Origin of the sequence: Levilactobacillus acidifarinae DSM 19394 = JCM 15949 (assembly GCF_001434835.1) — a bacterium.
In the GTDB taxonomy this organism is placed as follows: domain Bacteria; phylum Bacillota; class Bacilli; order Lactobacillales; family Lactobacillaceae; genus Levilactobacillus; species Levilactobacillus acidifarinae.
Genome location: NZ_AZDV01000028.1, coordinates 23,695 through 139,037, shown reverse-complemented (window position 1 = coordinate 139,037; position 115,343 = coordinate 23,695). Strand labels below are relative to the sequence as shown.

At 53.0% G+C, this 115,343-nt stretch carries 108 protein-coding genes and 2 other annotated features (1 of these 110 running past the window's edge); of the genes, 94 read left to right on the top strand and 14 right to left on the bottom strand.

Annotated features, from left to right (window positions below; translation table 11 throughout):
• The 9 genes from FD25_RS12270 to FD25_RS12230 all read left to right on the top strand — a co-directional run.
• A protein-coding gene (locus FD25_RS12270) for a lactate racemase domain-containing protein (protein WP_225428526.1) crosses the window boundary here: on the top strand, positions 1–1,051 show its 3' portion. The gene continues 206 nt to the left of window position 1, outside the view; 1,051 of the gene's 1,257 nt are visible here — the last part of the coding sequence; its start codon lies off the left edge, out of view; its stop codon occupies positions 1,049–1,051.
• On the top strand, positions 1,048–1,800 hold the full coding sequence (gene larB, locus FD25_RS12265) for a nickel pincer cofactor biosynthesis protein LarB (RefSeq protein ID WP_057804567.1): 753 nt from the start codon (positions 1,048–1,050) through the stop codon (positions 1,798–1,800). The genes FD25_RS12270 and larB overlap by 4 nt, the downstream gene beginning before the upstream one ends.
• Positions 1,801–1,812: 12 nt before the next feature.
• Positions 1,813–3,054, top strand: a complete 1,242-nt coding sequence (gene larC / locus FD25_RS13970; protein WP_083484168.1) for a nickel pincer cofactor biosynthesis protein LarC — start codon at positions 1,813–1,815, stop codon at positions 3,052–3,054.
• 11 nt (positions 3,055–3,065) lie between these two features.
• Positions 3,066–3,887: an ATP-dependent sacrificial sulfur transferase LarE gene (gene larE, locus FD25_RS12255; RefSeq protein ID WP_057804566.1), complete on the top strand. Its 822-nt coding sequence runs from the start codon at positions 3,066–3,068 to the stop codon at positions 3,885–3,887.
• Between the two features lie 151 nt (positions 3,888–4,038).
• Positions 4,039–5,226, top strand: coding sequence for an MFS transporter (locus FD25_RS12250; protein WP_225428520.1), 1,188 nt, complete (start codon positions 4,039–4,041; stop codon positions 5,224–5,226).
• 160 nt (positions 5,227–5,386) lie between these two features.
• Positions 5,387–6,301, top strand: a complete 915-nt coding sequence (locus FD25_RS12245; protein ID WP_275452898.1) for an aldo/keto reductase — start codon at positions 5,387–5,389, stop codon at positions 6,299–6,301.
• Positions 6,302–6,482: 181 nt separating this feature from the next.
• Positions 6,483–7,838: a TrkH family potassium uptake protein gene (locus FD25_RS12240; protein WP_057804564.1), complete on the top strand. Its 1,356-nt coding sequence runs from the start codon at positions 6,483–6,485 to the stop codon at positions 7,836–7,838.
• A 12-nt stretch (positions 7,839–7,850) separates the two neighbouring features.
• Positions 7,851–8,513, top strand: coding sequence for a potassium channel family protein (locus tag FD25_RS12235; RefSeq protein ID WP_057804563.1), 663 nt, complete (start codon positions 7,851–7,853; stop codon positions 8,511–8,513).
• Between the two features lie 316 nt (positions 8,514–8,829).
• The gene (locus FD25_RS12230; protein ID WP_057804562.1) at positions 8,830–9,879 is read left to right on the top strand and encodes an LCP family glycopolymer transferase; all 1,050 of its coding nucleotides are present in this window, start codon (positions 8,830–8,832) and stop codon (positions 9,877–9,879) included.
• Between the two features lie 96 nt (positions 9,880–9,975).
• Here FD25_RS12230 and FD25_RS12225 read toward each other — a convergent pair whose 3' ends face one another.
• On the bottom strand, positions 9,976–10,650 hold the full coding sequence (locus FD25_RS12225) for an EAL domain-containing protein (RefSeq protein WP_057804561.1): 675 nt from the start codon (positions 10,648–10,650) through the stop codon (positions 9,976–9,978).
• Between the two features lie 302 nt (positions 10,651–10,952).
• Here FD25_RS12225 and FD25_RS12220 point away from each other — a divergent pair, with 302 nt between their 5' ends.
• Positions 10,953–12,077 carry a GGDEF domain-containing protein gene (locus tag FD25_RS12220; protein ID WP_057804560.1) on the top strand — a complete coding sequence of 375 codons (1,125 nt, stop codon included), beginning with the start codon at positions 10,953–10,955 and terminating at the stop codon, positions 12,075–12,077.
• Positions 12,078–12,164: 87 nt separating this feature from the next.
• The gene (locus FD25_RS12215; protein WP_057733173.1) at positions 12,165–12,368 is read left to right on the top strand and encodes a hypothetical protein; all 204 of its coding nucleotides are present in this window, start codon (positions 12,165–12,167) and stop codon (positions 12,366–12,368) included.
• Positions 12,369–12,422: 54 nt separating this feature from the next.
• On the opposite strand, the gene FD25_RS12210 is transcribed toward FD25_RS12215, so the two are convergent.
• Complete coding sequence (locus FD25_RS12210; RefSeq protein ID WP_057804559.1) at positions 12,423–12,752, bottom strand: hypothetical protein; 330 nt, start codon at positions 12,750–12,752, stop codon at positions 12,423–12,425.
• Between the two features lie 167 nt (positions 12,753–12,919).
• On the opposite strand from FD25_RS12210, the gene FD25_RS12205 reads away from it, so the two are divergent.
• The 4 genes from FD25_RS12205 (at position 12,920) to FD25_RS12190 (ending at position 19,117) form a co-directional block, all read left to right on the top strand.
• Positions 12,920–14,653, top strand: a complete 1,734-nt coding sequence (locus FD25_RS12205; RefSeq protein ID WP_057804558.1) for an ABC transporter ATP-binding protein — start codon at positions 12,920–12,922, stop codon at positions 14,651–14,653.
• Entirely contained in the window at positions 14,646–16,487 is a 1,842-nt protein-coding gene (locus FD25_RS12200) for an ABC transporter ATP-binding protein (protein ID WP_057804557.1), read from the top strand. Before FD25_RS12205 ends, FD25_RS12200 begins: the two co-directional genes overlap by 8 nt.
• 93 nt (positions 16,488–16,580) lie before the next feature.
• Positions 16,581–18,026: an aminotransferase-like domain-containing protein gene (locus tag FD25_RS12195; protein ID WP_057804556.1), complete on the top strand. Its 1,446-nt coding sequence runs from the start codon at positions 16,581–16,583 to the stop codon at positions 18,024–18,026.
• Between the two features lie 71 nt (positions 18,027–18,097).
• Positions 18,098–19,117, top strand: coding sequence for a serine hydrolase domain-containing protein (locus FD25_RS12190; RefSeq protein WP_057804555.1), 1,020 nt, complete (start codon positions 18,098–18,100; stop codon positions 19,115–19,117).
• Between the two features lie 260 nt (positions 19,118–19,377).
• Here FD25_RS12190 and FD25_RS12185 read toward each other — a convergent pair whose 3' ends face one another.
• Complete coding sequence (locus FD25_RS12185) at positions 19,378–20,082, bottom strand: type 1 glutamine amidotransferase (RefSeq protein ID WP_057804554.1); 705 nt, start codon at positions 20,080–20,082, stop codon at positions 19,378–19,380.
• Positions 20,079–21,428 carry a Mur ligase family protein gene (locus tag FD25_RS12180; protein ID WP_057804553.1) on the bottom strand — a complete coding sequence of 450 codons (1,350 nt, stop codon included), beginning with the start codon at positions 21,426–21,428 and terminating at the stop codon, positions 20,079–20,081. The genes FD25_RS12185 and FD25_RS12180 overlap by 4 nt, the downstream gene beginning before the upstream one ends.
• Positions 21,429–21,672: 244 nt before the next feature.
• On the opposite strand from FD25_RS12180, the gene FD25_RS12175 reads away from it, so the two are divergent.
• The 26 genes from FD25_RS12175 to FD25_RS12050 all read left to right on the top strand — a co-directional run bounded on the left by FD25_RS12175 (position 21,673) and on the right by FD25_RS12050 (position 45,488).
• Positions 21,673–22,257, top strand: a complete 585-nt coding sequence (locus FD25_RS12175) for a thymidine kinase (protein WP_057804552.1) — start codon at positions 21,673–21,675, stop codon at positions 22,255–22,257.
• A gap of 20 nt (positions 22,258–22,277) precedes the next feature.
• The gene (gene prfA, locus FD25_RS12170) at positions 22,278–23,363 is read left to right on the top strand and encodes a peptide chain release factor 1 (protein ID WP_057804551.1); all 1,086 of its coding nucleotides are present in this window, start codon (positions 22,278–22,280) and stop codon (positions 23,361–23,363) included.
• The gene (gene prmC / locus FD25_RS12165; RefSeq protein ID WP_057804550.1) at positions 23,356–24,204 is read left to right on the top strand and encodes a peptide chain release factor N(5)-glutamine methyltransferase; all 849 of its coding nucleotides are present in this window, start codon (positions 23,356–23,358) and stop codon (positions 24,202–24,204) included. Before prfA ends, prmC begins: the two co-directional genes overlap by 8 nt.
• Before the next feature lie 12 nt (positions 24,205–24,216).
• Positions 24,217–25,233, top strand: coding sequence for an L-threonylcarbamoyladenylate synthase (locus FD25_RS12160; protein WP_057804549.1), 1,017 nt, complete (start codon positions 24,217–24,219; stop codon positions 25,231–25,233).
• A gap of 159 nt (positions 25,234–25,392) precedes the next feature.
• On the top strand, positions 25,393–26,634 hold the full coding sequence (glyA, locus tag FD25_RS12155) for a serine hydroxymethyltransferase (RefSeq protein WP_057804548.1): 1,242 nt from the start codon (positions 25,393–25,395) through the stop codon (positions 26,632–26,634).
• Positions 26,635–26,728: 94 nt separating this feature from the next.
• Positions 26,729–27,358: a uracil phosphoribosyltransferase gene (gene upp / locus FD25_RS12150; RefSeq protein ID WP_057804547.1), complete on the top strand. Its 630-nt coding sequence runs from the start codon at positions 26,729–26,731 to the stop codon at positions 27,356–27,358.
• Positions 27,359–27,717: 359 nt separating this feature from the next.
• A complete protein-coding gene (atpB, locus tag FD25_RS12145; RefSeq protein WP_057804546.1) occupies positions 27,718–28,434 on the top strand; it encodes a F0F1 ATP synthase subunit A in 717 nt (238 codons plus the stop codon).
• Positions 28,435–28,470: 36 nt separating this feature from the next.
• Positions 28,471–28,683, top strand: coding sequence for a F0F1 ATP synthase subunit C (atpE, locus tag FD25_RS12140; RefSeq protein ID WP_024746921.1), 213 nt, complete (start codon positions 28,471–28,473; stop codon positions 28,681–28,683).
• A 46-nt stretch (positions 28,684–28,729) separates the two neighbouring features.
• Complete coding sequence (gene atpF / locus FD25_RS12135; protein WP_057804545.1) at positions 28,730–29,245, top strand: F0F1 ATP synthase subunit B; 516 nt, start codon at positions 28,730–28,732, stop codon at positions 29,243–29,245.
• Positions 29,235–29,777 carry an ATP synthase F1 subunit delta gene (gene atpH, locus FD25_RS12130; RefSeq protein ID WP_057804544.1) on the top strand — a complete coding sequence of 181 codons (543 nt, stop codon included), beginning with the start codon at positions 29,235–29,237 and terminating at the stop codon, positions 29,775–29,777. Before atpF ends, atpH begins: the two co-directional genes overlap by 11 nt.
• A gap of 30 nt (positions 29,778–29,807) precedes the next feature.
• The gene (atpA, locus tag FD25_RS12125) at positions 29,808–31,352 is read left to right on the top strand and encodes a F0F1 ATP synthase subunit alpha (protein WP_057804543.1); all 1,545 of its coding nucleotides are present in this window, start codon (positions 29,808–29,810) and stop codon (positions 31,350–31,352) included.
• Positions 31,353–31,382: 30 nt separating this feature from the next.
• Positions 31,383–32,282: a F0F1 ATP synthase subunit gamma gene (locus FD25_RS12120; RefSeq protein WP_057804542.1), complete on the top strand. Its 900-nt coding sequence runs from the start codon at positions 31,383–31,385 to the stop codon at positions 32,280–32,282.
• Between the two features lie 22 nt (positions 32,283–32,304).
• Positions 32,305–33,720: a F0F1 ATP synthase subunit beta gene (atpD, locus tag FD25_RS12115; protein WP_057804541.1), complete on the top strand. Its 1,416-nt coding sequence runs from the start codon at positions 32,305–32,307 to the stop codon at positions 33,718–33,720.
• Positions 33,721–33,733: 13 nt separating this feature from the next.
• The gene (locus tag FD25_RS12110; protein WP_057804540.1) at positions 33,734–34,153 is read left to right on the top strand and encodes a F0F1 ATP synthase subunit epsilon; all 420 of its coding nucleotides are present in this window, start codon (positions 33,734–33,736) and stop codon (positions 34,151–34,153) included.
• Between the two features lie 366 nt (positions 34,154–34,519).
• Positions 34,520–34,750, top strand: coding sequence for a DUF1146 family protein (locus tag FD25_RS12105; protein ID WP_057733211.1), 231 nt, complete (start codon positions 34,520–34,522; stop codon positions 34,748–34,750).
• Between the two features lie 26 nt (positions 34,751–34,776).
• On the top strand, positions 34,777–36,090 hold the full coding sequence (gene murA / locus FD25_RS12100) for a UDP-N-acetylglucosamine 1-carboxyvinyltransferase (RefSeq protein ID WP_057804539.1): 1,314 nt from the start codon (positions 34,777–34,779) through the stop codon (positions 36,088–36,090).
• Between the two features lie 125 nt (positions 36,091–36,215).
• Positions 36,216–37,220: a rod shape-determining protein gene (gene mreB, locus FD25_RS12095; RefSeq protein ID WP_057804538.1), complete on the top strand. Its 1,005-nt coding sequence runs from the start codon at positions 36,216–36,218 to the stop codon at positions 37,218–37,220.
• 22 nt (positions 37,221–37,242) lie between these two features.
• Positions 37,243–37,542 (top strand): membrane protein insertion efficiency factor YidD, encoded by a 300-nt coding sequence (yidD, locus tag FD25_RS12090; RefSeq protein ID WP_057804537.1) that lies wholly within the window; start codon positions 37,243–37,245, stop codon positions 37,540–37,542.
• A gap of 12 nt (positions 37,543–37,554) precedes the next feature.
• On the top strand, positions 37,555–37,779 hold the full coding sequence (locus FD25_RS12085; protein ID WP_057804536.1) for a DUF2969 domain-containing protein: 225 nt from the start codon (positions 37,555–37,557) through the stop codon (positions 37,777–37,779).
• Between the two features lie 97 nt (positions 37,780–37,876).
• Positions 37,877–39,082: an FtsW/RodA/SpoVE family cell cycle protein gene (locus FD25_RS12080; RefSeq protein WP_057804535.1), complete on the top strand. Its 1,206-nt coding sequence runs from the start codon at positions 37,877–37,879 to the stop codon at positions 39,080–39,082.
• A gap of 16 nt (positions 39,083–39,098) precedes the next feature.
• A complete protein-coding gene (locus tag FD25_RS12075) occupies positions 39,099–39,401 on the top strand; it encodes a glycine cleavage system H family protein (protein WP_083484167.1) in 303 nt (100 codons plus the stop codon).
• A gap of 235 nt (positions 39,402–39,636) precedes the next feature.
• Complete coding sequence (locus tag FD25_RS12070) at positions 39,637–40,437, top strand: SPFH domain-containing protein (RefSeq protein WP_371862401.1); 801 nt, start codon at positions 39,637–39,639, stop codon at positions 40,435–40,437.
• Positions 40,438–40,470: 33 nt separating this feature from the next.
• Entirely contained in the window at positions 40,471–41,445 is a 975-nt protein-coding gene (locus tag FD25_RS12065; RefSeq protein WP_057804533.1) for a DUF2785 domain-containing protein, read from the top strand.
• A gap of 74 nt (positions 41,446–41,519) precedes the next feature.
• A complete protein-coding gene (locus FD25_RS12060; protein WP_057804532.1) occupies positions 41,520–42,659 on the top strand; it encodes a D-alanine--D-alanine ligase family protein in 1,140 nt (379 codons plus the stop codon).
• 67 nt (positions 42,660–42,726) lie between these two features.
• On the top strand, positions 42,727–44,304 hold the full coding sequence (locus tag FD25_RS12055; protein ID WP_057804531.1) for a glycerophosphodiester phosphodiesterase: 1,578 nt from the start codon (positions 42,727–42,729) through the stop codon (positions 44,302–44,304).
• A 326-nt stretch (positions 44,305–44,630) separates the two neighbouring features.
• Positions 44,631–45,488 (top strand): helix-turn-helix transcriptional regulator, encoded by an 858-nt coding sequence (locus FD25_RS12050; RefSeq protein WP_057804530.1) that lies wholly within the window; start codon positions 44,631–44,633, stop codon positions 45,486–45,488.
• A gap of 198 nt (positions 45,489–45,686) precedes the next feature.
• On the opposite strand, the gene FD25_RS12045 is transcribed toward FD25_RS12050, so the two are convergent.
• The 4 genes from FD25_RS12045 to FD25_RS12030 all read right to left on the bottom strand — a co-directional run bounded on the left by FD25_RS12045 (position 45,687) and on the right by FD25_RS12030 (position 48,806).
• A complete protein-coding gene (locus tag FD25_RS12045) occupies positions 45,687–46,163 on the bottom strand; it encodes a universal stress protein (protein WP_057804529.1) in 477 nt (158 codons plus the stop codon).
• Between the two features lie 96 nt (positions 46,164–46,259).
• Positions 46,260–46,550, bottom strand: coding sequence for a hypothetical protein (locus FD25_RS12040; protein ID WP_057804528.1), 291 nt, complete (start codon positions 46,548–46,550; stop codon positions 46,260–46,262).
• A gap of 492 nt (positions 46,551–47,042) precedes the next feature.
• Positions 47,043–48,326 carry a replication-associated recombination protein A gene (locus tag FD25_RS12035; protein WP_057804527.1) on the bottom strand — a complete coding sequence of 428 codons (1,284 nt, stop codon included), beginning with the start codon at positions 48,324–48,326 and terminating at the stop codon, positions 47,043–47,045.
• A 24-nt stretch (positions 48,327–48,350) separates the two neighbouring features.
• On the bottom strand, positions 48,351–48,806 hold the full coding sequence (locus FD25_RS12030; protein WP_057804526.1) for a YueI family protein: 456 nt from the start codon (positions 48,804–48,806) through the stop codon (positions 48,351–48,353).
• 38 nt (positions 48,807–48,844) lie between these two features.
• Between FD25_RS12030 and FD25_RS12025 the strand changes: the two genes are divergently transcribed.
• Entirely contained in the window at positions 48,845–49,495 is a 651-nt protein-coding gene (locus FD25_RS12025) for a DUF1054 family protein (protein WP_235807932.1), read from the top strand.
• A 57-nt stretch (positions 49,496–49,552) separates the two neighbouring features.
• Here the strand turns inward: FD25_RS12025 and rpsD are convergent, their stop codons facing one another.
• Complete coding sequence (gene rpsD / locus FD25_RS12020) at positions 49,553–50,158, bottom strand: 30S ribosomal protein S4 (protein ID WP_057804525.1); 606 nt, start codon at positions 50,156–50,158, stop codon at positions 49,553–49,555.
• Between the two features lie 191 nt (positions 50,159–50,349).
• A complete protein-coding gene (locus tag FD25_RS12015; RefSeq protein WP_057804524.1) occupies positions 50,350–50,820 on the bottom strand; it encodes a GAF domain-containing protein in 471 nt (156 codons plus the stop codon).
• A 183-nt stretch (positions 50,821–51,003) separates the two neighbouring features.
• Between FD25_RS12015 and ezrA the strand changes: the two genes are divergently transcribed.
• From ezrA to trxA, 42 genes are all read left to right on the top strand, one after another.
• On the top strand, positions 51,004–52,737 hold the full coding sequence (gene ezrA, locus FD25_RS12010; RefSeq protein ID WP_057804523.1) for a septation ring formation regulator EzrA: 1,734 nt from the start codon (positions 51,004–51,006) through the stop codon (positions 52,735–52,737).
• A gap of 156 nt (positions 52,738–52,893) precedes the next feature.
• Positions 52,894–54,039, top strand: coding sequence for a cysteine desulfurase family protein (locus FD25_RS12005; protein WP_057804522.1), 1,146 nt, complete (start codon positions 52,894–52,896; stop codon positions 54,037–54,039).
• 20 nt (positions 54,040–54,059) lie between these two features.
• On the top strand, positions 54,060–55,277 hold the full coding sequence (thiI, locus tag FD25_RS12000; protein WP_057804521.1) for a tRNA uracil 4-sulfurtransferase ThiI: 1,218 nt from the start codon (positions 54,060–54,062) through the stop codon (positions 55,275–55,277).
• A 636-nt stretch (positions 55,278–55,913) separates the two neighbouring features.
• On the top strand, positions 55,914–57,554 hold the full coding sequence (locus tag FD25_RS11995) for a peptide ABC transporter substrate-binding protein (RefSeq protein ID WP_057804520.1): 1,641 nt from the start codon (positions 55,914–55,916) through the stop codon (positions 57,552–57,554).
• 11 nt (positions 57,555–57,565) lie between these two features.
• Complete coding sequence (locus FD25_RS11990; RefSeq protein ID WP_057804519.1) at positions 57,566–58,696, top strand: amidohydrolase; 1,131 nt, start codon at positions 57,566–57,568, stop codon at positions 58,694–58,696.
• A 121-nt stretch (positions 58,697–58,817) separates the two neighbouring features.
• Positions 58,818–59,327, top strand: a complete 510-nt coding sequence (locus FD25_RS11985; RefSeq protein ID WP_057804518.1) for a thiol peroxidase — start codon at positions 58,818–58,820, stop codon at positions 59,325–59,327.
• A 24-nt stretch (positions 59,328–59,351) separates the two neighbouring features.
• Positions 59,352–59,570, top strand: a binding site (T-box leader).
• A 64-nt stretch (positions 59,571–59,634) separates the two neighbouring features.
• Positions 59,635–62,301 carry a valine--tRNA ligase gene (locus FD25_RS11980; protein ID WP_057804836.1) on the top strand — a complete coding sequence of 889 codons (2,667 nt, stop codon included), beginning with the start codon at positions 59,635–59,637 and terminating at the stop codon, positions 62,299–62,301.
• Positions 62,302–62,452: 151 nt separating this feature from the next.
• A complete protein-coding gene (locus FD25_RS11975; RefSeq protein WP_057804517.1) occupies positions 62,453–63,778 on the top strand; it encodes a bifunctional folylpolyglutamate synthase/dihydrofolate synthase in 1,326 nt (441 codons plus the stop codon).
• Positions 63,779–63,998: 220 nt separating this feature from the next.
• Complete coding sequence (locus FD25_RS11970) at positions 63,999–65,003, top strand: rod shape-determining protein (protein WP_057804516.1); 1,005 nt, start codon at positions 63,999–64,001, stop codon at positions 65,001–65,003.
• Positions 65,004–65,094: 91 nt separating this feature from the next.
• Entirely contained in the window at positions 65,095–65,946 is an 852-nt protein-coding gene (gene mreC / locus FD25_RS11965; protein WP_057804515.1) for a rod shape-determining protein MreC, read from the top strand.
• Between the two features lie 12 nt (positions 65,947–65,958).
• On the top strand, positions 65,959–66,480 hold the full coding sequence (mreD, locus tag FD25_RS11960; RefSeq protein ID WP_057804514.1) for a rod shape-determining protein MreD: 522 nt from the start codon (positions 65,959–65,961) through the stop codon (positions 66,478–66,480).
• 19 nt (positions 66,481–66,499) lie between these two features.
• Entirely contained in the window at positions 66,500–67,168 is a 669-nt protein-coding gene (locus tag FD25_RS11955; RefSeq protein ID WP_057804513.1) for a septum site-determining protein MinC, read from the top strand.
• A gap of 1 nt (position 67,169) precedes the next feature.
• On the top strand, positions 67,170–67,976 hold the full coding sequence (minD, locus tag FD25_RS11950) for a septum site-determining protein MinD (RefSeq protein WP_057804512.1): 807 nt from the start codon (positions 67,170–67,172) through the stop codon (positions 67,974–67,976).
• A 140-nt stretch (positions 67,977–68,116) separates the two neighbouring features.
• Positions 68,117–68,345, top strand: a binding site (T-box leader).
• Between the two features lie 171 nt (positions 68,346–68,516).
• The gene (locus FD25_RS11945; RefSeq protein WP_057804511.1) at positions 68,517–69,158 is read left to right on the top strand and encodes an amino acid ABC transporter permease; all 642 of its coding nucleotides are present in this window, start codon (positions 68,517–68,519) and stop codon (positions 69,156–69,158) included.
• Positions 69,159–69,176: 18 nt separating this feature from the next.
• Positions 69,177–69,815 (top strand): amino acid ABC transporter ATP-binding protein, encoded by a 639-nt coding sequence (locus FD25_RS11940; RefSeq protein ID WP_057804510.1) that lies wholly within the window; start codon positions 69,177–69,179, stop codon positions 69,813–69,815.
• A gap of 18 nt (positions 69,816–69,833) precedes the next feature.
• Positions 69,834–70,688, top strand: coding sequence for an amino acid ABC transporter substrate-binding protein (locus FD25_RS11935; protein WP_057804835.1), 855 nt, complete (start codon positions 69,834–69,836; stop codon positions 70,686–70,688).
• Between the two features lie 122 nt (positions 70,689–70,810).
• Positions 70,811–72,082 (top strand): EF-P 5-aminopentanol modification-associated protein YfmF, encoded by a 1,272-nt coding sequence (gene yfmF, locus FD25_RS11930; protein ID WP_057804509.1) that lies wholly within the window; start codon positions 70,811–70,813, stop codon positions 72,080–72,082.
• Entirely contained in the window at positions 72,082–73,389 is a 1,308-nt protein-coding gene (gene yfmH / locus FD25_RS11925) for an EF-P 5-aminopentanol modification-associated protein YfmH (protein ID WP_083484166.1), read from the top strand. The genes yfmF and yfmH overlap by 1 nt, the downstream gene beginning before the upstream one ends.
• Positions 73,390–73,481: 92 nt before the next feature.
• Positions 73,482–74,423 (top strand): helix-turn-helix domain-containing protein, encoded by a 942-nt coding sequence (locus tag FD25_RS11920; RefSeq protein WP_057804508.1) that lies wholly within the window; start codon positions 73,482–73,484, stop codon positions 74,421–74,423.
• Positions 74,424–74,495: 72 nt separating this feature from the next.
• Complete coding sequence (pgsA, locus tag FD25_RS11915; protein ID WP_057804507.1) at positions 74,496–75,083, top strand: CDP-diacylglycerol--glycerol-3-phosphate 3-phosphatidyltransferase; 588 nt, start codon at positions 74,496–74,498, stop codon at positions 75,081–75,083.
• A 118-nt stretch (positions 75,084–75,201) separates the two neighbouring features.
• Positions 75,202–76,452 carry a competence/damage-inducible protein A gene (locus FD25_RS11910; protein WP_057804506.1) on the top strand — a complete coding sequence of 417 codons (1,251 nt, stop codon included), beginning with the start codon at positions 75,202–75,204 and terminating at the stop codon, positions 76,450–76,452.
• A gap of 92 nt (positions 76,453–76,544) precedes the next feature.
• Positions 76,545–77,729, top strand: coding sequence for a recombinase RecA (gene recA, locus FD25_RS11905; protein WP_057804505.1), 1,185 nt, complete (start codon positions 76,545–76,547; stop codon positions 77,727–77,729).
• A 281-nt stretch (positions 77,730–78,010) separates the two neighbouring features.
• Complete coding sequence (gene rny / locus FD25_RS11900; RefSeq protein WP_057804504.1) at positions 78,011–79,570, top strand: ribonuclease Y; 1,560 nt, start codon at positions 78,011–78,013, stop codon at positions 79,568–79,570.
• A 128-nt stretch (positions 79,571–79,698) separates the two neighbouring features.
• Positions 79,699–80,496 carry a TIGR00282 family metallophosphoesterase gene (locus FD25_RS11895; protein ID WP_057804503.1) on the top strand — a complete coding sequence of 266 codons (798 nt, stop codon included), beginning with the start codon at positions 79,699–79,701 and terminating at the stop codon, positions 80,494–80,496.
• Between the two features lie 31 nt (positions 80,497–80,527).
• The gene (mutS, locus tag FD25_RS11890) at positions 80,528–83,218 is read left to right on the top strand and encodes a DNA mismatch repair protein MutS (protein WP_057804502.1); all 2,691 of its coding nucleotides are present in this window, start codon (positions 80,528–80,530) and stop codon (positions 83,216–83,218) included.
• 223 nt (positions 83,219–83,441) lie between these two features.
• The gene (gene mutL, locus FD25_RS11885) at positions 83,442–85,457 is read left to right on the top strand and encodes a DNA mismatch repair endonuclease MutL (RefSeq protein ID WP_057804501.1); all 2,016 of its coding nucleotides are present in this window, start codon (positions 83,442–83,444) and stop codon (positions 85,455–85,457) included.
• 75 nt (positions 85,458–85,532) lie between these two features.
• Positions 85,533–86,135, top strand: coding sequence for a Holliday junction branch migration protein RuvA (gene ruvA / locus FD25_RS11880; protein ID WP_057804500.1), 603 nt, complete (start codon positions 85,533–85,535; stop codon positions 86,133–86,135).
• Positions 86,136–86,163: 28 nt separating this feature from the next.
• Positions 86,164–87,180, top strand: coding sequence for a Holliday junction branch migration DNA helicase RuvB (gene ruvB, locus FD25_RS11875; RefSeq protein ID WP_057804499.1), 1,017 nt, complete (start codon positions 86,164–86,166; stop codon positions 87,178–87,180).
• Between the two features lie 25 nt (positions 87,181–87,205).
• Positions 87,206–88,240, top strand: a complete 1,035-nt coding sequence (gene queA / locus FD25_RS11870) for a tRNA preQ1(34) S-adenosylmethionine ribosyltransferase-isomerase QueA (RefSeq protein ID WP_057804498.1) — start codon at positions 87,206–87,208, stop codon at positions 88,238–88,240.
• Between the two features lie 12 nt (positions 88,241–88,252).
• Complete coding sequence (tgt, locus tag FD25_RS11865; RefSeq protein WP_057804497.1) at positions 88,253–89,398, top strand: tRNA guanosine(34) transglycosylase Tgt; 1,146 nt, start codon at positions 88,253–88,255, stop codon at positions 89,396–89,398.
• 73 nt (positions 89,399–89,471) lie between these two features.
• Positions 89,472–89,900, top strand: a complete 429-nt coding sequence (gene yajC / locus FD25_RS11860; RefSeq protein ID WP_225428519.1) for a preprotein translocase subunit YajC — start codon at positions 89,472–89,474, stop codon at positions 89,898–89,900.
• A gap of 166 nt (positions 89,901–90,066) precedes the next feature.
• Entirely contained in the window at positions 90,067–91,122 is a 1,056-nt protein-coding gene (gene dinB, locus FD25_RS11855; protein WP_083484182.1) for a DNA polymerase IV, read from the top strand.
• Positions 91,123–91,217: 95 nt separating this feature from the next.
• Positions 91,218–92,177, top strand: a complete 960-nt coding sequence (locus FD25_RS11850; RefSeq protein ID WP_057804495.1) for a DHH family phosphoesterase — start codon at positions 91,218–91,220, stop codon at positions 92,175–92,177.
• Position 92,178: 1 nt separating this feature from the next.
• Positions 92,179–93,537, top strand: coding sequence for a DEAD/DEAH box helicase (locus FD25_RS11845; RefSeq protein ID WP_057804494.1), 1,359 nt, complete (start codon positions 92,179–92,181; stop codon positions 93,535–93,537).
• A 269-nt stretch (positions 93,538–93,806) separates the two neighbouring features.
• A complete protein-coding gene (gene alaS, locus FD25_RS11840) occupies positions 93,807–96,446 on the top strand; it encodes an alanine--tRNA ligase (RefSeq protein WP_057804493.1) in 2,640 nt (879 codons plus the stop codon).
• A 299-nt stretch (positions 96,447–96,745) separates the two neighbouring features.
• Positions 96,746–97,018 carry an IreB family regulatory phosphoprotein gene (locus FD25_RS11835; RefSeq protein WP_024746979.1) on the top strand — a complete coding sequence of 91 codons (273 nt, stop codon included), beginning with the start codon at positions 96,746–96,748 and terminating at the stop codon, positions 97,016–97,018.
• Positions 97,015–97,452 (top strand): Holliday junction resolvase RuvX, encoded by a 438-nt coding sequence (ruvX, locus tag FD25_RS11830; protein ID WP_057804492.1) that lies wholly within the window; start codon positions 97,015–97,017, stop codon positions 97,450–97,452. The genes FD25_RS11835 and ruvX overlap by 4 nt, the downstream gene beginning before the upstream one ends.
• 8 nt (positions 97,453–97,460) lie before the next feature.
• Positions 97,461–97,775 carry a DUF1292 domain-containing protein gene (locus FD25_RS11825; RefSeq protein ID WP_057733328.1) on the top strand — a complete coding sequence of 105 codons (315 nt, stop codon included), beginning with the start codon at positions 97,461–97,463 and terminating at the stop codon, positions 97,773–97,775.
• 124 nt (positions 97,776–97,899) lie between these two features.
• The gene (locus tag FD25_RS11820) at positions 97,900–98,184 is read left to right on the top strand and encodes a cell division protein ZapA (RefSeq protein ID WP_057804491.1); all 285 of its coding nucleotides are present in this window, start codon (positions 97,900–97,902) and stop codon (positions 98,182–98,184) included.
• Between the two features lie 3 nt (positions 98,185–98,187).
• On the top strand, positions 98,188–98,718 hold the full coding sequence (locus FD25_RS11815; protein ID WP_057804490.1) for a CvpA family protein: 531 nt from the start codon (positions 98,188–98,190) through the stop codon (positions 98,716–98,718).
• 25 nt (positions 98,719–98,743) lie between these two features.
• A complete protein-coding gene (locus FD25_RS11810) occupies positions 98,744–101,107 on the top strand; it encodes an endonuclease MutS2 (protein WP_057804489.1) in 2,364 nt (787 codons plus the stop codon).
• Between the two features lie 106 nt (positions 101,108–101,213).
• Positions 101,214–101,531 (top strand): thioredoxin, encoded by a 318-nt coding sequence (trxA, locus tag FD25_RS11805; protein WP_057804488.1) that lies wholly within the window; start codon positions 101,214–101,216, stop codon positions 101,529–101,531.
• A gap of 53 nt (positions 101,532–101,584) precedes the next feature.
• On the opposite strand, the gene FD25_RS11800 is transcribed toward trxA, so the two are convergent.
• On the bottom strand, positions 101,585–102,115 hold the full coding sequence (locus FD25_RS11800; RefSeq protein ID WP_057804487.1) for a YslB family protein: 531 nt from the start codon (positions 102,113–102,115) through the stop codon (positions 101,585–101,587).
• A 218-nt stretch (positions 102,116–102,333) separates the two neighbouring features.
• Between FD25_RS11800 and racE the strand changes: the two genes are divergently transcribed.
• Genes racE through cbpB form a run of 4 tightly spaced genes read left to right on the top strand, consistent with a single transcriptional unit; the run spans position 102,334 to position 104,810 of the window.
• Entirely contained in the window at positions 102,334–103,170 is an 837-nt protein-coding gene (racE, locus tag FD25_RS11795) for a glutamate racemase (protein ID WP_057804486.1), read from the top strand.
• 4 nt (positions 103,171–103,174) lie between these two features.
• Positions 103,175–103,774 carry an XTP/dITP diphosphatase gene (locus tag FD25_RS11790; RefSeq protein ID WP_057804485.1) on the top strand — a complete coding sequence of 200 codons (600 nt, stop codon included), beginning with the start codon at positions 103,175–103,177 and terminating at the stop codon, positions 103,772–103,774.
• Between the two features lie 2 nt (positions 103,775–103,776).
• Positions 103,777–104,295 (top strand): YfcE family phosphodiesterase, encoded by a 519-nt coding sequence (locus FD25_RS11785; RefSeq protein WP_057804484.1) that lies wholly within the window; start codon positions 103,777–103,779, stop codon positions 104,293–104,295.
• 14 nt (positions 104,296–104,309) lie between these two features.
• Positions 104,310–104,810: a cyclic-di-AMP-binding protein CbpB gene (gene cbpB / locus FD25_RS11780; protein WP_057804483.1), complete on the top strand. Its 501-nt coding sequence runs from the start codon at positions 104,310–104,312 to the stop codon at positions 104,808–104,810.
• A gap of 760 nt (positions 104,811–105,570) precedes the next feature.
• Here the strand turns inward: cbpB and FD25_RS11770 are convergent.
• On the bottom strand, positions 105,571–106,449 hold the full coding sequence (locus FD25_RS11770; RefSeq protein ID WP_225428592.1) for a mechanosensitive ion channel family protein: 879 nt from the start codon (positions 106,447–106,449) through the stop codon (positions 105,571–105,573).
• A 191-nt stretch (positions 106,450–106,640) separates the two neighbouring features.
• On the opposite strand from FD25_RS11770, the gene FD25_RS11765 reads away from it, so the two are divergent.
• Complete coding sequence (locus FD25_RS11765) at positions 106,641–107,057, top strand: DUF948 domain-containing protein (RefSeq protein ID WP_057804481.1); 417 nt, start codon at positions 106,641–106,643, stop codon at positions 107,055–107,057.
• 21 nt (positions 107,058–107,078) lie between these two features.
• Positions 107,079–107,483 carry a hypothetical protein gene (locus tag FD25_RS11760; protein WP_057804480.1) on the top strand — a complete coding sequence of 135 codons (405 nt, stop codon included), beginning with the start codon at positions 107,079–107,081 and terminating at the stop codon, positions 107,481–107,483.
• A 49-nt stretch (positions 107,484–107,532) separates the two neighbouring features.
• On the opposite strand, the gene FD25_RS11755 is transcribed toward FD25_RS11760, so the two are convergent.
• Positions 107,533–108,630: a M24 family metallopeptidase gene (locus FD25_RS11755; RefSeq protein WP_057804479.1), complete on the bottom strand. Its 1,098-nt coding sequence runs from the start codon at positions 108,628–108,630 to the stop codon at positions 107,533–107,535.
• Between the two features lie 193 nt (positions 108,631–108,823).
• Between FD25_RS11755 and ccpA the strand changes: the two genes are divergently transcribed.
• Positions 108,824–109,825, top strand: a complete 1,002-nt coding sequence (gene ccpA, locus FD25_RS11750; RefSeq protein ID WP_057733354.1) for a catabolite control protein A — start codon at positions 108,824–108,826, stop codon at positions 109,823–109,825.
• Between the two features lie 130 nt (positions 109,826–109,955).
• The gene (locus FD25_RS11745; protein ID WP_057804478.1) at positions 109,956–110,780 is read left to right on the top strand and encodes a hypothetical protein; all 825 of its coding nucleotides are present in this window, start codon (positions 109,956–109,958) and stop codon (positions 110,778–110,780) included.
• 39 nt (positions 110,781–110,819) lie between these two features.
• Here FD25_RS11745 and FD25_RS11740 read toward each other — a convergent pair whose 3' ends face one another.
• Entirely contained in the window at positions 110,820–111,239 is a 420-nt protein-coding gene (locus FD25_RS11740) for an Rrf2 family transcriptional regulator (protein WP_057804477.1), read from the bottom strand.
• 171 nt (positions 111,240–111,410) lie between these two features.
• On the opposite strand from FD25_RS11740, the gene FD25_RS11735 reads away from it, so the two are divergent.
• Both FD25_RS11735 and FD25_RS11730 read left to right on the top strand, forming a co-directional pair.
• Positions 111,411–111,986, top strand: coding sequence for an NADPH-dependent F420 reductase (locus FD25_RS11735; protein ID WP_057804476.1), 576 nt, complete (start codon positions 111,411–111,413; stop codon positions 111,984–111,986).
• 302 nt (positions 111,987–112,288) lie between these two features.
• Positions 112,289–115,343, top strand: a 3,055-nt coding sequence (locus FD25_RS11730; protein ID WP_157050066.1) for a leucine-rich repeat protein, incomplete at its 3' end; no start/stop codon positions are given.

Below are 115,343 nucleotides of genomic sequence, written 5' to 3'. Positions count from 1 at the left end.
GCGGCCCACGCCCACGGCGAAAATTCTCAGCCACATCTACCCGCAGATCAAGGATAAGAACATTTACTTCATCATTGCGACCGGGGTACACCGCGAGCCGACCGAAGAGGAGTACGACTTTATCTTCGGTCACGACATCTACCAGGACCTCAAGGCTAAACACCGGGTACACAGTCACGATTGTCACAACGACCCGATGGAATTTCTGGGGAAATCGACCAACGGCACGGAGATGTACATTAACAAGATCGTGGCCGATGCCGATAAGGTGGTCCCCATTAGTTCGATCGAACCGCACTACTTCGCGGGTTATACCGGGGGCCGGAAGTCGTTTTTGCCGGGCGTCGCGTCCTACGACACGATTTCGGAAAACCACTACCTGGCCTTGCAGGATTCGGCCCGCGCCCTCAAGTTGAAAGGCAATCCGGTTCACGAAGACATGATGGACGCCATGCACGTCTTAAAAAATATTAATATTTTCGCTATCGAAATGGTTCTCGATAGTCACCACGACATCTACGCGGTGACCACGGGAGACCTGTCACAATCGTTTTATGCCGGCATCGATAAGGCCAAGGAAGTCTACGGGGTCCAGATTCCTCATAAGGCCGATATCGTTATCTCGGTGGCACCGTACCCGATGGACGTGGACCTTTACCAATCACAAAAGGCCCTGGATAATGGGAAATTAGCGCTGAATCAGGACGGTATCTTGATCCTGGTCGCCAAGTGTCGGACCGGGATCGGCCCCAAGCCGTTCTACGACCTGTTAAGTTCCGAAAAGGACGCCCAAGCAGTGCTTGATAAGATTCACCATAGTTGGAAGTTGGGGTACCACAAGGCGGCTAAGATGGCACAGATCGACACCTGGGCGCAGACCTGGGCGGTAACGGATTTAACCGACGAACAAATGCGTAACGTGCATTTCAAACCGTTCCACGACTTGCAGACCGCCTATGCGGCCGCCGTGGCCGAGAAGGGAACCGATGCCAGCGTGATCGTCTTACCGGCCGGGTCGATGACCGTGCCCGAGGTCGTGAACCAGCCATGACGCCCGCAGAACAGCGTGACCTATTGCAGGCCGTGGCCGATCACCGGCTCGACGTGACCGCGGCTGACCAGCAACTGACTGAGGCCCAACAACCGTTGGATTTTGCGGACCTGGATTTAGAGCGGCCCCAGCGCACGGGTTACCCGGAGACCGTCTTTGGTGAAGGCAAGACGGCCGAGCAAATCAGCCAGATCATTCCACGGTTGCGAGCCCGGACGCCCGTAGTCCTGTGTACCCGGGTCACGGCGACCAAGGCGCAGGCGGTGCAGCAACGCTTAGCGGACCAACAAGATATCCGATACGTGGCGGCGGCCCGGTGCCTGGTGGCTGGTGAGATTCCCGCGCCCACGACGACGGGCACCATCGCCATCGTAACGGCGGGCACTTCGGACATCCCCGTGGCCGAGGAAGCCGCGGTGACGGCCCAGGCTTTCGGTAACCGGATCAGTCGGGTCTACGACGTGGGCGTTGCCGGTATTCACCGGTTGTTCGCCAAGCTGGACGTGATTCGTCAGGCCAAGGTCGTGATCGTGGCGGCCGGGATGGACGGCGCGCTTGCTAGCGTGGTCGGAGGCCTAGTCGCTAGTCCGGTGATCGCGCTCCCCACCAGTATCGGGTACGGCAGTAGTTACCACGGGTTAAGCGCGCTGTTGACCATGTTAAATAGCTGTGCGGAGGGCGTCACCGTGGTGAACATCGACAACGGCTTTGGCGCCGCCTATGCCGCCAGTGTCATGAATCATTTGTAAGGGGATGACAGCTTGAAAACACTGTACTTAGACGCCTTTTCGGGGGCCAGTGGCGACATGTTTATCGGGGCGCTATTGGACTTGGGCGTCGACATCGCACAATTACGGACGGAATTACAGAAGTTACCGGTTCACGGCTATACGTTGACCGCCGACCGGGTGGCCAAGAGCGCCATCTACGGGACCAGCTTTGACGTGGTCCTGGACCACGGCGAGAAGGACCACGGGTTTATCGAACACCATCACGCTCACGGCGCCGGTGACCACCAGGCACATCACGGTCGGCACCTCCACGAGATTGTGGACCTGATTACCGCCAGTGACCTGTCGGCAACGGTGAAACGTCACGCTATCGCCATCTTTAACGACATCGGAGCGGCCGAATCCCGCGTGCACAACGTCCCACTAGCTGAGGTTCACTTCCACGAGGTCGGGGCACTAGATTCCATCGTCGACATCGTTGGGTCGTGCATCTGCTTAGACCTGTTGCACGTCGATCGGGTCAAGTGTTCAACGATTGCCGACGGGAGCGGCTTCATCGAGGTAGCTCACGGTAAGATGCCCGTCCCGGTGCCCGCGGTTGCTCAGATGCTCAGTGACCGGGCGATTCCGGTGCAACAGCACCCCGAGGTCCACACAGAACTCCTGACACCCACGGGACTAGGAATCATTAAGGAATTCGTCACGGAATTTGGTCCCTTAGATGCGCAGTCGGCGGTCCAACAAGTCGGCTACGGGTTTGGTAAACGCGAGACTGGGCAGTTTAACGCCTTACGGGCGATGATACTAACGACCAGCCAATCTCAAAAACAGACCGCGGTCGGCCACGACCAGGTGACGTTACTCGAAACCAACTTGGATGACCAGACGGCCGAGGGGTTAAGTTTCGCGCAGGAACAATTGCTGGCGGCCGGGGCCCTCGACGTTTATTTCACGCCGATCCAGATGAAGAAGAACCGGCCGGGGGTGCAACTCTCGGTGCTGGTGCCACCGGTTGACCGGGATCGGTTCGTGACGCTGATGCTTAAGGACACCACGGCCAAGGGGGTCCGCTACACCACGTTTGAACGAACGGTCATGCAACGCCGATTTGAAACGGTGACCTACCAGGGGCTCCCGATTCGTTTGAAGGTGGCGACCTACCAGGATATTCGGCGGGTCACCCCGGAATTTGAAGATTGTAAAGTCGCGGCGCAAAAGCTGGACGTGTCCCTAGAGACCGTCATGGCGGCCGCCACCGCGTTAGCTCGTTAGGAGGACTTAACATGGATGCAGTGATCAACAAGACGCAACAGTTACAAGCCGTTTTAGGCCAATATCGGTCAGCTTTGGTGGCCTTTTCGGGTGGTATCGACAGTACGGTGGTCTTACAAGCCGCCATTAACGCGTACGGCGCCGCCAACGTCCGCGCCGTCGTGGCTAATTCGGAACTTTTTAGCGATACGGAATTCGACCAGGCGGTGACGTTGGGGCAACAGTTAGGCGTCACGGTGGTGCCGACCACGCTGACCTATTTGGCTAACGAGGATGTGCGGCATAACACGCCTAAGAGCTGGTACGCTGCTAAGAAACTCTTTTACCAACGGTTGAACGGGTTAAAGGCCCAATATCCGGCCGACGTGGTTCTAGACGGCATCATTGCCGACGACTTGAACGACTACCGGCCCGGGCTCAAGGCTCGCGACGAAGAACACGTGGTGAGTCCGTTAGCTCTCGCCGGGTTTACCAAGGCCGACGTGCGTTCCTTGGCCCAAGACTACGGGCTGACGAACTGGAACAAGGTGCCGTCTTGCAGTGTGTCGTCGCGGTTCCCGTACAATACCACGTTAACGGTGGCGGCCATTGACCGGGTCATGCAGGCCGAAGCCTACCTGCGTCGTCTGGGCTTTTTGACGGTCCGGGTCCGCGTGCACGGTGACCTGGCTCGTATCGAGGTACCAGCCGACCGGATGGATACCTTATTGGCCCACCGAGAGGCCGTTAATACCACGTTGAAACAACTGGGGTACGATTACGTGGCGGTCGACTTAGGGGGCTTCATTAGCGGCCACATGAACGACGTGTTGACGGCTGCCGACAAGGCTTAATTGGCACTAACAGAAACTAATGGGGACTAGCAGCTACGGGTGCTAGTCTTTTTTTGACTAAATTTTAAAGTGGTGGCGGTTTCATGGAGCGGTAGCTGTTTGGTGGTATGGTATGATATTTGGGATAAGCATTTTGGAAAGAAGGCCAACCGTGAGTAAGTCTGAAACAGCCGAGCAACGTCTCTTTTCCCGGGATACGATTCTGCTCTTAATTTGTACCTTTTGTTATATGTGTTCGTCCATGCTGATTACGCCGTTGATCGTGGGGTTCACCCATAGTCTGGGGGCTAGCACGCTGGTGGCGGGGATTGTCGCCGCAGCCATGAACCTGTGCTCACTGGTCTTTCGGCCGTTTGCTGGTCAACTCGTCGACGCCGTGACGAAGTATAAGATTGCGTTTATTGGGGGCAGCCTGTTACTGGTCGCGACCATTGGCTACGCCGTGGCCGTGGCACCCTGGATGGTGGTCATTTTTCGGATCATCAACGGGTTCGGCTTCGCGTTAAGTTCGATTTGTCTGGCAACCTGGTTCTCCAGCCTGTTGCCCCGTGAGCGGATTGGCGCCGGTATGAGTTACTACGGCATGATGAACGCCCTGGGGATGGCCGTGGCACCGGCTTTAGGAATCTGGATTTTTCATCAGGTAAGTTACCGCGCCGCCTTTCTGTGTGGCACGCTCTTTAGTGCCACCATCGTGATTCTGATTCAATTTGTCATTAATAAGGGGCGTCCGTATCACCATTCCGGTCAGACTAAGCCCCATCGGCTCCGCATCGTTCAACCCCGGGTGGTGCCGTTGGCGATTATTTTGATGCTGCTGTCAATTCCGTACTTTGCCACCCAGTCCTACATCGTGGAATATGTGGCGGCCCGGCATTTGCAGGTGTCGGCCGGAAATTTCTTTATCATCTACGCCATTATTCTATTGGTCGTCCGGCTGGTCTTTAAAGACTACTTTGACCGGGTACCCTTCAAGTGGTTTTTACTGATTGGGAGTATTTGTAACCTGATTGGCATGCTGGGGCTGACTTATCTGGTGAATAACTGGATGATGGTGTTAGCGGCTGCCGGGTTGGCCGGGGGTTACGGGGTAATGTATTCAGTTTGTCAGGCGACCGCCTTACTGTTGGCCCCGTTAGACGAACAGGGACTGGCTAACAGTACCTTTTACATTGGGATGGACACAGGGATGGTGTTAGGCCCCATTGTGGGGGGAGCCTTGTTCGACGCCGTCCCCGTCTCGCTATTTTACCCGGCTTTACTGGTCACCATTCCGCTGACGGCGGTGGTGTACGTGATTTTTCACCGGCAGTTAGCGGTGAAGGCCCAAAACGCCTGAAGACCAGGACCGCCTCTTCTTGGAGGTGGCCTTTTTTAGCCTTTATAATTAAACCGCAAAAATGCCGGTAGACCAACAAAGTAAACGCTTTTGTTGTCAACGGTGACCTCCAAGTTATACAATTAAATTTGTAATGATCTTGAGGAGGAATAAACTTATGATGACAAGTTCAGTTTTAGATCAACGACTCACGTTAAATAACGGCTACACCATGCCCCGGCTAGGGCTGGGTGTTTGGAAGACGTCCAACACGGATGCCGCGCACTCGGTGAGTCAGGCGATTCAACACGGCTACCGGATGATCGATACCGCCAAGCAGTACGGCAACGAACCCGGTGTGGGGGCCGGGATTCAAGACGGCCTCTTGCAGGCCGGCCTGAACCGCAAGGATCTCTTTGTGACCACCAAGGTCTTAAATGGCGACCAGGGGTACGACTCCACGTTACGGGCGTTTGAAGCGAGTCTCAAGCAGTTACGGTTGCATTACGTCGACTTGTACCTGATTCACTGGCCGGTGGACGGCAAGTTTATCGACACTTGGCGGGCCCTCGAAGAACTCTACCGTAACGGTCAAGTTCACGCAATTGGCATTTCGAATTTCGACTCGGAACGGTTAACGGAATTACTCGACAAGACCGCAATTACCCCCATGATTAATCAAATGGAATTTAACCCGTTGAACCAGGAAAAAGATTTACGGCAACTGATGCAATTAGCGGGGATTCAACTGGAAGCCTGGTCGCCGCTGGGTGGTGGGGCCGCGTTGAGTAACCCGACCATCACCAAGCTGGCGGCGAAGTATCAACGGTCGGCGGCGCAAATCATCTTACGTTGGGATTATCAACACAACATCATCACCATTCCCAAGTCGACTCACGTGGAACGCATCGTGGCTAATAGCCAAATCAACGATTTCACGTTGAGTGACGACGACGTGGCCGCCATCGACGCCCTGGATCAAGGCAAGCGGGGCCTGTGGTACGACGACTTTGCTTGGCACAATCCAACGAACCCCAAGGCCTTGACCGGAGACGTTCAAGCTTGGGACGATACCGCTAAGTTTTTACAAAAGTAACCTTAATCATGACCAGTCCCGGTGAGGGAGTGGTCATTTTTTTGCAGAAATTTGCGCGAAATTAAGAAATCAATGTGGGGGGCTGATGAATTCTGCTCCCGATTCAAAATGTGCTTGCTTTTGGCGGTAGTCCGGGCTTAAGCTGGGGGGAGTAGATTGGAATATAGGACTGGAATAGATAATGAGTATTTGGCATTTAAAATTTTTAGATACGCTGTCGAAGAAGATGGTGTTTGGGTTCATCCTGATCATTGCGGTCGGGACCATCCTGTTGAGCTTACCGGCGGCCACACGCACGGGCCAGGGAACCCCGCTGATCGATGTGCTGTTCACGGCGGCTTCGGCAACCTGTATTACGGGGCTCACCGTGGTCAACACGGCGGCGCACTGGTCGGTCTTCGGGCAACTCGTGATCCTGGGGATGGCCGAAGTGGGGGCTTTGGGTTACATGACGTTTGCCGTGCTCCTCTTTAACCTGATTCGGCGCCACCGCCACATGGGACTGTCGACTCAGTTAATGGTCAAAGAGTCGTTGAATCTGGAAAACCTCAGCGATACCAAAAGCGTGATGAAGTACGTGGTTCAACTCTCCGCTATCTTTCAACTGGGGGGCGTCGCTTTACTAGCGGTCGATTTTATTCCCCGTTTCGGGTGGCGGCACGGCTTGTACGTCTCGGTTTACCATTCGGTCATGTCGTTTTGTAACGCGGGGTTTGACGTCTTTGGTAATAGTCTGATGGCTTTTCGGGATGACACCTACGTGATCTTAGTGACGATCGTCTTGATCGTCGGTGGGGGCCTCGGTTTTCTCGTGTGGCGGGACGTCTTGTTGTATCACGAACGCCACCGGTTGAGCCTGAATTCCAAACTCACGTTGGTCACCACGGGGACCCTGTTCGTGGTCGGGTTCTTGGCGTTGCTAGTAACGGAAGGGAATTTGGCTTGCATCCCCGGGAACCCCACCTGGATCAATCGGGTAGTTAACACGCTGTTTTTGAGCGTGACGCCCCGCACGGCCGGAATCGTGACGCTACCGACTGAATCGTTACACGCGGGGAGTATTTTTCTCTTGATGATTCTGATGTTTGTCGGGGGGACGCCCGGGTCAACCGCCGGGGGGATCAAAACCACGACGTTCGGGGTCCTGATGCTCCAGAGTATTGCACAGTTACGGGGCAAGGACGACGTTGAATTTAGTCACCGCCGATTCAGCCAAGCCAATATTAGCCGGGCCTTGCTACTGGTCTTTCTGGCCAGTATCGTCATTACCGTGGCGACGTTGATTCTGACCCAGACCGAAAAGATTCCCCGGGGATACGGCCTGGAATACATCGTGTTTGAGGTCTTATCGGCGTTTGGCACCGTGGGGCTGAGCCTGGGATTGACCCCGCATTTAAGCGTCATTGGTAAATTAATTATTATTTTATTGATGTTTATCGGGCGGGTCGGGATCTTTACGTCCCTGTACTCGTTATCGAAGCGGCAGACCAAGGTCAGTCGCATCCGGTATCCGGAAGAAAACGTCTTAATTGGTTAAGGAGTGGCGAAATTGAAGAAGAACTTTGCCGTATTGGGTCTAGGACGATTTGGTGAGGCCGTGGTGCGCACGCTCGCGGATATGCACCAAGACGTGCTGGCCGTCGATATTCATGAGGAACGGGTCAACGAGTTGATCGACGTGGCGACGCAGACGTTGATTGCCGATACCCGGGACGAAGAAGTCCTGCGGCGTTTAAACATCGATACCTTTGACTACGTGATCATTGGTATCGGCAATAACATGGAAGCCAGCATCCTAACGACCTTATTAGCGAAGGAACAGGGCGCCAAAAAAGTGATTGCCAAGGCCGAAACCAGTGATCACGGTCGGGTACTGCAGCGCGTCGGGGCCGATCAGGTGGTCTTCCCCGAACGGGACATGGGACGCGGTATTGCCCGTAAACTCTTGTCGAATCACATCTTGAACTTCATCGACCTGAGTGAAGACTACACGTTAGCCGAAGTGGTCATTACCGATCCGACCTTCGTGGACCAGAACTTGATCCAGCTGAATCTCCGGCAGCGGTTTGATTTGACCGTGATTGCCATTCAGCGGGGACCGAAGATCGATATATCGCCGGATCCCACGGCAGTTGTGCGCCTGCACGACGTTTTGACCGTGGTCGGCCCGGTCAAGCAGGTTGAAGCGTTAGACGAGACCCTTAAAAAATAACCAAAACGGTTCAGCAATCTAAGTTGCTGAACCGTTTTTTTGCCCGTGAGAACCGGAGAAACTTGACAGGCACTCGAAATAAAATTAGAATATTGTAATTGATTTAATCGTATTTTAATTTTAAGCAGCGGTTTAAACGACGGTTTAGTTTTAGCCCTTAATCGTAATGGCTATTGAGGACGAAACCTTGGGAATTTCTTAAGTCGAACCGGGACTTAGGAAGCGTTAAGAAATGCCGTTTATAATGGACGGGTTCAATCAATTTTAGATTAAATGTTCCGCGGTGAAGGGGACCCGTGGCTGAAAGGGTGGCAACATGCAACGTAAACGACTAAAAAAACGGCATCCAGTTTTAAAAACGGTGCTCTTCTTGATTCTGGCACTCCTGATTGGGGGCAGTGCGTACGGGATGCATAAGTATCACAGCCTCCAGAATTCGGTGAAGGGATCGTACCAGGCGTCCGGCGTGAGCAAGTTACGGAACGTTAACCGCCAATTAGCCCAGAAAAAACCGATTTCTATTCTACTCATGGGGACCGATACTGGGGCGTTAGGGCGAACCTTTCAGGGACGGACCGATAGCATGATGGTCGTGACCATTAACCCACAAACTAATAAGACCACCATTACCAGCATTCCGCGGGATACGGCCGTGAATATTCCGGGATACGAAAGTCAATCACCGGCGAAAATCAACGCGGCCTACGCTTGGGGCAAGTCCAAGACGGCCATCACCACGGTTCAAAAGATGCTGACCGTGCCCATCGACTTTTACGCCATTATTAACATGGGGGGCATGGAAAAAATTATCAACGAAGTGGGGGGCGTGACGCTGAAGCCGACCCTAAGTTTTAGTTACGGCGGGTATACCTTTAAGAAGGGCGTCACCACCCACATGAATGGTAAGAAAGCGTTGGCCTACTCACGGATGCGCGATGACGATCCGCAGGGCGATTACGGGCGACAGACGCGCCAACGCAAGGTCATTATGGCCCTCCTTAAGCAATCCAACTCCATCTCGACGTTACTGAACGCGGACTTTATCAGCTCGTTATCCAAGCAGACTCAAACTGATCTGACCTTTAACGATTTAACGGCGCTGGCCCAGAATTATCGTGCGGCGATCAAGCACATCAAGACCACCCACATTCAAGGGACTGGTGAGACCATTAATGGACAGAGTATGGAGGTGGCAACGACCAGCGAACTCCAGCGGGTGACCAACTTTATTCGGCGGGGCCTGGGTCTAAGCCATGCCACCACGGGCACCATTGCGAACGTGACGGGGACCGATAGTACCGGTAGCACGGATCAGACCGGAGAAACGACCGCCACAGCGGCTGGCGGACCGGGAAATGGCCAATAAAAATGGTTAACCCATTAAATTAAGGCTTGATTTATTTATCAATTACGTTAAAATGGCACCTGGCCATCACAAACGGTGATGGTCAGGTGCCATTCTTTAGTCGGTCGGGTCCAACTTGAATAGGTGGGGCTTGCCGTAGAACCAGCCCTGGCGAAGGTCAATTTGTAAGTCGTTGGCCATGTCGTGTTCTTCCTGATTTTCCACGCCTTCAAGAATCAAGCGGAGGTTGTGTTGGTCGGCGACCTGTTTCCAGAACTTTAGGTTGGCCGGAATCTCGGCCTCCCGTTTTTCTTGCCGGAAATTCTGCATCGCGAACTTGATTTCGCTGGCGTAGGGGAGCACCGGTTCCAGGTGATCGTAGGTGTTGACCCCGGTCCCCACGTCGTCCAGGCTAAGCTGAATCCCGTGTTGGTCGAAGAAGCGAACCTGGTCGATGATTTGTTGGTCCGTAATGTCGTCATCGGTGACCTCTTCGGTGACCTCTAAGACCAAATTCAGGGGATAAATATGTTGTTGGGCGGTTAAAATCGCCTGCGCAATGGTATTATCGATAAACTGACTACGGTTAGTGTTAAAAGACACGGAGCCAATCTTTAACATGAGTTTTTGCGCGGTCCGGCGGATGAGATCCGCTTGGACGTCAATCGGAATTGACGCAAAATTATGGGGTAAGACCCATTTGTCAGCCGTTTTTTGGCGAATGAGCAACTCATAACCGATAGGTGAGTTGTTGGAAACGTCAAGTTGCGGCTGTAAAAAGTAACGGTACATGGCGCAATTCCTCCTTACATGCATTTTCACTTACCATCATACTGTATTTTTGAGGGGAACAATAGGGGGAGTTTAACATTTCGAGGGAATGTTCATGATTGAGCTAATGCACAGTCACCTAACATAATATATTATATAAATTTTTATGGTTTTATTATATGGATTGATTTATAGTAGAAGTAGTTAGTCAACTCGAAGGGGTTTAAAGTGGTTAGTTTGATTGTTAGGTTTAATTATTTAGATATCGGATTAATTAGAAGAGTTGGTAATTGTTGGTTAGAACCTATGAGGAGTCTGATTAAATGACTTGGTCAATGTGGCTGGTACCACCCTTTATTACGAGTATTTTCTTTGTCCTAGGGGTCATCACGCTCTACTGGTCAATCTTTAACTGGATTACCACGAAGATTGAATCGCAGAGTAAACCGGTTAACGTGAAACGCGTTCAGGCGTGGGTCGGGGCCCTGTGTTCCGGGGCGGCCATTTTTGCGTTACAATTATTAGTTCGGGATAGTCATTTATCCTGGACGTTTATGAACTTTCAACTATTAATTTTAGTTTTTGCCGCTTATTTCTTACAAATTCGGATTCCGTATTGGTTAATTGTGATCTTTGGGATTGGTTTTATGTTAATTAATGGTAACGTGGATCAGCCACTATCGTGGTTTTACACGGGGGTCTTTGCGTTATTCTACGTGGAATCCCACGTTCAAAGTGTTCACATGTGGCGCTGGCCGTTTACGCGCTACATGTCGTTAGCCATGGTCAACGCCACCATTCTGTGGATCGTGGTCAAAATTCGCTTGAATCTCGCCTGGACGACCGTGGGCGAAGAACTCTTAAACTTCGCCATTTTGGCCGTGCTGATGTACGGGTACTTTAAGATTCAAGATAAGGACCGGCGCATTAAGGACCGGCTGTTCCAGTCGGCTAACTGGGACGCCTTAACCAACGTGCAGAATTATGCGGCTTACGACCGAGCCATCGGGTACCTGTTTTACCACAGCGTCTCGCAGCACCGTAATTTATCGATGATCATGTTTGACATTGATCACTTTAAGCACGTTAACGACACCTACGGTCATTTAGCCGGGGACGAAGTGCTAAAGGGCGTGGCCAAAACGGCGAGTGCGGCGTTAAAACAAATCGATCCGCGGATTATCTTGTATCGAAACGGGGGCGAGGAATTTAACGTCCTCTTACCGAATTATACGATGGAACAGGCTCAACCAATTGCTCAACAGATTTTTGACGCCGTCGCCAAGAACCAGATCACCTACAACGATCAAACACTCGAGGTTACCTTATCGATTGGGGTTTCGGGCTTAACCGTCAAGGATCGCAACCCGTTAGACTTTTACAAGCGAGTTGACGCCAATCTGTACCATTCTAAGCAAAACGGACGGATGCAGATTACGACGGCGTAAGACCAGACCCTCAGGGGTTAAGTGCTTTTTAAGCCGGAATCGTGTACACTACGGGGTAGACCTAAATTAGTGTGAGGGGGGATCAGCATGATTCTGGGTCTCTTATTATTGTTACTTCTGTTTCCCATTTTACGGCTCGTCTTTGGGCTAGCCGGTTGGCTGTTAGGCCTAGTGGGGACTCTGGTGATTGGAGCCATCGTCCTGGTGGCCTTCGCGGCACTCTTTAAGTTCTTTATCGTCGCCGTGTTGGTCGTCGGGGGACTGTGGGCCTCTAAAGCCATCTTTAGTTAACCATCAAAATAGGCACCGCAAGAGTCGTAAACTCGTGCGGTGCCTTTTCGTGACTTATTCAAAGGATAATTCAACTAGGTAAGCGTGTTGGCCGGGAACGTAGCCCGTGGTGACCCACACGTCTTGGTAGTCCAGTTTGGAGCTGCGGGTCCGGTCGAAGAAGTCGTTTAACAGGTCGCCGTGCATGGCTAAAAAGTCCTCATCCAAGCGGTTGACCACTAAACGATCCGTGGGGAAGTACAGCTCGACGTTGGCCACGGGGACCGTATCGGGAACCCCGATTGAGACCACGTTACTGTTGCGTTGCGCGATGAAATCAACGCGTTGCGGATGTCGGTGAATATAGGTTAAAACGTTATAAATCGAATCAGAATTACTAGCCACAAGTCTTTGCTCCCTTCGGTGCTTACATTGTAACAAATTTTGACCGGATTACCAGTCTCACCGGAATCATTGATGATTGCAAACGTTAAAGAGACGAGTATAATTGTCGCATATGCAATTTTTGTCAGCATTGTTAACAAACCTATGAGAAAGAAGGCCAAAATCAAATGATGCGACTTGCCCGAAAACACCTGGACTGGTGGGCAGTAGTCCTGGCAGTGGGCTTTATGATGATTCAAGTTGCCTGTGACCTGTCGTTACCCACGTTAACCTCCAATATCATTGATAAGGGGATTGCGAACAACGACATTGGGTACATCTGGCGTACCGGGGGGCAGATGCTTCTGCTGAGCTTCATCGGGGTGCTGGGCGCGGCCGGCAACGTTTATTACGCCGCCACGCAATCCCAGAAGATGGGGCAGCGAATCCGAACGAACCTCTTCAAGAAGGTCACCCTGTCGTCTACGGAAGAGTTCGAAACCGTTGGGAACGCGTCTTTGATTACGCGGACGACTAACGACGTGGTTCAAATTCAAAACGTGATGGTTCAAATGTTACGGATGATGTTAATGGCACCCATTATGTTAATTGGGGCCGGTATCTTGGCGTACTTAAAGAGTCCGCGCCTCACGCTGGTCTTCTTAGTGGCGTTACCCGTCTTGGCCCTCTTTACCATTGTGGTCATGTATTTCGCGGTGCCGTTATTTAAGAGCTTACAAAAGAAGATTGACCGCATTAACTTAATCTTTCGCGAAGGCTTGACCGGGGTTCGGGTTATTCGGGCCTTCAACCAAGACAAGTTTGAACAGGACCGTTTCGAAGGGGCCAACCAAGACTACACCCAAACGGGGATTAAAGTTTTCATGATCGTTTCGTTAATGTTCCCGGTGATCACGCTGATTATTAGTGGAACCAACATCGGAATCGTCTGGTACGGGGGACAATTGATTGCGCACCAGGCCTTGGAAGTAGGGAACCTGGTGGCATTCATGACGTACGCCACCCAAATCCTGATCAGTTTCATGATGGTGTCGATGGTCTTTGTTTTCGTTCCCCGGGCCCAAGCCTCGGCGGCGCGGATTAACGAAGTCATGGATTTAAAGTCCAAAATCAACGATGCCGACCAACCCGTGACGTTACCGGACGGTCCGGTCAGCTTAGAGTTTGACCACGTGGACTTCCGTTACACGGGGGCGGAGAAGTTGGCCTTGGCCGACGTGCACTTCCGCGCCAAGGCGGGACAAACCGTGGCGATTATCGGGGGGACCGGCTCGGGTAAATCGACGCTGGTCAACCTGATTCCCCGGTTATTTGATCCCGAAAGCGGCCAAATTCGCCTGAACGGCGTGGCACTCCCCGCGGTGAGTCAACGCGAATTGCACCAAGCGGTATCCATTACCCAACAAAAGGCCGTCCTGTTTGCGGGGACCATCCGCAGTAACATGGTGACGGCCAAGGCCGATGCGACCGACGACCAGATTTGGCACGCCCTCGACGTCGCGCAAGCCACGGACTTTGTCAAGGAGACCGGGGGACTAGACGCCGTCGTTGAACAAAACGGGGACAACTTCTCCGGGGGACAACGGCAACGGTTAGTGATTGCGCGGACCATCTTGAAGCGAGCGAGCGTCTACGTCTTTGACGACTCGTTCTCCGCGTTAGACTTCAAGACCGATGCGCTGTTGCGGCAACAATTACGTCAGGACGCGCAGGTTCAGGCCGGCGTGACCGTGATCGTCGCCCAACGGGTCTCCACCGTGGCCGATGCCGACGTAATCCTAGTGATCGACGGCGGGAAGATCGTGGGTCAAGGGACGCACGATGAACTCAAGGCTACGAACAAAACTTACCAAGAAATTCTGGATTCACAATTACGGAAGGGGGATGTTGTCGATGCGTAACGGACGCGGTTCAGCCACCAAACAACGGCCACAAAGCTTCTGGAAGACCACCGGCCGCCTCTTTCGGTATATGAAACACTGGATTCCCGGCATCGTCGTCGTGATGATTTTTGCGGCGGCCTCCGTGATCTTACAGATTCGGACCCCCAAGATTCTAGGGGAAGCCACCACGGAACTCTTTAAAGGTGTGATGAAGGGGACCGCCGAGCTCAAGGCGGGCATTACCATGACCAGCTTACCCATTAATTTTGGGAAAATTGGGCACATTTTATTAATTGTCGGGATTCTGTACGTGGGCGCGGCACTGTTCGGCATCGTCCAACAGGTCATCATGAACTGGATCGCCCAAAAGGTGGTTTACCAGTTACGGCGGGACCTGAAGGCTAAGATGCAACGCCTCCCAATCAGTTATTACGATACGCATAGCAACGGGGACTTGATGTCCCGGATGGCCAACGATATGGATAACATCGGGGGCACGTTGCAGCAGACCCTGTCCCAGTTGGTGACCAGTGTGCTGACCTTCTTTGGGGTGCTGTACATGATGCTGACCATTAGTGGGTGGTTGACGTTAGTTGCCTTGATCTCGGTCCCGTTGAGTCTGGTCGTGGTCATGCTAGTCGCCCCCCGGTCGCAAAAGTTCTTCGCCAGTCAACAGAAGAACCTGGGGTTACTGAACAACACGGTTGAAGAAACCTACGCGGGCCATACCGTGGTCAAGACCTTTAACCAGGAAGCCGACGTGCAGGACCAGTTTGAAGAACACAACGAAAAGTACTACAAGTCGGCCTGGAAGGCGCAATTCGTTTCCAGTCTGATCTTCCCGTTGATGAACTTCGTCAAGAACCTGGATTACCTGGCCGTCGCGGTGATTGGGGGGATTCAGGTCGCTAACGGGACCGTGAGTTTAGGGAACGTGCAGGCCTTCCTGCAGTATACCAACCAGTTCTCCCAGCCCATCACCCAGATGGCCAACCTGACCAACACGATTCAGGCCACGATTGCCTCCGCCGAACGGGTTTTTGCCGTCCTTGACGAAGACGACATGCCCCAGACGGCCCACGATCAATTGCCGGTCCAGACGGCTGAGGCGGGGAACGTCATTGAATTTGACGACGTGAACTTCCAGTACGTGCCGGACAAGCCGTTGATTGAGGACTTCAATCTGGCGGTCAAACCGGGCGAGATGGTTGCCATTGTTGGCCCAACCGGAGCTGGGAAGACCACCATCATTAATCTGCTGGAACGCTTCTACGACGTGGCGAGTGGCCAGATCAAGTACCGGGGCCAAGCGACGAATACGGTGGCTCGGACGGATTTACGGAAGCACTTCGCCATGGTCTTACAAGATACCTGGCTCTTTACCGGCAGTATCTTTGATAACATCAAGTACGGACGGGAAAATGCGACGGCCGACGAGGTTTATGCGGCGGCTAAGGCGGCCCACGCGGACACCTTTATTCGGCAGTTACCGGATGGGTACGACACCATCTTGAACGAAGCGGCCAGCAATATTTCTCAGGGGCAACGGCAACTGTTGACGATTGCCCGGGCCTTCGTGGCCGATCCCGACGTGTTGATCCTAGATGAAGCCACGAGTTCCGTGGACACGCGGACGGAAATGTTGATCCAGCAAGCTATGGAGCGCCTGCTGGCCGGCCGGACTAGTTTCGTGGTGGCCCACCGGTTGTCGACGATTCAAAACGCCGAAAATATCGTGGTCATGGACCACGGGCACATCGTGGAGACCGGAAACCACGACAGTCTGTTGGCGGCCCACGGGTTCTACGCGGACCTGTACAACAGTCAGTTTGCGGGCAATAATTTAGCTTAACTTAACGTTACAAAGTCTAACGGTCGTTTCGCCTGAGTGCGGTAACGGCCGTTTTTTCTGTGCTAAACTAAGGACAAAAGGAGGGGAAGCCCCATGGCTCAGACGGTTCAGTTTCGGTGGCAGCCACAACGAGAAAGTGCCACGCCACTCTACCAACAATTGATCACTTACTGTGTGACTCAGATTCGCCAGGGAAACTGGTTGGTCGGTCAACAACTCCCACCGCAACGGGAGTTAGCCCAGACCTACCGGGTGAACCGCAGTACTATTCACACGGCGATTGCCGAATTGCAGGCGTTAGGCGTGGTGATGACCGCTCACGGGCGGGGCACCCGGGTGGCCAGTAATTCGTGGTCGACACTGCTGAGTGCGACGCCGGATTGGCAACGGTGGGTGCACGCGGGAGAGTTTAGCGCCAATCAACCCACCATTCAGACCATTAATCAACGCGAATTTACGACCCCAATTCGGCTGAGCACCGGCGAACTGGGCCCGGACCTGTTTCCGCGACGGGCCGTCCAAACGGCCATGCACCAGGCAGCCGATCAACTGACCACGTTAAATTACCTGCCGGCACTGGGGAGTTTAGCCTTACGGGAAGCGCTGGTCCAGCGGCTAAAGACCTGGGGCGTCCAGACCACCGTCGATAATATCTTGATCACCTCGGGCTCCTTACAGGCCCTCCAGCTCATTACGGCGGCCCTGTTGAAGCCGGGGACCACGGTCTATACGGCGGCGGCTAGTTATTTACGATCGCTGCGGGTGTTAGAATCGGTCCAGGCCAAGTGGGCGCCCTTGCCGGTCGATGAACAAGGACTGGCCTATTGGCATATTCCGGTAAGTCCGCAACCGCAGCTACTCTACACGGTCCCCACTTTCGATAACCCGTTGGGCACCGTGATGACGGTCCAACGGCGCACCGACCTACTGACCTTTGCCCAGAAATATCAACTACCGATCATCGAGGATACGGCTTACCAGGAGCTGTGGTTAGACCAGCGGCCACCGCTGCCGTTGAAAGCTCACGATACCCAGGGCAACGTCTTATATCTGGGGACCGTTTCGAAGGACCTGGCGCCCGGCTTACGGGTGGGGTGGTTGGTCGGACCTCAGGCCGTGGTGGCCCGGTTGGCTGACGTTAAAATGCAGATGGACTACGGGGCCAGCACGTTGTCGCAACAAACGTTGGTTAACCTGTTGACGGCCCCGGATTATCCCCGAACCCTACAACGGTTGCGCGACCAACTACGAGAACGGCGGGAGGCGGCGTTAGCCAGCCTAACGGCGACGCTGGGGGACTTAGCGACCTGGAATCGGCCCGCCGGGGGCTTTTATCTGTGGGTTCAGTTACCCGCTAAAGTTGAGCTACCGCGGCTCTTTCAAGCGGCCTTGGCGCAGGGCGTCTTGGCCAATCCTGGGACGGTGTACGGCGCCCCCACGAACGCCTTACGGTTGTCGTACGCCTACGCGACCCCGGCCGAATTTCGGCGGGGGGTCACGATTCTAGCAACCCTGATTCGTCAACAATTAAGTCGATAACCCAATTGATCAAGGACCATTGCGTTCCCTCAATATTTGCGGTTAAATGGAAAACAGAGAGAAGGGGTACGATGGCTTATCAGGCAACTAAGGCCGCTTTGCGGCGGCTAGTTTCGGCGGGAGTGGTTCCCGGTGTTAGTTACGCGTTTATCGACGGTGACCGGGTCGAATCGGGTCAAATCGGTCAAGCCGCACTGGTTCCGACTGCCGAACCGTTACGCGCGGGGATGACCTATGACTTGGCGTCTTTGACCAAGGTAGTCGGGACGTTAAGTGTCACCCTGCAGCTCCTCGCCGCGGGGCGCTTACGGCTGACGGATCCCGTCACAACCTGGTTGCCCGCGTTTGGCGATGACCGGGTAACGATTCAACATCTGTTGACCCACACCTCGGGCATCACGGGGTACATCCCCAACCGCAACCAACTGAACGCCTCAGAGTTGACCCGGGCACTATTGGGGTTACACGTCGGCCCCACCTTTAACGGCAAGATGGTCTACGCCGACGTGAATTATATCTTCATGGGCTGGATTATTGAAAAAATCCTGGGGGAACCGGTTCAGGTAGCCGTGCAAAAACGGGTACTCACGCCCCTAGGAATGACGCACAGTACCTTTACGCCCACCGATCCGCACGCCTGTGTGCCCACGGCCATTACGCCTAACCGGGGACTGGTGCGGGGCGCCGTTCACGATCCCAAGGGGTACGTGTTACAGCGCCGCTGCGGGTCGGCCGGCCTGTTCAGTACGGTCGATGACCTCGTGCGCTTCTGCCAAGCGTACTGTCACCCCGAACGGGTAGCGGCCGTTTTGCCCCCGACCTGGGTGCGCCGCCTCGTGGCCGACTGGACGCCGACCGGTCAAGCCGGTCGTTCCTTAGGTTGGGCGTTGACGGCTACCCAATGGCCGACCGCCCACCGGGTCCTCTGGCATTCCGGGTTCACGGGTACCTATTTGGTGATTGATCCGCAGACCGCTCAGGCCATGGTCTTCTTGACCAACCGGGTCCATCCGGTGGCGCCGAACCTACCGTACTTAGATCAACGGAATGCGGTGATTGGCACGTATCTCGCCGAAAAAACGACGATTTAACTAAAAAGATCCCCCGTAAAATCAGAACGATTTTACGGGGGATTATTTTTGGGAACGTTATGGGTGGTATCGACTGGCATGTCGATTAGAATAACCAGTCAGTATTATTTGATCGAAAAAATGCATTTGAGTTGTGGTCATGGCCAGTATGAGCTGGAAGCCGTGCCCAGCCCATTCCAGCCCGTTTCTGACTGATTCGGAAGCACCAGACTTGTTAAATTTATTTTTTAAGACCAGTGCTTGCATGACGCGTAACGGGGTTAGAAGGTTGCCGGGATCGGCAAAGCTTCCTGTTGACTGAAGTCGTCGTTGGGGAACTTACGCTTTAACGCGGCAATCAACAGGTGCTTGGCGATGTCGCCGTTTCGCGTGAGGATGGGGCCGTGGAAGTATGAACAGTAGACGTTCTTATAGATGGCGCCTTCAGTGCCGTCTTCGCCGTTATTGCCCTTACCACTGACCACGTTACCTAAAGGCCGTTCGCCTTTACCGATAAAGGTCCGTCCCTGGTGGTTTTCAAAGCCGTGGTAGGTCTCGCCGGTTTCTTGGTTCTTAATCACGATGTCGCCAATAAAGCGGTTGTGATCCTGCGCTAGGGTGTAGTGGTCCAACGCCCCAATTCCGGGAAGCTTTTCACCATCGGCACCGATGTAGTAGTGACCTAAGAGTTGGTAACCGCCACAGATGGCCAGTAGGGGACCGCCGGATTCGATAAACTTGGTCAGTTCCGCCTTTTTGGTCTGGATGTCTTTAGCTACGATGGTTTGTTCAAAGTCCTGGCCACCGCCAAAGAAGGCCAGATCGTAGTCGGCCGCGTGGAAGTCTTCTTCCAGACTGACGACTTGGACGTTTAAGTGTACGTCCATTTGCTTGGCATAGTAGTTTAACGCCAGGATGTTGCCCACGTCGCCGTAGGTATTCATTAGGTCGCCGTACAGATGGGCGACGTTTAGTTCGTATGTCATACGCCGAGTCCCTCCTTAATGAAACCTTGGCTAGCTAAGATCTTCCGTAGTTGGAGCATGGCCGTGTAGGTGGCCAGCACGTAGACCCGTTCGGTCGGCACTTCCTGAATCCGGTCGACCACCTTCTCCAGACTAGGTTCGACGATGTGCTTGTCGTCGGGCACCCCGGCCACCTTGAGGCGGAAGGTGATGTCCTTGTACCGTTCGCCCCCGGTGATGAACGTGGGGATGTTGGAATCGGCGAGTTGCTCAAAGTCGCCGTCCCAGATCCAACTGGTATCGATCCCGTCGGCGTAATTGGCGTTTAACAGGCCCACAAACGAGAACGGCTGGGGATCCGTGCCAATCATGTGCAGGACTTGGTCTAAACCGACCGGGTTTTTGACCAGGATGATGGTGACCCGCTTGCCGTTGACGTCGATGACTTCCTGGCGGCCGAAGACTTGCTCGTTAGCCGTGAAGGCGTGGGCAATCTGTTCGGGGGTGACCCCCATGAACCGGCCCACCGCGTAAGCGGCTAAGGCGTTATAGATGTTGTAAGTTCCGCCGACCGTAATTTTAAACGCGTGACCGTCGATGGTGAATTGTGAAGACGTTGGCGTTTGGGTGCCCAGCTGAGTCAACCGGTAGGTCAGGTCGGGGCGTTTAAAGCCACAGTGGGGGCAGAAATACTTGCCCTGATTGCTGTAGGTCAGCGTGTGGTAGTGTAAGATGTGTTGACAGTTTGGACACAGGACCCCGTCCGTGTTGGGCTTAGCCTTGAAATCACGGTCCGGTTGGTCGTCAAACCCGTAGTATTGGATCGGATTGGGCAGGTGCTTGGAATTAAAGATGGGCGAATCCCCGTTAGCGATGATCGTCGCGTTCGGCGCGAGCGCCACGCCGTCCAGGATCTTCTGGTAAGTCGTGTAGATTTCACCGTAGCGGTCCATCTGATCTCTAAAAATGTTGGTAAAGACAAAGGCCTTGGGTTCGATGTATTGGGTGACCTTGATCACGTTGGCTTCGTCGACTTCCAGTACGGCGAGGGGCCGACCGGTTTTCGGGTTCTTCGCGTTTAAAAAGGTCGTGACGATTCCTTGTTCCATGTTGGACCCCGTGGGGTTGGTGAGAATCGTTGGGTACTTTTCGTGGAGCACCGACACGGTTAGGGCGGTGGTTAACGTTTTTCCGTTAGTCCCGGTGATGACGATCACGTCATACTTGGCACCTAACGACCGCAAGATTTGCGGGTCTAACTTTAAAGTAATCTTACCGGGCAAAGAACTTCCCCCGTGTAAGAAGGTGTGGAGAAACCAGTAGGACGATTTCCCCGCAAAGGTGGCAACACCGCTTCGCAATGACATGGACATTTCGCTCCTTAAACAAGACTTGGTTGAACCTCAAACGTTAATTCTAGCATTTTTTTCAAAAATAGGGGAGTCCACGTCTTGAACTTTGCGAAATTGCAAGGAAACCGTCCCTGCCGGCCCGCGTGCGACCGGGAACGCTTCCAGCACGAAAGCCGCGATTTTTCAACTTCTCTGGTCGAATTTTCCCAGGCAATCGGCTATAATAGATTAGAAACTGTCAAAAAAAGGTGGGAGTAACGTGGCGCAGCTCTTTTTTCGGTACGGCGCAATGAATAGTGGGAAGTCCATTGAAATTTTAAAGGTCGCCCATAACTATGAGGAACAACATAAACGGGTCATTATTATGACCAGTGGCTTGGACACCAGAGACGGCGTCGGGGCCATTTCCAGTCGCATCGGGCTGAGACGTCCCGCACATCCAATTTTTGCGACGACTAACGTCTACGATGAAGTGGAAAAGTTAGATCCGCAGGCCAACTGTATCCTGATCGATGAGGCCCAGTTTTTGACCAAGGATCACGTGTTTCAACTGGCAAAGATTGTGGATGACCTCCATATCCCGGTCATGACCTTTGGGTTAAAGAACGATTTTCGTAACGAGTTGTTTGAAGGATCGAAATACCTTCTATTATATGCAGATAAGATTGAAGAAATGAAAACCATTTGTTGGTTCTGTACCAAAAAGGCCATTATGAACCTGCGCTTCCACGACGGGAAACCCGTCTACGAGGGTGAACAGGTTCAGATTGGCGGTAACGAAGCCTACTATCCGGTTTGTCGGCGGCACTATTTCAACCCGCCGTTGGACCAGATGGGGCAATAACGAAACGAGGTTAAAACGAAATGGATGAAATGTTTGATAAGCTCCAAGCCGTCGCGGACCGTTACGACGAGCTCAACGAATTAATCAGCGATCCGGAAGTCATTGCGGATACGCAAAAATTCATGGCCCTGTCGAAAGAAGAGGGGGAACTCCGCGAAACGGTGGAAAAGTACCACCAATACCAAGACGTCACCAAGCAAATTAAGGATGACGACGAGATGCTCCGCGAAAAGCTCGACGATGACATGGAAAGCATGGTCAAAGACGAGTTGAAGGATCTCACCGACCAGAAGGAAAAGTTAGAAGACGCCATCAAGCTCTTACTGTTACCGAAGGACCCGAACGATGATAAGAACATCATCATGGAAATTCACGGGGCCGCCGGTGGGGACGAAGCCAGCTTGTTTGCGGCCGACCTTTTCAGCATGTACTCTAAGTACGCCGAACGCCAAGGGTGGAAGACGGAAATCGTTGACGAGAACGCCACCGAAGTTGGGGGCTTCAAGGAAATTGTCATGATGATTACGGGTGATAAGGTCTACTCGAAGCTGAAGTACGAAAACGGGGCGCACCGGGTCCAACGGGTTCCCGTCACGGAATCTGCCGGCCGGGTGCACACCAGTACCGCGACGGTCGGGGTCATGCCCGAAGAAGAAGACGTCGATATCGATATCGACCCCAAGGACATTCGGACCGACGTTTACCGGTCATCCGGTGCCGGTGGGCAACACATCAACAAGACCTCTTCGGCCGTGCGGATGACCCACTTGCCAACTGGAATCGTGGTGGCCATGCAAGACGAACGGTCACAGCAACAAAACCGGGCCAAGGCCATGCAAATCTTAAAGGCACGGGTCTACGATTACTACAAGCAACAAGAAGAAAGTGCCTATAACGCCGAACGGAAGTCGGCCGTGGGGACCGGGGACCGTTCCGAACGGATTCGGACCTACAACTACCCGCAAAACCGGGTCACCGACCACCGGATTGGGTTGACGTTAAACAAGCTAGACCGGATCATGAACGGTGAACTCGACGACATTATCGATGCGTTGATTTTGTCCGATCAGGCCGCTAAATTGGAAAACTTAAAGAATAATGGCTAATTCGGTCACGTACTTTGCGGCGCTTAAGGCCGCCGAGCACCAGCTGACGACCGTCCAACAAGATCCCAGTGCCGCCCAGTTTCTGTTGCTAGAAAGTCAGCACTGGACCTTTACCCAGTTGGTCCAGCATTACCGCGACGTCATGCCAACCAATCAGCTGAGCCGCTACCAACAACAGGTAACGCGAGTCAGTGCGGGTGAGCCCGCCCAATACGTATTGGGCCACGCGCCCTTTTACGGCCGGGAGTTTGTGGTAAGTCCGGCGACGTTGATTCCACGGGTCGAAACCGAAGAGTTGGTCGAGTGGGTCCTGAACAGTCAGTCGACCACCGCCCAACGGGTTCTCGACGTGGGGACCGGAAGCGGCGCCATCGCCGTGACCTTACAGGCAGAACGTCCCGCTTGGCGGGTGACGGGGACGGACATTTCGGCTGCGGCCATCGCCGTGGCGCAACGCAACGTGCAGACTTGGGCACCGGCCGTGACCTTAGCCGTCGGCGACTTGTTTGCTCCGGTGGCTGGTCAGCGCTTCGACGTGATCGTGTCGAATCCCCCGTACATTGACCGGACGGAAACGGCGGTCATGGACGACTCCGTGAAACGCTACGAGCCGCAAACGGCTTTGTTTGCGGCCCACCACGGTTTGGCGTTCTATCAGCGGTTCGCGCTGGCGTTACCCACGGTGTTAACGGCCCGGGGGAATTTCTTCGCTGAGCTGGGGTACCAGCAAGGGGCGGCGGTCCGGGAGATCTTTCAAACGGCGTTGCCCACGGCGCACGTGACCATTCGGCAGGACCTGAGTGGCCACGACCGCATGGTGCGGGTCGAACTCACAGAATAATGGGAGAATATTATGGAAACACAAATTTTTAAACCAGATCAAATTGAAGCGGCCGCGGCACTTATCAAGGCCGGCCAACTGGTGTCGTTTCCGACCGAAACGGTGTACGGTTTAGGGGCGGATGCCACTAACGAAACGGCCGTTAAACAGGTTTACGCGGCGAAGGGACGTCCCAGCGACAACCCGTTGATCGTCACGGTCACGGGCCAAGCGATGGTCGAACAGTACGCTGAGCCGTTGTCGGCTAAGGCCCAGGCGTTAATTAAGGCTTTTTGGCCGGGCTCGTTAACGTTAATTTTAAACCTTCAACCAGGTAAGCTGTCTAAGGCGGTGACGGGGGGCTTGTCCACGGCGGCCTTTCGAAATCCGGCCAACCAGACCACGTTGGCGTTGATTCAAGCGGCTGGCGTCCCCATTGTGGGGCCGTCCGCCAATACGTCGGGTAAGCCCAGTCCGACGTTGGCCCAACACGTCTACCACGACCTGAAGGGGAAAATCGCCGGCATCGTCGACGATGGGCCCGCCCAGGTGGGGGTCGAATCCACAATTTTGGATTTAACCGCCGACGTACCGACCATCTTACGGCCAGGAGCGGTCACCGAAGAGGACTTGGAACCCGTGATTGGCACGGTGCGGTCAACCCATCATAAGGTGGGCAAGACCGAAGTGCCGAAAGCACCGGGGATGAAGTATAAACATTACGCGCCGGACGCGCAGGTGTACATCGTGGATCACGAAAGCGATTGGCCCGCGGCGCTAGCGTGGGCTCAAGCCCAGGATTATCCGGTCGGAGCGATGGCCATTGATCCCGTCTTGGCGGCAAACCAATTGCCGGCGAACGTGGAGGCCTATACCTTAGGCCCCGATTTGGCCAGCGCCAGTCACCGGTTATTTGCCGGTTTACGGCACTTTGACCTGGAATCACCGGTCAAGGGCATCCTTACGCAGGGATTTGCCGACACCGGGTTAGGGGCGGCCTACATGAACCGGTTGAACAAGTCGGCCGGTCAGGTGCATTTTCAGAAGTAAGCGAGTTTAATGTTGTGAGGCGCTGCCCTGGTTTAACCAGGAACAGCGCCTTTTGACGTCTAAAAAGGGATCTCTGACGAAAAATAGGAGATTAAGTTCCCATTTTCCGGACAAATTTGCTAAAATATAAATCATCATACAGCCCAGGAGGAATTGCCCTTGAACTATCAAACAGAAGATCCGGCCCTTTGGGGGGCCATCGCCCAAGAAGAGCAACGTCAAGAGGACACCATCGAATTAATCGCCTCGGAAAACATCGTGAGTCACGCCGTCCGCGCCGCCCAGGGATCCGTGTTGACCAACAAGTACGCCGAGGGGTACCCGGGAAAGCGGTACTACGGGGGAACCCAGTACATTGATGTCGTGGAACAACTTGCCATTGACCGGGCTAAGCAACTGTTCGGTGCCGACTACGCCAACGTGCAACCGCACTCCGGTTCCCAGGCTAACCAGGCCGTTTACGCGGCCTTCCTAAAGCCGGGGGACGTGGTTTTGGGGATGGGCTTAGACGCCGGAGGGCACCTGACGCACGGCGCCAAGGTCAATTTCTCCGGGAAACTCTACCAAAGCTACAGCTACGGCTTGAATCCGGAAACGGAACTGTTGGACTACGCCGCTATTCGGGAATTAGCCCGGAAGCTCAAACCGAAGATGATCGTGGCCGGTGCCTCGGCCTACTCTCGAATCATCGACTGGCAGGCCTTTCGTGAAATCGCCGATGAGGTGGGCGCCTATTTGATGGTCGACATGGCCCACATTGCGGGGCTGGTCGCGGCCGGGTTACATCCGAGTCCGGTAGGGATCGCCGACGTGGTCACTACCACGACGCATAAGACCTTACGTGGACCGCGGGGCGGGCTGATCTTAGCGCAAGCCCAGTACGCCAAGCAACTTAACTCGGCGGTCTTTCCGGGGACCCAGGGAGGGCCACTCGAACACGTCATTGCGGGGAAGGCCGCGGCGTTGTTTGAAGATGGGCAACCGGCCTTTCGGGATTACGCCCAACAGATCATTGTCAATGCGCAGGCGATGGCCGACGAATTTAGTCATGCGTCCCACCTGCGGGTGATCTCGGGAGGCACCGATAATCACTTGCTGACCCTCGACGTCTCCCAAACGGGCTTGAACGGTAAGCAAGCCCAGGACTTACTCGATACAGTCATGATTACCACGAACAAGGAAGCCATTCCTAACGAGACCCTGAGCCCGTTCAAGACGTCCGGCGTTCGGTTGGGCACCCCGGCCGTCACGACCCGGGGCTTTGACGAGGCAGACTGTCGGGAAGTTGCCCGGCTGATTAGCCAGACACTAAGTCAACCGACCGACCAAACCAATCTGGATGACGTCCGGCGGCGAGTTCACGCGCTGACCCAGGCTCACCCCCTAAGTGTTTTACCCTAGAAATTACGAAAAAGCGATTTCATTCCTAAAAAAATCCGCTACGCCATTGCAGTTAATGGTACAATTGTAAGAAATACCAAAGGAGCGTTTATTCATGGGGAAGTTTCAAGTACTCGACCACCCGTTGATTCAACACAAACTGACGATTATTCGTAACAAAAACTGCGGGACCCGCAGCTTTCGGGAAGTCGTTAATGAGATCTCGACGTTAATGGCTTACGAAGTTTCGCGCGACATGCCACTACAAGACAAGGTCATCGAAACGCCAGTTGCCAAGATGACGGCTAAGGAATTGGCTGGTAAGAAGGTTGCTATTGTTCCGATTCTGCGAGCCGGAATTGGGATGGTGGATGGAATTCTCGAATTGATTCCTGCCGCTAAGGTGGGCCACATTGGGATGTACCGGGACGAAGAAACCCTACAGCCTCATGAATACTTTGTTAAGCTGCCTTCCGATATCGATCAACGTCAAGTTTTCGTGGTGGATCCGATGTTAGCAACCGGTGGGTCGGCCATTATGGCGATCGACGCGTTGAAGAAGCGTGGCGCTAGCAACATTAAATTTGTGTGCTTAGTTTCCGCACCTGAAGGGGTAAAGGCTTTACAGGCCAAGCACCCGGACGTGGATATTTATACGGCGGCATTGGATGACCATTTGAACGAAGATGGGTACATCGTGCCGGGACTCGGGGATGCCGGGGACCGTTTATTTGGGACGAAGTAAATATAATGAAGAGATTCGGCAGTCATTGCCGGGTCTCTTCTTTGATTTCAGGGGGCTTTGATTGGATTGCTGCGGTGAATCGGTAGGGATTCGCCTGATTGCGCACGCAAATAGCCTTTGCAAACGGTAACATCGCCGCTATGACCGAATATTCCCGTTTAAGACGAAGATGTCAGATTCATGATATTTTCGTGAAAATTGTTTTGTTTTTTAGGGCGATTGGTGGTATCATTTCCAGTGTATTTGAATGGAGCGCTCGCTTCGTTCACTATTCCGTAAAATTCAAGAGTTTAGCGGGTTTTGCCGGTCGCTAGGACTTGGAGCTTACGTCCATATAGTGTGAAAAGAGGTGATATTCGGTGAATGATGGTCCAGTTTCGACCTTCCAATTTCTAGGATTGACATTTAGTACCGCAAATGTCGTTTCTGGGTTAGTTGTTTTTCTTTTAGTGGTGGCGATCGTCTTCTTTACGTCGCGGCATTTAGCAATGAAACCAACTAAGGGACAAAACTTTCTGGAGTGGCTGATTGAATTTACCAATGGGATTCTGAAGGGATCAATTCCTTCTAATGAAGTTAGCGGATTTGGGCTTTACGGGTTTACCCTGTTTCTGTTCCTCTTCCTCTCTAACCAATTGGGGTTATTTATCCAATTGACGTTCCATAACGCTACCATCGTCCGCAGTCCAACGTCTGATCCAATCGTGACCCTGACGTTCTCACTGATGACGTTAATGCTAGCGCAATTCGCAGGAGTTCAAAAGCTGGGGTACAAGAAGCACTTTACGAACTACCTCAAGCCATTTGTCTTCTGGTTGCCAATTAGTATCTTCGAAGAATTCACGAATTTCCTAACGTTAGGTCTTCGTATCTTCGGGGTGATCTTCTCTGGTGAAATGCTGTTAAAGCTGATTTGGGGCTTAGCAACGTCTCACGGCATCGCAACAATGATTGTTGCAGTTCCAATTGAAATGGTCTGGCAAGGGTTCTCTGCATTCTTGGGGGCCATCCAGGCGTTCGTCTTTGTTACGTTGTCGTCAGTTTATATTTCTCAAAAGCTTGAAGTTGAGGAATAAAAATTTTTTTCTAAATTTAAGGAGGAAACACACATTATGGGAGCTATTGCAGCTGGTATCGCTATGGCCGGAGCCGCTATTGGTGGTGGTGTCGGTGATGGTATCGTTATTTCTAAGATGCTTGAAGGGATGTCTCGTCAGCCTGAACTGTCAGGTCAATTACGGACGAACATGTTCATCGGTGTTGGGTTAGTTGAAGCCATGCCTATCATTGCCTTCGTTGTGGCTTTGATGGTTATGAACAAGTAATTGAACTTATTTCTCATTATTTGACAGTAAAAGGAGGTGTCAATAGATGCTCTCACATTTAGTAGTTGGTTCAGCGCTTTATTTCGGTGATTCCTTATTCTACGCCATCTGTTTCTTACTCTTGTTGTGGATTGTTAAGGTCTTGGCTTGGAAGCCAGTCACGAAGATGATGCAAGACCGGGCCGACAAGATCTCCAGTGATATCGATTCCGCGGAAAAATCCCGGACCGAAGCCGCTGGGTTGGTGGAACAACGGCAGACGGCGTTAAACGCGTCCCGTGGTGAAGCCCAAACGATCGTTCAAAATGCTAAGACGAATGGTCAGCAACAACGTGATCAGATCATGGCGCAAGCCCAAACCGACGCCCAAACGTTAAAGGCCAATGCCCAAAAGGACATTGCCCAAGAACGCGAGGACGCCTTAGCCGGCGCGCGGAACGATGTGGCGGACCTATCTATTGAGATTGCTTCCAAGATCATTCAAAGAGAATTAAACGCTGATGACCAAAAGGCATTGATTGATTCTTACATTGAAGGGTTGGGGAAGCATCATGAGTCTTGATAGGACAACTGTAGCTAAACGCTACGCACGCGCATTATTCGAATTGTTGTCCGAAAAAGACCAACTGGAGGACGGCTATGCCGAACTCCAGCAGCTTCGACGTGTCTTCCAGGACAACCCACAATTGGGTACTGTACTCTCAGACGCTAGTCTACAGGCTGCCGACCGGGAAAAACTGGTGGGTCAATTGACCAGCCAAGCTTCCCCGTACATTAAGAACTTGATCCAAATGGTTTACGATTACGGCCGCATGGACGTGATGGTGGCCATCATCGATCAATTCCAGGTTCTGTATGACGAAAAGCACCATACGATTTATGCCCACGTGACGACCGCGGTTGACCTTTCTGCCGAACAGAAAGACCAAATTGCCACGGCTTACGCGCAACGAGTTGGTGCTCAGAAAGTTATTTTAGACAGTCAAGTCGACCCTCAGATCTTGGGTGGTGTGATTGTACAATCCGCCGGCATGATCCTTGATGGGAGTCTGAAGACGAAAATCAACAAGTTGCGACGTCAACTGTTGGTATAACAAATCTGTAGGTAAAGAGGTGAAACTTTCATGAGCATTAAAGCTGAGGAAATCAGTACTCTAATTAAACAACAATTAGAAAACTACGAAGATGAACTCTCAGTTGAAGAAACTGGTACGGTAACTTACGTTGGTGACGGGGTTGCCCGGGCCCACGGCTTGGACAACGCCTTACAAGGTGAGTTGCTTTTGTTTGATAACGGGGTTTATGGGATGGTCCAAAACCTTGAAACCAGTGACGTTGGTATCGTTATCTTGGGTGATTTCACGGGAATTACTGAAGGCGACACCGTTAAGCGGACTGGTCGTATCATGGAAGTTCCCGTTGGAGATCAATTAATTGGCCGGGTTGTTAACCCATTAGGTCAAGCAATTGACGGCAAAGGGGACATTAAGACTGATAAGACGCGGCCAATTGAACATAAGGCACCAGGTGTTATGGACCGGCAAGGGGTTAGCGAACCTCTGCAAACCGGGATTAAGGCCATTGATGCTTTGGTTCCAATTGGACGTGGTCAGCGTGAATTAATCATCGGTGACCGGAAGACCGGGAAGAGTTCCATCGCGATCGATACAATCATTAACCAAAAGGATCAAAACATGATTTGTATCTACGTGGCCATTGGGCAAAAGGAATCCACCGTGCGGTCCCAAGTAAGTACGCTGCAAAAGTTTGGTGCCATGGATTACACCATCGTTGTATCCGCCGGCCCATCCGAACCAGCGCCATTGCTGTACATCGCGCCTTACGCCGGTGCAGCCATGGGTGAGGAATTCATGATGAACGGCAAGCACGTGTTGATCGTCTACGATGATTTAACCAAGCAAGCCGATGCTTATCGTGAACTTTCACTGATTTTACGGCGGCCACCAGGTCGTGAAGCCTACCCTGGGGATATCTTCTACACCCACTCTCGTTTATTGGAACGGGCTGCGAAGTTAAACGATGAATTAGGTGGCGGGTCAATGACCGCCTTACCAGTCATCGAAACCAAGGCCGGTGACGTTTCCGCTTATATCCCAACCAACGTGATTTCCATCACCGATGGTCAGATCTTCTTGAACAGTGATTCGTTCTATTCAGGGGTTCGGCCAGCCATGGATGCCGGGACTTCAGTTTCCCGGGTTGGTGGGGACGCGCAGATCAAAGCCATGAAGAAGGTTGCCGGGACCTTGCGGTTGGACTTGTCCTCCTACAAGGAACTGGAATCTTTCGCCCAATTCGGGTCTGACTTGGATGCTGCTACCCAAGCGAAGTTAGCACGTGGGGCCCGGACCGTGGAAGTCTTGAAGCAAGGCTTACACGAATCCGTTCCCGTCGCTAAGGAAGTTGTGATTTTGTTTGCGTTAACGCACGGTCACCTCGACAAGCTCGAAGTTGCCGACGTGTTACGTTACCAAAATGAGTTATTTGACTTTATGGACAGTTCGCATAAGGATCTCGAAGACTCGATTACCAAGACCGGGAACTTGCCAGAAGGCGACGCCCTGGAAACGGCCATCAAGGAATTCGACCAGACTTTCCAACCGTCCAAGCATGAGTCCGATGCTGCGGCCAATAACTCTGAAAATTAAGATTGCTTGAAGGAAGGATGGTGAGGAACAATGGCTGAATCGATTCATGACGTTCAACGTCGGATTAACTCGACTAAGGCAACCCGCCAAATCACGGCGGCCATGCAAATGGTCTCGACGGCGAAGTTAAATAAGATTCAGAAACACGCGACTGGTTACCAAGACTACGTGTCGAAGGTTAAAGCAGTTGTGATGCACCTTTCGCAGTCTCATCTGTTGGATAATTCCTCAAGCAACCTGCAGTCAGACCGTCCAGTAAAGAAGACCGCCTATTTGGTAATCACCTCTGATCGAGGCATGGTGGGGAGTTACAACAGCAGTGTGCTGCGTGACGCCAACCGCTTTATCGAAGAACGGACGCCCAACCAAGACGACTACATGATTCTAGCCGTCGGGGGCACCGGGGCGGACTTCTATAAGCATCGGGGCGTCAATGTGGCTTACGAATACCGTGGGGTCAGCGATGTACCGGAATTCAACGAAGTTCGGGAAATTGTGAAGACCGTCACCACGATGTTCGATAACGAAGTGTTCGACGAACTCTTCGTGTGCTACAACCACTTTGTGAACCGAATTTCATCCCGTTTTCGGGCTGAAAAGATGCTGCCCGTTGACAAGGAAACCTTGTCGAGCGACGCAGCTAAGGACACGCCAACGAAGCCGTTGACCGCCGAATACGACACTGAACCTTCGGAAGAAGAAGTGTTGCAGGTGGTCTTACCGCAATACGCGGAAAGCTTAGTTTATGGTGCGATTCTGGACGCTAAGACTTCTGAACATGCATCTAGCACCAATGCGATGCAATCAGCCACCGATAACGCCGACGATTTGATTGGGACGCTGCAACTGCACTACAACCGTGCACGTCAAGCGGCGATCACCACTGAAATCACCGAAATTACTGGTGGGCAAGAAGCCTTAAGTAACTAATGACGGGAGGAATTAACGAATAATGAGTACTGGTAAAGTTGTTCAAGTTATCGGACCAGTCGTTGACGTTGAATTCCCATTAAACGATGAATTACCTGATATCAACACCGCCTTAAACATCAAAAAAGATGATGGTAGCGTGCTGGTAACCGAAGTTGCCTTGGAATTAGGTGACGGGGTTATGCGGACGATTGCCATGGACGGGACCGATGGACTTCGCCGGGGCATGGAAGTAGAAAACACCAAGGCTTCTATTTCCGTTCCTGTTGGTGATGACACGTTAGGTCGGGTGTTCAACGTTTTAGGGGAACCAATCGACGGCGGTGCCGAATTTGGTCCTGATGCCGAACGGATGCCAATTCACCGTGACGCACCAAAGTATGACGAATTAAACCCGACGACCGAAATCCTGGAAACTGGGATCAAGGTTATCGACTTACTCGAACCTTACGTTCGTGGTGGGAAGATTGGGTTGTTCGGTGGTGCCGGTGTTGGTAAGACCGTTTTAATTCAGGAATTAATCCATAACATTGCCCAAGGCCATAACGGGATTTCCGTCTTCACCGGTGTTGGTGAACGGACCCGTGAAGGTAACGATATGTACTGGGAAATGAAGGGTTCCGGTGTTTTGAAGCAAACCGCCATGGTTTACGGACAAATGAACGAACCTCCTGGTGCCCGGATGCGGGTGGCCTTGACTGGGTTGACCATCGCGGAATACTTCCGGGATGTGAAGGGCCAAGATGTGCTGTTGTTTATCGACAACATCTTCCGGTTCACCCAAGCCGGTTCTGAAGTTTCGGCCTTGTTAGGTCGGATTCCTTCAGCCGTTGGGTACCAGCCAACGTTGGCCACTGAAATGGGTCAGTTGCAGGAACGGATTACGTCGACGAAGAAGGGGTCTATCACCTCGATCCAAGCCGTCTACGTGCCTGCCGATGACTACACCGACCCGGCGCCAGCGACGACTTTCGCCCATTTGGATGCCACGACCAACTTGGAACGTTCTTTAACGCAACAAGGGATTTACCCCGCCGTGGACCCATTGGCTTCAACGTCAACGGCCTTGGCCCCAGAAATTGTCGGCCAAGAACACTACGACGTGGCGACGGACGTGCAACACGTCTTGCAACGGTATCACGAACTTCAAGACATTATCTCCATCTTAGGGATGGACGAACTGTCTGAAGAAGAACAAACGATTGTCAACCGGGCTCGGCGCATTCAGTTCTTCTTGTCACAACCATTCTCCGTGGCTTCTCAGTTTACGGGGATGGATGGGAAGTACGTGAAGTTGGATGATACGATCCGGAGTTTCAAGGACATCCTCGACGGGAAGTATGATGACCTCCCAGAAGATGCTTTCCGGAACTGTGGGAGTATCGAAGACGCTGTGGCGAAGGCCAAGCAAATGAACGAAGCGCTCGAAAACAACTAGGGAGGGATTCTAATTGGCTGATAATGCATCAGTTTTATCCGTTAGTATCGTCACTCCCGATGGCCGTGTATACGAGAACCAGGGGACTTTCTTAGCCGTTACGACTAAGCTGGGTCAACTGGGGATCATGCCAAATCACGTGCCCGTCATTTCTTCTTTGGAAGTTGACGTGGTGCGGGTCAAGCATGGTGAGGACGAAGATAAGATTGCCGTGAACGGTGGTTTTCTCGAATTCTCCAACAATGCGGCTACCATTGTTGCTGACAGTGCGGAACGTCAGGATGACATTGACGTTGCGCGGGCTGAAAATGCACGTCAACGGGCTGAAGCGACCATCAAGAAGGCGCAAGCCGCTCACGATGCGGACAATTTGGCACGGGCACAGGTTGCTTTGCGGCGAGCTGTTAACCGGATCAATGTGGCTAAGCACTAAACTTTTCAGAAAAGGGGTCTGGGACAAAAGTCTCAGGCTTTTTTTGTGCTCCGAACATCTGGTGCCGAAACGTGCGCTAAAAGGCAGCTAGTTGCGCTTAACCCCGTAAGCCAAACAATCCAAACCCGGGATTATTCGGCTTACGATGTTAATGCTCGCTAGCTAATCGCCTTTTATCCCACTCTCTTTTGTTTGGTTAAAATTTTGGGCGGTAGGTAACTCGAATGGTTGAATAAGATGCCGCTAAATCACTAACCAACTTATTGGTAAATGTAATATTACAACTGCTGATTTTAAAGGATTCGCGGGGACAGGGCGCACAAATTATGCTATAGTTAATGGGAATGTTTGGGAAGGATTGAGCTGATGAAGTTACTTGGCATCCAAGGAATTTTAACCATTATTAGTCATTTGAGTTTTATTGCGCTGGCCTTTTGGGCAATTTCAGCGCTGCATATCGAACGATTGATGCCATTTAATCCCCGGCAAGCCCGCGTTTTAATCGTGATGCTGGCCGTGGCAGTGGGCTTTGGCTGTAGCTCGTTTTTCCTGGACTTCATTAACAATGTTCGTAATCTGGGCTACCTGGTGCGGTAGACCCATCAAACTTCTGGAGGTATCCCATGGAAAAAATCGTTGTTCATGGTGGGAACCGCTTATCTGGTGTTGTCCACATCGAAGGCGCAAAAAACGCCGTTTTGCCAATCTTGGCAGCGTCCATCTTGGCGCGTGATGGGGTTACACATTTAGCAAATGTTCCGGTTCTATCTGACGTTTACACGATGAATAAAGTTCTGCGGTTCCTGAATTTAACCGTGGATTTTGATGAAGCAAACCGACAAATTACGATTGACGCAACCAAGCAACTGTCGAGTGAAGCGCCCTTTGAGTACGTTTCAAAGATGCGCGCCTCGATCGTGGTCATGGGACCACTTTTGGCGCGGCTGGGTCATGCCCGGGTCGCTTTACCAGGTGGCTGTGCCATCGGGACACGGCCAATCGACCTGCATTTAAAGGGGTTAGAGGCCTTGGGTGCCCGGATCGAGCAACATGACGGGTACATTGAAGCGTTTGCTGATCGTCTAACGGGAAGTCACATTTACCTGTACTTCCCGAGCGTTGGGGCCACCCAAAACATCATGATGGCGGCATGTTTAGCCCAAGGAACGACCGAAATCGATAACGTCGCTCGGGAACCCGAAATTGTGGATTTAGCCAACGTCTTAAACAAGATGGGCGCCCACGTTCGGGGGGCTGGGACCGAAACGATTCGGATCGAAGGCGTTACGGCCATGCATGGGACGGACCATAACGTGGTCCAGGACCGGATCGAAGCGGGAACCTTCATGGTCGCTGCGGCGTTAACCCACGGGAACGTGCTGATTCAAGATGGAATTGTTGAGCACAATAAACCGTTGATTTCTAAGCTTCAAGAAATGGGCGTGCAGGTCACCGAAGAAACCGACGGCGTTCGGGTCATCGGGCCGGCGACGTTACAGCCCACGGATGTGAAGACGTTGCCTTATCCGGGCTTCCCCACGGACATGCAACCCCAGATGACGATTCTGCAACTGACGGCCGAGGGAACTAGTACCATGACGGAAACCGTTTTTGAAAACCGTTTCATGCACCTCGAAGAACTCCGACGGATGAACGCCCAGTTCCAAATCAATGGCCGAACGGTGGTCATGCACGGGCCGACTGATTTTAACGGGGCCGAAGTGGCAGCGACCGATTTACGGGCGGCTGCGGCGTTAGTCTTGGCTGGCTTGGTGGCTGACGGGTATACGCAGGTCACGAACCTGAAATACCTGGACCGGGGCTATTACGACTTCCATAAGAAGTTAGCGGCGTTGGGCGCGGAAGTCAAGCGAATTTCCGTTCCGGATAACGATGCCGTGGTACTGAAGAACAAGCGCATTAATAACGAAGTTTAACCAACTGAAAGGTGGCGAACAGCCACCTTTTTCTTTGCCTCGGACAAACCATTTAGAGTTTAGGTGGATTATGGTATAATGAAATGTTGAAAATTGGCATTTAAAATCAGGAGGAAAACAATAGTATGGCGAAAGACATTGGAATTGATCTGGGAACCGCAAACGTTTTAATTTACGTGGTCGGTAAAGGCATCGTATTGAACGAGCCCTCGGTGGTGGCGATTGATACGAAGACCGATAAGGTATTGGCGGTGGGATCCGAAGCCTACCGGATGGTGGGACGGACGCCTGGTAACATCCGCGCGATTCGGCCGTTAAAGGATGGGGTCATTTCCGATTTTGATATTACCGAAGCCATGCTTTCCTACTTTATTAATAAACTGAGCGTTAAGGGCTTCTTATCCAAGCCAAACATTATGATCTGTGCCCCGACGAACATTACCGAAATCGAACGCAAGGCCATCATTCAGGCGGCTGAAAAGTCTGGGGGCGCCAAGGTCTACTTGGAAGCCGAACCTAAGGTGGCCGCTTTAGGGGCCGGGATGGACATCTTTAAGCCTTCCGGGAACATGGTCATCGACATGGGTGGGGGGACTAGTGACATTGCCATCCTGTCGTTAGGCGATATCGTCGCCAGCCAGTCGATCCGCGTGGCGGGGGACCGGATGAACGCGGAGATCGTCAACTACCTCAAGCACAAGCATAATTTGATTGTTGGGGAACGGACGGCCGAAACTATCAAGATCAAGATTGGGACGGCTTATCCGGAACCCGACAATGACAAGAAGACCATGGCCGTTAGAGGTCGGGACTCCGTTTCGGGGATGCCGACTGAAACTACGATCACGGCGACGGAAGTAGAGGAAGCCATTCATGATTCCGTCGACCAGATTATTGAAGCGGCTAAAACGGTATTGGAGACCACGCCACCAGAATTAGCGGCCGACATCATCGACCGGGGCATCATGTTGACCGGTGGGGGTGCGCTGTTAGACGGCATTGACAAGCTGTTCTCCGAGAAGCTGACCGTACCGGTTATCATTTCCGAAGACCCGTTAGATAACGTGGCCAAGGGTGCCGGGGTCTTACTGGAACACATGAACACCAAAGTGGCAGAGCAAAACAACTAACCGCGACAAAGGGGGTCGTTAAATGCGGCGTTTATTGATGGGACTGGTCCGGGGGTACCAACGCTGGATCTCACCACTGTTTCCACCAACCTGTCGGTATTACCCGACCTGCTCAACCTATATGCTGCAAGCGTTGGCCAAGCATGGGGCATTTAAGGGCAGCTTGATGGGCATTGCCCGAATTTTACGGTGTCACCCCTTTGTGCACGGCGGGGTCGATCCGGTACCGGATCACTTTTCCCTGCGCCGCAACGTGGCGGCAGAACGCGCTTATCGTCGGGAAATGGGATTAGACGATCAGTCGCGGACCACAACCAAGTAAAGGAGAGTCGGCATGAGTAAACGAGAAAAGGCGGTCCAAGTGACCGTGGATGAACAAAAGTTACCCGACGGAACGACGATGTCCGTTTTGAAGATTGGGAAAGAAACCATTGGAACGGTCCAACCCTTAGCGGACCGTTTTGAAGCCCAACTAACGGACGGCGACGTCTACCACGTCAAGACCGTTGACGAAGGCGTCGAAGTCCTGCTACAGGACTATCATTTGCACCGGGGATAATAAATTTTGGTAAAATTGGCCGGAGCGGAACGTCGAAGTTCCCTGCGGCCTTTATAATTAGAAACAAAATCTTGAGTTTGATTAAGGAGCAATCATCGTGGCAAAAAATGCGACAAGACAACAAGATGAAGTGGACTCCCGGATTGACTGGGGGGTCATCTTCTGTGTGCTGATGTTGGCTTTGATTGGTTTGGCGTCGATCTACGTTGCGGCAACGCACGATTCGAGTGCGACGAGCATTACGTCGGCCGTGGTTTCCCAACTGGCCTGGTACATCATCGGAACCATCGCGATTGTGATTATTATGCAGTTTGACTCCGAACAGCTGTGGCGAGTCGCCCCGTTACTCTACGGGATTGGACTCTTCCTATTGCTTTCAGTCTTGGTCTTCTACAGTCGGGCGTACTACGTGAACACGGGGGCTAAAAGTTGGTTTGCGATTGGACCGTTGACCTTTCAACCTTCCGAAGTGATGAAACCGGCCTTTATTTTGATGCTGGCGCGAGTCGTCGCGGATCACAACAACCAATTTCCGGTACACACGTTTAATTCGGACTGGCGCCTGATCGGTAAGGTCATCTTATGGACACTCCCCATCGCCGTGGGCCTGAAGTTGCAAAATGACTTCGGGACCATGCTGGTGTTCTTCGCGATTGCCGGGGGCGTGATTCTGGTTTCCGGGGTGACCTGGAAGATTCTAGCGCCGACGTTTGGGGCCATCGCCGTCCTCGGTGGGGGCGCCCTGACACTGGTGACCACCGGCTGGGGGCGGAAGATCTTGGAGAAGGTCGGTTTTCAGGCTTACCAATTCTCCCGGGTCGACACCTGGTTACACCCGTCGGCCGACACCTCTAACCAAGGGTATCAACTTTGGCAGAGTATGAAGGCCGTGGGGTCCGGAAGCATCTTTGGGACCGGGTTCAACACCTCGCACGTGTACGTCCCCGTGCGGGAATCCGATATGATTTTCTCCGTTATTGGGGAAAACTTCGGGTTCATCGGGGGCTGTGTCCTGATCTTCCTGTACTTCTTGTTGATCTACCAAATGATTCGGGTGACCTTCGACACCAAAAACGTTTTTTACGCTTACATCTCGACCGGGGTTATCATGATGATTCTCTTCCACGTGTTCGAAAACATTGGGATGAGTATCGGACTGTTACCGCTGACCGGGATTCCGTTGCCTTTCGTGAGTCAAGGGGGGTCGGCATTGATCGGAAATTTGATTGGGATTGGTTTGATCATGTCAATGCGGTATCATTATAAGAGTTACATGTTTAGTCGTAACGAATCGTTTAAATAAAGGAGCTTTTGGAATTATGAGTGAAATGGTAAAGTATTTCTGGACCAAAGCGACCACTGATGGGACCCGAATTGGGTTGACGACGGAAGGTCAAGACGAACTGGGCACCATCAAGTTCGCCAAAATGCCAGAAGTTGGCGATCAGATTAAGAAGGGCGACAACCTGCTGAACGTTGAAGCGGATAAAGCCGTCTCAGATATTCCAAGCCCCGTCACGGGGAAGGTCACGGCCGTTAACCCGGCTTTAGCCGATAGTTTCGATGCGTTAAACGGTCACGATACGGATGCTGCTTGGTTTGTCGACGTGCAAGAAGACTAACGTTTAGTAGCCACCGGGTCAACTCGTCAGAGTTGGCCCGGTTTTTCTTTTCTCCCGGGAGTCGGGTATAATAGAGATAGTGGATTGAAAATTTAGGTATTGAGTGATTGGCCTCGACGTTGATGCGGTCTCAGCGAGCTGGCGTCGGTCGGTGCTTCTTAAGGGAAATGGAGTGAGTCACGTGACGGAAAAAAACGTTTTTCATATTAACGGGTATCTTGGGTTAATTATCGTCTTGGCCCTACTAATTGTGGGCGGTTACTGTCTCTTATTGGCGGGTGGAGCCATGGTTCTCGGCATCCTCCTGATTGTAATCGCTATCTTAGCGGCTAGCAGTCTGACGATTATTGGTCCCAACCAATCGAAGGTCCTGACCTTCTTTGGGCGTTACATCGGGACCATTCGGGAAGCGGGCTTGTACCTCACCGTTCCGCTGACCAACAAGACTACGGTTTCACTACGGGTACGGAACTTTAACAGTGCCATCCTGAAGGTTAACGACTTGCAAGGAAATCCCGTGGAGATTGCGGCGGTCATTGTGTTTAAGGTTGTGGATACCAGCAAGGCCTTATTTGCGGTCGAAGATTACGAACAATTCGTCGAGATTCAAAGTGAATCTGCGATCCGGCACGTGGCCTCCGAATACGCCTACGATAATTTTGGTGACGGGGAAGCGTTGACCTTGCGGAGCAACCCGACCGAGGTATCGGATCACCTGACCGAAGAGTTGCAGGAACGGTTGAACGTGGCCGGCGTAAAGATTATTGAAACGCGCTTGACCCACCTGGCCTATGCGACCGAAATTGCCTCGGCCATGCTCCAACGGCAACAATCGCAGGCAATTTTGTCGGCTCGGAAGATTATCGTCGAGGGGGCCGTGTCGATTACCGAAGGGGCGATTGACCGCTTAGCGGCCGAGACGGACCTGAATCTGACCGACAATCAGAAATTACAATTAATCAATAATATGATGGTTTCCATCATTAATGAACGGGGCTCCCAACCGGTGATCAACACGGGTAAGGTCGAGTCATAATCAGGATAACGGAAAATATTGGAGGATTCTTTGATGGACGAGCAGATTGAGACGTTACAGCAGCACTTACAGGACTTGCGGCACCAACTCCACGCGGGGACGGTGTATCAATCGTTGGGTGATCGCATCGGGCACCTGATCGATGGCGTGCACCGGCAGCGCCGCACCCCGATCGCCTTACCGGACGAGCAAGACGGGATTCAAGACCTGTTAAAAGACGTCAGTCAGGGGTTGGAGGGGGATCGGGAGGTTCACCTGACACTGGCTGAGCTCGATCACTTGCTCCAACATCTGCGGTCGACGAACCCCAAGATTCGGTACCTGGGCGTGCACTTCACGCTCTACGATGCCCTCGAGGACGGGGTCTTTTCGGCGGCACAGATTCAGTGGCTGGTTACCCAACTTTTACGGGACGACCGCTTGTTTGACCACATCCTGGAGCCCAGCAATCAAGGCGTCTACGGTCGTTCGGCAGCGATGTCGTTTCTAGCGACGTTGATCCATTACAGTAACGATCACCCGAAACTGGTGCAACTCGACTACGACGAAATTGTGGTTAAGGTGGCCACGTATATTTGTCTGGAAACGGATACGCGGGGGTTCATCAATCAGCAGGGGTGGGCCCACGCCTTTACTTCTATCACCGAATTACTGACCACGTTAGGGGATGGCAGCCAATTGACCCGTGCGGACAAGCTATTCTTGATGGTCACGTTGTTAGAACGGTTTAAACGGTTGGCGACACCGTTGATTTACGGGGAAACGGAGCGGATGGGGGGCTACTTGGTAATGCTGACCAACCGGCATCCCATCTATGAATCCGCGTGTCTGACCGCGTTAAAGCAGTGGCGTCAACAGGTTGCCTTACACCGCCGGGCCACGGAAACGGCGGCCGGCTGGAATCAGTTCTACAACCGCCGACGGTTACTTGACGCCATGCGGCTACAACGGGACCTGTCGCCGCAGATTCGGGCGTATTTATCCTCCGCGATTGATTTTTTAGCATAAAGATATACTAATATTTTTTGAGAAATGGTATACTGAAGGCTAACCGAAATACACACGTAAGGATGAGTGACATCATGGAAAAAAATAAGTTACACGTCGGTTTATTATTCGGTGGAAATTCCTCCGAGCACGACGTTTCGAAACGGTCGGCTCGCAACATTTACGACGCAATGGACAAGACTCGTTATACAGTTAGTTTATTCTTACTAACTCGCGATGGTTTTGTGTTAAGCGATGCGGCCTCCCAGCGGGTCTTCAACGGTGAAGACGAAGCAACGGTAGCGGCAGAGGAACAAGCCAAGATCGATTCGGCAAATCCATTGGCACCCATTTGGAATCTCTCGCAAGCGAAGGACATTGATGTTTTCTTCCCAATTATTCACGGTAATTTGGGTGAAGACGGGACTATCCAGGGGCTTTTCCGCTTATTGAAAAAACCCTATGTTGGTAGTGACGTCTTAGCATCAGCCACGTCCTTTGATAAGGATCGGACCAAGCAAGTCTTGACGGCTAACGGCATCCGGAACACCAAGTACGTGGTGGTGACGCCGGCCAACCGTGACGCGATGGACTACGCCACCGTTCAAGCCAAGTTAGGGACCGATGTCTTCATTAAGCCCGCCAACCAAGGCTCCTCGGTGGGAATTCACAAGGCCAGCAACGAACAAGAATACCTGGACGGGTTAGCAGACGCGTTCCGGTACGATTACAAGGTGCTAGTGGAAGAAACCATTGCGGGCTTGCAAGAAGTTGAGATTTCCATTTTGGGTAACGAAAAACCCCAAGCGTCGAAGCTCGGAGCCATCCGGGTACCAGAAAAAGACGTCTTCTACGACTACAACAACAAATTTGTGGACGCTAGTGGCGTGACCTTTGAAGTACCGGTGCAATTACCAGCCGCACTGGCCAAAGAAATCACCACGATGGGTCTGCAAACCTACGCGGCGTTGGGCCTGAAGGGGATGGCGCGGATCGACTACTTGGTTTCCAAGGATAACGTGCCGTACGTGGGTGAGGTCAACACCTTACCGGGCTTCACCAACATTAGCCTGTACCCCCAACTGTGGGAGGCTTCCGGGATTAGTTACACGGATCTGATCGACCGCTTGATCGACTTAGCCATTGCGGAATTTAACCGCGAAGATAAGTTAGCTTACGACTTCGTGCCGTTGGATGACCATTCGGCCGCTTCAACGTACCAATTAAAGAAGTAGACTAGTAACTCGAGTCGGTGAGACGCTTTGGCGGACTCATCGGCTTTTTTTATGGGGAGATGGGCGTGTGCAAACGAAACGACAGAAACTTTACCGGGCTTGGCGCTGGGGATTCACCAATTCCCAGTTACTGGGTGGCTGGACGGGATTAATCGTGGGTTTAGGGGTGCTCCGGTGGGGCGGCCAATTTTCGGGCTGGTCGGTTGGCCTACTGCTCGGCGTATGCGGTGAACTTGGTCTAGCGGGGTGGCAACTGAGTAATCTAGGTCGGGTGTACGGCGCTGTTCCGGGAATCAGACGCGGCTGGCAGCGCTGGGGGAACTGGGTGGGCCTGGGCGTGAGTCTGGGACTATTGAGTCTCCCCTGGGGGCTCTTTGGTTTGGGCAGCCGCCTACTAGTCCGCTTACAGTTACCGGCGGCTTGGGTTAACTGGGTGGGCCTCCATCGACACGGGTTAGCCGGGATCGTGGTGGTCGGTTATTTAGGGTTATTGGCGTACAGCCTCATCTGGGGACCCCGGCATTGGCGGCTGACGCGACAATCTGGGACACCCAAGCAGATGGTCGGTGGTTTAGCGGTCTTGGTTGGCGGGATGTTTCTGTGGTTCGGGGGGAGCCTGGGCCTAGTAGCACTCAACCGCCAGCTAGACGCCACGTTAACGGGAACTGGGGCCTTCTGGTTAACGGCCGGTTCGTTAGGCCTGATTCTGGGTAGTTACACGTTAGTCGCCTTGTTAGGGACGCTCACGCTGGTTTGGAGCTGGTGTGGCCAACCGACACTGCCCGTTGCGCCCCGCCGAGGCCCCGCTGGTTATTGGCTGCTGTTAGTCGTTTGGTTTGTGGTGAGTGGTGGTGTGATTACGCAGACGCTCCACCAGCCACGGTTAGGCGCAACTACCATGATCAGTCACCGGGGAGTGGACCACGGTGTGGGGGTTCAGAATACGCTGGGGGCGTTACGACACGTGAGTCGTCAGCATCCCCGCTACGTGGAAATGGATCTACACGAGACTCAGGATCATCAGTGGGTGGTCTTACATGACGAGAACTTGCGGGACCTGGCGGGCGTGAACGTGACACCCCATCAGTGGCCACTTCGACGGTTGACGCGCTTGACGCTCCAGGAAAACGGGCAACGGGCCCGCTTAGTCAGTTGGGAACGGTACCTTCGAGCGGCCGAACGGTTGCATCAGCCGCTGTTAGTTGAACTCAAAACGACGCCGACGGACTCGGCGGGCATGGCGTCCCGGTTTGCCCGGCAGTACGCCGCTCGCTTACGGCGGGACCGTTCAGCGGTGCATTCGCTGGATTACCGAGCCGTGGCGGCCGTGCACCGAACGGCTCCCCGGTTGCGAGTCGGGTACATCACCCCGTTTAACTGGGTCTCACCAACTTCGGTGCCGGCGGATTTCTATTCCTTTCAGCGTTTGTCGATTAGTGACCAGTTCATTCAGGCGGCCCATCGCCGTCACGCTGCGGCTTACCTGTGGACCCCCGACTCGCGCGTGGCGATGACGCAGGCTTGGGCGTTGGGGGCGGACGGGCAGATCACCAATCAGGTGAGTCGCTTGCACCGGGTGGTGGCCCAGCGACCGACCTCAGCGCTGTGGGCGGTCGTCTTGAACTTTACGTTAAGCTATATTTGAATTAGCAAACAATCAATTAAATATAGAAAATACGAACATTACGAAAATGTTGACTCATCTCAATAGTGAGTATAAAGTGAGTTATGGAAAAATGATAAAATGGTATAGACAGATTAAAGTTCATTAATAAAGCGCCATATTGCTTGTGTTTCCGGCCAAATCACTTATTATTATAATTAATGATAAAGAGATTGGGGACTGCTGATAAACTTTTATTGGTAAGACACGAAGAAAGTTAGGTTAATATATCAATTTCTTTGTAGAAAAATGTTCGTCTTTATCGAGAAACTGTTGATTACCAGACAAGTTTTAAGAGGAGATCTGAGATGCGCTTACTAGGGGACAAGCTCAAACAATACCGCAAGCAAAAGAATTTATCACAGCAAGAATTAGCCGAGGGCATTTGTACGCAGGCGACGGTCAGCCTAATGGAAAAGAAGAACAAAGTACCTAGCATTAAGATTATTTTACAGATTTGCCGGCGCTTGAACGTTTCACTGGAAGATATCTTAGCCGGCATGGGGAGCGGGCTAGACGATCAATTTGGTCGGATTTCGCGGGCCGTGCGTTTCGGGGATTACCACGGCGCCGACCGGCTGTTGGACCAACTAGACATGGCCAGTGTGCAGAACGCCTTTGACCGGGAACGGTACCACTACTACCGGGGGTTTGTCGAGATTGGCGCCCGGCAACGGCCCGACGAAGCGATTTTTCACTTTAACCTGTTGCTCCATCGCTCGTACCGGATGCCGTGGGATTTGTACGCCATCGTGGGGAACGTGGGGATGGCCGCGGCGTACTTAGAACGAAAAGAATACGAAAAGGTGCATTACTACTTACGCGAAGCCATGTCGTACTTAGACAATTACGAATGGCACGAGGAAGAGGAGTTCAAGCGGCTGGTTTGGGCGCGTTACCGCATCGCCCAACTGTACCTTCAGCTCGAACAACCCCAGCTGGTCAACGAAAACGTTGAGGCCGCGTTACAGGTGGTTAAACAGCAGGATTCGTTGTACTTGATCGATGTCTTGTACGAACTAAAGGGGCAAGCGGAACAGGCGTTGTTGGCGACGACGGCGGCGAAACGTAGCCTGGCGATTGCGCAGACCCTGGCCGTGGTGACACACAACGTGGCGTTACAACAGCGGTTAGGCCAAACGGTGGGGTCGCTATTACCGGACTAAGTTGGGGCATCACCGTCTAACTAATAACTAGAATAACTGGTCAATTGAGGGACTTCACGAAAATTGTGAAGTCCCTCATTATGTATTGGGTTTAAACTTGGTTGGCGGTTACCGGCTGCTCGAAGGGAGCGTGGCGGCAGCGAAACCAACAAAAAACCGGTTTAGGGATTTTCCCTAAACCGGTTGAATAATGGCTGGTTAGTTTTGTGAAGTGGCCTTGGCGGGCTTGTTGTTGAGATCCGTCCGAACCACAATCACGTCGCAGATGGCGGTCCGCGTCACGTATTCCGTGACGGACCCGATTAAGAGTCGTTCGACCGCGTTAAGCCCGGTCGCCCCAATCATAATGAGGTCGGTATCGTTATCCCGGGGAACGTCACGGGCAATAATCGTCTTGGGTGCCCCGTATTCGATGGCGTAGTCAATCTTTTCCAGACCATCGGCTTTGGCATCCGCAACGTACTTGTCTAACGTCTTTTTCGCCGTCTCGGTCACTTGTTCCACCATACTGGTATCGAAGCTCGAGATATTTTGAAAAGCGCGGGTATCGACAACGTGAACGAGATGTAAATCAGCATCGTTACGCTTAGCCACGGCAACGGCTTTCTTGAAGGCTAATTCGGCTTCGTAAGAACCATCAACGGGGACTAAAATGTGCTTGTATTGTTGTAACATATATATTCACCTCTCATTACTTGATACTTTCATGATACGTTATTTGTCCTGAAATAAAAAGTAAAATGGCAAAAAAGAGGGAAAATTTGTAACCGGTTACTCCCCCTTGGGGAACCAATGTACCAGAATCAACTGCAGGCTGATGATGGCAACGACCCCGACCAAGAGGATCATGGAAATGAAGATGAAGTTGTTCATGACGGTGGCGATTGCGGAGATCACGCCGATGACCATGAGCACGATGCCGCCTCCCGTCAGTACGTGGCTGAGGGCCGGCGTATTTTCGGGATGAAAAACTAAAAAGGACTTTTGCCGGTGACTGAAGAAGTACCAGCCAAGACCAAAAGATAATAGGGTGTAACAAACCATTAATATCGTAATTGCCACGGGAACGTTTCCTCCTTGAATAGACACGCTAAGCTGAAAACTAGTTTACTAGTCCGTCCGAGTTTACGCAAGCGTCACCGTACGGGCAAAAGAAAAGAGTCTAGACAAAGGTCTCAGGCTCGCTTGTATCTCCGAATATTTGGTGTTAGAACGTGCGCCAAAAGGCAGCTGGCTTCGCTTACAATGTTAATGCTCACCAGCTAACCGTCTTTTTGCCCACTCCCAAAAAGAAAAGGGCCATTCAAGGGAATGGTCCTCAAAGCACAAGGCTTTAGTGATCTAAGTGGTGCCGTTAATTGTCCAGTCATGTTGACCCGCGATGACAATGCAGGGGGGAAAGCGAAATAACGTTGCTGACTACCAAGTGAAAAGGCCTGTCATTGACGCTATCATATGGCGATCCCGTTTAAGAATTACTTGTTCGGCAACTTGTAGTAAGACAACGCGTACACCTTAGAGTCACTTGTATCTTAGCATATAAATTTTTAAATATCAATTATCGTGATAGTTGGCCCGCCGCAGTCGTTGATACTGGGCACCAAATTGTTGCTCAAATTTACCGTTACTCTTGGGGTCGTAATACCGCGCGTGCCGTAGGGTGTCGGGTAGATATTGTTGTTGGACCCAGTCGTTAGGAAAGTCGTGAGGAAACTTATACGTGGTCCCGTGACCTAATTTTTTCGCCCCGGCGTAGTGCGCGTCTTTCAGGTGGTCGGGGACGATGCCACTATGCCCGTTTTGTACGTCGGCCAACGCGGCGTCGATGGCGCTGATCCCAGAATTGGACTTCGGGGACAGACACAGTTCGATGACAGCGTCGGCTAACGGAATCCGGCCTTCGGGCAAGCCTAATTGTTGAGCGGCCTGAACCGCTTGAACGGTCCGGGCCGCGGCGGGCAGGTTGGCCAGGCCCACGTCTTCGTAGGCGATGACCATCAGTCGTCGACAAATCGACGGTAAGTCGCCGGCCGCGACCAGCTGCGCCAAGTAATGTAACGCGGCGTCAGTGTCGCTGCCACGAATCGACTTTTGAAAGGCCGAAATCACGTCGTAATGTGCGTCACCGTTTTTATCGCCCACGAGGGCTTTGCGCTGAAAACATTCTTCGGCCACGGGCAACGTCACGTGAATCTGCTGATCCGACTCGGTCGGTGGGGTGGATTGGGCGGCTAGCTCTAACCCGTTAAGGGCGCTTCGCAGATCACCGTTAGTGGCGTCCGCCATGAAGTCTAAGGCCGCCTCATCGACGGTTAAGGGTAATTGTCCCAGTCCCCGTTCGGTATCAACTAGGGCTCGTTTTAAGGCGGTGAAGATGTCGTCGTGGGTCAGGGGATGGACCTCAAAAATCTGGGTCCGACTCCGAATAGCCGGGTTGATATTTAAGTACGGGTTTTCGGTGGTGGCGCCAATCAAGATGATCCGGCCACTTTCGAGGTGGGGCAATAAGAAGTCCTGCTTAGTTTTGTCTAACCGGTGAATTTCGTCGAGTAACAAAATAACGGTGCCGCTCATCTTGGCTTCTTCGGCGACGACCTGCAGATCTTTTTTGGAATCGGTCGCGGCGTTGAGTTTGCGAAAAGCGTATTTCGTGGAGCCGGCAATGGCACTGGCGATACTGGTTTTACCGGTGCCGGGCGGCCCGTAAAGAATCATGGACGACAGGAGCTTAGCGGCGACCATCCGGGCAATGATCTTCCCGGGGCCCACCAAGTCCTGCTGCCCGACCACGTCTTCTAGACGTTGGGGTCGCATGCGGTAGGCTAAAGGTTGTGCCAAAATAAAAACTCCTTTTTTGAAGGCTTAGTGGTTTAAGAGGTGACCGAGCCAGCTGGTTTTCTTGGTCGGTTGGACGGTTGGGGCGACCTCGTCCGGGTATTTTTTGGCTAATGCAATGGGGGATTGGTTGATTGCCGTCTCGGCGGCCACCACCAGGCCCAGGTCGCTATCGGCTAACCCGTAAATGGTATCTTGACGAATCGTAAATTTTACGTTGTGTTGGCTCGCCACCTTGAGGTAGGGGCCCAGGTCGCTTTGGGCGATATGACCGTTTAAGATGACCTGATAATCGGGGTGGTCGGTGATCTCGGTGATGAAGGCCGCTAAGTTCTGGTGATCAACGACTTCGGCGATGGTCATGGCGAGCGAAACACGCTCCCTAAAAGTGCCCAGGTAGTGTCGCTGTTCGTCGGGTTTGATCTTCGGTGTCCCGTACATTGCGGCATCGAGATGCTGTTCCATCGAACTTTTTTCCGTCATGTAAATCCCTCTTTTCAACGTAGTGGCATTAGTATAACATGGAATTGAAACGAACCGTGAGCAAAGACTTAGGGGGTGAAATCGTGTATCAAGATAGTGATTTTGCGGTGTTTGACGACGTCACGTTGCCCGGCCGCTTGGCCAAGATTCGGGCCATTATTGATCCTAAATTCACGGCGACCGTGACGGCCTTGCAACCACAATTAGCAGCGGTGGGGGTGCCGGTTTATCCGCACCTGGCGTTGCATCGGCGACGGACCAAGAATCCGCCGCCGGATACCTGGGTGGCGTTGAGTACGTCAAAGCGGGGGTATAAGATGTTGCCCCACTTTGAATTTGGCCTGTGGGACGATCAGCTGTACATCTGGTTGGTGGTCTTACAAGAAGCTCAGGACCGGCAAACTGTGATCGACCGGGTCAGCCCCCAAACGGTGGCCGGCTTACCCGCGAACTTTGAGTGGGCCGACGACCATACGGATAAGACGGTGCACCGGCCGTTAACCGCGAGCGGGTGGGACCAGTTGACGGCTGCCCAATCCCAAAAGCACGCCGAATGGCTGATTGGTCGGACGTTTGACCAGGGGAGTGCCTTCTTTACCGGGGACGCGGCGGCACAATTGGCCACCATTCAAACGACGATTGCGGCGCTAATCCCGGTCTACCGGGAACTAATCGGTGGGACCGCGTAACGACAAAAAAGCCTCTGCCAATGGCAGAAGCTTTTTTGATAACCGAAGACCTAAATCTTAACGGTTGTAGTATTCAACGATTAAGGAGTCGTCGAGTTCAGCATCGAGTTCTTCACGTTGAGGAAGACGAGTCAATGAACCTTCCAACTTGTCAGCGTCGAAGTCAACGTATTGTGGACGACCCACAACGGCTTCAACGGCACCCTTGATCACAACTAAGTCCTTGGACTTTTCGCGAACGCTGACCACTTGGCCAACCTTGACTTCGTATGAAGGAATGTCCACACGCTTGCCATCAACGGTGATGTGACCATGGTTAACCAATTGACGAGCTTGACGACGAGTCGTTGCCAAACCTAAACGGTAAACCACGTTGTCCAGACGACGTTCGAGCAAGATCATGAAGTTGGTCCCGTGGGTACCTTCCTTGATCTTACCAGCGCGCTTGAACAAGTTGTAGAATTGACGTTCCGTTAAGCCGTAGGTGAACCGCAGCTTTTGCTTTTCGCGTAATTGCGTTCCGTATTCGGAAAGCTTTTGGCGACGGCCTTGACCGTGATCACCAGGGGCGTAAGGACGCCGTGCTAATTCTTTACCAGTGCCGGAAAGGGAAACCCCTAAACGACGGGAAATACGCCAACTTGGGCCAGTATAACGTGACATAACTTGAATCCTCCAATAAATATTATTTGGAGTAAAATAACGATTTATGGGTTTAGTATTCGTGCAGATCATTTTGCAAGTTTCACCCTTGCAGCCGCAGGTTACTTCTTGAGCTTAACGCAATGATCTGTTGACGAGCTTACCACCCATTGCTGCATTATTTTACACGACGACCAGTATAACCGGAAACCCTAGGCCTTGTCAATATGTGTGAGCAAAACTCGGGCAAATTCCTCTAGGACGACCTGGTCGGCGGCCGAGAACCGGTCCTTTTCCGGCGAATCGATATCCATGACGCCGAGCAGAGTCCCGTTAGCTAAGGTCAATGGGACGACCAGTTCGGCGTTACTGGCCGAGTCGCAGGCGATGTGACCGGCAAAGGTGTGGACGTCGGCGATGCGTTGCGTGGTTTGGGTCGCGAGGGCCGTCCCACACACACCGTGATGATTTTCGATATGCATGCAGGCAACGTTCCCCTGAAAGGGCCCTAAAATCAGGTCGTCGGTAGTTGGTTGGTACTGGTAGAAGCCGGCCCAGTTGATGGTCGGAATGGTCTGCATCAATAGAGCCGAAGCGTTGGCTAAGTTGGCCGTGAGGCTGGTCTCCCCGTGAAGCAAGGCGTCTAATTGTTCAGTGATTAAAGGGTTGATTGGTTGTGCCATATGAAAACCTCCAGTGGTCAGTTCAGTAATTAAATAGGTAGAAAATGCTGATAGAATCGCAAAACCTAGTGAAGCCCACGCGGGACTTATGCTATAATCGAAATTAGATTAAATTGTAAAATGAACCGAGTGGTTTTGCAACTCGTTAAACCGGTTAAATGTGGATGAAGGATGGGGTCAATCATGGTAGTGGTGCTAATTGGAATCGTCATACTTGCGATTATCGTCTATGTGGGCATTCTCGCGTATCAACAACGGATTCGCCGCCAAGTCGCAGTTTTGGCGGATAAGAAGGCGTCGCTAGTCGCCATTCCCTTAGCGGACGAAGTGAAGTTGGTGGGGCAATTAAGTCTGACCGGCCAATCTCTCGAACGGTTCGAAACGTTACAAAACGACTATGCCGACATTACCAAGGAACGGTTCCCCCGCATTGACACCCAGTTAAAAGCCATCAAGGACGCCTCACGGGGGATGAACTTGGTTCAGCTCCGACAGAATTTGGCCAAGGTGACCATCCTGGTCAACCAGACCGATGAGCTGGTGCAGACCGTTCAGGCCAAGTTAGCGGAGCTACAGGAGATTGATAAACAGCACCGTCAGGCCGTCCACGACCTAGAGCAGAAATACCAAGACCTCCGCAAAACGTTATTAGCTAAAAACTTTGCCTTTGGGCCCAGCATCGACGGCCTCGAGGAACGACTCAGCGAATTAGAAGACAACTTTGATACCTTCACCAAGCTGACCCAGACGGGGGACCACGAGCGGGCCACCGACGTGTTGACTCAATTGAAGGAAGATACGGCGTCACTAGAAGACCTGATCAAGGCCATCCCACCTTTGTATAAGGATCTAACGGCGATTTATCCCGATCAAATTAGCGAATTGAAGACCGGTTACGAGCAATTGACGGCCCAACATTATCGCTTTGGGGACACGGATATTCCGGGGTTGATTCAAAAGGTTGCCGACCAAGTCAGCGGTAATCTGGCGACGCTAGCCGACTTGCGGCCCGCCGACGCCAAGGTCGTCAACGAACGTATTGCCGATCAGATTGATCAGTTATACACGCGGATGCAGACCGAAATTGACGCCAAGAAACCGGTCGAAGAAAACTTGGACAACGTGGCGCGGTTTATCGCGCACGCCCAGAACCAAAACCAAAGCCTGCTGACCGAGTTAGACCGGTTGAGCCAAAACTACACGCTAGACCACCAGGAATTAGAAACCACGCGCGAACTCAACGAACAGTTGCGGGCCATCGATGGGATTTATCAACGGGACGTGCAGGACCTGACGGGCAAGTCGGCGACCTTCTCAGAGGTGCTGACTCACCAAGAACAACAGGAAAAAGATCTAAAACAGATTGAAGAACAGCAGACCCAGATTTTAAAGAGCGTGGCGGGGTTGGCCGACGAAGAACGGCAGGCCCGTGAGACGTTACGCCAATTTGATTTTAAATTACATAGTTTACGGCGACAGGTCGAAAACTTGAATTTACCGGGGGTACCGCAGGATTACCTGGACTACTTCTTCGTGGTGCGTGACGAGGTTGAACAATTGGCCACGGACATGGACCAACCGCAGATCGACATGGAAAAAATTACCAAGCAGTTATTGATCATCCAAACGGACTTGGATACGTTGGGCGAAAAGACCGACGACTTGTTGGATAGTGCCGAATTGGCGGAACAACTCCTGCAATACGCCAACCGCTATCAGGCCAGCCACGCCGATGTGGCACAAGCGAGTCAACAGGCTAAGCAGTTATTCGAACAGGACCACCAGTATGCAAAGGCCCTAGAAACGATTGCCACGGTCTTGGACCAGGTCGAACCGGGCTCGTATAAACGGTTAGAGGATGCGTATTACCAACGTAAGGGTAAGCCGAAACCGCAACCAGACGACCAATCAAAATAAAACCGCAACGCTAATTTTCGCGAGTTAACTTACGAAAAATTAGCGTTTTTTGTTGGGAGTCGCGGCGCAAGGCTTGTGGGATTTTCAGAATGTGTTTATAATAAGTGAGAATTTCTATCGGAGTCGAACCAATAGAAAAAGATAAGAGGGTTCAGCATGATTTATTTTGATAACAGTGCGACCACCAAGGCCGCGCCGGAGGTTGTCGATACCTATGCCAAGGTCAGTGCCAACTACTGGGGGAACCCGTCTAGTTTGCACAACTTTGGGGAACAGGCCTTTAACCTCCTCGAACAATCGCGTCAACAGATTGCCGATCTAATCGGGGCCAAACTGAGTGAAATCTTGTTCACGAGTGGGGGCACCGAAGGCGATAATTGGGCCATCAAGGGCACCGCGATGGCCAAACGTGAATTTGGGAACCACCTGATCACCACGGCGGTCGAACATCCCGCCGTGCACAACTCCATGGAACAGTTGAAACAGCTGGGCTTTGAAGTGACTTATTTACCGGTGGACGCGAACGGGCGGGTCTCCGCTGACGACTTACGGGCCGCCATTCGACCGACCACGATCCTGGTGTCCACCATGGCGGTGAATAACGAAATCGGGGCCGTACAACCGTTGGCCGAAATTGCCGACGTGATGCGCGACTTTCCGAAGATCCACTGGCACATCGATGCCGTGCAGGGGATTGGGAAGGGCTTAGCCGACCTAATCTTTAACGACCGGGTCGACTTTGTGACCTTCTCGGGCCATAAGTTCCACGCACCCCGGGGCATTGGCTTCATGTACAAGCGACAGGGCCGTAAAATTGCGCCGTTAATGGCCGGTGGGGGTCAGGAACGTAACCTGCGTTCCGGGACCGAAAACCTGCCCGCCATCGCCGCAATGGCCAAGGCCTTGCGGATGCTGTTGACCGATGAAACCGCCAAGGTCCAACGGCAACGCGAGATTCGGTTAGCCATTCTGCACCACATTGAAACCTTTGCGCACGTGACGATCTTTTCCAAGGATTTACCCGTCTTCGCCCCGCACATTCTGTGTTTTGCCATCGAGGGCGTGCGAGGAGAAACTATTGTGCACGCGTTTGAGGAACACAATATTTACATTTCGACGACCAGTGCGTGCTCGTCGAAGAAGCACGTTGAATCCAGTACGCTACAAGCCATGGCAATCGACGAAGGGGTGGCCACCAGTGCGGTGCGCATCTCGTTAGACGAACACAACACCCTGGCGGAAGCCGAGGAATTCAACCGGGTCTTTGACCAACTCTACCAACAATTTGCGAAATTACGCTAAATCACGAAAGGGGTCGCGCAATGGAATATAGCGAAATTATGGTCCGCTACGGCGAATTGTCGACGAAGGGCAAGAACAAAAAGGACTTTATCAAGCAACTGGGACACAACGTCCGTAAGGCGCTCAGCAGTTTTGAAACCCTCGAAGTTCGGGCTCAACACGACCGGTTACACGTGACCTTGAACGGCGCCGATTCGGCCGCCGTGATGGATCGCCTAAAGGGTGTGTTTGGGATCGAAAACTTTTCGCCCGCCGTCAAGGTCGAAAAGGACCTCGACACCATCAAGGCCGCCGTGGTCGCCATGGCCAAGGAAGATTTTCAACCGGGGATGACCTTTAAGATCAACACCCGGCGTCAAGACAAGGAATTTGCCTACGACACCTACCAACTCAACGACTTGTTGGGGGGCGTGGTATTGGATAATGTGCCCGGCATCCAGGTCAAGATGAAGCATCCCGATCTGGAACTCCGGGTCGAAATCCGGATGAACGGGGCCTTTATCTCGGGTCAAACCGTCCAGGGGGCCGGGGGCTTACCCGTTGGCACCGGGGGCAAGGCCGTGATGATGTTGTCCGGGGGAATTGATTCGCCGGTGGCCTCATACTACGGGATGCGCCGGGGCGTGAAGCTGGACATGGTCCACTTCTTCAGTCCGCCGTACACCTCCGAACAAGCCTTAGCCAAGGCCAAGGAATTGACCGCTAAACTGGCCAAGTATTCCGGGGGCATTCAGTTCATCCAGGTGCCATTCACCAAGATTCAAGAAACCATCAAGGAAGCCGTGCCAGAAGGGTATTTGATGACCATTCAACGGCGGATGATGCTCCGTTTAGCCGTGGCCGTGGCCGAAATGCGGCACGCCAAGGGAATCTTCAACGGGGAATCGTTGGGCCAAGTGGCCTCACAGACGTTGGAAAGCATGGCGGCGATTAACGACGTTACGTCGATGCCAATTCTGCGGCCACTACTGTCGATGGATAAGACGGAGATCATCAAGGTAGCCAAGGATATTGACACCTATGAGCTGTCGATCTTACCATACGAAGACTGCTGCACGATTTTCACGCCGCCCGCACCGAAGACGCGGCCGGATCTCGAAAAATCGCGGAAGTTCGAAAAGAACATCGACGTGGAGGGCTTGATGAAGGAAGCACTAGACGGGATTACGATTACCGAAATCCGGCCGGGCGACAATTTCCTGAACCAAAACGAAGACGTTTTTGCGGAGCTCCTCTAACCGCAACACGCCGATTTTAAAATCATGAATAACCATCAAGAAAGCCTGGGATTTTTACCCAGGCTTTTTATTATTAAAAAGTTCTCATATTGCAACGAGAGTTGATTTAGTTAGATTTAAGCGGGTTTATTCCGCTTAAGAACGTCCAGATACCCCTTGACAATTCGTTAAAAACTCCTAAAATGAATTTTAAATTAGAAATGCAACGAGTAGTCAAAGTAAATTCTAACCTTAAGAGATCACCCGTACGGCTGAAAGGGTGAAACCAGAATTGAACCACAGCTACCAGCAGTCAGTCTGAACGGGTCACGCTTAGTAGGAGTGAACGGTCCCCACCGTTAACCGGGGGGAGTTTTTTTGAAAACTCATTGAGGTAATGGCTGTGAGGTCATTACGAAGTCAGAGGTGGAACCACGCTATTGAGCCGTCCTCGCAAAGATTAACGTCTTTGCGGGGACTTTTTTGTTAGAGAAAGGATGATGACTAAATGTTTCAATTGATGATGTTTAATTTAATCGCGAATCTTGCCGAGCAGAAGCGACATCAGCGGCATATGGGCCATAGTCTGCACAATTAATCGTTGTCGGGACAGGACTGGCAGTCAGAAGAGCGTCAGTCATCAAGGAGGAAAGCCTTATGCCAAATCAATTAAAACGTTTTGTCGGAATCGGTGTCGTCTTAGTCGGAAGCCTCGCGTTAGCGGGCTGCGGTCGCACGGCGGCTGCGAGTCCCCAGCAAAGTGCGACCATCATGGAACAGGCCGATATTTCATCGTTAGATTCGACCATGATCACGGACGTGGGGGCCTTAGAAACCATCAACAACGCCGAAGAGGGCCTGTACCGAATGAAAAACAGTACCACGGTCGAACCGGGCTTGGCCACGGCCATCGTGACCCCCACGGCCAACCAAACCGTCTACACCTTCCACCTACGCAAGGGATTGAAGTGGAGCAACGGGGACGCGTTGACGGCCAACGACTTCGTCTATACCTGGCGCCGAGCGGTCACGCCGAGCACCAAGGCGGCTCACGCCTACCAGTTCTTACCGCTTAAGAATGCTAAGGCCATTGAAAACGGGAAGTTATCCGCCAAGAAATTAGGGGTCCAAGCCGTTAACTCAACGACGTTAAAGGTGACGCTGACGGCGCCGACACCGTACTTCAAGTACTTGGTCGCCTCCGCGCCGTTTCTCCCGCTGAATCCCAAAGCCGTGGCCAAGTACGGGAAGGGGTACGGTACCTCAGCCAGCAAGACGGTTTACGACGGGCCGTTTACCGTTCAGAACTGGACGGCCTCGTCAACTAGTTGGGCGTTGAAGAAGAACCCGACTTACTGGGACCGACGGCATGTGAAGCTAGCCACCATTAAGTTTCAGGTCGCCAAGTCGCCTCAGACGGCCCTGTCGTTATACCAAGCCAAGAAGCTGGATAACGTTGTGTTATCCGGGCAACAGGCCGCCCAGGAAAAGACCAATCCCGGCTATTTGACCTATCCCAGCGGGGAGACCGACTATCTGGCCTACAACTTCAATCACCGAGCCATGCGCAACCGCAACGTTCGGCGCGCCATTTCGTTAGCCATCGACCGGCAAAGCCTAGTGGACGACGTGTTGAAGAACGGGGCTAAGGTCCCCACGGGGATGGCCCCGGCCGATATCGCCAAGAACCCCCGAACCGGTCAAGACTTCACCCAAGAGGCGAAGGTTGCCAGTGCCGTGGCGTATAACCCACAACTGGCCAAACGCTACTGGGCGAAAGGCTTGCGACAACTAGGCGTGAAGCACCTGACGTTGAACCTGGTCTGCTACGACGTGGACACCTTCAAAAATACCGCCGAATACGTGCAGGCCAACACGGAGAAGTATTTAAAGGGGCTGAACTTAAAGGTTAACGTACAACCCAAGGTCCAAGCCATCACCACCATGCAAAAGAAGCAGGGCTACGACATTGGCTTTTCCAACTGGATCTCGTCTTATCCGGAACTCAATGAATTTTTTCAGTTGTTGAATACCGGTAATTACAACAACGCCGGTAGCTATTCCAACGCCGCTTTCGACCGAGTTTACACCCGCGCCAACGGAACGGACGCCGGCAACGCGCCGCAACGCTACGCCGATTTTAAGCAGGCCAACCAGATTGCCATGACCGATCAAGCCGTGGCGGTCCTGAATCAAGGCCAAATCGCCCGGCTCAATAATCCGCAACTCAAAGGGGTGACTTACGCGGCGGCCCAAGGTATTTCGTTAAAAACGGCTTACAAGACCAGTCAGCAATAGGAGGGATTCGGATGATTGATCCGATTACAGTAAACGAACAACAAATTTATCACGACTTTGACCAATTAGGAACCCGCGCGGAAATCGCCTTTCAGGAAGTACGCACCACGGCCTATCTAGCCCAGCGTTTAGATCAACTGGGGGTGACCTATCAACGGTTTCCAAAGATGACGGGATTGATTGCGACCCTAAATCCGGGTCAACCACTAACCATCGGGTTACGAACGGATATCGACGCGTTAAAGCAGGTTTACCAAGGAAAAACGCAGGTGTTACACTCCTGCGGGCACAACGCCCACATGGCCATCGTGCTGGCGGTCGTGACCTACTTTGCGACCCACCCGAACGAGTTACCGGGAACGCTCAAGGTGATCTTTCAACCCGCCGAAGAAACCGTGACCGGAGCGGAGAAGGTGATTCAAAGCGGCTTACTCGGCCCACTCGACGTGTTGTACGGGCTGCACGTGTGCCCAGACAGTGAGGTGGCCGACCACCAGGCCGAGGCCATCTTACCCGACATCGCCACGCGGACCTACTGGGTGACCATCACCGGTAAGACGGCCCACGCCGGCCGCCCTTGGTTGGGGGCTAACGTGATCGACGCATTTAGCACCCTCAACGAACGCTTTAAGCGGATCAAACTCGATACCGAGTCACCGTATTCGGTGACGACCACGATGTTTCAGGCCGGGGAGTCTTCCAACATTGTGCCGGACAAGGGGACCTTTGCCGTAGATCTACGGGCGCGCACCAATGCGTTAATGGATCAGCTGCAAGACCAGGCTTTTCAAGCGATGCGGGCGGTGTCAACTGGCGATATTCAGGTGACCTTAGACGGTAACGACCTGTCGCCGGCAGCGCTTCCCGACCCGCAAGCGGTTGAAACGATGGGCCAGGCCATCACGGCGGTCTTGGGGACCGACGGGTTAGTGGCCCCGGTGCCGACTCAGGGAGGCGACGACTTTCACTTCTACGCCTACGACGGGCTGGCGAAGCGCAGTACCATGCTGGGACTCGGCTGTGGGCTGATCCCGGGCTTACACGTGCCGGGGATGACGTTTGACCACACCGCCATGGTGAGCGGGGCACAAATCCTGATTAACGCCGTGCGGTTGACCCCCACAACGGGCCCTCAATCCTAGACTAAAAATCCGGAAATTAACCTGAATTTATCCTTCAAATTACTTGTTTTTTAGGCGCTCTCTGCGTCATAATTAACTTAATAGCCGGTCGCGACCGGTTAAACATTAAGGAGTGATCTGTGTGGATGTCACGAGACTCGGTAAGAAGATGGCCTTAACGGGCGATCTCCCCGAAGTAGGGGATCAGTTACCTAAGTTTAAGCTGTTTGATCAACAGAATAACAAGGTGAAGACGGCCAATCTAATTGGCCAGGTGAGCCTAATTAGTGTCGTTCCCGATTTGGATACCCCAGTTTGCACGCTGCAAACCCGGAAATTTGTGCAACAGGCGGACCATTATCCGGCGGCCAAGTTCTACACGGTGTCCAATAATTCCGTGGCGGAGCAGACCGGATGGTGTGCGGCCGAAGGGGTCCAAAACGTGACGCTATTATCCGATGAGGAACTCTCTTTCGGTTACGAAACCGGGTTATACGTGCCCAACGCCGGAAATCTGGCGCGGTCCATCTGGATCATTGACGAAACCGGAAAGATCGTTTACCGGCAAATTGTGATTGAACAGTCCGAAGAACCCGACTACTTAGCCGCCCTCACGGCACTGGAAAAATTAGTGCCTCGAGTTGACGCTTAGCCTAAAATTGAGTACACTACAGAGTAACTAGCTGTGAGCAAGAGAGTAACGGTGACCACTTGAGGCAGAGAATCACGGGTGCTGAGACGTGGTGAAGGGGTCATCGGGAAAGTAACTTGTGAGCTGATCGACTGAACGCATGATAAGTAGGTCGGTACCGGAGCACACTCCGTTAACAACGAAGATAAGTGGGGCTTAACCGCCCAATTTAGGTGGTACCGCGAAGGAAGCTTCGTCCTAATATGAGATTAGGACGAAGCTTTTTTTCGTGCCATTGTGCCCGGCAAAGAGAAAGGATATGACCATTATGGCAGACAAGCCAGTAGAAATGCCGACGAAGTATGACCCAACCGCCGTTGAAGCGGGCCGGTATCAGACTTGGTTGGACGAAGACGTTTTTAAACCCAACGGTGACCCGCAGGCTAAACCGTATTCCATCGTATTACCACCACCGAACGTCACGGGGAAGTTGCACTTGGGTCACGCCTGGGACACCACGTTACAGGACATGTTGATCCGGCAAAAGCGGATGCAGGGCTACGACACCCTGTGGTTACCGGGGATGGACCATGCCGGTATCGCCACGCAGGCGAAGGTGGAAGCCAAACTGCGTGAACAAGGGATTTCCCGTTACGATTTAGGCCGGGAGGAATTCATCAAGAAGGTCTGGGAATGGAAGGACGAATACGCCGACACCATTCACCAGCAATGGGCCAAGATGGGGTTGTCCTTAGACTACTCCCGGGAACGGTTTACTCTGGACGAAGGGTTCTCCGACGCCGTTAAAAAGGTCTTCGTGGCGTTGTACAAGCAGGGCCTGATCTACCGGGGCGAGTACATCATCAACTGGGACCCGCAAGCCCGGACCGCATTGTCCGACATCGAAGTGATTCACAAGGACGACAAGGGCGCCTTCTACCACGTGAAGTACCCGTTTGCCGATAAGGACCAAACCTTTAACGGCAAGCACTACATTGAAATTGCCACGACGCGGCCGGAAACCATGATGGGGGACACGGCCGTGGCCGTTAACCCGGGTGACGAACGTTACAAAGAGTTAGTGGGCACTAAGGTGATCTTACCGTTAGCTGACCGGGAAATTCCGATCATCGCGGACCAGTACGTGGATCCCGAATTTGGAACCGGGATGGTGAAGATTACGCCCGCCCACGACCCGAACGACTTCCAAGTCGGTAACCGGCACAACCTGGAACGAATCAACACCATGAACGAAGACGCCAGCATGAACGAGAAGGCCGGTAAATACAACGGCATGGACCGGTTCGAAGCCCGGAAGGCCATGGTCGCCGACCTCGACGCCCAAGGTTTATTGCTAAAGGTTGACCCAATCGTCCATTCCGTTGGGCATTCCGAGCGGACCGGGGTCCAAGTTGAAGCTCGCTTGTCGACACAATGGTTCGTGAAGATGCAGCCCCTCGCCGAAAAGGCCATGGCCAACCAAAAGGGCGATAACGCCGTAGACTTTGTGCCCAAGCGGTTCGAACACACCTTCATGCAGTGGATGGATAACGCCCACGACTGGGTCATCTCACGGCAACTATGGTGGGGTCACCAGATCCCAGCGTGGTACCATAAGCAGACCGGTGAAATCTACGTCGGCGAAACGGCGCCGAAGGATCCCGAAAACTGGGACCGCGATCCAGACGTCTTGGACACCTGGTTCTCCAGTGCCCTGTGGCCGTTTGGCACCATGGGCTGGCCGGACGAAAATAGCGCCGATTACCAACGCTACTTCCCAACCAGTACCCTGGTCACCGGTTACGACATCATCTTCTTCTGGGTTTCTCGGATGATCTTCCAAAGCCTTGAATTTACCGGTCAGCGGCCGTTTAAACACGTCTTGCTGCACGGTTTAATTCGCGACGAAGAGGGTCGCAAGATGAGTAAGTCACTCGGCAACGGGATCGACCCGATGGACGTCATCCAGAAATACGGGGCCGACGCTTTGCGGTGGTTCTTGTCGACGGGCTCGACGGCCGGTCAAGACGTCCGCTTCAGTTACAAGAAGATGGACGCGGCCTGGAACTTCATTAACAAGATCTGGAACGCCAGTCGGTTCGTGATCATGAACTTGGGGCCGAATACTAAGCCAGTCGTCCCAGCTAAGGATCAGTGGGATTTGACCGACAAGTGGATCCTGAGTCGCTTGAACGCCACGGTCAAGCACGTCACCGAAATGTTCGACAAGTTCGACTTCGGTGAAGCGGGCCGTGCTTTGTACAACTTCATCTGGAACGACTTCTGTGACTGGTACATCGAAATGAGTAAGAGTGTCTTGACGGGGGACGACGAAGCGGCCAAGGCCGTTAAGCAGGACCTGTTAGCCTACGTCTTAGACCAGACGTTACGGCTCTTACAACCGATCATGCCGTTCGTGACGGAAGCCATCTGGCAAGCCATGCCGCACGATGGTAAGTCCTTAGTGACCGCCGCTTACCCGGTTGATCACCCCGACTTTGACGACGCGACGGCCGAAAACGACATGACCAGCTTGATTGATTTGATCAAGGCGGTCAGAAACATTCGGGCGGAAGCTAACGCGCCAATGTCTACTCCAATCGACTTACAGATCAAGACCAGCGACGCGAAGTTACAGGCCGTCTTCGACAACAACCGCGACTACATCGACCGGTTCGTTCACCCGAAGGCCTTAGAAATTGGGGCTGACTTGGTGGCACCGAAGTTAGCCATGACGGCGGTCATCACGTCTGCTGAAATTTCCGTACCGTTGGCTGAATTGGTGGACCTCAAGGAAGAGGCGGCACGGTTGGACAAGGAAGTGGCTAAGTACACGGCCGAAGTCCAACGGGCAACTAAGAAGCTGGGTAACGAACGTTTCGTGGCCAACGCACCCGAAGACGTGGTTAACGCCGAACGGGAAAAGCAAGCGGATAACGAAAAGAAGTTAGCCGCGACGCAGGAACGGTTAGCCGAAATCAACGCTCAACTCTAAACGAACTACTAACTAGTTCCTGGTTAGCTCATTAACCATAGTAAGTCCCCGTTTCTGGTCGTAACCAGGGACGGGGACTTTTTGGCGTTAACGGTTTGGTCTAAAATCTGCTACACTGAAATACAGAGAATTTAGCGGGAGGTAGGTAGTTTTGATCACAACGTATGCCGAAGCGTTACGCTTCATTCACGGTCGCGACCAGTTTAAAAAGGCCCCGACGTTACAACGGATGCGGCACTTCATGGAACTTTTAGGAAATCCCCAGGAACACCTCAAGATGATTCACGTGGCGGGGACCAACGGTAAAGGCTCGACCGTGGCCTTTCTCCGTGACTTATTAATGGCCGATGGGAATACCGTGGGGACGTTTACCTCACCGTTCATCACCCGGTTTAACGAACGGATCAGTGTCGATGGGCAACCCATTAGCGATGACAACCTGGTTGACTTGGTTAACCGGGTGCAGCCCATTGTGCAACAGTTGGACGCCGAGTTGGCTGAGAAGGGCCCGACCGAGTTTGAAATCGATACGGCCCTGATGTTTTGTTACTTTGCCACCCACCCAGTCGACGTGGTGGTGGTTGAGGTGGGACTGGGCGGCCTGTACGACTCGACCAACATCATCACGCCCCTCGTATCGGTGATTACCACGATTGGGCTGGATCATATGAAAATCCTGGGGGACACGATTCCGAAGATTGCGGCCCAAAAGGCGGGAATCATTAAGCCTAACGTTCCCGTGGTGTGCGGCCGGTTATCCCCGGACGCCCTAGCCGTGATGGACCAAACCGCTACCAGCAACCACACTCAGGTCGTAGCTTTGGGCCGGGACTTTCAGGTCACCGATCAACCCGAAGACCAGTGGGGGGAGCGGTTCGCCTACCAGTACGGTACCTTGAAGGTGCCCCACCTGCAAATTGACCTGTTAGGGCCTTACCAGATTGATAACGCCGCGACGGCGCTGACCGCGTTTACGACTTATCAGCGGCTACAAGGACTCACGAGTTCGGTGACCACGATTCGTCACGGCTTGGCGCATACGGCCTGGCCCGGTCGGTTTGAACGGTTAAATAACCAACCGCTCATCGCCATTGACGGGGCCCACAACGAGCCAGCCATGGTGGAGCTAGTGCAGCTGCTACGGCGCCATTTTGCGACGAACGACGTGTACATTGTGTTGGCCGTTTTGGCCGATAAACAGTACGGTCAGATGGTCCAGACCTTACTTACGGTGCCCAACGTCCACCTGATTGTGACGCAGTTCAGTGGCCCGGGAAAACGGAGTGCGGCGACGCCTACCGAATTGGAAGCCGCGGCGGCCCAGTCCGAGCGCATGACCATGGCCCCCAACTGGCCGGCAGCCTTAAAACAGGCCTTAAACACCATGTCGGCCGAGGACCTGTTGCTGTTGACGGGGTCGTTATACTTCATCTCGGAAGTCCGGCATTACTTTAAGGACGCTCCTGCAGAAAATTAACGCGTGAAAGGGGCGCCGAACCGCGAGCTACCGGGGAAATGAGTCGAAGTCTTAAAATCTAATTAAAATCACCTTTTGCTATTTCTTTCTGTTGGAAAGTTCGGTATTCTTAACGGTGACGACGTGTTTTCACGTAGATAGGTATGTTATAATACGTCTATCAATGAATAAGACAAAAATCCATTAATATATTTTGTTGACAATGAAGGGATGAAACACAGTGTTCGGATTAGGAACGAAAAATATTGGAATCGATTTGGGTACCGCCAATACGATTGTCTACGTTGACGGTAAGGGAATCGTTCTACGCGAACCTTCCGTTGTCGCCAAGAACACAAAGTCTGGCGAAATTGTGTCCGTTGGTGAAGACGCACGGGCAATGATTGGTCGGACGCCAGCTAGTATCGTTGCAATTCGGCCCATGAAAGATGGGGTTATTGCGGATTACGATACCACGGTCGCCATGATGAAGTACTTCATCGAAAAGACGGTGGGTCGTTCTGGCGGTAAGCCTTACGTCATGGTTTGTGTGCCAAGCGGCGTAACGGAAGTTGAAAAGCGGGCCGTGATTGACGCAACGCGGGTCGCCGGTGCACGTGACGCTTACGTGATTGAAGAACCATTTGCTGCAGCCATTGGGGCCGGACTACCCGTCATGGACCCAACCGGGAGCATGGTGGTCGACATGGGTGGTGGGACCACCGATGTCGCCACGATTTCCTTAGGTGGGATCGTGTCTAGCCGTTCCATTCGGGTCGCCGGGGATAAGCTGGATGACGCGATTGCAACGTACGTACGGACTAACTTCAACCTGTTGATCGGGGAACGGACGGCTGAAAAGTTGAAGATGGACATTGGGTCCGCTTCCGTGACCGACGCCGAAAAAATTAAGGGTGCCACGATTCGGGGCCGCGACTTAGTGACTGGGTTACCTAAGGCCGTTGAAGTCTCTGCCGTCGACGTGGCAAAGGCTATTCAAGAACCCGTCCAAAGTGTGATTACGGCCATCAAGGAAACGTTGGAAGAAACGTCTCCTGAAATTGCGGCCGACGTCATCGATCACGGGATTGTGTTAACGGGTGGCGGTGCGCTGCTTAAAAACTTATCTGAAGTGATTGCTGATGCAACCAAGGTTCCCGTCTCCATTGCAAACGATCCGCTGGATTGCGTGGCAGCCGGTACCGGTGAGTCCTTAAAGAGTATCGATGTCATGAAGAAAAAATAGGGACTAGCGGGAAGGCAGCTTCCCGCTTCTTTATTGTTACCGGTTTGTCCGTCACCGTTGGGCAACCGGATAAACAAGATGGAGGTCAAACATGCAGAAATTTTCTTTCAATCGGCGATTGGTGATCATCATTGTTTGCTTGATTGTTAGCTTTGCTTTGATGACGGTGTCCGTCGCGGTTCGGAACAAGCGCTCGACACCACCGCTGATTCAGCAGTTCGGTAACGACATTGTTGGCCTGACTGACCGGATCGTGGCCTTACCGGCTAACGGCCTAAGTGGCTCCGTGAGTTCGATTTCAGAACTCCTCAACACCTATCAAGAAAACCAGCAGTTGAAAAAACAGGTCAGTGAACTGGCTCAAACTAAGGTCCGGGACCAAACCCTCGCTAAAGAGAATAAGCAGTTAAAGCAACAGGTTAAGCTCAACGATTCTCTGACCGACTATTCGGCGATCTCGGCGGCCGTGATTACGCGGACCCCATCGTCTTGGCAAAACCAAGTGGTCATTAACAAGGGCTCCTCGGCCGGCGTGGTCAAGAACATGCCCGTTATGTCCGGTTCGGGACTCGTGGGCCGAATCGCCGAGGTCAACAAGACCAATTCCAAGGTTGAATTGATCACGGATAACAACGATTCGGCGAACCGGTTTGCCGTTCAAATTACCACCAAGTCTGGTAAGACGGTCAACGGGGTGTTGAGCGGGTTTAACGCGGACTCCGGTCAGATTACCATGAACAATATCACGACTAAGGCCAAGATCAGTAAGGGTGATAAGGTCGTGACCAGTGGGTTAGGTGGCGTGACGCCTAAGGGCCTGTACGTGGGTCAAGTGGCGAAAGCCAGTGGTGACGACTACGGGTTGTCGACAAAACTGTACATCACGCCCGCAACCGATTTGAGCGACTTAAACATCGTGACGGTTGCCGTGACGAAACAATAGGGGGGACGACGCGTGTACCGATTATCTAAATTACGGTTCGGGTTTCCCATCGGGTTGTTACTCATGTTGTTTCTAGACGGGTCCATCAGTCAGATTTTTAGTGCGCACCTCTTTCGGCCCTCGGCTACGATGGTGAGTCATTTAGTCGTCCTGTGGTTAATCGCAGCCGTCTTATTTGAAGACCAATACGACATTCCAATCGCGCGGTGGGCTGCCGCGGCCGGGGCCATTTTTGACCTGTACTACACGGGAATTTTTGGCGTCTACGTGTTCATCTTTCCGTTAGTGGTCTATCTGACCCGGTTGTTGGTGGCGTATATCAGTCCCAACTTTTTGAGTGGTCTACTGATTTACTTCATCGACATTACCGTGGTCGAGACGCTGGGGTATCTGGCGAGTCGCATGGTGCATTTAACCAGTATGGCGGGGAGCACTTTCTTGGTGACGACCCTCGGACCAACGTTAGCCTTAAACTTGGCGCTATTTGTTGTGTTATATTTCCCCATCCGGTGGGTGTACAATTGGTTAAAATAGGTTGAAGGGAACGAACGCTATGCAAGCTGCCGTATTACGGGGAACGCAAGACGGTTATGACTTGGTGATTAAACAGTCCGCAAGTCTGGACCAAGTCATGGTCGATTTGAAAACATTGTTGGAGAATTTAAAGGCGGATGCTCAGGCGCCGACGGAACAGGTTTCGTTAGATGTCTTGACGGAAGACCGGATCTTAACGGCCGATGAGAAACACCGAATCGAGCAACTGGTGGGACAGTACCCCCGGTTTAAAATTCATAAAATTACGGCCAACGTCATGACGATTGCAGACGCCCTTCAACTGAAAGAACGGGAAAACGTTCATTTATTGAGCAAAGTAATTCGTAACGGACAGGACGTTCACATGCAAGGCGACGTCCTGTTTTTGGGCACCATCCATGAGGGTGGTAAACTCTGTACCACGGGGAATATCTTCTCGATGGGTAACGTGACGGGCATCTTACAGGCCGGCTATCCCGATGACGAGTCAAAACTGGTGATGGGGAATTTGCAAACCGCGCAACAGGTGCGTATCGCCGAACAGTTTGATATTGTGGAACAAGGCGAGCTGACCGCTTCACAACAGACGGTCGCTTACGTCAACGATTTACACGTGTTGTCGTACGGCAACCTCGATCAGTTGAAGAAGATTAACCCCAAGCTCTATAACCAGATCGGAGGAATTTAGAATGGGAAAAGCAATTGTGATCACCTCTGGTAAGGGGGGCGTCGGCAAAACCACGACCAGTGCCAACATTGGGACCGCGTTGGCCTTGATGGGTAAACGGGTCTGCTTGATGGACTTAGACATCGGCCTGCGGAACCTTGATGTGGTCTTAGGGTTGGACAACCGGATCATCTACGATATCGTGGATGTGGCGACGGGACGGGCGAAATTACCCCAAGCGTTGGTCAAGGACAAGCGGTTTGACGACAAGCTCTACTTGTTGCCGGCCGCCCAGAATACCGATAAAACGGCGTTGAAACCGGAACAGGTCAAGGCCATTGTGGACGAGCTCAAGCCCGAATACGATTACGTGTTGATCGACTGTCCAGCAGGAATTGAACAGGGCTTCATGAATGCCGTTGCCGGGGCGGATGCCGCCATCGTGGTCACCACGCCAGAAATCTCGGCGGTGCGCGATGCCGACCGGGTCGTGGGGTTGTTGGAACAACACCCGTTAGTTGAAGCGCCCCGGTTACTGATTAACCGGATTCGGCGGAACATGATGCAGGATGGGACCATGATGGATATCGACGAGATTACCCACCACCTGGGCATCGAACTGTTGGGCATCATCTTCGACGACGATGCGGTCATTACCACGTCGAATCAGGGTGAGCCCATCGTCATGGATACGGATAATCCCGCGTCACAGGGGTACCGGAACGTGGCTCGTCGCTTAGAAGGCGAGACCGTGCCGTTGATGAAGTTAGAAGACCAAGAGGATCCCGGTTTTTGGCACCGAGTCAGCAACTGGTTCCATCGCGGTTAAAAAAGTTATGAAGAGGCCGGGACCGGGATGGGACCGGCCTTTTACTTGGTTAAAACCGGGTGGATAGTGGCAATCTTCGCTACAATCTTGGCAATTGGGGTTGACGGTCCTGTCAAAAAATCGTAGTATATTGGCAATGAATCAAAACGTTGAGCAGAAGAGTAGCGAATCAGTGTGACGACAGAAAGCCCCGATGATGGAAACGGGTGTCGCTGATGACGTGAAGCACATCTGTGAGTTGGTCGTCTGAAGATTGAGTAGGATGATTCGGGTTAGCCCGTTATCGCTGGAGTTGCTTGCAACTCACTGAGGTTGGTTTAGTGATAGACCAACGAACAGGGGTGGAACCACGATGTGATCGTCCTCTAGATCTATTGGGTCTAGGAGGGCGTTTTTTAATTTCGGGGGCTCTGGCGGTGCGAGCAACTCCCTGAGTCGGCGTGGCGTGAGCCCGTCGAAAATTGAGGTGGCACCGCGGTCAAACGTCCTCTTGGATTAAGTTCCAAGTGGGCGTTTTTTAGTTGAGAAGGAGGAATAGGCATGCACTACGTTAGCGAAATTTTACCCTCACTGATTTCCGGAACCGGAATGACGTTATCGATTTTCTTTTGGACCATTATTATTTCCATTCCCTTAGGGATCTTGGTGGGGCTAGGCATGATGACCAGGTTTAAGCCTTTAACCTGGATCATCAACATTTACGTGTGGTTGATGCGGGGAACCCCATTGTTACTGCAATTAATTTTTGTTTTTTACGGGTTACCGATTATTGGGGTAGTTTTTCCCCGCTACGAGGCGGCGTTGTTCGCCTTTATCCTGAACTACACGGCCTACTTCGCCGAAATCTTCCGGGGAGGGCTACAGGCCATCCCCGCGGGCCAGTACGAAAGTGCCCGGGTCTTGCGGTTGACTAACTGGCAAACGTTACGCAAGATCGTGATTCCCCAAGTGGTCAAGATCGTCTTACCGTCGATTGGTAACGAAGTCATCAACCTGGTCAAGGATTCCTCGTTGGTCTACGTGATCGGACTTGGCGATCTGTTACGGGCCGGTAACGTGGCCATGGCGCGTGACGTCACGCTCCTGCCGATGGTCTTAGTGGCCGTCATCTACCTGTTATTAACGGCGGTCTGCACGTTAGTGTTACGCCGGTTGGAAAAGCACTACAGCTATTGGCGTTAGAGAAAGGATGGTCAGCATATGCTTGAACTAAAAAATATTTCCAAGAAATTTGATGGCAAGGTCATCCTGGATAACGTGAACTTGACCGTTCAGGACGGTCAGATCTTAACCATTGTGGGTCCGTCCGGCGCCGGAAAAACGACGTTACTCCGGTGTATCAGCGGGTTGGCTTCGGTAGACGGAGGTCAGTTTCTCCTGGACGGCAAGCCTTTTGATCCCGCCACTAACCGGGATAACGATTCCGTGATCGGAGTGGTTTTCCAGGACTTTCAACTCTTCCCTAATTTGACGGTCTTACAAAACGTGACTTTAGCACCCACCATGGTGCTGAAAAAGAACGCTCAGACCGTGACCACCGAAGCCCGTAACTTGCTCCAACGCTTAAACTTAGATGGCAAGGCGGACTTGTATCCCTACGAATTATCCGGAGGTCAGAAACAACGGGTCGCCATTGTGCGGGCGTTGGCCATGCATCCCAAACTCCTGTGTTACGACGAACCGACGTCGGCACTTGATCCGGATCTTCGGCACGAAGTCGAACAGATTATCTTGAACTTAAAACAGGAGGGCATGACCCAGATCGTGGTCACCCACGATATTCCGTTCGCGGAAAACATCGCCGATCAGATGCTGCGGGTAGAACCCAAGCAAAACTAAGGAGGACGTCATATGAAGATGAAACGGGTAGCCCGCTGGCTTTTGGGCCTTGGCCTCCTGGTTGGTCTGGGATTGAGCTTAGCGGGGTGCAGTAACGTGACCCAACGGGCGAACACTCAAGATACCTGGGCCAAGATGCAAAAACGCGGTCACGTGGTCGTGGGCCTCGACGATACGTTCGTCCCCATGGGTTTTCGGCAAAAGAGTGGCAAGCTGGTCGGTTATGATATCGACCTGGCACGGGCCGTGTTCAAGTTGTACCACATTAAGGTCGACTTTCAGTCCATCGACTGGTCGATGAACGCGACCGAGTTGCACAACGGTACGATTGATTTGATTTGGAACGGGTTTTCCATCACGCCGGAACGGGCCAAGAAGGTGGCGTTCTCCGACGTTTACCTGAATAACGACCAAGTCTTAGTTACGCTAAAGAAGGACCACATCACCTCGTTTGCCGGGATGACGGGCAAGGTCTTGGGCGCGCAGAGTGGGTCGTCCGGGTATAACGATATCGATACCTACCCGAAGGTCTTGAAGAACCGCATCAAGAACCACAGTGCGATTCAGTACGATTCCTTCACCAACGCCTTTATCGACCTGAATTCGGGGCGGATTCAGGGGTTACTGATCGATAGCACCTACGCGAACTACTACGTTAAGCACCAGGCGCATCCCGAAGACTACCGGGTCATCCGGGGTAATTTCCCCAAGGAACAGTTCGCGGTGGGCCTGCGGAAGGGTGACGTGACCATGCGGCGAAAAATTAACGCGGGTATGAAACGGTTAGCCGCCAACGGGACGCTCGAAAAAATCAATGAAAAGTGGTTTGGCAGCAACGTTGATACGCCGTTGCTAAAAAATACTGAAAAATAAATCATTAACCGGGTGAGACCGCGTGTCTCCCCGGTTTTTGCGTAGGGGGATTGCTTGTATTTCCAGGGCGCTTCCCTTATCATTAAACTTCGTTAGGTTTTTTGCGAAGGAGGCAATTGCGCGTGCATTTACGCATTAAAGACGGGGTAACCTTAGATTTGTTACCCACCAAACAATTTAAAACCGTTGGCATTAAGGTCGATTTCGTGACCCCCTTACGCGCAACGGCGATTACGGCGCGGGCGTTATTGGCCCAGGTCTTAGAGACCAGTACCGCCGCGTATCCGACCCAAACGGCCCTGGCGCGACAACTATCCGCCATGTACGGGGCTAACTTTGGCATCACGGTCCTGAAGGCCGGCACGCAACACATCGTGCGTTTGACCTGCTCGGTCGTGGACGAACAGTATCTGACGAGTTACGCGGATACGCAACCGCTATTTGAGCGGGGGATGGCGTTACTCCAAGCCGTCCTGTTCGACCCACTGTTACCTAACGGGCACTTTGACCCGACGACCTTCACCCAGCAGCGTCAGAACCTGTTGACGGCGATTAAATCGTTGGACGATGACAAACAATACTTAGCCAACCGTCGGCTCCAAGAGTTACTCTTTGCCGGTCAGCCGACCCAGGCCATGAGTGCTTTGGGGGACATCACCACGCTGGGCGAATTGACCGCCGCCGACATTCTAACCACGTATCACGACATGTTGGCTCACGATGCCGTGCACGTCGCCGTGATCGGGGACGTGACGGCAGAACGGGCCCAAGCGGCGCTTACAACCTGGCCCTTAGTGGCGCGAGAAGTTCACGAAACGCTGCCATACTACCAGTGGGAAGCCCGACCGACCGTTCAGGTGGGCGATGACGTGGCGCCAGTCACGCAGGCGAAGTTGAACCTGGCTTACCGGGTGCCCGTCTACCGTAACGACGCGGACTTCATGGCCACGGTGGTCTTTAATGCGGTCTTCGGGGGCACGCCGCTGTCGCTGCTCTTCACCAACGTGCGGGAAAAGGCTAGTCTGGCCTATTACGCTAGCAGTAGCTATAGTCCGTATACGGGGACGATTAGCGTTCAGACGGGGATTCAAGCGCAGAATCAACAACGGGTGCTCACCATCATTGCCGAACAATTGGCGACCCTCCAACGGGGGGAACTATCCGCGGACTTGTTAGCCGAAATCAAGGCGAGTCTGCGTAACGCCCGTTTGACGGTGTTAGATAGTCCCCAACGGTTGTTAGATGGGCGGTTAAACGCTCAGCTGACCCACGTCACTACGTCCCTGGCGGATTGGCAGGCCGCGTTAGACGCTGTGACGGTGGCCGACGTTCAGCGCGTGGCCCAACGAGTCACGTTACAAGCCACGTATTGCTTACACGGAGGTGAGGACTAATGTTGACACAACAAGCTTACGACCGGTTAGGCGAAACGGTCTACCGCACGACGTTGGCCAACGGGCTACGGGTGGTGTTGGTGCCTAAAGCGGGATTTCACAAGACGTTTGCCATCATGACCACCGACTACGGGTCCATCGACAATCACTTTGTGCCCCGTGGTCAACAGTCGGCCGTACGGTTCCCCGACGGGATTGCGCACTTTTTGGAACACAAACTTTTTGAAAAGAAGGATCACGACGCCTTTGACCTGTTCGGTCAGTACGGGGCCAGTTCCAACGCCTTTACCAGCTTCACGCAGACTAGCTACCTGTTTGCCACGACCAGTCAACTGCACGCCAACCTCGACATCTTACTCGACTTCGTGCAGGACCCTTACTTTACCCCGGCAACGGTTAATAAAGAAAAGGGCATCATCGGCCAAGAGATTCAAATGTATGATGACGATCCGGGGTGGCAAAGCTACTTTGGGATGATCGGCAACCTGTATCCCAAGGAACCGTTAAGTATCGACATTGCCGGGACGGTGGCGTCCATCGACCAGATTACCGCCGATGACCTCTACGCGGCCTACCGAACCTTCTACCATCCCAGCAACATGAGTTTGGTGCTGGTCGGCCAACTTGAGCCAACCGAAACGCTAGACTGGATTACGACCAACCAGGCTAAGAAAACTTTCGCCCCGGTCAGCCCCTTACAACGGGTGGCCAGTCCGGTTACCGCACCCGATGAAGTGATTGCCCACACCACCCGGTACTTGGCCGTGACGCGGCCCAAGGTGAGTCTGGGAATCCGGGGGTACGATGCCGTTCCCGCGGGCCGGGCGGGGTTACGCTATAACGTGGCGTTGTCTCTAGTCTTTGACCTGTTGTTCAACGATACCAGCGATAATTATTTGCGGTTGTACGATGCCAACGTGATCGATGACAGCTTTGGTTACGACTTCTTGGTCCAAAGAGGCGCACACTTCGGTCAGCTCGCCGGGGACACGGATCACCCCGAGCTTTTTGTGAGTGAGATGCAGGCCATCTTAGCCGATGTCTTGCCCCAGTTACAAGCGGCCCAACCTCAATTTGACCTGGTTAAACGTGAGGCGATTGGCCGGTTGATTGGGGCCGTGAATTCGGTGGAAGCCATCGCCAACCAATATTCGGGACCGTTGTTTGCGGGGTCCACATTATTTGATGAACTAACTATTCTGGAGGCCCTACAATTTGACGACCTCTTACCGCTAGCCCAGGCCTTCTTTACGCAGGGGCGGCAGACCGTGGCGACCATCTTGCCAGAAGGTTTAAGAAACCGTTAAATCCAGAATTCTAGGCGCTGACGCTGAAAATGACGCGGCGCCTATGCTATACTGCAATAGAGAAAACTGAAATAAGATGGAGAGTTTACAACATGAGTGAGAACAACAAAATTACACTGGGAAAGACGTTAAAGGACGCGCGGATTGCCAAGGGGTATACGTTAGACGACTTGCAACAGGCAACCAAGATTCAAAAGCGTTACCTGATTGCGATTGAAGATCAACAATTTGATGAGTTACCGGGAGACTTTTACGTCCGGGCGTTCATCAAGCAGTACGCTGACATGGTTGATTTGGATGGGGCCGAACTGTTAAAGCAATTTGATAGTGCACTCCCCAGTACGCAGACACAGGAATACGTCGATAAGGTTAACGAAAACAACCCGGAAACTCGATCACAACAACGTAAGGTGGACGATCGGTCGCTACAGCTACGGCGCCTGATCCCGATTACGGGAATCGTGGTCGTGGTGCTGGTCGTCTTGATCGGCATCTGGGTGGCGGCCGCAAAGAGCGGTCATTCCACGGCGAAGCAAAACGTCGACAGTAGTTCGGTCAGTGTTTCGGGGAGCAGCTCCTCCAGTTCGTCGAGTAGCTCTTCATCGAAGAAGAAGGCTTCTTCCAAGAAGAAAACCACGACGGCAACGTTTAAACAGTTGAGCGCGACGACGTCCGGGTCAACTTGGGAAATGAAGAACGCCCCAAGCAAGCGGACGGTGAAGTTAGCGGCAACTGGCAGTAGCTGGATGTCCGTCACGGTAGGTGGGTCGACGACCTGGCAAGGGACCTTGTCCGCTAGCACGTCGCACACCCTAACGATTCCGAGTTCCGCGACGAGTGTGACCTTTAAGTTCGGTAACGCCCCCGTTACGACGGTGACCGTTAACGGCAAGAAGTTTAACTTCGGTTCGACCACGGCCACGAGTACGGCGTCGAGCAGTAGTAGCAGTACGACGACGGGAACCACGACGACTAGCAGCAGTGCAAGTACCAATACGACGCAGGTTCAAGAAGTCACGTTGGAATTTAAGTAACCATCAAAAAGCGGGTCGGTCCGTCACGATCGGCGCGCTTTTTTTGTGAGTGATTCGAAGGAGGAAAAGGTTTTGAACGTACCTAATCGGTTAACCATCATGCGTATCATTTTGATTCCCATCTTTTTGTTGATTTTAGTGTTGCCCCTGAATTGGGGGACGGTCACTTGGTTAGGGACCAGCATCCCCGTGACCCACGTCTGGGGGGCATTGATCTTTGCGGTCGCCTCCATTACCGACTTTTTGGACGGACAGATTGCCCGGCGGCAACATTTGGTGACGAATTTTGGGAAATTCGCCGATCCGTTAGCCGATAAGATGATCGTCATGACGGCCTTTATCTTGTTAGTGGCCATGAATGCCGTGCCCGCTTGGGGCGTGGCCATTATTGTTTGCCGGGAATTAGCCGTGACGGGGTTACGGTTGATTGTCGTGGAAACCGGAGGACGGGTCCTAGCCGCCGCTTGGCCCGGCAAGATTAAGACCACGACGCAGATGGTCGGCATCATTCTGTTGTTGTTAAACAACATCGGCTTTGGTGCCATCAACGTGCCAATGGCCCTGATTTTCTTCTACGTTTGCCTGTTTTTCACCATCTACTCGGGTATCGATTATTTTGTTCAAAACCGGCAAGTCTTTGCGGAATCGTCGGCGGAATAAGTTGAATTTAACCAAACCTTCCCCAGTTGTTGCTCACGGGGAAGGTTTTTTTAACGGCCGACGAAAAAATAATGGTATGCTTGACGGAGTTACTTAAGATTGCTGAGGAGGGGTGACCATGCAAGCGGAAATTATTGCAGTGGGAACGGAAATTTTATTAGGACAAGTTGTCGATACGAATTCGGCCTTTATCGCCCAAGAGCTCGCGAGTGCGGGCATTGAAGTGTATTACCATTCGTTAGTGGGGGATAACGCCGACCGGTTGACGGCCGTGTTGGAACAGGCGCGATCACGCAGCGATTTAGTGGTGATCAGCGGCGGCCTCGGTCCCACGAAAGACGACCTGACGAAGCAGACGGTGGCCCAACTCCTAGGCGTCAAACTGGTCGAAGACGCGGCAGCGATGACGAAAATTCAGGCGCACTTTGCCACGACGGGACGCCCTTTGACGCCCAATAATCGGCTTCAGGCGTTGTATTTAGCCGGTAGTCAGCCCCTTAAGAACCTTACGGGGATGGCCGTGGGGGCCTTCTATCAGGACCCGCACGGCGCAGACATGATGTTACTCCCCGGACCACCCAGTGAACTAGAACCAATGTTTATCCACGAAGCGTTGCCGGCCTTAAAGCACACCTATCAGCGGCAAGAGTACCTGACGTCGCGCGTGTTGCGCTTCTTTGGCATCGGGGAGAGTCAACTGGTGACCCAGTTGAGTGATCTGATCGACCAGCAGACGAACCCGACGATTGCCCCGTACGCTAAACGCAACGAGGTGACCTTACGATTGACGGCGCAGACCACGGAAACGGCCTCGGCAGAGACGCTGCTGAATCAGTTGACGGCCACCATCAAGGAACGGGTCGGCGATTACCTTTACGGGTACGGTGATGATAATAGTCTAGCCAACGTGGTGGTTCATCAATTGATTGCCCGCCACCTGACCATTACGGGGGCCGAAAGCTTAACGGCAGGTGAATTCCAGAGTACTATCGGGTCGATTCCCGGGGTGTCGGCGGTGTTCCCCGGTGGGTTCGTGACTTACGCCAACCGCGCCAAGCACGAATTGCTAGGAATTCCCCAAGATATTATTGAGACGCAGGGCGTGGTGAGCGAAGCGACGGCCAAAGAAATGGCCGAACGTTCCCGGCAACTCTTAGACACGGATCTGGCACTCAGCTTCACGGGAGCCGCCGGACCGGATAGCCTAGAAGGGCACCCCGCCGGGACCGTTTGGTTAGGGTTAGCTCAACGGGGACAGGCCCCCCAGGCGAAGCTGATGCACTTTGCGGGAACCAGAAGCGATGTACGGATGCGGTCCGTTTTGAGTGGTTTGGACTGGTTACGGCGCAGCCTCCTCAATGAAAATTAAGGGGAACTTTTGTTCTCTTTTCGCTTGCATTCTGGGAACAAAATCGGTATAGTATTACTTGAATATTTAAGAGCAACTAAAGGAGGATTTGGATGGCTGACGAACGACAAGCGGCGTTAGATAAAGCGCTGAAGAAGATCGAAAAGGACTTCGGTAAGGGGTCCATCATGCGGATGGGCGACGATACCAAGACACAGGTCTTGACCGTCCCGTCTGGCTCGTTGGCTTTAGACGTAGCCTTAGGAGTCGGCGGTTACCCGCGGGGACGGATTGTAGAAATCTACGGTCCTGAATCATCCGGGAAGACCACGGTCGCCTTACACGCGGTTGCCGAAGTGCAAAAGCGTGGGGGAACGGCGGCCTACATTGATGCCGAAAACGCCCTGGATCCCGCCTACGCGACGGCTTTAGGGGTCGATATCGACAATTTACTGTTATCCCAACCAGATACTGGGGAACAGGGACTCCAAATTACGGACGCCCTGGTGTCCTCCGGTGCCGTGGACATCGTGGTCGTCGATTCTGTGGCGGCCTTGGTTCCCCGGGCCGAAATTGAAGGCGAAATGGGTGACGCCCACGTGGGGTTACAGGCCCGGTTAATGTCTCAAGCGCTCCGGAAGTTATCGGGGACCATTAACAAGACCAAAACCATTGCACTGTTCATTAACCAAATTCGGGAAAAAGTCGGTGTGATGTTCGGGAACCCCGAAGTAACGCCCGGTGGTCGTGCTTTGAAGTTCTACGCGACGATTCGTTTGGAAGTTCGTCGGGCCGAACAGATCAAGAACGGTACCGATGTGATTGGGAACCGAACCCGAATTAAGGTTGTGAAGAACAAGGTTGCGCCGCCGTTTAAGAAGGCCGAAGTGGATATCATGTACGGTCACGGAATTTCCCAAACGGGGGAACTTCTCGACATGGCGGTGGAAAAAGACATCGTGGACAAGAGTGGTTCTTGGTACTCGTACGGTGAAGACCGGATCGGCCAAGGTCGGGAGAATGCCAAGCAATACTTGGCGGATCACCCGGACATGATGGCGGAAGTCAATCAACGTGTGCGGGCGGCTTATGGCGTTTCGGACGAAGCAGAGACGGCTGAAACCAAGGATGCTAAGGACGCTAAGACGGCGGCCAAGGCCAAGGACGGTGCTAAGACCGAGTCCAAGGCAACGACGTCCAAGGATCCTGCGGCGAAGTCCACGCCTAAGGTGGATACCACGCCGGGAACGTCTAGTCATTCTGGCGCGACGGTGATTCAACCTAACCAGCATAAATAATGACAAAAATGGTTTGAGCCAGTGAGCTCAAGCCTTTTTTATTGGCCAGAAATCTTGAATTGATGCGAAATAAAGGGCGTTAGTAGCGTAGCTTTTCCGTTAATCGGTCCATTCGGGACGTTTGGTAAGGGACCGGCGGTGAACTTCGTGCGGCTTTCTGGTGAGTTTAGTTGACAGGCTTGATGGCAACTATTAAAATTGAATTTGTGTCAGTTATCATACAAACATCTTAAAAAGTCTGATTTTTAATTAGTCATTTTTGATGATGCGGAGGTGGAATCATGAGTGTTCCAAGCATAATCCTCGCAATCATCGCTATCGTTGTTGGTGTCGTGGGTGGTTATTATCTACGGAAATCCGTCCATGAACGCAAGTTAGACGCTGCTAAGTACACGGCCAAGGGTGTGTTAGCAGAGGCTCATAAGCAAGCCGAGACGGCTACTAAAGAGGCACTACTTAGTGCTAAAGAGGACAGTCATCAGTATCGTGCGGAAGTTGAACAGGAGCTCAAGCAACGGCGAGCCGAAGTTCAGAAGCAAGAGGATCGGTTGATTCAGCGGGAAGAAACGCTGGATCGCAAAGACAACTCGTTGGAGAAGCGTGAAAACGCTTTGAACCGGCGGGACAAAAAGTTGAGCGCTGAAGAGCAAAATTTGACTAAGAAACAACAACAAGCAGACTCACTGATTGAAAAACGGCAGACGGCGGTTGAATCCGTCGCTGCTCTCTCCCAGGAAGACGCACGGGACCTGATTATTTCCGAAGCCAAAACGGCTTTGGCCGGGGAACGGGCGAAAATGATCAAGGAAAGCGAAGAAACTGCGCGCAAGACGGCCCAGGCAAACGCCAAAGACCTCATTGTTTCCGCAATTCAACGGAGTGCCGCCGACATGGTGACCGAAACCACGATTACCGTGGTCACGTTACCCAACGACGACATGAAGGGACGAATTATTGGCCGGGAAGGCCGCAATATTCGGACCCTAGAAACGTTGACCGGAATCGATTTGATTATCGACGATACGCCTGAAGCGGTTGTTTTGAGCGGGTTTGATCCGTTACGACGTGAAGTCGCGAAGATCGCGCTGGAGAAGTTAATTCAAGACGGGCGGATCCATCCGGCTCGAATTGAAGAAATGGTAGCCAAAGCCAAGAAGGAACTGGGCGAACACGTCCGGGAACTCGGGGAACAGGCCACCTTTGATTTGGGAATTCATTCCATGCACCCTGAGTTGATCAAACTCGTCGGACGGTTGAATTTCCGGATTTCTCATGGGCAAAATGCGTTAGCCCATTCCATTGAAGTGGCTAAGATCACTGGGGTCTTAGCCGCCGAACTCGGTGAGGATGTTACGTTAGCAAAACGTGCAGGATTACTACATGATATTGGCCGCGCTGCAGAGCACGAAGATGACAGTTCGTACATTACGCTCGGAACGGAACTGGCGAAGAAGTACCGGGAAAGTTCGACCGTTGTGAACGCCATTGCGGCTCAAGCAGACCAAACGGCACCGCAGTCCGTGATTGCGGAACTGGTTAGCACCGCGGATACAATTTCCGCGACCCGACCAGGCGCACGGTCGGATTCCCTGGAAAGTTACATTCACCGCTTAGACAAGCTGGAAACGATTGCCAATGATTTTGACGGCGTCGATCATAGTTTTGCCATTCAGGCGGGCCGGGAAGTTCGGGTAATTGTGCGGCCGGAGAAGATTTCCGATACAGATGCTGTGGTCTTGGCCCGCGACATCAAGAAACAAATTGAAGGCGACCTGGATTACCCAGGTCACGTCAAAGTTTCCGTGATTCGGGAAGTTCGGTCAGTTGAATATGCAAAATAAGTCAGAGAAGCTAGGCCAATTGGTCCTAGCTTTTTTACGTCATGGACGAAAAAAGCATGGTAAAATAGACAATATTTATAACGACGGGGGTCGCCGCTAGAGTGGCCCGTCAAGATAGGGGTACAAAGATGCGTATTTTGTTTGTTGGTGACGTGGTCGGCAACGTTGGTCAGGCCATGATTCACGAGTATTTGCCACAACTCAAGCGGGATTTAAAACCGCAAGTCACCATCGTTAACGGTGAGAACTCAACGCCGGTCGGCCGGGGAATCAGTTACAAGATCTATAAGCAACTCTTAAAGGACGGGGCCGACGTGGTCACCATGGGGAACCATACCTGGGATAACGCCGAGTTGTTCGACTTTATCGACGACGCCAACCGCTTGGTGCGGCCCGCTAATTTCCCGGGAAAAACGCCGGGCCAGGGGTGGACTAAGATCAAGGTCAACCAACAAACATTGGCCGTGGTGAACCTACAGGGACGAGTCTTCATGAACCAGCTGGTCGATGACCCGTTCGCCATGATGGCGGATCTGGTGAATGAACTCGACACGCCGTTTGTCTTCGTCGATTTTCACGGCGAGGTCACCAGTGAGAAACGAGCCTTTGCCATGCGGTTCACCGGAGATGTTTCAGCAGTCGTCGGGACGCACACCCACGTGCAGACCAGTGACGCGCAAGTGCTCGACCACCAGACGGCCTTTCTGACCGAAGTGGGGATGACCGGGCCGGCCGACAGCATCTTAGGCATGCAGGCCGATAGCGTGATTACCAAGTTCGAAAATCAACGACCAGCCCGCTATACGGTCCAAGAACAGGGCCCCGGGATCCTCTCCGGCTGTGTGATCGACGTCAACGATAAGACGGGGCACGCGACCGCCATTCACGAGATCCTGATCAGTCCGCAACACCCGTACCAAAGCTAAGCGCTAAAAATGGAAGGATGACACAGTTTTCATGAGTAGTACACCAAAACAAACGCCAATGATGGTTCAGTACCAAAAGATTAAGGATCAATATCCCGACGCCTTTTTGTTTTACCGGCTGGGGGACTTTTACGAGATGTTTAACGAGGATGCCGTTAAGGGCTCCCAACTCCTGGAACTGACCCTGACCACCCGGAGTCATAGCGCCAAGAACCCAATCCCCATGTGTGGGGTGCCGCATAAGGCCGTCCAAAACTATATCGATATTTTAGTGGATCAGGGGTACAAGGTGGCCATTTGTGAACAGATGGAAGATCCTAAGTTGGCGAAGGGCATGGTCAAGCGCGAGGTCATCCAACTGGTGACGCCCGGCACGCAGACCGATACCGGTGCGGCTGGTGCCAAACGAAACAACTATTTAACGGCGCTGATTATGCCGCAACCCGACCACTACGGTCTGGCCTATACCGACCTGTCGACCGGGGAACTCAAGGTGGCGGCCATCGACAACCTGACCACGGTCATGAACGAACTAATGAGCTTGCAGACCAAGGAAGTCGTGGTCGACGCTAGCGTACCCACGGAATTAACGGACCGCCTGAAAAAGTTGGGCCTCTTGGTGTCCCAACAGTTAGACGTTCAGGCTAGTTCGGAAGTTAGTTACGTGGAACAGGACCTGACCGAACCGCGACTAATTCAGGTCGTGGGGCTTCTAGTGACCTACGTGACGGCGACCCAGAAACGTAGCCTGGCGCACCTGCAACGGGCCGTGGCGTACCGGCCAACGGCCTTTCTGAAATTCGACCATTCGTCGCAGGTCAACTTGGAGTTAACCCAGAACTTGCGGACTAAGAAGAAGTCCGGGACCCTGTTGTGGTTGTTAGACGAGACTAAAACCGCGATGGGTGGCCGATTGTTGAAACAGTGGCTGGATCGCCCCCTGATTGATCAGGCCCAGATTGAAGATCGTCAGGCCAAGGTAGGCGCGTTACTCGACCACTACTTCGAACGCAACAGTCTTCAAGACGAACTGGTTAAGGTCTATGACCTGGAACGCTTAGCCGGTCGCGTGGCCTTCGGGAGCGTCAACGGCCGAGACCTGATCCAATTGCAAACGTCGTTGGAACAGGTGCCACAAATCAAGCACACCCTAGAAGAACTTGACGAGGCCGTTTTTGATTCGATGCTCGACCAACTCGATCCGGTCAGTGACGTTGCCGACGCGATTCAAGCGGCCATCGTGCCGGAACCGCCCCTGTCGGTGACCGACGGTGGGGTGATTCGCGACGGCTATAATGACCAGCTCGACACCTACCGCGACGCCATGCGCAACGGGAAACAGTGGTTGGCCGAGATGGAAGCCCACGAACGCGAGGTCACGGGCATTAATAACCTGAAGATTGGGTACAACCACGTTTTTGGGTACTATATCGAAGTCACCAAAGTGAACTTAAACAAATTACCGGCCGACCGTTATGAGCGGAAACAAACGTTGGCCAACGCCGAACGGTTCTCGACGCCGGAACTCAAGGAAAAGGAACGGTTGATCTTAGAGGCCGAAGAAAAGTCGGTCGCTTTGGAATATCAACTGTTCGTGGACTTAAGAGAACAGGTGAAGCAAGCCATCACCCGGCTACAAAAGTTGGCCGCCGCGATTGCGAGCTTGGACGTGTTGCAAAGCTTTGCGGTGGTCAGCGAAGATTATCACTTCGTGAAGCCGACCTTTACGCCGGGCCACGTCTTGGATATCCAACAGGGCCGCCATCCCGTGGTCGAAAAGGTGCTGGGCCGGCAGTCCTACGTGCCCAACGACGTGACCATGCCCGATGACACCAACATTCTGCTAATTACCGGACCGAACATGTCCGGGAAGAGTACCTACATGCGCCAGCTGGCGTTGACCGTGATCATTGCGCAGATGGGGTGCTTCGTGCCCGCCGAAAGTGCGCGGATGCCGATTTTTGACCAGATCTTTACGCGCATCGGGGCGGCCGATGACCTGATTTCGGGTCAGAGTACCTTCATGGTCGAAATGCAGGAGGCCAACCGAGCGTTAAGTCAGGCGACGGCCAACAGCTTGATCCTATTCGACGAAATTGGGCGGGGGACGGCGACCTACGATGGAATGGCGTTAGCCCAGGCCATCGTGGAATACGTCCACAACAAGGTTCACGCCAAGACCCTGTTTTCGACCCACTACCACGAATTAACGGCCCTCGACACGGTCTTGCCGCAATTAAAGAACGTGCACGTGGGCGCCGTGGAGCAAGACGGTGACCTAGTCTTCTTGCACCAGGTCCAACCCGGCCCGGCCGATAAGTCCTACGGGATTCACGTGGCGAAGTTGGCGGGGATGCCGGAGTCACTCTTGCACCGCGCCGACGTGATCTTACAAGAACTCGAGCAGCAAGCCGCTGATGCGCCGACCGTGACCAAAGAAGTGGTGACGGGGCAGGTCGCACCGAAGGCGGTGCCGGCTGAATCGACACCAGACACACCGGCGACGCCAGCTGTAGCGGCCACAGAACCTGCGCCGGCTGCCCCTAAGTCAACGGCGGCTGCCGAAACCGACCAACAGTTGTCGTTGTTTACGGACGAACCCGAACTCAAGCCGGCGCAGGCCAAGGTCTTAGACCAGTTAAGGGATCTGAACCTGATGGGGATGACGCCGATGGCCATCATGAACCAGGTTTATCAGTGGCAACAGAAGCTCAATAAATAATTAGCTTTTAACTATATCTAAAAAATTGTTTTCAAATTAGCGAATTGGCTGTTGAAAGTTATGGTGATCGGGCCTGGTCTTAGGCCGGCGAATTAGGGCTTGAGGGCTGACCTTGCTGAAATTAACACCAACTGTGAGTTTCATTTTCAAGCTGCAGCCGGAGAGCGACTAATTTCATCTCAAGTTGTTAAGTTTCATAAGTTAGACGAAAGGAAGGGTCACAATGGCGAAAATTCATGAATTAGCCTCGGTGTTAGCCGATCAGATTGCGGCGGGAGAAGTGGTTGAACGTCCCGCCTCCGTGGTCAAAGAATTGGTGGAAAACGCCATTGACGCCCACAGTACCCAAATCGACATCACGGTCGAGGAGGCCGGCCTTAAACGGATTTCGGTGGTCGACGACGGCGATGGTATTGCCGATGACGATACCGAAATGGCGTTCAAGCGCCACGCGACCAGTAAGATTACCGACCGGCGTGACTTGTTTAAGATTAAGTCGCTGGGGTTTCGGGGTGAAGCGTTACCCAGTATTGCGTCAGTGGCGGACGTGACGTTGACCACCTCGACCGGTGGTGTGGGGACCATGATCCATAACGTGGGGGGCCACATTGTGGCGCACGAACCCGCGGCGGCGCGTAAGGGCACCGATATCACGGTCACCGATCTATTCGGTAATGTCCCGGCACGACTGAAATACCTGAAGTCCCCGACCACCGAATTGTCCAAGATTACCGATATCGTGAACCGCATTGCGTTGAGTTACCCCAACATCGCCTTTTCGCTGGTGCATAACGGCCGTGAACTCACCCGAACCAGTGGTCGTGGGGACCTACAACAGGTGATTGCCGGGATCTACGGGGTGCAAAGTGCCCGTAAGATGGTGGCGATTGCGGGGGAAAACCCCGACTTTAAGGTGACGGGCTACGTCAGTTTACCCGAACTGACGCGGGCCAGTCGTCAGTACATTTCCATCCTGCTCAACGGGCGTTACATCCACAATTATCAGCTTAGTAAGGCCTTGGTGGCGGGGTACGGCTCGAAACTCATGGTTGGCCGGTACCCGTTGGCGGTGCTCGCCATCACCATGGACCCGTTATTAGTCGACGTGAACGTGCACCCGACTAAACAAGAGGTGCGAATCAGTCAGGAACCCGAGTTAACGCAGCTGATCCAAAAGACGGTGTTCGATCGGTTGGCGCAAGAGAATCTGATCCCGGACGTCTTTAACGACTTACCGCAGACCAAAACGCGCGAACCGGCCAGTGACCAGTTGACCATGGCATTAAATGACGTCTCTCAGAAGTACCAACCGACGACGGCCCCGCCGTTAACGCACCGCGCCGTGACGCCGCCGGTCACGGCGCCGGCATCAACCGCGGCGTCAGTGACCACCCAACCGGCCGAGCCCCTAGACGCTACGCCAGCGGGGCCAGCACCGTTGAGTACCCCGGTAACCAGCCCGGTGGAACCCGTGATGGTGCAAAAGGAAGCCGAGTTGACCTTACCCCTGGTCAAACAATTCGATGCGAAATACCGCAACGAAGGGAAAGTCTGGGCGTTAGGCGCGCCGGCACCGGAATCAGCCGCACCGGCAGAATCGGCCGCACCGCAACCGGCCCCGACACGTTTTCCCCAGTTACGGTATCTGGGTCAGGTGCACGGGACCTACCTGTTGGCCGAGGCCGACGATGGGCTGTATCTGATCGACCAACACGCCGCCCAGGAGCGGGTGAACTACGAGTTCTACCGCCAGGCGATTGGGGAGGTCAGCGACGACGAGCAGAAGCTTTTAGTGCCCATCGTGTTGGATTACCCCACCACCGACGTACTGGCCTTAAACGACCATTTAGACACCTTAGCTAGTGTGGGGCTGAACCTCGAATCGTTTGGTCCGAATAGTTTTATCGTCCACGAACACCCGACCTGGTTCAAGGCGGGGCAGGAGACCGATACCGTCAAGGAAATGGTCGACTGGGTCTTACGCGACGGGAAGCTGACCGTGGCGGCCTTCCGGGAGAAGACGGCCATCATGATGAGCTGTAAGCGGGCCATCAAGGCCAACCACCACTTAGATGATCAACAGGCGCGTGCTTTACTGGTTAAGCTGGCGACGGCCGAGAACCCGTTTAACTGCCCGCACGGTCGGCCCGTATTAGTTCATCTGACCGACCAGGACCTAGAACGGTTGTTCAAACGCATCCAGGACCCGCATCATAGTGGGGATGATTGGGGCGAGTAGTCCATCTTAAGTTTTTCCGGAATTATGGTACAATTTAAATGCAAACATACGTTTTCTTAAAGGAGCTTAATCGGCATGTATGAATACCTGCGGGGAACCGTGGCGGCGGTGACGCCCGACCATATCGTGGTGGACGTTCAAGGCGTCGGCTACCTGGTCAACACGGCCAATCCCTACCGTTACACGGTCGACGACCAAGTTACCATTTACGTGTATCAGGCCGTTAGTGATTCGGCCCAGACCCTTTACGGGTTTAGTGACTACGCGGAGAAACAACTCTTCTTAAAGCTGATCGCGGTCAGCGGCATTGGGCCCAAGAGCGCGTTGGCCATTCTCGCTAACCCGGACCATCAAGGGCTGATGCTGGCCATCAAGACCAACGACGTCAGCTTTTTGACCAAGTTTCCCGGGGTGGGGAAGAAAACGGCGGGCCAACTGGTCTTGGACTTGCAAGGCAAGCTCGACGACTTAGCGCCGGCTGACACGCCAGACCTCTTTGAACCGGAAACCGTCACGACCGGTGAAGGCAACGCCCAATTGGACGACGCCTTAGCTGCGTTACTGGCGTTGGGTTACCGGGAAACGGCCATTAAAAAGGTGACCCCCAAGTTACGGCAATTTGCGGGGCACGATACGAACGATTACCTGAGCGAAGGCTTACGGTTATTGACTAAGTAAGGTTACGACAAGAAAGGAGGGGTCGAGCATGGCAGACGACGACCGCATCGTGTCCCCAGAACCGGAGGACGCCAGGGAAGATTCCGTGGAGAAATCTTTACGACCCCAAACACTGGGGCAATACATCGGCCAAGCACCGATCAAACACGAATTAAACGTCTACATCCAGGCGGCTAAGCAACGAGAAGAGTCCTTGGACCACGTGTTGCTCTACGGCCCACCCGGTCTAGGGAAAACCACTTTGGCCTGGGTGATTGCTAACGAGATGGGGGTGCAGGTTCGCACGACCAGCGGGCCGGCCATTGAAAAACCGGGGGACCTAGTTGCATTACTTAACGAACTGCAACCCGGTGACATTTTATTTATCGACGAAATCCACCGGCTACCCAAGGTGGTTGAAGAAATGCTGTATTCGGCGATGGAGGACTTCTACATCGATATCGTGGTGGGCCAGGGGCCGACCGCGCATCCGGTGCACTTCCCGTTGCCGCCGTTTACCTTGATCGGAGCCACGACGCGAGCGGGACTGTTATCGGCACCGTTACGCGACCGCTTCGGCATCGTCGAACACATGGCGTACTATAACGCCAACGACCTCGAAGAAATCGTGTTGCGGTCGGCCGATATTTTTCAGACCCCGATTGCGCCAGAAGGGGCCCACGCCATCGCGTTGCGGTCCCGGGGGACACCACGAATTGCCAACCGGTTACTGAAACGGGTCCGGGACTTTGCGGAAGTTTCCCCGGATCACGATACCATTGACCCAGAAATCGTGGATCACGCCTTAACGTTGTTACGCGTGGACTCCGCGGGACTGGACTCGACGGATATTAAATTGCTGACCACCATGATCGACTACTATAACGGTGGTCCGGTGGGACTGAACACCTTAGCGGCTAACATCGGTGAAGAGACCGAAACGGTGGCCGCCATGTACGAACCCTACCTGCTACAACGCGGATTTCTCAAGCGTACGGCCAAGGGGCGCGTAGTAACCGAAGCGGGTTACCGGCACCTGGACCGACCGTTTCCAACTGCCCAATAAGACCGCCTAAAAGGAGTGTTGCCCCATGGCTGAAACCCTAGAGGACTTTGATTACGAGTTGCCGCACGAGCTGATCGCCCAGACGCCGATCAAACAACGGGATACGTCCCGGTTACTGGTGCTTGATCACCGGACCGGTGAGCTGACCGATCGACACTTTTACGACATTTTGGATGAATTGCACCCCGGGGATGCCGTGGTGCTGAACAACTCCCGGGTGATGCCCGCCCGGTTGTACGGCGTCAAACCGGCAACCGGTGGACACGTCGAGGTTTTACTCCTGCATAACGTCGAAGGCGACGTGTGGGAGACTTTGATGAAGCCGGCCAAACGCTTACGAGTGGGGACGACGGTTAGCTTTGGGGACGGTCAATTGACGGCGACCATTACCGCAGAACGGGCGGATGGCGTTCGTCTGATCGATTTTCACTATGACGGGATCTTTATGGAAATTCTGGAACGCTTGGGCGAGACGCCGTTACCGCCTTACATTAAGGCGAAGTTGGCTGACCCGGATCGGTACCAGACGATTTACGCCAAGGAAAACGGGTCGGCGGCCGCCCCCACGGCCGGTCTTCACTGGACCCAGGACTTACTCGATCAGGTGGTGGCCAAGGGTGTGAAGCTGGTTTATGTGACCTTACACGTTGGCTTGGGGACGTTTCGGCCCGTGGAAGCAGCCAACATCGAGGATCACAAGATGCACAGCGAGTTCTACCAGCTCGACGCGCAGGCCGCCCAAACGTTGAACGACGTGCGGGCCCACGGGGGTCGGATCGTGGCGACCGGGACCACGTCGATTCGGACGTTGGAAACCATCGGGACCAAGTTCCATGGCCGGTTACAAGCCGATGCCGGGTGGACCGACATCTTCATCAAACCGGGTTATCACTGGCAGGTGGTCGACGCGTTTATCACCAACTTTCACTTGCCTAAATCGACGTTGGTGATGCTGGTGGCCGCCTTTACCGGCCGCGACCAGATACTCAACGCCTACCAACACGCCATCGACCAGCGGTACCGCTTCTTTAGCTTTGGCGACGCGATGTTTATCAAATAATTGGAGGCAACTATGGAACCCGCGATTAAGTATCACCTGATTAAAACCGAAAAACACACGGGTGCCCGCCTGGGAGAAGTGATCACGCCCCACGGGACCTTCCAGACCCCCATGTTTATGCCGGTGGGGACCCAGGCAGCGATGAAGGGCGCCGTTAGCCCTGAAGAACTCGCCGAGATGGGCTCCCAGGTCGTGTTAGCCAATACCTACCACCTCTGGCTTCAACCGGGCCCCGACCTGGTGGCAGAAGCCGGCGGGCTGCATCAGTTTATGAACTGGCACAAGGGAATCTTGACCGATTCCGGGGGCTTTCAGGTTTTTTCGTTGGCCAAACACCGGAAGTTGACCGAAGAAGGGGTCCATTTCCGCAATGAAATCAACGGCGACAAGCTCTTCTTATCGCCCGAAAAGGCCATTAACATTCAAAATAAATTGGGCCCGGACATCATGATGAGTTTAGACGAATGTCCGCCGTTTTTTGAAAGCTACGACTACGTGAAACACTCCGTGGAACGCACGTCGCGCTGGGCGGAGCGGGGGTTAAAAGCCCACGCCCATCCCGATTATCAAGGGTTGTTCGGTATCGTGCAGGGGGCCGGGTACGAAGACCTCCGTCGGCAATCGGCGCGTGATTTGGTTAGCTTGGATTTTCCGGGCTACTCGATTGGCGGGCTGTCGGTGGGGGAATCCAAACCGGAAATGAACCGGATCTTGGAACTGACCACGCCGTTACTGCCCACCAACAAGCCCCGGTACCTCATGGGTGTGGGGACCGCCGATTCATTGATCGACGGGGTAATTCGTGGTATCGACATGTTCGATTGCGTGTTACCGACCCGGATTGCGCGTAAGGGCACCTGCATGACCAGTCACGGGCGGTTGGTGGTCAAGAACGCCGCTTTCGCACACGATTTTCGGCCCATCGATCCCGAGTGTGACTGCTACACCTGTCGACACTACACCCGGGCCTACCTCCGCCACCTGTTTAAGGCGGACGAAGACTTTGGCCGTCGTCTAACTAGTTATCACAACCTATACTTCCTGCATCACCTGATGAAGCGGGTCCGTCAAGCGATTCTAGACGATCATTTATTAGAATTGCGGGAAGAAGTTTTCGAAAAGTACGGCTACAATGCCGAACATCCCAAGAACTTCTAGAAATAATTGGACGGATTCCCCGGAGTCTGGTAAAGTTGTTCATTAGAGTAAGTTACAGAAGGAGTGAACAAATGTGTTAAGTAATCTGGTAGTTGCTGCGGCCAGTCAATACTCCACGTTGATCATTTTAGTGGTCTTCTTGGCGTTGATGTATTTCTTGATGTTACGGCCACAACAAAAGCAACAAAAGAAGCACCGGGACATGATGAGCGACCTGAAGAAGGGCGATCACGTGATCACCATCGGGCGCTTACACGGTGTGATTGATGAAATCAACCAGGCCGACAAGACGGTCACTTTAGACTGTGACGGGATTTACTTGGTCTTTGACCTCCGGGCCATCGCCCAGGTCACGGCGCAAGCACCACAAGCCGTCACGGCTCCCGCCGCTGAAGAAGCCGCTAAGGACGACGCCAAGGACACGGCTGAAGAAGCCGCTGACGATTCAACCGACGACTCAGCAAAGGCTGACGACGACTCGACGACTAACGAAACTAAATAAGTTCGTGAAATCAACGACTCCACTTAGGGGTCGTTTTTTTGCGGCGTTAAGGGATGCAAACGAACAAACGTTCCGGTATAATGGAGCTAAATGATCAGGAAAGGGGCGAAGGGACGTGCCACAACCGGCGGCTAAATTTACACAACGGAAAATCATCCACGTCGACATGGATGCCTTTTACGCGTCCATCGAGATGCGCGACCATCCCGAATTTCGCCGGCACCCCTTGATTATCGCTAAGGACCCGCGGAAAACGGGGGGACGCGGGGTGGTCACGACCGCCAACTACCTGGCCCGCAAACACGGCGTCCACTCGGCCATGAGTGCGAACGAAGCGCTTAAGCTGTGCCCCGAGGCGATCTTTCAAACCCCGAACTTTCCGCACTACCGCGAAGTTTCCGCACAGATCCACCGGATTTTTCACGAGTACACCGAGAAAATCGAGCCGGTGGCCTTTGATGAAGCCTACCTGGACGTCACCGAAAATAAGCATCACTTACGCTCGGCCGTCCAGGTGGCCCACGAGTTGCAGGCCGAAATCTACGATCAGACGCACCTGACTTGTTCGACGGGAATCTCTTACAGCAAGTTTCTGGCCAAGGAGGCTTCGGACTTTCGTAAGCCGGTGGGCGTTAGCGTGATTTTGCCCGAAGACGCGCACGACTTTCTGATGGCGCTGCCCATCGAACGGTTTCGGGGAGTGGGCAAGAAGACCGTCCCCAAGATGCACGACCTGGGCATCCAAACCGGCGCCGACTTGTACCAACGTTCGCAACTGGAATTGATTCACGACTTTGGCAAGTTCGGCTACGTGTTGTATCAACGGGTCCGGGGCATCGACGAACGGCCCGTCGAGTATCAACGGGAGCGAAAGTCGATCGGTAAGGAACGCACGTATGGCCCGCCGTTGACCACGGTGGGTGAGGTGGAAAACCAGTTGCGGCGGTTAGCGACCATGGTGGCACAGACCGTCGCGCAGAAACAGCGCCACGGTAAAACGCTGGTGTTAAAATTACGAACTAGTGATTTCACCACCGTGACTAAGCGCATCACCCAAGAAGATTTTTTGGCTAACGAAGCGGAGAACTATTACGATTTGGCGTTAGGCCTCTACCACGAGGTCGCCACGGCCGATGAACAGATTCGCCTGTTAGGGATCACGATTACCGGGCTGGCGGCGCAGAGTTTTGAAAACGTACGGCTCCCTTTATGGGGCGATTAGACAGACTTTCTTTGAAATTACCCCCCAAAACTTGTATACTGAAACGCAGTATTGCGGCGGGCTATCCCGCCAATCGGAAAGAACGGGTGAACAGCATGGCTATTGAAAACGCCATTTTAGAAGAAATTAAACACTATCAAACCATTATCATTCACCGGCACCAGCATCCGGATCCAGATGCCGTGGGTGCCCAATTAGGTCTTCGTGAAATTTTACGCGCCAGTTTTCCTGATAAGACCATCTTAGCGGTCGGCAAGCATTACGCTGGCTTTGACTGGTTAGGACAGGCCGACACCGACGTGACCGATGACCAGTACGAAAACGCGCTGGTGATCGTGGTCGATACGGCCAACCAACCGCGGGTCGACGATGACCGCTGGCACACGGGAAAGGCCGTCGTTAAGATCGATCACCATCCCAACGATGACGCCTTCGGGGACCTGCAATGGGTCTTAGACCAGGCGTCCAGCACGTCGGAAATGCTGTACGACTTTTACGCGGCTAACGCCAACGAACTGACGTTACCGCAAGAAGCGGCGCGGTTGTTCTACGCCGGCATCGTCGGCGATACGGGGCGCTTCATGTACCCGGCCACCTCGGCGCACACCATGGCCGTGGCGGGGCAATTGATGGCCACCGGTTTTTCGGCCAGCGACGTTAACCAGGCCGAAGACGAGGTTTCCCCGGCCATGGCCCGGTTGTCGGCCTACGTGTATCAGAACCTGAACATTTTACCTAGTGGGGCCGCTTACCTGAAATTAAGCGACGCCGACCTCGAACCGTTCGAGCTGGGCGAGACCGACTCGACCTCCGCGGTAGTGCCGTTACCCGGCAAGATCACCACGGTCGTGGCCTGGGCCTTCTTCGTGGAGGCTAAGGACCACACTTATCGCATTCGGTTACGGTCGAAGGGGCCGTCGATCAACGGTCTCGCCAAGAATCATGGTGGGGGTGGTCACGCCCTCGCCAGTGGGGCCACCGCCCACGACCAAGCAGAAATTGACCAGGTGATCCACGAGTTGGACGCCCTGGTCGCGCAAGATAAAGGAGAATAGCATGACCGCAACATTTAACGAGTTTCATTTGCAGCCATATTTAATGACGGCATTACAGAAGATTGGGTTCAAACAACCCACGGCCGTCCAAGAAAAGTTGATTCCAATCATCACCGCCGGCAAAGACGTCGTTGGCCAATCCCAAACGGGGAGTGGAAAGACCCACACCTTTTTACTGCCGATCTTTAACCAGTTGACCAGTGATAACCAGGTGCAGGCCGTCATCACCACGCCTAGCCGGGAACTGGCCTACCAGATTCACAGTGCGGCCGAACAGTTAGCCGCCGAGGCCCCGTTTGAGATTCGCATCGGCAATTACGTTGGGGGCACCGACAAGCAACGGCAATTAAACAAGTTGCACAATTTCCAACCACAGTTGGTTATCGGGACGCCCGGACGGGTCATGGACCTGATCCAGTCCGACGCCTTAGACGTTCACACGGCGCGGCAATTCGTGGTGGACGAAGCCGACATGACCTTAGACCTCGGGTTCTTAGACCAGGTCGATAAGATTGCCAGCCGAATGCCGAAGAACCTGCAAATGATGGTCTTTTCGGCAACGATTCCGCAAAAGCTGAACCCGTTCTTACGCAAGTACCTGAACCACCCCGTGATTGAAGAGATCCCGGCTTCGGCCATCATCAGTGACACCATCGACAACTGGTTGATTTCGACCAAGGGGCAGGACCGTAACCGGTTGATCTACCAACTGATCACCATGGGCGAACCCTACCTGGTCTTGATTTTTGCCAACACCAAGACCCGGGTCGAAGAGTTGCACGACTACCTGAAGAACCAGGGCCTGAAAGTGGCCATGATTCACGGGGGCATCAAGCCGCGAGAACGGAAACGGGTCATGCGTGAAGTGAAGAACCTACAGTATCAATACGTCGTGGCCACCGACTTGGCGGCGCGGGGGATCGATATCGAAGGGGTCTCACACGTCATCAACGACGACATTCCCGAAGACCTAGAATTCTTCATTCACCGGGTCGGCCGGACGGGACGGCAGGGGATGCCCGGCACGGCCATTACCCTGTATTCACCGGGCGAAGAGAAGTTGGTTTCCGAGATTGAAGCGCTGGGGATTCATTTTGAACCTAAGCGGATTAGTAACGGTGAAATCGTCGATTCGTACGACCGAAACCGCCGGACCAAGCGTCGGAAGTCCACGCAACACCTGGACCCAACGCTGATCGGGATGGTTAAGAAGAAGAAAAAGAAGATTAAGCCTGGTTACAAACACCAGATCAAGCAGGCCATCCACGCCAAGAAGGACCAGGATAAGCGGATTGCCGCCAGAGCGGCCGCTAGAGCGGAACGCAAGCAGCGTAAGCGTAATTCAGATCGGTATCAATAAGAATTGACAACCGTTAGCGTGCCACCTATAATTTCAAGTGGACAATTAAATATAACTAGAGGATATGCCGATAACCGTCGACTTTCAGAAACGTTTTGGTCGCTGTGAAAAACGAATCGTGGTCATCGGTGCTCCCTCAGGCAACATCGCGACTCAGCGTTATGAGTTTAAGAGGTTAACGACTAAACATCGTTGCAAGTAAAGTGGTACCGCGCTTCGGCGTCTTTACGGGCAACGGTGTTTTTATCTTTTTTTGGAGGTTTTTAGAGATGAAAGAGCTCAGTAGTAGTCAAATTCGGCAGATGTACCTCGACTTTTTCCAGTCTAAGGGACACACCATCGAACCCAGTGCATCCTTAGTCCCGAAGGATGATCCGTCCTTACTGTGGATCAACTCCGGGGTTGCCACGATGAAGAAATACTTTAGCGGTCAAGTGGTGCCCGGAAACCCACGTTTGACCAGTTCACAAAAGAGTATCCGGACCAACGATATCGAAAACGTGGGTCGCACGGCGCGGCACCACACGTTATTCGAAATGTTAGGGAACTTCTCGGTCGGTGACTACTTCAAGAAGGAAGCCATCACCTGGGCCTGGGAACTGTTAACGTCACCCGACTGGTTTGGCTGGGATCCCGAAAAACTGTACATGACGGTCTATCCTAAGGATGCCGATGCCAAGATGTACTGGGAAAAGGCCGGCGTCGCCCCGGACCACATCATTCCGGTGGAAGACAACTTCTGGGATATCGGTGAAGGTCCTTCGGGTCCCGATTCTGAAATCTTCTACGACCGGGGCGAAAGCTTCAACAACTTGGCCGCCGACGATCCCGAAAACTACCCGGGGGGTGAAAACGAACGTTACCTCGAAGTTTGGAACATCGTGTTCTCCCAGTTCAACCACGAACCGGACGGTAGCTACAAGCCACTGCCCCGGAAGAACATTGATACGGGGATGGGCCTCGAACGGGTCGTTTCCATTTTCCAAAACGCTAAGACCAACTTTGAAACCGACCTGTTCTTGCCGTTGATCGAAAAGACGCAAGCCTTAAGCGACGGTAAAAAGTACGGGGCCGACGCGGAAGACGACATCTCCTTTAAGGTGATTGCCGACCACGCGCGGGCCATTACCTTTGCCATTGGTGACGGGGCCTTACCAGGTAACGAAGGCCGTGGTTACGTTATCCGGCGGTTGATCCGGCGGGCGGTCGTCAACGGCCAAAAGTTGGGCATCCAGGGGGCCTTTTTGGACCAACTCGTGCCAATCGTGGGCGAGATCATGCAATCCTACTACCCAGAAGTCCTACAACAAAAGGACTACATTGCCAAGATTGTGCGTTCCGAAGAAGACCGGTTTGGGGAAACCTTGACCGGCGGATTGGACCTGTTGAACGGACTCATCGCCGACCTGAAAAAGACCGGCGGTAAGCAAATCGCGGGTCCCGACGCCTTCAAGCTGTACGACACCTACGGCTTCCCGGTTGAATTGACGCAAGAATACGCCATCGACCAAGGGGTTACGGTCGATCAGGACGGGTTCAAGGCCGAAATGCAAAAGCAAAAGGATCGGGCTCGTAACGCGCGGGGCAAACAAAAGGCTATGGGCTTACAACACGACTTATTGATCAACGTCAAGACGCCGAGCGACTACGTGGGGTACACCCAACTGGAAACGCACAGCGAGTTGACCGAATTAGTCGTGAACGACCAATTAGCGGATGAAGCCACGACCGGGACCGTTGAAGCGATGTTCGACACCACGCCGTTCTATGCCGAAATGGGGGGCCAAGTGGCCGATCACGGGGATATTTACGACCTGGATGGTCACGTGGTGGCGCACGTCAAGGACGTGCAACACGCCCCCAACGGCCAAAACCTGCACACGTTAGCCGTGGTTTCGCCGTTGAAGAAGGGCACCACCTACGACTTGAAGGTCGATCAAGTCTTCCACAGTAAGGTCGAAAAGAACCATACCGCGACCCACTTGTTGGACAAGGCCTTACGCGAAGTCTTTGGCGAACACACCCAACAAGCCGGTTCCCTGGTGGAAGGCGACTACCTGCGGTTTGACTTCACCCACTTTGGGCAAGTTGACCCGGCTGACCTGGACAAGGCCGAAGCCATCGTTAACCGAGAAATCTTTGCGGAACTCCCCGTGAAGACCGTCGTGACCGACATCGAAAGTGCCAAGAAGATGGGGGCCATCGCGTTGTTTAGCGAAAAGTACGGCAAGACCGTGCGGGTCGTGAGCGCGGGCGATTTCGTCACCGAATTCTGTGGGGGGAACCACGTCAAGAACACCAACGAAATTGGCCTGTTCAAGATTACCTCCGAATCCGGGGTCGGCGCCGGGGTTCGGCGGATCGAAGCCGTGACCTCTGCGGCTGCTTACAAGTACTTGAACGACCGGAGCGTCATCTTAGACGCCGTGGCCGCGGACTTGAAGGTCACCCAGACCAACGACATCGAGACGCGGGTCCAAGCCTTACAAGCCCAGGTCAAGGACCTGCAACAAAAGCAGGCCACCCTGGAAGGCAAATTAGCCGGACAACAGGCCGGAGCCGTCTTTGATAACGTCGAAACGGCGGGCAACTACACGTTGATCAGCGGGACCGTTCAGGTGTCGAAGATGGATCAACTGCGGGCCTTAGCCGATACTTGGCGTGATCAGGCGTTATCCGACGTCCTGGTCTTAGGGGCGGAAGTTAACGGTAAAGCCAACCTGATTGTGGCCGTTAGTGCCGACAAGCAAAAGCAGGTTAAGGCCGGTGACTTGATTAAAGCCATTGCTCCGAAGATCAACGGGGGCGGCGGTGGCCGACCAAACTTGGCCCAAGCCGGTGGGAAGAACCCCGCCGGGTTACCAGAAGCAATGAGTGCGGCGAGCGCTTGGCTGAAGGAACAGGACTAGGTCATTAGCTTAATTTTTAATCGAGGCGCGACTCCGAATTAGGGGTCGCGCCTTTTAGATTGAAACAATTGGTCTGGGACGGTTTAAGCAAGCGAAGCCTATGGGAAACTAAATAGTTGGGTTATTGGTCTATTAGTGGTATAGTAAACTCTCCAAACGGGAAACTACTGTATCCGAACGACTCTGGTTTAAGCCGTAACTTGTATTACGAAAAGATTACATTGGGGGTCGGTCGTTGTAGTTTGCTAGGCAATCGAGTAAAATTGACACTAAGTGAGGAAGTGCGGGGGTGTTATATAGTGAGTTCATTAGACAAAACGATGTATTTTGACTTTGGCGCTAACCAACCAAAGGATGTCCACGATACGCTGGTGACGGTTTATCAGGCACTGGAAGAAAAGGGATATAACCCAATTAATCAGATTGTCGGGTACCTACTATCGGGCGATCCTGCGTACATCCCGCGAATCAATGATGCGCGGAATTTAATTCGCAAACACGAACGTGACGAGATTATTGAAGAACTCGTGCGTTTCTATCTTAATCAGAATGGACCGGTGAAGCCTTCATGAAGTTAATGGGATTAGATGTCGGGTCTCGCACTGTCGGGATCGCAATTAGTGATGCGTTGGGCTGGACGGCCCAGGGGATCGAGATCATTCCGATTAACGAAGAAGATGAAGTGTTTGGCTTGGATCGGGTCGCTGAATTAGTGAAGACCCATGATGTTGAAGGCTTTGTGGTGGGGTTACCCAAGAATATGAATAATACTTTAGGGCCCCGGGTCGCGGCGTCGCAACGTTACGGTCAAATGTTAACGGATCGGTTTCATTTACCGGTTGACTTCGAAGATGAGCGGTTGACAACGGTTGAAGCAGAGCGTATGTTAGTGGAACAAGCTGACACGTCACGGCGGAAACGCAAGCGCGTCATTGATAAATTAGCAGCTGGGTTGATCTTGCAGAACTATTTGGATCGTAAAGGCAAGTTAACCCGAGAAAAGTGAGGTTTCCCATGAACGAAGACCAAGAACAAATTACATTAGTTGATGAAAACGGCAACGAAGAGTTGTACGATGTCTTATTTACGTTTGAATCCGACGACTTTGGTAAGTCTTACATTTTGATTTACCCTGCTGGCAAGAGTGACGACGAAGAAGTCGACATTCAGGCCTACGCCTTACCAGCAGACGATGACCCGGCCAATCCTTCCGGCGGCGATCTGCAATTGATCGAATCCGACGAAGAATGGGACATGGTTGAATCTGTTTTGAACACGTTCTTAGCAGACGGCACCGTTGATCCTAACGCGGGTAAGGAACAAAAGTAAGCAAACACCAGGGGCGGATTTCCGCCCTTTTTGTTTGCCCTGATTTTCAAGTGGGTCTATAACTAGGCCGGACCCTGGATTAATGGTAAAATAAGACGTTATGGAAATTAGGGGGAATCATGAGATGACGGAACAAACTCACCGCTTCAAGGCGGTCATTGCGGGTAAACCGTACACGATTGTCGGCCAAGCGACCGATGATCACATGCGTGCCGTAACGACCCTATTAAACGAACAATTTAAACAATTAAAACAAGTCTCCCCAGATATCAGTAAGGAAGACGCCGCCGTGTTAATGGCGTTCAACGCGATTTCGGATCAGTTGAAGATGGCGGCCACCGCGGACCAGGCAGAAACAAGTACGTCGGCAGCGCAGTCTTCGACGCCCACTAAGGAAACGGGGGAGTAGCGTTTGCTGCTAAGTATCGGTATCGTATTGATCCTGGCCTGGGGCTTTTACCGCGGGTTTCACCGGGGGCTGGTCTTACAGCTGCTCCTGACCGTGGGGTACCTGGTGGTCTGGATTGCCGCACGTTTCGGGGCCAAACCCTTGGCGAGCGGGTTAGGTCAATTTTTCGGCAACCTCTCCCTCAATAGTTCAGTCAGTGCGGTCACGGCCAGCCAAAGCAGTTCTTTTTTTCTCAACGGGCTGGCCTTTTCCGCCATTCTGACCGTGGGGTACTTCGTGGTGCGTCGCGTGTCGTACGGACTGAACAAGGTGACCTGGTTGCCGGTCATTCACCAGGTAAATTCCTTGGCGGGTGGCCTGATTAACGTGACTATTCGTTACGTGATTATTTTTTTGTTACTCAATTTACTCATTCTATTGCCGATCGACAGTTTCCAGGCGACCTACAAGACGTCCACCGTGGCGCAGTGGATCGTCAAGGAAACGCCGGTGTTATCCCACCAGGTTTATAACTGGTGGTTGATTAAGCATTAGGTGACGCTTTAAAAAGGAGCATCCCATGAATCAAAAAACACTAACCATCATGGAATATGGGCGCATCAAACAAGCCATTCAAAAGTACCTGGTATCGGCGGCCGGGCAACACGAGTTGGCGCAATTACAGCCCACAGCCGATAGTCAAAAATTACAACGGTGGTTGGACGAAGCCCAAGACGGGGCGGACATTTACCGGCTAGAAAGCGGGATTCCGTTACCCAAACTGGACGACATTCGACCACACTTAAAGCGTTTAGCCCTTGAGGCCGTGTTAAACGGGCTCGAACTAGCGCAAATCAGTCGGGTCTTGTGGACCACCAGTTCCGTGGTCAAATTCTTCGATCAACTTGCCGAAAAACAACTGACGTTACGGCTACTGAACCAAGAAGTGCAAGAACTGGTCACCATCCCGGATGTGACGCGGCGCTTGCGGACGTCACTCGAGGGTGACGGGCATCTGACCGACGACGCGTCGCCTGAATTACGTCAGATTCGGCAACATATCGCCCAAACCGCCGCGGCGATTCGGGAAAACATGGACCAGTACACGCGGGGCAAGGACGCCAAGTACCTGAGCGAAACCATCGTGACGATTCGGGACGACCGGTACGTGATTCCCGTGCGTTCGGAATATAAACAACACTTCGGGGGGATCGTCCACGACCAAAGTGCCAGCGGTCAAACGTTGTTCATCGAGCCCCAAGCCGTGGTCAGTCTAAATAACCGGTTACGGCAAAATCAGATGGACGAACGGCACGAAGAACAGCGGATCTTAGCCGAATTGACGGCCTTATTGACGCCGTATCAAGATGAGATCCTGCGTAACGCCGAAATTTTGGGCCACCTGGACTTCATCAACGCCAAGGCCCGTTACGCCCACCAGATCAGGGCGACGGAACCCAAACTTTCGTTGACGAACCAGGTGAACTTACGGCAAGCTCGGCACCCGTTGATTGATCCCAAGAAGGTCGTGGCGAACGACATCACGATTGGGAAGGATTACAAGACCATCATCGTGACGGGGCCGAACACCGGTGGGAAGACCATTACGCTAAAGACGTTGGCGTTGGTTCAACTCATGGGGCAGTCCGGGTTGTTTATTCCGGCCAACGAAAACAGTGTCATCGGGGTCTTTGATGACATCTTTGCCGACATTGGGGACGAACAATCCATTGAACAAAGCCTGAGTACGTTCTCGGGTCACATGGAAAACATCGTCAGCATCTTAAAGCAAGCCGACGACCGGAGCCTGGTCATTATCGATGAACTGGGAGCCGGGACCGACCCGCAAGAAGGGGCGGCGTTAGCCATTGCGATTTTAGACCAGATTGGGACGCTCGGCAGTTACGTGATGGTGTCGACCCACTATCCTGAGCTGAAGGCTTACGGGTACAACCGGCCGGAAACCATCAACGCCAGCATGGAATTCGATGCGGAGAGCTTACAACCAACGTACCGCTTGTTGATTGGGATTCCGGGACGCAGTAACGCTTTGGACATCGCGGCACGGCTGGGGATGCCGAGCCAAGTGGTCGCGGCCGCCCGGGGCTTGACCGATCAAGATAGCCAGGATTTAAACGCCATGATTAGCGACTTAACCGAACAAAAGCGGTTGGCCGATAGTCACGCGGCTAACCTGGAAAGTCAGTTGACCGAGGCCACGGAACTGCACGACCAGTTACAGACGCAGTTTGACCAGTACCAACACCAGAAGGATCAGTTGATGCTGGACGCCAAGCGCGACGCTAACCGGATCGTGGATGAATCCAGAAAACGCGCCAACCAAATCATTAGCGACCTACGCAAGAAACAATTGGACGCGGGGAAGAGCGTGGTGAAGGAAGACGAGTTGATCGCTGCTCAGGGGGCGTTAAACGCCCTGCAGCAGGATACTGGGTTACAGAAGAACAAGGTCTTACGCCGGGAAAAGGCCAAGCATACCTTTAAGAAGGGGGACAGTGTCTTGGTCAAATCCTACGGTCAGACCGGGGTGCTGATGCAACAGCTGGACGACCAGCACTGGGAGGTCCAACTGGGCATCTTGAAGATGAAGATTGCCACGACCGACCTGGAAAAGGCGGCCGATCCCGCTAAGTCCAAGAAGCAACCCCGAGCGTCGATTCGCCGGACGGGGTCTAACGGGATGTCCCCGACCTTAGACTTACGGGGTCACCGGTACGAAGAGGCGATGGCCGAGGTCGATCGGTACATTGATTCGGCCCTGTTAGCGGGTTATCCGTCCGTGACCATCATTCACGGGAAAGGGACCGGTGCGTTGCGTAAGGGTGTGACCGACTACCTGAAACGCAGCAAACGCGTTAAGAGCTTCGGCTTTTCGCCGGCCAACGCCGGGGGCGATGGGTCGACCATCGTGCGGTTACAGTAACCGGTTGTGAGCAATTCAGTTGTTATTTGACCCGATTCTGGTAGACTTATCATTGTAGACTTTTAAGCGCTACTGGTTTTAATGATCCCTTTAAGGAGGCAGTATGATGGTAGCAGAAACAACGGACAAGACCTTCGAACAAGATACGGCAACAGGCGTCACGTTAACCGATTTTTGGGCAACGTGGTGTGGTCCTTGTCGCATGCAATCACCAGTGGTGGAACAATTAGCTGAAGAAATGAGCGACCAAGTCACGTTCAACAAGATGGACGTTGACGCGAACCCTAACACGCCGCAATCCTTTGGCATCATGAGTATTCCCACGTTATTGGTGAAGAAGGACGGCGAAGTGGTGGATTCCATCGTGGGTTACCACTCCAAAGACCAATTAAAGAAGATTTTGGCGCAATACGTTGAAGCTTAACGTGCGCCGCTAAAAAAGCGGATTCCTGATCGGAGTCCGCTTTTTTTAAACCGTTATTTAGATTGCTGGGGCGTTTCGGGAGTGGCCGGGTCGTCCGGGGCGATGACGTCTAAGGGCGTCGGCGCATCGTAATCGGGAATCACGTCACTGGGATCCGTGTAGACGTCAAACGTTACGGCTTGATCCCGCAACTTGCGACTCGTTTCTACCAGCTCGGCTTCGGCATTAATGCCTAATTGTTGGGCCATCATTTCGGCCAGGAACCCCGCCTCCAAAGTGAAATCATTGTCGGCCTTTAGTTGTTTACGGAGTTTGACGGGTTCACCGCTGAGTTGCCAACGACTCATCTCGGCTGTTTGCTTTAGTAAGGTCAACGTCCCAAAGCCGACCTGTTGGAAAAAGATGGCCGCATCCTTGGGGTTACCTAGTGGAAATTTCCGGGCCAGGGATTTTCCGGCCCAGTAGCCGATGGCCCCCTGATCGTCCCCTAATAGTTCCGGAATGAGTGCGTCCCGAATGATGAGCTGTGGCAGGTAGGGCGCCCCCGCCGCGTCGTTCATGACGGTTTGGTATAAGTTTTTCACGATGATTGACTCCTTCGTCCAATAGTTTGCGCTAATTTGTAATTATACTGTCATTATACCGTAAAAAAGCACCGACACTAGAGACGAGCCAATTTTAAAACTTTTTTATAAGGCGAGCTTGCTTATTGGTCCGGAAGAACTTTTCGGCACTTGGCTTGAAACCGGTTTATAAAAAGGCGATAATATAGGTTCAAGTAAGATTGAGGAGGCGTGGCGTCATGCGCAATGCAGCAATTGGGTTTATGGATTCGGGAGTAGGTGGTTTGACGGTCTTAAGGGAAGTTCAACGACTACTCCCTACGGAAAAGACCGTTTATTTGGGGGACCAACAACGGCTGCCTTACGGTCCGCGGCCTCAGAGTGAAGTGTTGACGTTTACGCAACAGATTGCGGCGTTCTTACAACGGCGTGATCAGATTAAGCTACTGGTCTTGGCGTGCAATACCGCGACCGCCGCGGCGTTGCCGACTCTGCAACAAACGTTAGCGATTCCAGTCGTGGGGGTCATCGCCCCCGGAGCGCGGGCGGCGGTGCAAGCCACCAAGACCCATAAGATTGGCGTGATTGCCACCGCGGGGACGGTGAAGAGTCAGGCCTACCAGCGGACCATTACGGCCCAGGATCCCCGCAATACGGTGACCAGTCTGGCGTGTCCCGAACTGGTACAATTGGCCGAAGCCAACGATCTGACGTCACCGCACGCGCTGCAGGTGGTTGCCGCCAAGCTAGCTCCGCTTCAGGGCACGCAGATTGATACGTTGGTGTTGGGCTGCACCCATTTTCCCCTGTTGCGGCAGGTCATTCAACGGGTGCTCGGCCCCGGGGTGCAATTGATTGATCCCGGCACGGCCACCGCGAACACGGTCACGGCCTTACTGGATTACTGGAACTTAGCTAATTCAACGGGTCAGCCGCAACCCCAGGCCACCTATTACACCACCGGTGACGTCGTGAGTTTCGACCGGGCCGCGAATCAATGGCTCGACACCGCACCGGTTCATGCGCAGGCACTGGCCCTCGACGCTTTAACTCAAATTAATTTGGAGGCTGAATAATACTATGGAAGACACTTTAGTCATTGCGACGACTAACGCCGGGAAGGCCCGGGAATTTCGGGCCATCTTTGAGCCCAAGGGCATCACGGTCAAAACGCTAGCCGATTTCCCGAATCTGCCGGCGGTTGTCGAAACCGGGAAGACCTTTACCGAAAACGCGAAACTCAAGGCCACGGCAGTTGCTCAGGCGACTCAGCTGCCCGTTTTAGCCGACGACTCTGGTTTGATGGTCGACGCATTGAACGGGGAACCGGGCATCTACTCGGCCCGTTATGCTGGCGATCACGACGACGAAAAAAACAAGGTAAAATTACTGACCAAATTGGAAGGAGTGCCGGCAACGCAGCGGACCGCCCACTTCCACACCTCGTTGGTGCTGGTTAAACCCAACGGTCACGAATTGGTCACCACGGGCGAAGTCACCGGGACGATCCTGACCGCCCCCCGGGGAACCGATGGCTTTGGCTACGATCCGTTGTTCTACGTGCCCAGCGAACATCTGACCTTTGCGGAGATGCCCATGGCCAAGAAGAACCGGTTGAGTCACCGGGCCAAGGCCACGGCGGCGATGTTGCGTGAATTTGACGAATGGTGGGAGGCGTAACGATGGCCCGTTGGTTAGTGATTAGTGACAACCATGGCGATCGCGCCATCCTAGAAACGTTAAAACATCAATTCCACGCCGACGCAGTTTTTCACTGTGGCGACTCGGAGCTTGCGGTTGATGATCCCTGGTTCACCGGAGTGGCGGCCGTGCGGGGCAACATGGATAGCGACGACCGGTTTCCCCTCGTGTTGACGCCCGAAGTAAATGGTTGTCGGGTACTGTTGGCTCACGGTCATCGGGACGCCGTCAACTGGGACCTGACTAAATTAGCCTTACACGCTCAGTCCGTTGGGGCCCAGGCCGCTTTTTACGGGCACACCCACGAACTGGCCGTGGAAATGGTCGCTGGGTGCTTGTTCCTGAATCCGGGAAGTATTAGTCAGCCCCGGGGCGAGTTTCGCCAGTTAGGGGGGACTTGCGCCGTGGTGACGGTGACGCCGGATCAGTGGCAGGTGCAGTATTACACCCGCGACGCGCATCCCGTGACCAAGTTACACTTTACGTTTGATCGCCAGTAAGAAAGGATGACGGTATGTTAGATCCGGCAGTGGCCACGTTACTACGTCAAAATCCCAAGAGTTATGTGATTTCGGCGGATAGAGTTGCTAACGTGACGGCCACCAATAATCTAGAACACGCGCTAATGGTGCTCTCCAAGGTGGGCTATACCCGCATTCCGGTGTTATCACCGGACGATCATTTGCAGGGGATGCTGGCATTGTCGGCCGTGACGGACCGGCTCTTGCAGGTGCCCGGAGCGGCCGTTGACCAATTAAGCGGGGTCTTGGTTTCCGAGGTGATGCAACCCATTCGCCATTGGGTTGACGACGCCACTAAATTGGAAACGATTCTTAATTTATTGGTAGATGAGCCCTTTATCCCGTTGGTTGATGCCGACATGACCTTTCGGGGGATCATTACCCGGCGGGAGATTTTAAAACGCGTGAATTACTTAGCCCATAACCTGGATAAACAGTATCTGGTCAGTCCCCGAACCGATGTGGCGGTGGGCGACGGGTTGAATGAAGCGTAACGATGAGTGAAAATAATCTTAAAGATGGTGGGTCTGGGACAAAAGTCCCAGACCCTTTGTGTCTCCGAACAGCTGGTGCCGAAACGTGCGCCAAAAGGCAGCTGGTTCCGCTTAACCCCGTAAGTCAGATAATCCAAGTTCGGGATTATCCGCCTTACGACGTTAATGCTCACCAGCTAATCGCCTTTTGTCCCACTCTCATCATTTTTTTGTGGTGACCAGCTAGACGTTTCAAGCTTCATTTAATTGCCATTTTAGATTAAAAGTTGAATTGGCTACCATGGCGACAACGGATGACGCGGATAATTTTCGGCAAAAATGATTGGGCCAACGGGACATTAACGGTCAAGCTACTGGTGATTAAAGTGGTTGGTAGGACTGTGGTTGGGTGCCTTTGGTGAGTGATGGTTGCCCCTAACGGACTACAGGTGAGGGGGAATGTGATTAGAACGTATCAGCTAAAACGGCTAAAAAACGGGTTATAGGACGACATAAATAGCGAACAAAGTAGAGAATCATTCCAGATAATAACCGGAAATGTTCGTTAGCGACCGAATGATTGCCAGCAATGAATTCTGTATAAATTGGTTAATGGGGACGGTTAATTGATTGAAAATAAGTATGATTTTTATCATCATTTTTTCATAAATACCGGTATACCTAAAACCGTGAACGTGTTAAAAACCGACAATTTGCGTGTATTTGAGGAACGCAAATTGTCGGTTTTTGAGGACGAGTTTTAAGAAATAAGCAACTTGGACTAGGCTTTCGGTGGGGTCAGGTTGTGGGTCGGCAGATGAATGCCGGCCTGCCGAATGGCTTTCAGGTAGGCAGTCAGGAAGGTGGCCTGGAGGTTGAATTGACTGCCGTTCTTGGTCATCAAAACGACTTGGTAGACGAGTTCGCCGGTCGGGAGGGTGACGATGCCGATGATGGCCGGTTCGTCAAGAATACTGGGGTGCTGCGGCACTAATTTAGCATTCACGGTCTCAATGATGGGCCGGAGTTCTTCAACCGGCGTGGTGGTGGCGATGGGGATGTTGACCAATGCGCGCATGTTATTTCGTGAACGGTTCGAGATAATCGTGATGTTGCGGTTGGGGATGAAGTTGACGGTTCCATCGGCGCCGGTGACCTGGGTCGTCCGGAGACCAATGGCCGTGACGGTCCCTTCGATCGTGCCAATCTTGACCGAATCGCCCACGTCGAGTTGCTGCTCCATCAGGATAGAAATCCCGGTGACCAGATCGCTGACGAAGCCCTGCGCACCAAGGCCTAACGCTAAACTGAAGATTCCGGCCCCGGCGACCAGGGTGCCTACGGGAACGCCTAAAGTGGATAGAATGGCGTAGATCCAGAAGAACAGGATGGTGTAGTGGAAGAGGTTCATGGTCAGCATACTGATGGTTTGCAGGCGGTTACTGGATTGATCCTTGTTTTGTAAGTAACGTTTGAAGCTCCGGTTGAGAATGGACTTCCCAATTAAGTTAATCAGGAAGAACAGAACGGTTAGCGACAGCAGGGACAAAAAACGACTGGTAATTAAATGAAGAAAGGAGTCCCAATTAAACGATTTAAGATAGTTTTGAAACCACTGATTAGATTTTAGGGCCGTGGTAACGGCGGCTTGGATCGTCAAGAGACGAACCCCCTTTGGCTAAATTTCTGGGAATGGCACTTGCCGGCCAAACCAGACTCTAGTTTAGCAGACTTTGGGGAACACGCCTACGTTCGGTGGAAAATTGCGGTGGGAAGGTAGGGTTTTCATTGCACGCCTGGCGCGACAATGCTATTCTATTGGTAAGTAACCAAGTACAAGGAGGGGTTGTCATGACCGGTGGACAAATAGCAGGCTTGATCGCAGCGATTGCGTTGTTGATCTTGGTGCTCTTCATTGGAATGTTCTTAGTAAAGTTGAACAAAACGTTGGGTGAGTTGAATCGCTCGATGAAGACCATGACCAGTGATGTCGATACGTTGAGTCATCAGACGGAAAACATTATGGCGAACGCCAACGAATTGTTGGCAGACGTGAACCAGAAAGTGGCCAAGATCGATCCCGTCTTTCAGGCGGCGGCTGATCTGGGTGAAAGTGTTTCCGATCTGAACACGGCAACCCGGAAATTAACGGATCGCGTGGGCGAGACGGCTAAGAAATCCGCCACGAGTTCACTCGCCGCGCGGGTCGGCAAAACAGCCTTCGATCTGTACCGGAATCGGAGTCGCAAGAACAAAGCGGACGATTAACACGGAAGGGAAGTCATCAGAATGGCAAAACATAAATTATTAGCAGGTTTAGTTTTAGGTGGGGCGGCCTATGCCGCTTACCACGCGTTAGATCTCGAAAAGCGTGAAGCCCTAAAGGACATGGCACGCGAACAATGTGATGCCTTAAAGGATCGGGCCATCGATTACGCCTTTTACGCGGCCGATGCCTTAGACGATTTCAAAGAAAACCTGAACGAACACATGGGGGAAAAAGCCCCGGATGATGGCGTTGAGGATTGGCGAACGGCCACCGATGAGACGGCTGATGCCACCGATGACGACATCGTGCTGAGTAGCGACGACGTGTCGGCGATGACTGATGACGCGCCGAGTGAACCAGCGACTTCCGAAACGGCCGAACCAACCGCTGAAACTTCGACGGATGCAGAAACTTCTGAAAAATAGTCCAGCAAAAAACCGTAGCCCTTACGCTACGGTTTTTATTTGGTCATTTTTAACCCACGTAAGTTAACTCTTTCGAGGTGTGGGTGAACGGTAAGCTCCCGTCGTCCGTGACGTGGACACAGTCCTCGATCCGGACACCGGCGACACCGGGAATGTAAATCCCGGGTTCGATGGAGAAGCACATGCCGGGTTCTAAGACCAGGTCATTGCCCGCCATGATGGAAGGGAATTCATGATCGCTCATGCCCATTCCGTGACCCAGCCGGTGAATGAAGTATTCGCCGTAGCCGGCCTTGGTGATAATATCTCGAGCGACCTTGTCGAGTTCGGCGGCGGTCATGCCCGGTTTCACGGCGGCCTGGGCCGTTAATTGCGCTTCAAGGCAGACGTCGTAGATCTCTTTTTGCTTAGCGGTTGGCGTGCCTAAGGCGACCGTCCGGGAAGCGTCGGAGATGTAACCGTCGTAAACCGTTCCGAGGTCAAACAAGACCAGTTCGTTGTTGGCGAACTTGGTATCGTTGGTGGCCCCGTGTGGTTCGGCGGCGTGGGCGCCGGCTTGTACCAAGCTACCGAAAGACATTTCCATGATGCCTTCCTTCATTAAAGCGTATTGCAGTTCGGCCACGGCGGATTGTTCCGTCTTACCCGCCTTCACGGCCGCAAAGCCGTGTTCGAAGGCGAAGTCGTCCCACTTACCAGCGATTTCTAGCTTCTTGATTTCATCGGCCGACTTGATGAGCCGCATATGATCAATGAAACTGGTAATGTCGACGTCGAAAGCGGGGGCGGTGAATTGGGCCCCCAAGGCTTCCATCCGGGCGACTTGGAGTTGGCCCTTTTCCAACGCAATGTGGGCGGGGGTCACGTGGCGTTGCTTAATTTGGTCACCAATCATGGCCCAAGGATTCTCGTGGTCCAGGTAACCAATGACTGGGAAGGCCCAACCCGTTTCCTTGATGACTTCGACTTCTAAGGCTGGTGCGAAGATGAAGGGATCTTGGTCGGGGAAGACCACTAAAGCTAGGACCCGTTCGATGGGGTCGCTCCCGAAACCGGTTAAATATTGAATCGTTTTGGGATTACTTAAGTAGGTTAAATCCGCGTGTTGATCTGCAGTCCATTGCTGGATCTGTTCGAGTTTTGTCATGTCATCACCCTTTCAAAAGTTAGCCCTATTATAGCATAGCTGACCTCTTGGCTTGAAAATTCCATGAAATTAGGGTATTCTTTGATATGAAAGCGTTTTCAACTTGCGTATGAAACTAACTTTTTGTATACTAGTTCAAGTCGCATGAAAACGGATGAAAACAAATCAAAACAGTAAAGAAAGGGCTATCGTTATGGAAAAACAGACAGTAACAATTTACGATGTGGCACGTGAGGCGGCAGTCTCCATGGCTACCGTATCTCGGGTGGTTAACGGCAATCCCAACGTTAAACCAGCTACGCGGAAGAAAGTTTTGGAGGTCATCGACCGCCTCGACTATCGTCCCAATGCCGTTGCGCGAGGATTAGCTAGCAAGAAAACGACCACTGTGGGGGTTATTATCCCCGACGTGACTAACGCGTATTTTGCTTCCCTAGCCCGCGGAATTGATGACATCGCGATGATGTATAAGTACAACATCATTTTGACCAATTCCGATGAAAATGGTGGCAAAGAGGTCCAGGTGTTAAATACCCTGATGGCCAAGCAAGTTGACGGCATTATTTTCATGGGTAACCGGGTAACCCCCGAACTCCGTGAAGAATTTAAACGTTCCAAGGCGCCCATTGTTTTAGCGGGGTCCGTGGATGCCGAAAAGTCGCAACCCAGTGTCAACATCGACTACGTGGCTGCGGTGGCGGAAGCCGTCAAAAACCTGATCGATCACGGCAACCAAAAGATTGCCTTTGTGTCGGGGCCGATGGACGAAGCCATCAACCACGATTACCGGTTGAAGGGATACAAGAAGGCGTTGAAGGACGCCGGCTTAACCTACGACGAAAAACTGGTCTTTGAAACCGACTACACCTACAAGGCGGGTCAAGCACTGGAACCAGCTTTGACCGCTGCGGGGGCGACGGCCGCCTTCGTTGGGGACGACGAATTAGCCGCTGGGGTCATGAACGGCTTGACCGACGCCAAGATTGACGTCCCGGGCGACTTCGAAGTCATCACCAGTAACGACACCAAGTTGACCGAATTGGTGCGGCCGAAGATGAGTTCCATCACCCAACCCCTCTACGATATTGGGGCCGTGGCGATGCGCTTATTGACCAAGTTAATGAATAACGAAACGGTCGAGGAAAATACCGTCATCTTACCTTATGGCTTGATGAAGCGGAGTTCTACGAAATAGAGTTTAGAGAAGCGGCGAAATTCAGCGGAATTTCGCCGCTTTTTGCGTGAACTTAAGGCCGCCTTAATCCTTTGCCCAACTAAGTGTGCTACAATGAAACACAATTAATTTTGTGATGGAGGTGGCTGGTGTGAGTGCTGAGAGTCGAATGGCGCGCTACCATTTTGCCGACGAAGAGCCGCCGCAGCAACAACCGGAACTAACAACGTATCAACGACGACCGGCGTTAGCCCGCTGGGGGGCCTTCTTGGTGCTGCTGTTGACGATTACGGTGGGCCTTAAACTGACCGTGTTTAACGCGACGTATACGGCGGGAGTCGTTTCCCGCTCAACGGTCGGCGAGAAGGTCATCAACCGGCTAAACAACGACTTGAGTGATTTAGGAGTGACGGGTTCGCCCGTGACCACTAGTGTGATTCAACCGTACTTGGCCCAAGGCATTACGCAGCTTTATGGGCAATCAACCACGACGGTGGATTCGACCGAACTGACCAACGCCATTAGCGCCCAGGCCAGTTCGGCGGGGGTCACCGCTAGTTCAGCCCTGACGACACAAGTGGCGAAGCAGGCCCAAAAATTGGTCACACAAGCCTTTCAAACGTCGGCCATGCAGGTGGCGGCCGCCCGGTTACAACGGGCGCGGCAGTTAAACTTTTATATCTTGGTCGCCACGTTACTCCTGCTGGTGGTGACGGCAATTTACGCGTTAAGCGTACACCACTTCCTAGGAAGTCTGGGCCCCAGTCTAGCATTGGGTGGGGTGTTGACCATCGTGGTGGGCCTGGTGAGCTGGCTAGGGTTACCCCTTGTCGTGACGAGCACGACCGGCAGCGTGACGGCGTTGTTAACGTCAATTGGCCACAGCAGTTTAGGTGTGATCATGTTTGTCGGCGGCGCGGAACTCATTTTGGGTCTCCTGGTCCTGCTGGGACACCGAACTTTTCGACGGTCATAAAAAATGGCGACTCCCGTGGGGGTCGCCATTTTAGTGTCTTTAGGTGGTTTGAAGACGAACGTCATTGAGCAAATCTTGCAACGAAATGCGCGCCATTTGGGCCTCGGCGGCGGCCTGCACCTCACTGTAGTAGTGGGTCAACGTTTGGGGCATGGCCACACCGACCGGACAATGATCGGAGGTGTGCCGGTCCACGTTGAGGAGGGTCGGCTCACCGGGCAGGGCTCGGTAAACGTCGCGCAGGGTGATTTCCCGGGGCGCCCGGGCTAAGGCGAGGTTAGTGGTCCCGTGCGTTTGGACTAACAAACCGTGCTGTTTCAGGTTGGCCATGATCTTGCGGACTAGGCTCGGGGACGTTTCCAGGCTACTGGCCATTTCCTGACTGGTGATCTTACGACCGCCAAAGTAGGCCACGTAGGTCAAGACATGAAGGGTGTCACTTAATTGGGTGTTTGCCATATTTTCAACTCCTTAGGGTTTACTTTGTACTACATTCTATAACACTTTTCACAAAACGTCAGCTTCGAAGAATTAATTTTTCTTTTTAAACAAGAACTATTGACAAATTTTCAGAAATCGGTTAACTTAAAAGTGTACTTAAAAATAATACATTTTTGGAGGGATTGCGTTATGGCAGATATCACGATTTTTGGTAAGGGGAACATGGGACAGGCAATTGGTGGTCTGATGACTCAGGGAGGAAATCAAGTGACTTATCTGGGCCATGCCGACCCCGTAACGGCGCTAGGATCAATCGTGGTCTTAGCGGTGCCATATCCGGCGGCCCTCGCCATTGCGAAGGCTAACGTCGCGCAATTGGCCGGTAAGGTGGTCGTGGACATCACGAACCCCTTAGACTTTGACACGTGGGACGGTCTAGTCGTGCCAGCCGATAGTTCCGCGACGGCCCAGTTAGCCGAACTGTTACCCGAGTCGCAGGTGATTAAGGCGTTCAACACGACCTTCGCGGGAACGTTAGTTGCCAAGCAGGTTGGGGGTACGGCACCCACCAAGGTCATGACGGCTGGCGATTCCGCTGAAGCGAAGCAGGCCTTAACGACCGCCTTAGCGGGAAGTGACGTTACCGTCATTGATGCGGGCGCGTTAAAGCGGGCGCGTGAACTAGAGGCTTACGGGTTTTTACAAATGACGTTGGCCGCTAACGACAAGATTTCTTGGAACGGTGGCTTTGCGGTCCTAAAATAAACTTTCATAATCAACGTCTCGCTGGGCACCGCTAGCGGGGCGTTTTTTGATTGGTTGGGTCGGATACCGTTAGAAGCCGGATGAGGGCGACTGTAAGCGCAGTCAAGAATTATTTGTGACAGGAACCTTTGTATAGTGTAAAATAAATTATCACTTAAAACTATCGCGATAATACAAGGATTACCGTCTGTGCTTGTTTCATATGTAGATAATAGTTGCATTGGATTGGTTATCAATTAATATATGTAGTGAGCAAGAAACCAACGTGTGGTTTTAAGCTATCGCTTTGGGGGGAATCCGATATGTCAATGACACGACACACAAATAAGAAAACGCAAGAAAGTAAATATCTCATGGCTGCGGCCATCACCGTGGCAACGTTAGGTGTAGGGGCGACCACGACGGTCCCCGCCCACGCGGCAACAACCGATCCACAACCGGCAACGACTAGTCAGGCGAGCTCCGCTGTAACGGCGGCCAAGACGGTGGCCCTTACACCCAGCAGTGCCTCGGCTTCGTCAGCGACCAGTCTGGCGACCTCAACTGATGAACAGCAACTAAGTTCCGGGACCACGAGCGTTGCTCCAGCCAGTTCTGCGGCCAGCGTGGCAGCTTCTTCGGCGGCAACGGTGGGTTCTGCGGCAGCCAGTGGTACGCCGGTATCCGGTGTGCCAGTTAGTTCCGTAGCGGCTTCTTCGGCTGCCAGCGTGGCTGAGGTTGGTAGCAGTTCTGCCATCAGCGGCGCCAGTTCAACCGCAACTAGTAGTTCCGCGACGACAGCAGCTTCTACGGCCGCTACGGCGGTGAAAAGTGCTGCGGCGCCGGCCAGTTCTGCGGCGACCAAGACGCCAGTTGTCGCGGCCAGTCTACAGGCCAAAGCAGCGAGTGTCACGCCGGCCTACACGGACAGTAGCGTCTTTAATTGGCAATTGAACGCCGATGGTACGGCCACGATTACCGGGTTAAATCAGAAGGTCAGTGGGGTCATGAGTATTCCACCAACCTATACGGTCAACGGCAAGACCTACACGGTGACTAACATCGGGACGGCGGCCTTCGCCTCGGACACCGGAATGACGAATGACTTGACCGGGGTCGACTTTGCGAACGGCTTGACCACCATTGGTGACTCGGCGTTTGCTTATCTGGGGAACTTGCAAAACGTTGATTTTTCGGCGAATAAGACGTTGACGAGCATCGGTAACCAAGCCTTCGTTTCGTCGGGCATCGATCAATTAGACTTGCCAGATAGCGTGACCACGATTGGGAATGAAGCCTTTACCTATAATAAGAACCTAACCAGCGTGACCTTACCGGCGGAGCTGACCAGTCTCGGCCAGACGGCCTTTGCCAGCAGCGTGGCGTTGACTTCGGTCGATCTTAGTCGGGCGACTAAGCTGACCGCCTTAAGCGACCACGCCTTTGAAAACGATCCGTTGACGAGTGTCACGATTCCGGCAAACATTCAAACCATTGGCGCTAACACCTTTGCTAATAACTTGGCGTTAACGAGTGTGACCTTTGCACCGGGCAGCCAGTTAACGAGTATTGGGAATAACGCCTTCATTTATGATGGGCAACTTAAAACGTTGACGCTACCGGCTAACCTGCAAACGATTGGCGATCAGGCCTTTCTCGCCAACGTGGGGCTACAAAGCGTCACGTTGAACGGCAATCTGCAAAGCATTGGGAATCACGCCTTTACCTATGATTCCAAGTTAGCGACGTTGAATCTCGATCAGGCAACGCAATTAAAGACCATCGGCGAAGGTGCCTTTGAATACAACGCGTTGACGGGTGAGCTGACCACGCCGGCTAACTTGACCAGTATCGGCGACTACGCCTTTGCGGGGAATCCCATCGACGGGTTGACGTTAAATGACGGTTTGATTAGTGTCGGTAATTCGGCCTTCATCTATAATCACTTGATGGGGACCTTGACCATTCCAGCCACGGTTACCACCGTGGGCAATATGGCGTTTTACGGCAACGAATTGACCGGGGTCACGATTCCGGCGGGAACGACCATGGGCCAAGACGCTTTGTCCTATAACCGGATTACTCAGTTGACGGGGCCAGCAACGACGGTTCCCTTGGCGAACGAACAGATGGTGACGGCGTTTGAAACGGCCCCATCCGTGATTCCGCTGACTAACCTCTTTACGTTAAACCTGGGTGGCTTGACCACGGCGAACCTCCAGTTGACGAATCTGAGTAACGGGGTCACGTTGCAAAACGGTCAGTTACTCATTCCGGAAGGCGTGAACAGCTTTAGCTTTGACTGGACGCTGCCGCTGACGAATAGCACTGAACCCCTCTATAGTGGACATTACACGGTCGTTTTGGATAATCCCGATATTAAAGTCATGGATACAACCATCTTCGCCGGGACGACCTGGACGCCCGGTGACAACTTTATGAGTGCGGTGACACCAACTGGAACGACGGTGCCGTTAGCCGATTTGACAATTGACGGGACGGTCAATACCAACGTTGCCGGGAAGTACACGGTCACCTATCGTTACGGGACAGACCAATCGACGGCCACCATTACGGTGGTTAAGCGTGCGGGCACGTACACGGTGACGGGACCGAACGTCACCCAGACCTACACGGGGAATCCGGTGACGTTAGACGCTACGCAATACGCCATCGTTTTACCGGACCCGAATGGTTCGACGATTCAGTTGCGGCCGGGTGACCTGGAAGTTCCAACGGCGACCACCGTGGGGACCTACGCGGTGACCTTATCACAACAAGGTATCAACTACCTGAACGAACAAGCGGCTTCTCAAATGTACGAGTGGACGAATTCGACCGATACGGGGCTGACCTATACGATCGTACCGGCGCCCGTTACCATTACCGTGGCGGATCAAACCAAGTACGCGGGGGATGCTGACCCTGTTCTGACGGCGACAGTCACCAATGCTGCGTCTAACGGCGTACCCGTCAACTATACGTTGGCTCGTACGGCAGGCGAAGCGGCGGGAAACTACGCCATTCAAGCCACGGCTAATGATAACCCGAACTACAACGTGACGGTGAAGGCCGGAACGTTAACCATTTTGCCATCCGAACAGAGTTTGACGGGTTCTGATTACGCGATGACGGTCGGTGATGCCGAACCAACGTTGACGGACTTTAACGCTACGGCGACGGATAACCACGGTGAAACGATTCCGGTTACCATGGATCTGAGCCAAGCGGATTTGACGAAGGCCGGGACTTATGATGTTGTGCTGAGTACCGCCGATGGTCAGAGCAAGACGGTCACGTTAACCGTCAACCCATCACAACAAAGTTTGACGGGTTCCGATTACGCGATGACGGTTGGTGATGCCGAACCAACGTTGG

What these genes read in the sequence shown, in the direction of transcription:
- larB (WP_057804567.1), top strand. Translation starts at nt 1,048, where the DNA reads ATGACGCCCGCAGAACAGCGTGACCTATTGCAGGCCGTGGCCGATCAC.
- larE (WP_057804566.1), top strand. Translation starts at nt 3,066, where the DNA reads ATGGATGCAGTGATCAACAAGACGCAACAGTTACAAGCCGTTTTAGGC.
- FD25_RS12245 (WP_275452898.1), top strand. Translation starts at nt 5,387, where the DNA reads ATGACAAGTTCAGTTTTAGATCAACGACTCACGTTAAATAACGGCTAC.
- FD25_RS12240 (WP_057804564.1), top strand. Translation starts at nt 6,483, where the DNA reads ATGAGTATTTGGCATTTAAAATTTTTAGATACGCTGTCGAAGAAGATG.
- FD25_RS12230 (WP_057804562.1), top strand. Translation starts at nt 8,830, where the DNA reads ATGCAACGTAAACGACTAAAAAAACGGCATCCAGTTTTAAAAACGGTG.
- FD25_RS12225 (WP_057804561.1), bottom strand. Translation starts at nt 10,650, where the DNA reads ATGTACCGTTACTTTTTACAGCCGCAACTTGACGTTTCCAACAACTCA.
- FD25_RS12220 (WP_057804560.1), top strand. Translation starts at nt 10,953, where the DNA reads ATGACTTGGTCAATGTGGCTGGTACCACCCTTTATTACGAGTATTTTC.
- FD25_RS12215 (WP_057733173.1), top strand. Translation starts at nt 12,165, where the DNA reads ATGATTCTGGGTCTCTTATTATTGTTACTTCTGTTTCCCATTTTACGG.
- FD25_RS12205 (WP_057804558.1), top strand. Translation starts at nt 12,920, where the DNA reads ATGATGCGACTTGCCCGAAAACACCTGGACTGGTGGGCAGTAGTCCTG.
- FD25_RS12200 (WP_057804557.1), top strand. Translation starts at nt 14,646, where the DNA reads ATGCGTAACGGACGCGGTTCAGCCACCAAACAACGGCCACAAAGCTTC.
- FD25_RS12195 (WP_057804556.1), top strand. Translation starts at nt 16,581, where the DNA reads ATGGCTCAGACGGTTCAGTTTCGGTGGCAGCCACAACGAGAAAGTGCC.
- FD25_RS12190 (WP_057804555.1), top strand. Translation starts at nt 18,098, where the DNA reads ATGGCTTATCAGGCAACTAAGGCCGCTTTGCGGCGGCTAGTTTCGGCG.
- FD25_RS12185 (WP_057804554.1), bottom strand. Translation starts at nt 20,082, where the DNA reads ATGACATACGAACTAAACGTCGCCCATCTGTACGGCGACCTAATGAAT.
- FD25_RS12180 (WP_057804553.1), bottom strand. Translation starts at nt 21,428, where the DNA reads ATGTCATTGCGAAGCGGTGTTGCCACCTTTGCGGGGAAATCGTCCTAC.
- prfA (WP_057804551.1), top strand. Translation starts at nt 22,278, where the DNA reads ATGGATGAAATGTTTGATAAGCTCCAAGCCGTCGCGGACCGTTACGAC.
- prmC (WP_057804550.1), top strand. Translation starts at nt 23,356, where the DNA reads ATGGCTAATTCGGTCACGTACTTTGCGGCGCTTAAGGCCGCCGAGCAC.
- FD25_RS12160 (WP_057804549.1), top strand. Translation starts at nt 24,217, where the DNA reads ATGGAAACACAAATTTTTAAACCAGATCAAATTGAAGCGGCCGCGGCA.
- upp (WP_057804547.1), top strand. Translation starts at nt 26,729, where the DNA reads ATGGGGAAGTTTCAAGTACTCGACCACCCGTTGATTCAACACAAACTG.
- atpE (WP_024746921.1), top strand. Translation starts at nt 28,471, where the DNA reads ATGGGAGCTATTGCAGCTGGTATCGCTATGGCCGGAGCCGCTATTGGT.
- atpF (WP_057804545.1), top strand. Translation starts at nt 28,730, where the DNA reads ATGCTCTCACATTTAGTAGTTGGTTCAGCGCTTTATTTCGGTGATTCC.
- atpH (WP_057804544.1), top strand. Translation starts at nt 29,235, where the DNA reads ATGAGTCTTGATAGGACAACTGTAGCTAAACGCTACGCACGCGCATTA.
- atpA (WP_057804543.1), top strand. Translation starts at nt 29,808, where the DNA reads ATGAGCATTAAAGCTGAGGAAATCAGTACTCTAATTAAACAACAATTA.
- FD25_RS12120 (WP_057804542.1), top strand. Translation starts at nt 31,383, where the DNA reads ATGGCTGAATCGATTCATGACGTTCAACGTCGGATTAACTCGACTAAG.
- atpD (WP_057804541.1), top strand. Translation starts at nt 32,305, where the DNA reads ATGAGTACTGGTAAAGTTGTTCAAGTTATCGGACCAGTCGTTGACGTT.
- FD25_RS12105 (WP_057733211.1), top strand. Translation starts at nt 34,520, where the DNA reads ATGAAGTTACTTGGCATCCAAGGAATTTTAACCATTATTAGTCATTTG.
- murA (WP_057804539.1), top strand. Translation starts at nt 34,777, where the DNA reads ATGGAAAAAATCGTTGTTCATGGTGGGAACCGCTTATCTGGTGTTGTC.
- mreB (WP_057804538.1), top strand. Translation starts at nt 36,216, where the DNA reads ATGGCGAAAGACATTGGAATTGATCTGGGAACCGCAAACGTTTTAATT.
- yidD (WP_057804537.1), top strand. Translation starts at nt 37,243, where the DNA reads ATGCGGCGTTTATTGATGGGACTGGTCCGGGGGTACCAACGCTGGATC.
- FD25_RS12085 (WP_057804536.1), top strand. Translation starts at nt 37,555, where the DNA reads ATGAGTAAACGAGAAAAGGCGGTCCAAGTGACCGTGGATGAACAAAAG.
- FD25_RS12075 (WP_083484167.1), top strand. Translation starts at nt 39,099, where the DNA reads ATGAGTGAAATGGTAAAGTATTTCTGGACCAAAGCGACCACTGATGGG.
- FD25_RS12065 (WP_057804533.1), top strand. Translation starts at nt 40,471, where the DNA reads ATGGACGAGCAGATTGAGACGTTACAGCAGCACTTACAGGACTTGCGG.
- FD25_RS12060 (WP_057804532.1), top strand. Translation starts at nt 41,520, where the DNA reads ATGGAAAAAAATAAGTTACACGTCGGTTTATTATTCGGTGGAAATTCC.
- FD25_RS12050 (WP_057804530.1), top strand. Translation starts at nt 44,631, where the DNA reads ATGCGCTTACTAGGGGACAAGCTCAAACAATACCGCAAGCAAAAGAAT.
- FD25_RS12045 (WP_057804529.1), bottom strand. Translation starts at nt 46,163, where the DNA reads ATGTTACAACAATACAAGCACATTTTAGTCCCCGTTGATGGTTCTTAC.
- FD25_RS12030 (WP_057804526.1), bottom strand. Translation starts at nt 48,806, where the DNA reads ATGACGGAAAAAAGTTCGATGGAACAGCATCTCGATGCCGCAATGTAC.
- FD25_RS12025 (WP_235807932.1), top strand. Translation starts at nt 48,845, where the DNA reads ATGGAATTGAAACGAACCGTGAGCAAAGACTTAGGGGGTGAAATCGTG.
- rpsD (WP_057804525.1), bottom strand. Translation starts at nt 50,158, where the DNA reads ATGTCACGTTATACTGGCCCAAGTTGGCGTATTTCCCGTCGTTTAGGG.
- FD25_RS12015 (WP_057804524.1), bottom strand. Translation starts at nt 50,820, where the DNA reads ATGGCACAACCAATCAACCCTTTAATCACTGAACAATTAGACGCCTTG.
- ezrA (WP_057804523.1), top strand. Translation starts at nt 51,004, where the DNA reads ATGGTAGTGGTGCTAATTGGAATCGTCATACTTGCGATTATCGTCTAT.
- FD25_RS12005 (WP_057804522.1), top strand. Translation starts at nt 52,894, where the DNA reads ATGATTTATTTTGATAACAGTGCGACCACCAAGGCCGCGCCGGAGGTT.
- thiI (WP_057804521.1), top strand. Translation starts at nt 54,060, where the DNA reads ATGGAATATAGCGAAATTATGGTCCGCTACGGCGAATTGTCGACGAAG.
- FD25_RS11995 (WP_057804520.1), top strand. Translation starts at nt 55,914, where the DNA reads ATGCCAAATCAATTAAAACGTTTTGTCGGAATCGGTGTCGTCTTAGTC.
- FD25_RS11990 (WP_057804519.1), top strand. Translation starts at nt 57,566, where the DNA reads ATGATTGATCCGATTACAGTAAACGAACAACAAATTTATCACGACTTT.
- FD25_RS11980 (WP_057804836.1), top strand. Translation starts at nt 59,635, where the DNA reads ATGGCAGACAAGCCAGTAGAAATGCCGACGAAGTATGACCCAACCGCC.
- mreC (WP_057804515.1), top strand. Translation starts at nt 65,095, where the DNA reads ATGCAGAAATTTTCTTTCAATCGGCGATTGGTGATCATCATTGTTTGC.
- FD25_RS11955 (WP_057804513.1), top strand. Translation starts at nt 66,500, where the DNA reads ATGCAAGCTGCCGTATTACGGGGAACGCAAGACGGTTATGACTTGGTG.
- minD (WP_057804512.1), top strand. Translation starts at nt 67,170, where the DNA reads ATGGGAAAAGCAATTGTGATCACCTCTGGTAAGGGGGGCGTCGGCAAA.
- FD25_RS11945 (WP_057804511.1), top strand. Translation starts at nt 68,517, where the DNA reads ATGCACTACGTTAGCGAAATTTTACCCTCACTGATTTCCGGAACCGGA.
- FD25_RS11940 (WP_057804510.1), top strand. Translation starts at nt 69,177, where the DNA reads ATGCTTGAACTAAAAAATATTTCCAAGAAATTTGATGGCAAGGTCATC.
- FD25_RS11935 (WP_057804835.1), top strand. Translation starts at nt 69,834, where the DNA reads ATGAAACGGGTAGCCCGCTGGCTTTTGGGCCTTGGCCTCCTGGTTGGT.
- yfmH (WP_083484166.1), top strand. Translation starts at nt 72,082, where the DNA reads ATGTTGACACAACAAGCTTACGACCGGTTAGGCGAAACGGTCTACCGC.
- FD25_RS11920 (WP_057804508.1), top strand. Translation starts at nt 73,482, where the DNA reads ATGAGTGAGAACAACAAAATTACACTGGGAAAGACGTTAAAGGACGCG.
- FD25_RS11910 (WP_057804506.1), top strand. Translation starts at nt 75,202, where the DNA reads ATGCAAGCGGAAATTATTGCAGTGGGAACGGAAATTTTATTAGGACAA.
- recA (WP_057804505.1), top strand. Translation starts at nt 76,545, where the DNA reads ATGGCTGACGAACGACAAGCGGCGTTAGATAAAGCGCTGAAGAAGATC.
- rny (WP_057804504.1), top strand. Translation starts at nt 78,011, where the DNA reads ATGAGTGTTCCAAGCATAATCCTCGCAATCATCGCTATCGTTGTTGGT.
- FD25_RS11895 (WP_057804503.1), top strand. Translation starts at nt 79,699, where the DNA reads ATGCGTATTTTGTTTGTTGGTGACGTGGTCGGCAACGTTGGTCAGGCC.
- mutS (WP_057804502.1), top strand. Translation starts at nt 80,528, where the DNA reads ATGAGTAGTACACCAAAACAAACGCCAATGATGGTTCAGTACCAAAAG.
- mutL (WP_057804501.1), top strand. Translation starts at nt 83,442, where the DNA reads ATGGCGAAAATTCATGAATTAGCCTCGGTGTTAGCCGATCAGATTGCG.
- ruvA (WP_057804500.1), top strand. Translation starts at nt 85,533, where the DNA reads ATGTATGAATACCTGCGGGGAACCGTGGCGGCGGTGACGCCCGACCAT.
- ruvB (WP_057804499.1), top strand. Translation starts at nt 86,164, where the DNA reads ATGGCAGACGACGACCGCATCGTGTCCCCAGAACCGGAGGACGCCAGG.
- queA (WP_057804498.1), top strand. Translation starts at nt 87,206, where the DNA reads ATGGCTGAAACCCTAGAGGACTTTGATTACGAGTTGCCGCACGAGCTG.
- tgt (WP_057804497.1), top strand. Translation starts at nt 88,253, where the DNA reads ATGGAACCCGCGATTAAGTATCACCTGATTAAAACCGAAAAACACACG.
- dinB (WP_083484182.1), top strand. Translation starts at nt 90,067, where the DNA reads ATGGATGCCTTTTACGCGTCCATCGAGATGCGCGACCATCCCGAATTT.
- FD25_RS11850 (WP_057804495.1), top strand. Translation starts at nt 91,218, where the DNA reads ATGGCTATTGAAAACGCCATTTTAGAAGAAATTAAACACTATCAAACC.
- FD25_RS11845 (WP_057804494.1), top strand. Translation starts at nt 92,179, where the DNA reads ATGACCGCAACATTTAACGAGTTTCATTTGCAGCCATATTTAATGACG.
- alaS (WP_057804493.1), top strand. Translation starts at nt 93,807, where the DNA reads ATGAAAGAGCTCAGTAGTAGTCAAATTCGGCAGATGTACCTCGACTTT.
- ruvX (WP_057804492.1), top strand. Translation starts at nt 97,015, where the DNA reads ATGAAGTTAATGGGATTAGATGTCGGGTCTCGCACTGTCGGGATCGCA.
- FD25_RS11825 (WP_057733328.1), top strand. Translation starts at nt 97,461, where the DNA reads ATGAACGAAGACCAAGAACAAATTACATTAGTTGATGAAAACGGCAAC.
- FD25_RS11820 (WP_057804491.1), top strand. Translation starts at nt 97,900, where the DNA reads ATGACGGAACAAACTCACCGCTTCAAGGCGGTCATTGCGGGTAAACCG.
- FD25_RS11810 (WP_057804489.1), top strand. Translation starts at nt 98,744, where the DNA reads ATGAATCAAAAAACACTAACCATCATGGAATATGGGCGCATCAAACAA.
- trxA (WP_057804488.1), top strand. Translation starts at nt 101,214, where the DNA reads ATGGTAGCAGAAACAACGGACAAGACCTTCGAACAAGATACGGCAACA.
- racE (WP_057804486.1), top strand. Translation starts at nt 102,334, where the DNA reads ATGCGCAATGCAGCAATTGGGTTTATGGATTCGGGAGTAGGTGGTTTG.
- FD25_RS11790 (WP_057804485.1), top strand. Translation starts at nt 103,175, where the DNA reads ATGGAAGACACTTTAGTCATTGCGACGACTAACGCCGGGAAGGCCCGG.
- FD25_RS11785 (WP_057804484.1), top strand. Translation starts at nt 103,777, where the DNA reads ATGGCCCGTTGGTTAGTGATTAGTGACAACCATGGCGATCGCGCCATC.
- cbpB (WP_057804483.1), top strand. Translation starts at nt 104,310, where the DNA reads ATGTTAGATCCGGCAGTGGCCACGTTACTACGTCAAAATCCCAAGAGT.
- FD25_RS11765 (WP_057804481.1), top strand. Translation starts at nt 106,641, where the DNA reads ATGACCGGTGGACAAATAGCAGGCTTGATCGCAGCGATTGCGTTGTTG.
- FD25_RS11760 (WP_057804480.1), top strand. Translation starts at nt 107,079, where the DNA reads ATGGCAAAACATAAATTATTAGCAGGTTTAGTTTTAGGTGGGGCGGCC.
- FD25_RS11755 (WP_057804479.1), bottom strand. Translation starts at nt 108,630, where the DNA reads ATGACAAAACTCGAACAGATCCAGCAATGGACTGCAGATCAACACGCG.
- ccpA (WP_057733354.1), top strand. Translation starts at nt 108,824, where the DNA reads ATGGAAAAACAGACAGTAACAATTTACGATGTGGCACGTGAGGCGGCA.
- FD25_RS11740 (WP_057804477.1), bottom strand. Translation starts at nt 111,239, where the DNA reads ATGGCAAACACCCAATTAAGTGACACCCTTCATGTCTTGACCTACGTG.
- FD25_RS11735 (WP_057804476.1), top strand. Translation starts at nt 111,411, where the DNA reads ATGGCAGATATCACGATTTTTGGTAAGGGGAACATGGGACAGGCAATT.